This window comes from Streptomyces umbrinus, from assembly GCF_030817415.1.
Lineage (GTDB): Bacteria > Actinomycetota > Actinomycetes > Streptomycetales > Streptomycetaceae > Streptomyces > Streptomyces umbrinus_A.
In genome coordinates this window covers 7,211,687-7,326,261 of record NZ_JAUSZI010000002.1, presented here as the reverse complement: position 1 = coordinate 7,326,261, position 114,575 = coordinate 7,211,687, and the positions used below count along the sequence as shown (strand labels likewise).

General features: G+C 70.1%; 96 protein-coding genes, 2 tRNA genes, 1 other RNA gene and 2 pseudogenes (2 of these 101 running past the window's edge). 32 read left to right on the top strand and 69 right to left on the bottom strand.

What is annotated here, in order from left to right; translation table 11 throughout:
- From QF035_RS32425 to QF035_RS32415, 3 genes are all read left to right on the top strand, one after another.
- A protein-coding gene (locus QF035_RS32425; protein WP_307523959.1) for an HNH endonuclease signature motif containing protein crosses the window boundary here: on the top strand, positions 1–365 show its 3' portion. The gene continues 283 nt to the left of window position 1, outside the view; 365 of the gene's 648 nt are visible here — the last part of the coding sequence; its start codon lies off the left edge, out of view; its stop codon occupies positions 363–365.
- A complete protein-coding gene (locus QF035_RS32420; RefSeq protein WP_307523958.1) occupies positions 362–1,024 on the top strand; it encodes an HNH endonuclease signature motif containing protein in 663 nt (220 codons plus the stop codon). Before QF035_RS32425 ends, QF035_RS32420 begins: the two co-directional genes overlap by 4 nt.
- A gap of 52 nt (positions 1,025–1,076) precedes the next feature.
- A tRNA-Leu gene (locus tag QF035_RS32415) sits at positions 1,077–1,154 on the top strand.
- A gap of 65 nt (positions 1,155–1,219) precedes the next feature.
- Here QF035_RS32415 and QF035_RS32410 read toward each other — a convergent pair.
- The 5 genes from QF035_RS32410 to QF035_RS32390 form a co-directional block, all read right to left on the bottom strand.
- The gene (locus tag QF035_RS32410) at positions 1,220–1,411 is read right to left on the bottom strand and encodes a hypothetical protein (protein ID WP_307523957.1); all 192 of its coding nucleotides are present in this window, start codon (positions 1,409–1,411) and stop codon (positions 1,220–1,222) included.
- A gap of 263 nt (positions 1,412–1,674) precedes the next feature.
- A complete protein-coding gene (gene rdgB / locus QF035_RS32405; protein WP_307523956.1) occupies positions 1,675–2,277 on the bottom strand; it encodes an RdgB/HAM1 family non-canonical purine NTP pyrophosphatase in 603 nt (200 codons plus the stop codon).
- A 153-nt stretch (positions 2,278–2,430) separates the two neighbouring features.
- Positions 2,431–2,835, bottom strand: a complete 405-nt coding sequence (locus QF035_RS32400; protein ID WP_143632615.1) for a hypothetical protein — start codon at positions 2,833–2,835, stop codon at positions 2,431–2,433.
- 169 nt (positions 2,836–3,004) lie between these two features.
- The gene (gene rph, locus QF035_RS32395; protein WP_269650267.1) at positions 3,005–3,742 is read right to left on the bottom strand and encodes a ribonuclease PH; all 738 of its coding nucleotides are present in this window, start codon (positions 3,740–3,742) and stop codon (positions 3,005–3,007) included.
- Positions 3,743–3,850: 108 nt separating this feature from the next.
- Entirely contained in the window at positions 3,851–4,084 is a 234-nt protein-coding gene (locus tag QF035_RS32390; protein WP_055611837.1) for a glucose PTS transporter subunit EIIB, read from the bottom strand.
- A gap of 228 nt (positions 4,085–4,312) precedes the next feature.
- On the opposite strand from QF035_RS32390, the gene QF035_RS32385 reads away from it, so the two are divergent.
- Complete coding sequence (locus QF035_RS32385) at positions 4,313–5,599, top strand: PTS transporter subunit EIIC (protein ID WP_266763025.1); 1,287 nt, start codon at positions 4,313–4,315, stop codon at positions 5,597–5,599.
- Between the two features lie 285 nt (positions 5,600–5,884).
- A complete protein-coding gene (locus tag QF035_RS32380) occupies positions 5,885–7,135 on the top strand; it encodes a PTS transporter subunit EIIC (protein WP_269650270.1) in 1,251 nt (416 codons plus the stop codon).
- 127 nt (positions 7,136–7,262) lie between these two features.
- On the opposite strand, the gene QF035_RS32375 is transcribed toward QF035_RS32380, so the two are convergent.
- Complete coding sequence (locus QF035_RS32375; protein WP_307523955.1) at positions 7,263–8,015, bottom strand: MBL fold metallo-hydrolase; 753 nt, start codon at positions 8,013–8,015, stop codon at positions 7,263–7,265.
- A 187-nt stretch (positions 8,016–8,202) separates the two neighbouring features.
- On the opposite strand from QF035_RS32375, the pseudogene QF035_RS32370 reads away from it, so the two are divergent.
- A pseudogene (locus QF035_RS32370) lies at positions 8,203–8,710 on the top strand (type II toxin-antitoxin system PemK/MazF family toxin).
- A gap of 337 nt (positions 8,711–9,047) precedes the next feature.
- On the opposite strand, the gene QF035_RS32365 reads toward QF035_RS32370, so the two are convergent.
- The 7 genes from QF035_RS32365 to clpS form a co-directional block, all read right to left on the bottom strand.
- The gene (locus QF035_RS32365; RefSeq protein WP_307523954.1) at positions 9,048–9,998 is read right to left on the bottom strand and encodes a PLP-dependent cysteine synthase family protein; all 951 of its coding nucleotides are present in this window, start codon (positions 9,996–9,998) and stop codon (positions 9,048–9,050) included.
- Between the two features lie 23 nt (positions 9,999–10,021).
- On the bottom strand, positions 10,022–10,300 hold the full coding sequence (locus QF035_RS32360) for a MoaD/ThiS family protein (RefSeq protein ID WP_143632625.1): 279 nt from the start codon (positions 10,298–10,300) through the stop codon (positions 10,022–10,024).
- Positions 10,301–10,412: 112 nt separating this feature from the next.
- Positions 10,413–10,514 carry a putative leader peptide gene (locus QF035_RS55900; RefSeq protein ID WP_313904860.1) on the bottom strand — a complete coding sequence of 34 codons (102 nt, stop codon included), beginning with the start codon at positions 10,512–10,514 and terminating at the stop codon, positions 10,413–10,415.
- A 79-nt stretch (positions 10,515–10,593) separates the two neighbouring features.
- Positions 10,594–11,016 carry a M67 family metallopeptidase gene (locus QF035_RS32355; RefSeq protein WP_307523953.1) on the bottom strand — a complete coding sequence of 141 codons (423 nt, stop codon included), beginning with the start codon at positions 11,014–11,016 and terminating at the stop codon, positions 10,594–10,596.
- A 99-nt stretch (positions 11,017–11,115) separates the two neighbouring features.
- Entirely contained in the window at positions 11,116–12,594 is a 1,479-nt protein-coding gene (locus tag QF035_RS32350) for an amino acid permease (protein WP_307523952.1), read from the bottom strand.
- 496 nt (positions 12,595–13,090) lie between these two features.
- The gene (locus QF035_RS32345) at positions 13,091–13,696 is read right to left on the bottom strand and encodes a DUF2017 domain-containing protein (protein WP_307523951.1); all 606 of its coding nucleotides are present in this window, start codon (positions 13,694–13,696) and stop codon (positions 13,091–13,093) included.
- Positions 13,697–13,740: 44 nt separating this feature from the next.
- Positions 13,741–14,058, bottom strand: coding sequence for an ATP-dependent Clp protease adapter ClpS (gene clpS, locus QF035_RS32340; RefSeq protein ID WP_189843437.1), 318 nt, complete (start codon positions 14,056–14,058; stop codon positions 13,741–13,743).
- An 80-nt stretch (positions 14,059–14,138) separates the two neighbouring features.
- Here clpS and QF035_RS32335 point away from each other — a divergent pair, with 80 nt between their 5' ends.
- Both QF035_RS32335 and QF035_RS32330 read left to right on the top strand, forming a co-directional pair.
- Positions 14,139–15,467: a nicotinate phosphoribosyltransferase gene (locus QF035_RS32335; protein WP_307523950.1), complete on the top strand. Its 1,329-nt coding sequence runs from the start codon at positions 14,139–14,141 to the stop codon at positions 15,465–15,467.
- A 255-nt stretch (positions 15,468–15,722) separates the two neighbouring features.
- The gene (locus QF035_RS32330) at positions 15,723–16,307 is read left to right on the top strand and encodes a nicotinamidase (protein WP_055617031.1); all 585 of its coding nucleotides are present in this window, start codon (positions 15,723–15,725) and stop codon (positions 16,305–16,307) included.
- A gap of 115 nt (positions 16,308–16,422) precedes the next feature.
- On the opposite strand, the gene QF035_RS32325 is transcribed toward QF035_RS32330, so the two are convergent.
- Positions 16,423–16,758, bottom strand: coding sequence for a hypothetical protein (locus tag QF035_RS32325; protein WP_189843439.1), 336 nt, complete (start codon positions 16,756–16,758; stop codon positions 16,423–16,425).
- A 121-nt stretch (positions 16,759–16,879) separates the two neighbouring features.
- Positions 16,880–19,246: an immune inhibitor A domain-containing protein gene (locus QF035_RS32320; RefSeq protein WP_307523949.1), complete on the bottom strand. Its 2,367-nt coding sequence runs from the start codon at positions 19,244–19,246 to the stop codon at positions 16,880–16,882.
- 472 nt (positions 19,247–19,718) lie between these two features.
- Here QF035_RS32320 and QF035_RS32315 point away from each other — a divergent pair, with 472 nt between their 5' ends.
- Entirely contained in the window at positions 19,719–20,015 is a 297-nt protein-coding gene (locus QF035_RS32315; RefSeq protein WP_307523948.1) for a hypothetical protein, read from the top strand.
- A gap of 102 nt (positions 20,016–20,117) precedes the next feature.
- On the opposite strand, the gene QF035_RS32310 is transcribed toward QF035_RS32315, so the two are convergent.
- Both QF035_RS32310 and QF035_RS32305 read right to left on the bottom strand, forming a co-directional pair.
- Positions 20,118–20,825 (bottom strand): RDD family protein, encoded by a 708-nt coding sequence (locus QF035_RS32310; RefSeq protein ID WP_307523947.1) that lies wholly within the window; start codon positions 20,823–20,825, stop codon positions 20,118–20,120.
- A 61-nt stretch (positions 20,826–20,886) separates the two neighbouring features.
- Positions 20,887–22,512 carry an RDD family protein gene (locus QF035_RS32305; RefSeq protein ID WP_307523946.1) on the bottom strand — a complete coding sequence of 542 codons (1,626 nt, stop codon included), beginning with the start codon at positions 22,510–22,512 and terminating at the stop codon, positions 20,887–20,889.
- Between the two features lie 571 nt (positions 22,513–23,083).
- Here QF035_RS32305 and QF035_RS32300 point away from each other — a divergent pair.
- Positions 23,084–23,557, top strand: a complete 474-nt coding sequence (locus tag QF035_RS32300; protein ID WP_307523945.1) for an SsgA family sporulation/cell division regulator — start codon at positions 23,084–23,086, stop codon at positions 23,555–23,557.
- Positions 23,558–23,589: 32 nt separating this feature from the next.
- Here QF035_RS32300 and QF035_RS32295 read toward each other — a convergent pair whose 3' ends face one another.
- On the bottom strand, positions 23,590–25,005 hold the full coding sequence (locus QF035_RS32295; RefSeq protein WP_307531600.1) for an FAD-binding oxidoreductase: 1,416 nt from the start codon (positions 25,003–25,005) through the stop codon (positions 23,590–23,592).
- 103 nt (positions 25,006–25,108) lie between these two features.
- On the opposite strand from QF035_RS32295, the gene QF035_RS32290 reads away from it, so the two are divergent.
- Positions 25,109–26,566: a tetratricopeptide repeat protein gene (locus QF035_RS32290; protein ID WP_307523944.1), complete on the top strand. Its 1,458-nt coding sequence runs from the start codon at positions 25,109–25,111 to the stop codon at positions 26,564–26,566.
- A 39-nt stretch (positions 26,567–26,605) separates the two neighbouring features.
- On the opposite strand, the gene hppD is transcribed toward QF035_RS32290, so the two are convergent.
- Entirely contained in the window at positions 26,606–27,751 is a 1,146-nt protein-coding gene (gene hppD / locus QF035_RS32285; RefSeq protein WP_307523943.1) for a 4-hydroxyphenylpyruvate dioxygenase, read from the bottom strand.
- A gap of 122 nt (positions 27,752–27,873) precedes the next feature.
- On the opposite strand from hppD, the gene QF035_RS32280 reads away from it, so the two are divergent.
- Genes QF035_RS32280 through QF035_RS32260 form a run of 5 tightly spaced genes read left to right on the top strand, consistent with a single transcriptional unit; the run spans position 27,874 to position 32,141 of the window.
- Positions 27,874–28,347, top strand: a complete 474-nt coding sequence (locus QF035_RS32280; RefSeq protein ID WP_055617039.1) for an Lrp/AsnC family transcriptional regulator — start codon at positions 27,874–27,876, stop codon at positions 28,345–28,347.
- A gap of 39 nt (positions 28,348–28,386) precedes the next feature.
- On the top strand, positions 28,387–29,034 hold the full coding sequence (locus tag QF035_RS32275; protein WP_307523942.1) for an ABC transporter permease: 648 nt from the start codon (positions 28,387–28,389) through the stop codon (positions 29,032–29,034).
- Positions 29,027–30,310: a betaine/proline/choline family ABC transporter ATP-binding protein gene (locus QF035_RS32270; protein ID WP_307523941.1), complete on the top strand. Its 1,284-nt coding sequence runs from the start codon at positions 29,027–29,029 to the stop codon at positions 30,308–30,310. Before QF035_RS32275 ends, QF035_RS32270 begins: the two co-directional genes overlap by 8 nt.
- Complete coding sequence (locus tag QF035_RS32265) at positions 30,307–31,176, top strand: ABC transporter permease (protein WP_307523940.1); 870 nt, start codon at positions 30,307–30,309, stop codon at positions 31,174–31,176. The genes QF035_RS32270 and QF035_RS32265 overlap by 4 nt, the downstream gene beginning before the upstream one ends.
- Entirely contained in the window at positions 31,173–32,141 is a 969-nt protein-coding gene (locus QF035_RS32260; RefSeq protein ID WP_307523939.1) for a glycine betaine ABC transporter substrate-binding protein, read from the top strand. Before QF035_RS32265 ends, QF035_RS32260 begins: the two co-directional genes overlap by 4 nt.
- A 32-nt stretch (positions 32,142–32,173) precedes the next feature.
- On the opposite strand, the gene QF035_RS32255 is transcribed toward QF035_RS32260, so the two are convergent.
- From QF035_RS32255 to QF035_RS32245, 3 genes are all read right to left on the bottom strand, one after another.
- The gene (locus QF035_RS32255; RefSeq protein ID WP_307523938.1) at positions 32,174–32,965 is read right to left on the bottom strand and encodes a S16 family serine protease; all 792 of its coding nucleotides are present in this window, start codon (positions 32,963–32,965) and stop codon (positions 32,174–32,176) included.
- Positions 32,966–33,044: 79 nt separating this feature from the next.
- A complete protein-coding gene (gene menC / locus QF035_RS32250; protein ID WP_307523937.1) occupies positions 33,045–34,154 on the bottom strand; it encodes an o-succinylbenzoate synthase in 1,110 nt (369 codons plus the stop codon).
- Positions 34,151–35,005 carry a chorismate synthase gene (locus QF035_RS32245; protein WP_307523936.1) on the bottom strand — a complete coding sequence of 285 codons (855 nt, stop codon included), beginning with the start codon at positions 35,003–35,005 and terminating at the stop codon, positions 34,151–34,153. The genes menC and QF035_RS32245 overlap by 4 nt, the downstream gene beginning before the upstream one ends.
- 152 nt (positions 35,006–35,157) lie before the next feature.
- On the opposite strand from QF035_RS32245, the gene QF035_RS32240 reads away from it, so the two are divergent.
- Positions 35,158–36,708, top strand: coding sequence for a PucR family transcriptional regulator (locus QF035_RS32240; protein WP_307523935.1), 1,551 nt, complete (start codon positions 35,158–35,160; stop codon positions 36,706–36,708).
- A gap of 41 nt (positions 36,709–36,749) precedes the next feature.
- On the opposite strand, the gene dapE is transcribed toward QF035_RS32240, so the two are convergent.
- From dapE to QF035_RS32215, 5 genes are all read right to left on the bottom strand, one after another.
- Positions 36,750–37,838, bottom strand: a complete 1,089-nt coding sequence (dapE, locus tag QF035_RS32235; protein WP_307523934.1) for a succinyl-diaminopimelate desuccinylase — start codon at positions 37,836–37,838, stop codon at positions 36,750–36,752.
- On the bottom strand, positions 37,835–39,289 hold the full coding sequence (locus QF035_RS32230) for an amino acid permease (protein WP_307523933.1): 1,455 nt from the start codon (positions 39,287–39,289) through the stop codon (positions 37,835–37,837). Before QF035_RS32230 ends, dapE begins: the two co-directional genes overlap by 4 nt.
- A 431-nt stretch (positions 39,290–39,720) precedes the next feature.
- A complete protein-coding gene (locus QF035_RS32225) occupies positions 39,721–40,362 on the bottom strand; it encodes an IclR family transcriptional regulator (protein WP_143632657.1) in 642 nt (213 codons plus the stop codon).
- A 398-nt stretch (positions 40,363–40,760) separates the two neighbouring features.
- On the bottom strand, positions 40,761–42,569 hold the full coding sequence (locus QF035_RS32220; RefSeq protein WP_307523932.1) for a DEAD/DEAH box helicase: 1,809 nt from the start codon (positions 42,567–42,569) through the stop codon (positions 40,761–40,763).
- A 251-nt stretch (positions 42,570–42,820) separates the two neighbouring features.
- On the bottom strand, positions 42,821–44,326 hold the full coding sequence (locus QF035_RS32215) for an MFS transporter (RefSeq protein WP_307523931.1): 1,506 nt from the start codon (positions 44,324–44,326) through the stop codon (positions 42,821–42,823).
- Positions 44,327–44,593: 267 nt separating this feature from the next.
- On the opposite strand from QF035_RS32215, the gene QF035_RS32210 reads away from it, so the two are divergent.
- Positions 44,594–44,665 (top strand) — tRNA-Cys (locus tag QF035_RS32210).
- Between the two features lie 131 nt (positions 44,666–44,796).
- On the opposite strand, the gene QF035_RS32205 is transcribed toward QF035_RS32210, so the two are convergent.
- From QF035_RS32205 to QF035_RS32155, 11 genes and pseudogenes are all read right to left on the bottom strand, one after another.
- Entirely contained in the window at positions 44,797–45,969 is a 1,173-nt protein-coding gene (locus QF035_RS32205) for an SUKH-4 family immunity protein (RefSeq protein ID WP_307523930.1), read from the bottom strand.
- A gap of 303 nt (positions 45,970–46,272) precedes the next feature.
- Positions 46,273–46,395 carry a hypothetical protein gene (locus QF035_RS32200; protein WP_307523929.1) on the bottom strand — a complete coding sequence of 41 codons (123 nt, stop codon included), beginning with the start codon at positions 46,393–46,395 and terminating at the stop codon, positions 46,273–46,275.
- Complete coding sequence (locus QF035_RS32195; RefSeq protein ID WP_307523928.1) at positions 46,392–48,701, bottom strand: xanthine dehydrogenase family protein molybdopterin-binding subunit; 2,310 nt, start codon at positions 48,699–48,701, stop codon at positions 46,392–46,394. The genes QF035_RS32200 and QF035_RS32195 overlap by 4 nt, the downstream gene beginning before the upstream one ends.
- Positions 48,698–50,260, bottom strand: coding sequence for a 2Fe-2S iron-sulfur cluster-binding protein (locus QF035_RS32190; RefSeq protein ID WP_307523927.1), 1,563 nt, complete (start codon positions 50,258–50,260; stop codon positions 48,698–48,700). The genes QF035_RS32195 and QF035_RS32190 overlap by 4 nt, the downstream gene beginning before the upstream one ends.
- Positions 50,257–51,150 carry an FAD binding domain-containing protein gene (locus QF035_RS32185; protein WP_143632667.1) on the bottom strand — a complete coding sequence of 298 codons (894 nt, stop codon included), beginning with the start codon at positions 51,148–51,150 and terminating at the stop codon, positions 50,257–50,259. Before QF035_RS32185 ends, QF035_RS32190 begins: the two co-directional genes overlap by 4 nt.
- A gap of 277 nt (positions 51,151–51,427) precedes the next feature.
- A complete protein-coding gene (locus QF035_RS32180) occupies positions 51,428–53,083 on the bottom strand; it encodes a beta-N-acetylhexosaminidase (protein WP_307523926.1) in 1,656 nt (551 codons plus the stop codon).
- A 3-nt stretch (positions 53,084–53,086) separates the two neighbouring features.
- Positions 53,087–53,953, bottom strand: coding sequence for a carbohydrate ABC transporter permease (locus QF035_RS32175; RefSeq protein ID WP_269654904.1), 867 nt, complete (start codon positions 53,951–53,953; stop codon positions 53,087–53,089).
- A gap of 14 nt (positions 53,954–53,967) precedes the next feature.
- Positions 53,968–55,065: a carbohydrate ABC transporter permease gene (locus QF035_RS32170; protein WP_307523925.1), complete on the bottom strand. Its 1,098-nt coding sequence runs from the start codon at positions 55,063–55,065 to the stop codon at positions 53,968–53,970.
- Positions 55,066–55,070: 5 nt separating this feature from the next.
- Positions 55,071–56,358, bottom strand: a pseudogene (locus tag QF035_RS32165) (extracellular solute-binding protein).
- 341 nt (positions 56,359–56,699) lie between these two features.
- On the bottom strand, positions 56,700–57,002 hold the full coding sequence (locus QF035_RS32160) for a DUF3039 domain-containing protein (RefSeq protein WP_189843460.1): 303 nt from the start codon (positions 57,000–57,002) through the stop codon (positions 56,700–56,702).
- A gap of 29 nt (positions 57,003–57,031) precedes the next feature.
- A complete protein-coding gene (locus QF035_RS32155) occupies positions 57,032–57,604 on the bottom strand; it encodes a YqgE/AlgH family protein (protein WP_143632675.1) in 573 nt (190 codons plus the stop codon).
- A gap of 251 nt (positions 57,605–57,855) precedes the next feature.
- Between QF035_RS32155 and murA the strand changes: the two genes are divergently transcribed.
- A complete protein-coding gene (gene murA / locus QF035_RS32150; protein ID WP_055614624.1) occupies positions 57,856–59,202 on the top strand; it encodes a UDP-N-acetylglucosamine 1-carboxyvinyltransferase in 1,347 nt (448 codons plus the stop codon).
- Between the two features lie 313 nt (positions 59,203–59,515).
- On the opposite strand, the gene QF035_RS32145 is transcribed toward murA, so the two are convergent.
- From QF035_RS32145 to QF035_RS32120, 6 genes are all read right to left on the bottom strand, one after another.
- Entirely contained in the window at positions 59,516–59,797 is a 282-nt protein-coding gene (locus QF035_RS32145) for an HU family DNA-binding protein (protein ID WP_007382399.1), read from the bottom strand.
- A 668-nt stretch (positions 59,798–60,465) separates the two neighbouring features.
- On the bottom strand, positions 60,466–61,881 hold the full coding sequence (locus tag QF035_RS32140) for an NAD-dependent malic enzyme (protein ID WP_307523924.1): 1,416 nt from the start codon (positions 61,879–61,881) through the stop codon (positions 60,466–60,468).
- 393 nt (positions 61,882–62,274) lie between these two features.
- Positions 62,275–64,716 carry a HelD family protein gene (locus QF035_RS32135; protein WP_307523923.1) on the bottom strand — a complete coding sequence of 814 codons (2,442 nt, stop codon included), beginning with the start codon at positions 64,714–64,716 and terminating at the stop codon, positions 62,275–62,277.
- Between the two features lie 82 nt (positions 64,717–64,798).
- Complete coding sequence (locus QF035_RS32130) at positions 64,799–65,569, bottom strand: zf-HC2 domain-containing protein (RefSeq protein ID WP_307523922.1); 771 nt, start codon at positions 65,567–65,569, stop codon at positions 64,799–64,801.
- Positions 65,570–65,607: 38 nt separating this feature from the next.
- Positions 65,608–66,129: a sigma-70 family RNA polymerase sigma factor gene (locus QF035_RS32125; protein ID WP_010039908.1), complete on the bottom strand. Its 522-nt coding sequence runs from the start codon at positions 66,127–66,129 to the stop codon at positions 65,608–65,610.
- Between the two features lie 196 nt (positions 66,130–66,325).
- Positions 66,326–66,925, bottom strand: coding sequence for a CGNR zinc finger domain-containing protein (locus QF035_RS32120; protein WP_307523921.1), 600 nt, complete (start codon positions 66,923–66,925; stop codon positions 66,326–66,328).
- A 244-nt stretch (positions 66,926–67,169) separates the two neighbouring features.
- Here QF035_RS32120 and QF035_RS32115 point away from each other — a divergent pair, with 244 nt between their 5' ends.
- Complete coding sequence (locus QF035_RS32115; protein ID WP_307523920.1) at positions 67,170–67,751, top strand: anthrone oxygenase family protein; 582 nt, start codon at positions 67,170–67,172, stop codon at positions 67,749–67,751.
- Here QF035_RS32115 and QF035_RS32110 read toward each other — a convergent pair.
- From QF035_RS32110 to QF035_RS32095, 4 genes are all read right to left on the bottom strand, one after another.
- Positions 67,700–68,953 carry a uroporphyrinogen-III synthase gene (locus tag QF035_RS32110; protein WP_307523919.1) on the bottom strand — a complete coding sequence of 418 codons (1,254 nt, stop codon included), beginning with the start codon at positions 68,951–68,953 and terminating at the stop codon, positions 67,700–67,702. The two genes, QF035_RS32115 and QF035_RS32110, sit on opposite strands and share 52 nt — an antisense overlap.
- A gap of 216 nt (positions 68,954–69,169) precedes the next feature.
- On the bottom strand, positions 69,170–70,552 hold the full coding sequence (locus QF035_RS32105; protein WP_307523918.1) for a nitrate/nitrite transporter: 1,383 nt from the start codon (positions 70,550–70,552) through the stop codon (positions 69,170–69,172).
- Between the two features lie 167 nt (positions 70,553–70,719).
- Entirely contained in the window at positions 70,720–71,598 is an 879-nt protein-coding gene (locus QF035_RS32100) for a hypothetical protein (protein ID WP_307523917.1), read from the bottom strand.
- 199 nt (positions 71,599–71,797) lie between these two features.
- Positions 71,798–72,259, bottom strand: coding sequence for an ATP-binding protein (locus QF035_RS32095; protein ID WP_307523916.1), 462 nt, complete (start codon positions 72,257–72,259; stop codon positions 71,798–71,800).
- 232 nt (positions 72,260–72,491) lie between these two features.
- On the opposite strand from QF035_RS32095, the gene QF035_RS32090 reads away from it, so the two are divergent.
- Together QF035_RS32090 and QF035_RS32085 are read left to right on the top strand one after the other, a co-directional pair.
- On the top strand, positions 72,492–73,343 hold the full coding sequence (locus QF035_RS32090; RefSeq protein ID WP_307523915.1) for a helix-turn-helix domain-containing protein: 852 nt from the start codon (positions 72,492–72,494) through the stop codon (positions 73,341–73,343).
- Between the two features lie 9 nt (positions 73,344–73,352).
- Positions 73,353–73,547 (top strand): DUF397 domain-containing protein, encoded by a 195-nt coding sequence (locus QF035_RS32085; RefSeq protein WP_307523914.1) that lies wholly within the window; start codon positions 73,353–73,355, stop codon positions 73,545–73,547.
- A 188-nt stretch (positions 73,548–73,735) separates the two neighbouring features.
- Here the strand turns inward: QF035_RS32085 and QF035_RS32080 are convergent, their stop codons facing one another.
- From QF035_RS32080 to QF035_RS32030, 11 genes are all read right to left on the bottom strand, one after another.
- On the bottom strand, positions 73,736–74,956 hold the full coding sequence (locus QF035_RS32080) for an IS110 family transposase (protein ID WP_307523192.1): 1,221 nt from the start codon (positions 74,954–74,956) through the stop codon (positions 73,736–73,738).
- A gap of 661 nt (positions 74,957–75,617) precedes the next feature.
- Positions 75,618–76,304 carry a hypothetical protein gene (locus QF035_RS32075; protein ID WP_307523913.1) on the bottom strand — a complete coding sequence of 229 codons (687 nt, stop codon included), beginning with the start codon at positions 76,302–76,304 and terminating at the stop codon, positions 75,618–75,620.
- Positions 76,305–76,331: 27 nt separating this feature from the next.
- The gene (locus QF035_RS32070; protein ID WP_307523912.1) at positions 76,332–76,946 is read right to left on the bottom strand and encodes a hypothetical protein; all 615 of its coding nucleotides are present in this window, start codon (positions 76,944–76,946) and stop codon (positions 76,332–76,334) included.
- A 93-nt stretch (positions 76,947–77,039) separates the two neighbouring features.
- A complete protein-coding gene (locus QF035_RS32065; RefSeq protein WP_307523911.1) occupies positions 77,040–78,392 on the bottom strand; it encodes a hypothetical protein in 1,353 nt (450 codons plus the stop codon).
- Complete coding sequence (locus tag QF035_RS32060) at positions 78,389–78,706, bottom strand: hypothetical protein (protein WP_307523910.1); 318 nt, start codon at positions 78,704–78,706, stop codon at positions 78,389–78,391. The genes QF035_RS32065 and QF035_RS32060 overlap by 4 nt, the downstream gene beginning before the upstream one ends.
- Positions 78,707–78,833: 127 nt before the next feature.
- On the bottom strand, positions 78,834–79,871 hold the full coding sequence (locus tag QF035_RS32055) for a hypothetical protein (RefSeq protein WP_307523909.1): 1,038 nt from the start codon (positions 79,869–79,871) through the stop codon (positions 78,834–78,836).
- Positions 79,859–80,548 carry a hypothetical protein gene (locus QF035_RS32050; protein ID WP_307523908.1) on the bottom strand — a complete coding sequence of 230 codons (690 nt, stop codon included), beginning with the start codon at positions 80,546–80,548 and terminating at the stop codon, positions 79,859–79,861. Before QF035_RS32050 ends, QF035_RS32055 begins: the two co-directional genes overlap by 13 nt.
- Before the next feature lie 221 nt (positions 80,549–80,769).
- Positions 80,770–82,143 (bottom strand): acyltransferase family protein, encoded by a 1,374-nt coding sequence (locus QF035_RS32045; RefSeq protein WP_307523907.1) that lies wholly within the window; start codon positions 82,141–82,143, stop codon positions 80,770–80,772.
- 173 nt (positions 82,144–82,316) lie between these two features.
- The gene (locus tag QF035_RS32040; RefSeq protein ID WP_307523906.1) at positions 82,317–84,512 is read right to left on the bottom strand and encodes a glycosyltransferase; all 2,196 of its coding nucleotides are present in this window, start codon (positions 84,510–84,512) and stop codon (positions 82,317–82,319) included.
- A complete protein-coding gene (locus QF035_RS32035; RefSeq protein WP_307523905.1) occupies positions 84,512–85,627 on the bottom strand; it encodes a hypothetical protein in 1,116 nt (371 codons plus the stop codon). The genes QF035_RS32040 and QF035_RS32035 overlap by 1 nt, the downstream gene beginning before the upstream one ends.
- Positions 85,628–86,096: 469 nt before the next feature.
- Entirely contained in the window at positions 86,097–87,068 is a 972-nt protein-coding gene (locus tag QF035_RS32030) for a LysR family transcriptional regulator (RefSeq protein WP_307523904.1), read from the bottom strand.
- Positions 87,069–87,151: 83 nt separating this feature from the next.
- Between QF035_RS32030 and QF035_RS32025 the strand changes: the two genes are divergently transcribed.
- The 6 genes from QF035_RS32025 to QF035_RS32000 all read left to right on the top strand — a co-directional run bounded on the left by QF035_RS32025 (position 87,152) and on the right by QF035_RS32000 (position 95,338).
- Positions 87,152–88,672, top strand: a complete 1,521-nt coding sequence (locus tag QF035_RS32025; protein ID WP_307523903.1) for an MFS transporter — start codon at positions 87,152–87,154, stop codon at positions 88,670–88,672.
- A gap of 189 nt (positions 88,673–88,861) precedes the next feature.
- Positions 88,862–90,160, top strand: a complete 1,299-nt coding sequence (locus QF035_RS32020; protein WP_307523902.1) for an ABC transporter substrate-binding protein — start codon at positions 88,862–88,864, stop codon at positions 90,158–90,160.
- Entirely contained in the window at positions 90,157–91,176 is a 1,020-nt protein-coding gene (locus QF035_RS32015) for a carbohydrate ABC transporter permease (protein ID WP_307523901.1), read from the top strand. The genes QF035_RS32020 and QF035_RS32015 overlap by 4 nt, the downstream gene beginning before the upstream one ends.
- Before the next feature lie 25 nt (positions 91,177–91,201).
- Positions 91,202–92,023: a carbohydrate ABC transporter permease gene (locus tag QF035_RS32010; RefSeq protein ID WP_307523900.1), complete on the top strand. Its 822-nt coding sequence runs from the start codon at positions 91,202–91,204 to the stop codon at positions 92,021–92,023.
- A 34-nt stretch (positions 92,024–92,057) separates the two neighbouring features.
- Complete coding sequence (yicI, locus tag QF035_RS32005; protein ID WP_307523899.1) at positions 92,058–94,328, top strand: alpha-xylosidase; 2,271 nt, start codon at positions 92,058–92,060, stop codon at positions 94,326–94,328.
- A 2-nt stretch (positions 94,329–94,330) separates the two neighbouring features.
- Positions 94,331–95,338: a LacI family DNA-binding transcriptional regulator gene (locus QF035_RS32000; protein WP_307523898.1), complete on the top strand. Its 1,008-nt coding sequence runs from the start codon at positions 94,331–94,333 to the stop codon at positions 95,336–95,338.
- A 105-nt stretch (positions 95,339–95,443) separates the two neighbouring features.
- Here the strand turns inward: QF035_RS32000 and dacB are convergent, their stop codons facing one another.
- The 6 genes from dacB to ftsE form a co-directional block, all read right to left on the bottom strand.
- Positions 95,444–97,057 (bottom strand): D-alanyl-D-alanine carboxypeptidase/D-alanyl-D-alanine endopeptidase, encoded by a 1,614-nt coding sequence (dacB, locus tag QF035_RS31995; RefSeq protein ID WP_373466765.1) that lies wholly within the window; start codon positions 97,055–97,057, stop codon positions 95,444–95,446.
- A gap of 98 nt (positions 97,058–97,155) precedes the next feature.
- Positions 97,156–97,543: a transfer-messenger RNA gene (gene ssrA, locus QF035_RS31990) on the bottom strand.
- Between the two features lie 159 nt (positions 97,544–97,702).
- Positions 97,703–98,236, bottom strand: a complete 534-nt coding sequence (gene smpB, locus QF035_RS31985) for an SsrA-binding protein SmpB (protein ID WP_307531598.1) — start codon at positions 98,234–98,236, stop codon at positions 97,703–97,705.
- 104 nt (positions 98,237–98,340) lie between these two features.
- Positions 98,341–99,507 carry a S41 family peptidase gene (locus QF035_RS31980; protein ID WP_307523896.1) on the bottom strand — a complete coding sequence of 389 codons (1,167 nt, stop codon included), beginning with the start codon at positions 99,505–99,507 and terminating at the stop codon, positions 98,341–98,343.
- 67 nt (positions 99,508–99,574) lie between these two features.
- Positions 99,575–100,492 (bottom strand): permease-like cell division protein FtsX, encoded by a 918-nt coding sequence (gene ftsX, locus QF035_RS31975; RefSeq protein ID WP_055615826.1) that lies wholly within the window; start codon positions 100,490–100,492, stop codon positions 99,575–99,577.
- Positions 100,493–100,580: 88 nt separating this feature from the next.
- Positions 100,581–101,270 (bottom strand): cell division ATP-binding protein FtsE, encoded by a 690-nt coding sequence (ftsE, locus tag QF035_RS31970; protein WP_200397853.1) that lies wholly within the window; start codon positions 101,268–101,270, stop codon positions 100,581–100,583.
- 382 nt (positions 101,271–101,652) lie between these two features.
- Between ftsE and QF035_RS31965 the strand changes: the two genes are divergently transcribed.
- Positions 101,653–101,847, top strand: a complete 195-nt coding sequence (locus QF035_RS31965; protein ID WP_055615824.1) for a hypothetical protein — start codon at positions 101,653–101,655, stop codon at positions 101,845–101,847.
- A gap of 156 nt (positions 101,848–102,003) precedes the next feature.
- Here the strand turns inward: QF035_RS31965 and QF035_RS31960 are convergent, their stop codons facing one another.
- The 4 genes from QF035_RS31960 to QF035_RS31945 form a co-directional block, all read right to left on the bottom strand.
- Entirely contained in the window at positions 102,004–102,624 is a 621-nt protein-coding gene (locus QF035_RS31960; RefSeq protein WP_307523895.1) for an LPXTG cell wall anchor domain-containing protein, read from the bottom strand.
- 304 nt (positions 102,625–102,928) lie between these two features.
- Positions 102,929–104,035, bottom strand: coding sequence for a peptide chain release factor 2 (gene prfB, locus QF035_RS31955; RefSeq protein WP_307523894.1), 1,107 nt, complete (start codon positions 104,033–104,035; stop codon positions 102,929–102,931).
- Between the two features lie 291 nt (positions 104,036–104,326).
- On the bottom strand, positions 104,327–105,571 hold the full coding sequence (locus QF035_RS31950; RefSeq protein WP_307523893.1) for a serine/threonine-protein kinase: 1,245 nt from the start codon (positions 105,569–105,571) through the stop codon (positions 104,327–104,329).
- Between the two features lie 181 nt (positions 105,572–105,752).
- Entirely contained in the window at positions 105,753–107,432 is a 1,680-nt protein-coding gene (locus tag QF035_RS31945; RefSeq protein WP_307523892.1) for a serine/threonine-protein kinase, read from the bottom strand.
- A gap of 438 nt (positions 107,433–107,870) precedes the next feature.
- On the opposite strand from QF035_RS31945, the gene QF035_RS31940 reads away from it, so the two are divergent.
- The 3 genes from QF035_RS31940 to QF035_RS31930 all read left to right on the top strand — a co-directional run.
- On the top strand, positions 107,871–111,626 hold the full coding sequence (locus tag QF035_RS31940) for an FHA domain-containing protein (RefSeq protein ID WP_307531596.1): 3,756 nt from the start codon (positions 107,871–107,873) through the stop codon (positions 111,624–111,626).
- Positions 111,627–111,988: 362 nt separating this feature from the next.
- Positions 111,989–113,395 (top strand): ABC transporter substrate-binding protein, encoded by a 1,407-nt coding sequence (locus QF035_RS31935; RefSeq protein ID WP_373466764.1) that lies wholly within the window; start codon positions 111,989–111,991, stop codon positions 113,393–113,395.
- Between the two features lie 9 nt (positions 113,396–113,404).
- On the top strand, positions 113,405–114,575 hold the 5' portion of the coding sequence (locus tag QF035_RS31930; protein ID WP_373466763.1) for an ABC transporter permease subunit. Its footprint extends 182 nt past the window's final position; the window shows 1,171 of its 1,353 coding nt (coding positions 1–1,171); it begins with the start codon at positions 113,405–113,407; its stop codon lies off the right edge, out of view.

The window sequence follows — 114,575 nt, the reverse complement described above, 5'->3', positions numbered from 1 at the left end:
TCAGCCGTAGGGTCAAAGCGTTGGGCATCGACACCTCACACTTCACCCCGGAGGCCCGCGGGGGCAGGCGGCAACGTACACCTGAGGAACTGCTCGTCGAGCAAGACCCGACACACTCCCGCCGCGAGCAGAGCGCTCGGCTGAAACGAGCGATGCTGGGCAACGGCATCAAGGACTGCTGCACCATGTGCGGCATCGAGGCAGTCTGGCTCGGAGAACCGCTGCCTCTCGAAGTCGACCACATCGACGGCAATTGGCGTAACAATCGAATCGAGAACCTACAGCTGCTGTGCCCCAACTGCCACTCCACGACGGATACTTATCGAGGGCGAGCCAAAGGACGTTACCGGAGCTCCCCCTCATGAGCGGTGGCACGCGATACACGCGCGAGCAGCTGGCTCAGGCTGCCGAACAGTGCTCAAGCATCGACGACGTCATTGCCTACTTCGGCACCCGGCCCTACATCAATCTCCGACGTCATCTGTACAAACGCTTCGAGCACTTCAGCATCGACATCACGCACTTCTCCCGCAAGGGCCGACATGGGCCCAAGGGCCTGCCAACCGAGAGCGAGTTGCGGCGTGCCGTTGCCGAGTCGACTTCTATAGCCGGAACCCTTCAGTTGCTGCAACGCCCGGACAACACGCGCCTGCGCGCGCTGTTCCCGGAGCTGACCGAGAAATACGGAATCGACACCTCGCATTTCCTGGGCCAGGGGCATCGCCGCGGGAAGCCCGGACCGACTCCTTTGAAGCGAGCGGAAGATCTGCTGATCAAGCACAACGGTGAGCGGCGGACAAAGACAGGGCAACTGCGTCGGGCGCTTCACGAGATTGGCGTACCTGAGCAATGCGCCCGATGCGGCACCGCACCGGAGTGGCTCGGCAAGCCGATGACGCTGGAGGTGGACCACATCAACGGAGATTGGAGCGACAACCGCCCCGACAACCTCCAGTTGCTGTGCCCCAACTGTCACGCGATCACCAGCACCTGGTGCCGAGGGGGCCGGAGGCGATCCGTGTAGCACCTCGGCCGCCAGCGGTCCGCGGTGGCCAGTAAAGTAGGCAGCGCCGCGGGGGCCCGTATCCCAGCTGGCTAGAGGATGCCGGTTTAGGTCCGGTATGTCGTGGGTTCGAGTCCCACCGGGCCCACCAGCCTGAAGGCCCAGCTCGCACCCCGCGAGCAGGGCCTTCGCCGCGCGAGCGCGAAGCAGGAAGCCTCACTCGGCCGGCAGCGCGAACCACCGCAGCAGTACCGGCTTGGCGTCAGGCGGGGCGCCCTCCGGACCTCGGGCGAAGCGGGTCAGGAGGTCGAGGTAGGCGTCTTGGAAGGCGGTCACCTCTTCCTGGGTGAGGTGGCTGAGGCTGCGGGAGCCGCGCATCCAGCCGGGGGTCCCGCGTGGTTGTTCCATAGGCACCGACGCGGCCCCCGGTCCATCTGGTGCTCAAGGAGACGGATCCGTCGAGGGCCGTCTCGCCGGATCCGCTGGTCGTCACCTTCGGGGTGGCCGACAACCGCTTTACGGCGCCGGGCACTTCGGGCTGCAGCCGGCTGGGACCCGTGCTCGACAAGGTGCTGCGGTTGCCGTCACCGGCGGGCGTGAACGGCATCGACCTGGACGCGCGGGTGTCGCTGCGCCCGTACGCGGGGTGGGGTAGCCGAGGTCCCGAGCCGTCACCCCAGCAACTCCCGCACGACCGGTACGAGTCCGCGGAACGCCTTGCCCCGGTGGCTGATCGCGTTCTTCTCGTCGGGGGTGAGTTCCGCGCAGGTGCGGGTGTCGCCCTCGGGCTGGAGGATCGGGTCGTAGCCGAAGCCGTGGGAGCCGGTGGGCTCGTGGCGCAGGGTGCCGAGGAGGCGGCCCTCGACCACGCGTTCCGTTCCGTCGGGGAGGGCGAGTGCGGCGGCGCAGGCGAAGTGGGCGGCGCGGTGTTCGTCGGGGATGTCGCCGAGTTGGGCGAGGAGGAGCCTGAGGTTGGCCAGGTCGTCGCCGTGGGTGCCGGACCAGCGGGCGGAGAAGATTCCGGGGGCGCCGCCGAGGACGTCGACGCAGAGGCCCGAGTCGTCGGCGACGGCCGGCAGGCCGGTGGCCTGGGCGAGGGCGTGTGCCTTGAGGAGGGCGTTCTCGGCGAAGGTGACGCCGGTTTCCTTGACGTCGGGGATCTCCGGGTAGGCGTCCGCGCCGACGAGGTCGTGGTGGAGACCTGCGGCGGCGAGGATCGCCCTCAGCTCGGTGATCTTTCCGGGGTTGCGGGTGGCGAGGATCAGGCGGGTCATGGTGCTCACCCTAGCCAGGCGGGCGGTGCCGCTCGTGCGATGCCGGTGATCGCCGGCCGGTGCCCGTGATCTGATCGTCTGCCACCCGCGGTGGGGCCGGTCGCCCACCCGCGGCGGAACGGCCGTTCACCCGCGGCGGGACGGCCGTTGCCGCTACGGCGTGCAGACCTTGGTGAGTTCGCCGGCCGCGTCCGTGACGGGGCTGATGTCCGGGGTCTCGTCGCCGTTCTTGATGGAGTCGCGGACGTTGGTGACCGCCTTCTGGAGGTCGTCCACGGCCTTGTTGATGTCGGTGTCGTCGGTCTTGTCACCGATGGTGTCGAGGTTCTTGTCGATGGAGTCGAGTGCCTCGTCGGCCTGTGTCGGGTCGTTCGCGGCGTTCTCCACGGCCTGCTGGAGGTCGGTGACGCTGTCGGCGATGGTGTCGGCGGTCTGGACGCAGTCCAGGGCCTTGTTGACGGCGTCGCAGCCGGTGGTCAGCCCGGCCGTCAGCGCGACGGCTGCCACGGCGGCGGCGATGGCAGTGGTACGGCGTGCTCGGCGGCGACTCGCGGCCATGGAAACGGTCCTCCCGTTGGATCAGGCCCGAGGGCCCCGTTGCGTAGGCCACAAGGCCCCCGTGTGGTGCTGGCCGGGCGTACCGCGGTGTGCCGTACGCCCGTACTCGTAGGGACGCGACGGCCGGTGCCGTGGTTGCCCGTGGCAGGAGGCCGTCTTGGTGTGTCCTTTACCTTTCCAGGACCGTATCAAGCGCCGTGCGCTGGGCGACAGCGAGTTCCGTGCAGCCCAGAACGGCCAGGTCGAGAAGGGAGTTGAGCTCCTCGCGGGCGAACGGTTCGGCCTCGGCGGTGCCCTGGACCTCGACGAAGCGGCCGTCGCCGGTGCAGACGACGTTCATGTCGGTGTCGGCGCGGACGTCCTCCTCGTAGCAGAGGTCGAGGAGGGGCACGCCGCCGACGATGCCGACGGAGACGGCGCTGACGGTTCCGGTGAGGGGCTGGCGGCCGGCGCGGATGATCTTCTTGCCCTGGGCCCAGGTGATGGCGTCCGCGAGGGCGACGTACGCGCCGGTGATGGCGGCGGTGCGGGTGCCGCCGTCGGCCTGGAGGACGTCGCAGTCGAGGACGATGGTGTTCTCGCCGAGTGCCTTGTAGTCGATGACGGCGCGCAGGGACCGTCCGATGAGGCGGCTGATCTCGTGCGTGCGGCCGCCGATCTTGCCGCGGACGGATTCGCGGTCGCCGCGGGTGTTGGTGGCCCGCGGGAGCATGGAGTATTCGGCGGTGACCCAGCCCTCGCCGCTGCCCTTGCGCCAGCGCGGGACGCCCTCGGTCACGGAGGCGGTGCAGAAGACCTTCGTGTCGCCGAAGGAGACGAGGACGGAGCCCTCGGCGTGCTTGCTCCAGCCGCGTTCGATGGTGATCGGGCGGAGCTGTTCGGGCGTGCGGCCGTCGATTCGAGACATGGCGTCGAGCCTAGTCGTATACGGGTGAGGGGCCGCCCCGGGTAACGGAAGCGGCCCCTCAGGAGTGAGTCCTCAGGTCCCCGGGCCAGGGGCCCGGAGTCCGGGGGTTCACATCATGTCTTCGATGTCCGCGGCGATCGGGTCCGCGTCGGTGCCGATGACGACCTGGATGGCGTTGCCCATCTTGACGACGCCGTGGGCGCCCGCGGCCTTCAGGGCGGCCTCGTCGACCTTGCTCGGGTCGATGACCTCGGTGCGCAGCCGGGTGATGCAGCCCTCGACCTCTTCGATGTTCTCGATGCCGCCGAGCCCGGCGACGATCTTCTCAGCCTTGCTGGCCATGTCCTACTCCCTGATCCGAACCGCTTTGTCGCAGTAACCCACAGTTGGCCCATCTTCGCGAGCGGTCACGTCACCCGTCCCGAATGATGGCGAACACGACAGCGCAACCGTTCGCCGACTGGTCTACACCAGTTTTCAACGGCCGCCAAACCCGGCCCCGTTCCAGGAGGTCCGGGAGGGCGGCGGGAGGCCGGTGGAGGGGCGCGGGAGGATGCAGGAGGACCGCCGATGAGTGCCGACAGCGCCGCCGCGCCCGCGCGCGCCCGCTGGAGCAACCTGTTCCAGGGCCTGCAGAAGATGGGCCGCAGCCTCCAACTGCCCATCGCCGTACTGCCGGCCGCCGGCATTCTCAACCGCCTGGGCCAGCCGGATGTGTTCGGTGCCGACGGTCTCGGCTGGACGGATGTCTCCAAGGTGATGGCGGGCGCGGGCGGCGCCCTGCTGGACGGCTCGCTCGGTCTGCCGCTGCTGTTCTGCGTCGGTGTGGCGATCGGTATGGCGAAGAAGGCCGACGGTTCGACGGCGCTCGCGGCGGTGGCCGGGTTCCTCGTCTACTACAACGTGCTGCGGCAGTTCCCCGAGGACTGTGCGGAGCAGGCGAAGGTGGTGGCGGCCGGCTGTCAGGCGGACGACGGCTCGGTGGTGGTGTTCACGTACCAGAACCCGGGTGTCTTCGGAGGCATCATCATGGGGCTGATGGCGGCCTACTTCTGGCAGCGCTACCACCGCACCAAGCTGGTGGACTGGCTCGGCTTCTTCAACGGCCGCCGTCTCGTGCCGATCATCATGGCGTTCGTGGCGATCGCGTTCGCGGCGCTGTGTCTGTGGGTGTGGCCGCCGGTCGGCCGGGGTCTTGAGGACTTCAGCGACTGGCTGGTGAGCCTGGGTTCGTGGGGTGCTGGGCTCTTCGGTCTCGCCAACCGCGCGCTGCTGGTGATCGGGCTGCACCAGTTCCTGAACGTGCCCATGTGGTTCCAGTTCGGCAGTTACACCAAGCCGGACGGCACGGTCGTGCACGGCGACATCAACATGTTCCTGGCGGGCGACCCGGACGCCGGGCAGTTCACGTCGGGCTTCTTCCCCATCATGATGTTCGCGCTGCCGGCGGCGTGCCTGGCGATGACCCACTGCGCAAAACCCCAGCGCCGCAAGGAAATTGGCGGCCTGATGATGTCGATCGCCCTGACGTCGTTCGTCACGGGCATCACGGAACCGATCGAGTACTCCTTCGTGTTCATCGCGCCCGCGCTGTACGCGGTGCACGCGATCCTCACGGGCGTCTCGATGGCGGTGACGTGGGGTCTGGGTGTGCACGACGGGTTCAGTTTCTCAGCGGGCCTGATCGACTACGTCATCAACTGGAATCTGGCCACGAAACCCTGGGCGATCATTCCGATCGGCCTGTGTTTCGCCGCCGTCTACTACGTGGTCTTCCGGTTCGCGATCACGAAGTTCAACCTGCCGACGCCCGGCCGGGAGCCGGAGGACGAGGTCGAGGACGTGACGAAGGCGTAGGCGCTCCGCTTTCCTGGGCCCCGAGAGGCCGGTTCGTAGCCTGCGGACCGTCGTGGCCGTTCGCGCAGTTCCCCGCGCCCCTTAGGGGGCGCTTTTTCATGTTTCTGGACGCTTGATCCTGCATGTCCCGGCCGCAAAAACTGCGGGTTCCTTATCTCACCTTCACCGTGCTACAACAGGTCTACACCACTGAGTGGTGTAGACCACGTGGATGCTGTCCATCCCCCGTGCAATTCACTTCCGTTCATTTCCCGTCCCCGGCAGCACCCTGCACATGGAGGAACCATGACCACCGCCACAGCTCCGGCGGCCCCCGCGAAGAAGTGGGGATCCGGCCTGCTCCAGGGCCTGCAGAAGGTCGGCCGCAGCCTGCAACTCCCCATTGCCGTGCTGCCGGCCGCCGGCATCCTGCTCCGTCTCGGCCAGCCCGATGTGTTCGGCGCGGACGGGCTCGGCTGGAACAAGGTCGCGTCCGTGTTCGCCACCGCCGGCGACGCGGTCTTCGCCAACCTGCCGTTGCTGTTCTGCGTCGGCATCGCCATCGGCTTCGCCAAGAAGTCCGACGGCTCCACCGCGCTCGCGGCGCTCGTCGGGTTCCTCGTCTACAAGAACGTCCTCACCGCGTTCCCGATCAGCGAGGCCAAGGTCCAGAAGGGCGCGGACGTCGCCGCGACCTACAACGACCCCAAGGTCCTCGGCGGCATCGTGATGGGCCTGATAGCCGCGGTCACCTGGCAGCGCTTCCACCGCACCAAGCTCCCCGACTGGCTCGGCTTCTTCAACGGCCGCCGTCTCGTACCGATCCTGATGGCCTTCATCGGCACCGCCGTCGGCGTCTTCTTCGGCCTCGTCTGGGAGCCCATCGGCGACGTCATCACCAACTTCGGCGAGTGGATGACCGGCCTCGGCGCGGTCGGCGCGGGCATCTTCGGCGCCATCAACCGCGCGCTGCTGCCGGTCGGCATGCACCAGTTCGTGAACACCGTCGCCTGGCAGGAGATCGGCACCTACACGGACTCCGCCGGTGCCGTCTGGCACGGTGACCTGCCGCGCTTCTTCCACGGCGACCCGACTGCCGGTCAGTTCATGACAGGCTTTTTCCCCATCATGATGTTCGCGCTCCCGGCCGCCGCCCTGGCGATCACGCACTGCGCCCGCCCCGAGCGCCGCAAGGCCGTCGGCGGCATGATGGTCTCCCTCGCGCTGACCTCGTTCGTCACGGGTATCACCGAGCCGATCGAGTTCGCGTTCATGTTCATCGCGCCGGTCCTGTACGTGATCCACGCGATCCTCACCGCGATCTCGATGGCCGTCACCTGGGCGCTGGGCGTCCACCACGGCTTCAGCTTCTCCGCGGGCGCCATCGACTACTTCCTCAACTGGAACCTCGCCACCAAGCCATGGATGATCATCCCGATCGGCCTGGTCTTCGCGGCGATCTACTACGTGACCTTCCGCTTCGCGATCATCAGGTTCAACCTCGCGACGCCGGGCCGCGAGCCCGACGAGGAGGTCGAGGACCTCACCAAGGCGTGAGAACCAAGGTCTGAGGCATGACGAAGGCCCCCGGAGCCGATCGGCTCCGGGGGCCTTGTGCTGCGTAGCCTGTCCAGGCACTGCGCGGTGCCGCGTGCGGACGGCGTCAGTTCTCGTACGGACGACGTCAGATCTCGTACGTGACTCGCGGCGTGGCGAGTTCCACCGGTCCTCCGAACGCCGCTCGGGCGTCGGCGAGGTTCGCCTGCGGGTCCGTCCACGGCGGAATGTGGGTCAGGACCAGGCGGCGGGCCGCGGCGCGGGTCGCGGTCTCGCCGGCCTCGCGGCCGTTGAGGTGGAGGTCCGGGATGTCCTCCTTGCCGTGGGTGAACGCGGCCTCGCAGAGGAACAGGTCGGTGTCCCGGGCGAGTTCGTCCAGCGTGTCGCAGACGCCGGTGTCCCCGGAGTACGTGAGCGACCGGCCGCCGTGCTCGACACGGATGCCGTACGCCTCCACGGGGTGGCTCACCTTCTCGGTGTGCACCGAGAACGGGCCGATCTCGAACGAGCCCGGCTTGACCGTGTGGAAGTCGAAGACCTCGCTCATGGAGGAGGCGGAGGGGGTGTCCGCGTACGCGGTGGTCAGGCGCTGTTCCGTGCCCTCGGGTCCGTAGACGGGGATCGGATCGCAGCGGCCGCCGTCATGGCGGTAGTAGCGCGCGACGAAGTACGCGCACATGTCGATGCAGTGGTCGGCGTGCAGATGGCTGAGGAAGATCGCGTCAAGGTCGTAGAGACCGCAGTGGCGCTGCAGCTCGCCAAGGGCACCGTTGCCCATGTCGAGAAGCAGCCGGAAGCCGTCGGCCTCGACGAGGTAGCTCGAGCAGGCCGATTCCGCGGACGGGAACGACCCCGAGCAGCCGACGACGGTGAGCTTCATAAAGCAGAAACCTCCGCTGGCGGGGAGTGAAGACGGGGGTCGTGCGGTCCGTCGAGCGTAAGGCGCAAAAGGTCCTGTCGCTCCTCCGTCGAGGGCTGTTGTGGGGGAACTCACCTGCGGTGTCACCGGTTCGGGGGCCAGCGGGGTGGCCAAGCGTGGGCCCCGTCACGCCGGTACCGTCATATCCATGGATACGTCGTGGTGGCTCGCGTTGGCGGCCGTGGTGCTGTTGGCGGGTGTCGCGACGCTGGTGGACGGGTGGGGGCGGCGGGGGACGGCGGGGGTCTTCGGGCGGGCGGGGCCGTTCGCAGGGCCGTTCGACCGGTCGCCCACCGGGCCGGCCGCGGGTCCGGGGTGGGATCCGTCGGCCCTCTCGTGCTTCTCGTCCGCGGCCTGCCGAGATCTGGTGGGCGAATGTTCCGTTCGAGGACGGGCCCGGGGCGAAGGACCGGCCCTGCCTGGTTCTGACCGTGCGGGGTCGCACGGCTGTCGTCGCCAAGATCACCAGCAAGAACCACGACGAGCGGCGGGCCGGGGTGATTCCGCTCCCGCCCGGCTCCGTCGGGGACGCCCGGGGGCGGGCCAGCTTCCTCGAAACGGATGAGCTGCGCGGGCTGCCGGTACGGGACTTCCGCCGCCGGGTGGGCCCGGTGGACCCCGTGATCTGGGACCAGGTCCGCAACCTGTCCCGTTAGGGGCTTTTCCTCGCCCCCGCCGCCCCTGCCCATTCCCGTCCCTTTTCGGGGGCGCTGCCCCCGAACCCCCGCTCCTCAAACGCCGGAGGGGCTGAAAGACCTCGAGGGCCGGCGAAAGTGGGCAGGTTGACCGCGGGTGGTCGGGAAATCAGCCGGAACGGCCTCGCCCTCAAACGCCGGACAGGCTGAAAGCAGGGGCGCAGCCCCGCCTACCAGGGGCGCGGGGAACTGCGCGACAAGCCACAACGAACCCGCACCCGGCGACGCACCCAACGGGGTCTGGGGCGGAGCCCCAGAAGGATGGGACGGGTAGGGGCGGCGGGGGCGAGAAACCCGGCTACGCCCAGAGCTGCCCCTGCAGTGTCTGGATGGCCTCTTCCGTCGTGGCTGCCGTGTAGACGCCCGTCGAGAGGTACTTCCAACCGCCGTCGGCCACGACGAAGACGATGTCGGCGGGCTCGCCCGACTTCACGGCCTTGTTGCCGACGCCGATCGCCGCGTGCAGCGCCGCCCCCGTCGAGACACCCGCGAAGATCCCCTCCTGCTGCAACAGCTCCCGCGTACGGGTGACGGCATCGGCGGAGCCGACCGAGAACCGGGTCGTCAGGACGGACGCGTCGTACAGCTCGGGCACGAAACCCTCGTCGAGGTTCCGAAGCCCGTACACAAGGTCGTCGTACCGCGGCTCGGCCGCGACGATCTTGACGTCGGGCTTGTGCTCGCGGAGGAAGCGGCCCACGCCCATCAGGGTGCCGGTGGTGCCGAGCCCGGCGACGAAGTGGGTGACCGAGGGCAGGTCGGCCAGGATCTCCGGACCCGTCGTCGCGTAGTGCGCACCCGCGTTGTCGGGGTTGCCGTACTGGTAGAGCATCACCCAGTCGGGATGCTCGGCGGCCAGCTCCTTCGCCACCCGCACCGCCGTGTTCGAGCCCCCCGCCGCAGGGGACGGAATGATCTCGGCGCCCCACATGCCGAGCAGCTCCCGCCGCTCCTGGGAGGTGTTCTCGGGCATGACGCACACCATGCGGTAGCCCTTGAGCTTCGCCGCCATGGCGAGCGAGATGCCGGTGTTGCCCGAGGTGGGCTCCAGAATCGTGCAGCCGGGCGTCAACCGGCCGTCCTTCTCCGCCTGTTCGATCATGTGGAGCGCGGGCCGGTCCTTGACCGAGCCGGTCGGATTGCGGTCCTCCAGCTTCGCCCAGATGCGGACGTCGGCGGACGGCGAGAGCCGCGGCAGGCGCACCAGAGGGGTGTTGCCCACCGCGGCCAGCGGGGAGTCGTAACGCATCAGCGATCAGAGCCCTGTGCCGGTCAGACCATGCCGCCGGCCACGGCCGGCAGGATCGTGACGTTGTCGCCGTCGGTCAGCTTGGTGTTGATGCCGTCGAGGAAGCGCACGTCCTCGTCGTTCAGGTACACGTTCACGAAGCGGCGCAGCTCGCCGCCGTCCACGATGCGGGCCTGGATGCCCGCATGACGGGTCTCCAGGTCGGCGAAGAGGGCTGCGAGGGTCTCCCCGCCGCCCTCGACGGCCTTCTGGCCGTCGGTGTAGGTGCGGAGGATGGTGGGGATGCGGACCTCGATGGCCATGGCTGTGGGCTCCTGTCGGGAGTGAGTCAGTCAGTCGGTGGGCGCGCGGCGGCCCGGAAGAGCAGGTGAGCGGTGTGGGACGCCGCGGCTCACGGCCGTACGGCGGCAGGGTTCAGCGCGTACAGATGGCGCTCTGCAGCCTGCACAGGTCGACGTGCAACCGTGCCACGAGCAGCATGCCCGGGGTCTTGTCGCTCACGTCGTGGGAAACCATGGGGTCATCGTATCGATTCCCGGTCCGGGTCCTGGAATGTGATCTCAGATACTGGATGAATTCTGACCGAAATACGGGATCAGTACGCCTCCACGATCGTGACCTCCTCCTCCGTCACCTCGCCCTCCAGGATCCTGAACGAGCGGAACTGGAAGGGTCCGGCGTCGTCGGCGTCCGCCGTGGAGACCAGGACGTAGTGCGCGCCGGGCTCGTTCGCGTACGAGATGTCGGTGCGGGAGGGGTACGCCTCGGTGGCCGTGTGGGAGTGGTAGATGACGACCGGTTCCTCGTCGCGGTCGTCGAGCTCGCGGTAGAGCTTGAGGAGGTCGCCGGAGTCGAACTCGTAGAACGTGGGCGAGCGCGCGGCGTTGAGCATCGGGATGAACCGCTCGGGGCGGCCGGTGCCCTCCGGGCCGGCGACCACGCCGCACGCCTCGTCGGGGTGGTCCTGGCGCGCGTGCGCGACGATCTGGTCGACGAGGGCCTGGGTGATGGTCAGCATGGTCGTCAGGATAAGCAGAAGGGCCTCCCCGTACCGAGGGGTGGTACGGGGAGGCCCACATGCTGGGCCACGAGCCCTACATGTTCTGCGTGAGGTCCGTCAGCCGATCTTCTCGAACTCCGGGTCGCGGCGCTCCGTGACCTCCGGGTTCCGCGACTTCAGTACGGCCCAGCCGATGCCCAGTGCCGCCGCCCAGCCGGCCATCACGTAGAGGCAGACGCGGGAGTCGGCGTCGTACGCGATGAGGCAGGTGACGAAGAGCAGGAACACGACCGCGACCCAGCTGAGCTTCGAGCCGCCCGGGGCCGGGAAGGACGAGGCGGGCAGGCGCCCGGCGTCGACCGCGCGGCGGTACAGGATGTGGCTGACCAGGATCATCAGCCAGGTCCAGATGCCGGCCGCGGTGGCCACCGAGGTGACGTAGCCGAAGGCCTTCTCCGGGACGATGTAGTTCAGGATCACGCCGATGCCCATGAAGAGCATGGAGACGGTGATGCCGAGCGCGGGCGTCTTGGTGGACGACAGCTTGTTGAAGACCTTGGGGGCCTCTCCGTTGTCCGCCAGGGTGCGCAGCATGCGGCCGGTGGAGTACATGCCGGAGTTGCAGGAGGACAGGGCCGCCGTCAGGACGACGAAGTTCACGATGCCCGCGCCCGCCGGGATGCCGATCTTCGCGAAGGCTTCCACGAAGGGGCTGACCCCCGGTGCGAACTCGGTCCACTTCACGACGCAGAGGATGACGGTGAGGGCGCCGACGTAGAAGAGGGCGATGCGCCAGGGCAGGGTGTTGATGGCCTTGGGGAGGGTCTTCTCGGGGTTCTCGGACTCACCGGCGGTGACGCCGACGAGTTCGACTGCGAGGTACGCGAACATCACGCCCTGCAGGGTCATCAGGGACGAGCCGATGCCCTTGGGGAAGAAGCCGTCGAAGGCCCAGAGGTTGGAGACGGCGGCCGAGTCGCCCGCGGAGCTGAAGCCGAAGGTGAGGACGCCCAGGCCGATCACGATCATGCCGATGAGGGCGGTGACCTTGACCATCGAGAACCAGAACTCGATCTCGCCGAAGAGCTTCACCGAGATCAGGTTGGCCGCGAAGAGGACCAGCAGGAAGACCAGGGCGGTGACCCACTGCGGGATCGCCGGGAACCAGTAGTTGACGTAGATCGCGGCGGCGGTGAGTTCCGCCATGCCGGTGACGACCCACATCAGCCAGTACGTCCAGCCGGTGAAGTAGCCGAAGAACGGGCCGAGGAACTCGCGGGAGTACTCCGCGAAGGAGCCCGAGACCGGACGGTAGAGCAGGAGCTCTCCGAGGGCCCGCATGATGAAGAAGATGATGACGCCCGCGAGGGCGTACATGAGGATGAGACTGGGGCCCGCCTTGGCGATGTTCGCCCCGGCCCCCAGGAAGAGGCCGACGCCGATGGCGCCGCCGATCGCGATCATCTGGACCTGACGGCTGTTGAGGCCGCGTTCGTAGCCCTCTTCGGGGGCGTGCCCCTCTCCGGGGGCTTCGCTGCCCACGACACCCTTGCGGTCGTGCCCGTCGTCGTTCTTGCCGACCTGCACCGAGGTCATGTCTGATGCGCCTTTCTCCATGCCGATCCGAGCCGTCGTCGGCTCCGGATCGGGTCCCGATCCCCCCGGATTGAATGGAGCTGAGCGGGCTCCCCGAGCCCGCTGAGCGGGCTCGGGGGTGTGGGGTGCGTTTCCGCGTCGTCCGGTGCGGTGCATCGGCGTGCCGCCGGGAAGCCCTCGTACTGGACGTACTTGGGTTTTCCGGCGGTGCGGCGAGGTGCCGTGCCGGGCGGCGCGGGGGCGTGCCTCACACCCCCGAGACCGCTCAGTGCCTGGTCGGCGATCCGCCGACGGTGGCGCACCCGACGGGGACATGGGTGGCGTCCCGCCGGGCGGTCGTGAAGATTTATCACGGCCGCAACGCTGATCACCTGAGGCGCGTGTAGCGCACACCACAGGGAGAACCGGACAAAAGTCGGACCGCGCCCCATAGGGCGCGGTCACGGTGACGGGATCGTTATTCGGATTTGAGCGTCCGCTGAGCGAACGAAATATGTCAGGACATCAACGTTTCAACCAACGTCTCCTGGAGCCCGCCCAGCCACAGATACGCCATCACCATCGGCTTGCGCGGGTCCTCGTCCGGCAGCCGGTAGAGGAGGTCGGTGTCCTCCTCGTCGACGACGTCGAGGCGCGATCCGATGGCCAGGCGCAGGTCGTTGAGGGCGCGCAGCCACTGCTCGGACTCCTCGGCGGAGAGCTTGAGGACCGCGCCGCCCTCCCCCACGGTCGAGAGCGTGTCCAGGGAGCGGATCACCGTGAGCGCGTTCTCCCGCTTGGCCGCGCGCAGGTCGTTCTCGGTGAAGCGGCGGAACTCCGCGGAGTACGAGCGCTGCTCCTCGGCCTGTTCGGGTGAGTCGGCCTCGACGTCGGGCCCGCTGTACGCGTCGGGGAAGAGCCGTTTCAGCACGGGATCGGAGGGCGGTTCGCTCGGGCCCTCCGCGAACAGCTCGGCGAGCGGGTCGTCGGAGGCGTCCTCACCCGGTCCCGGTCCGATGAGTTCCAGGAGCTGTACGGCGAGGGAGCGGATGATGGAGATCTCGACCTCGTCGAGCGCGACGGCCGCGCCGCCGCCGGGGAGCGGTTCGAAGTGTCCTGGCATCAGGTGCGTCGCTACTTCCAGTACTGCGCGGGCGTCGGGGAACTCTATTTCCGGTCGTGCTGGAGGGTGGCCCACAGACCGTAGCCGTGCATGGCCTGTACGTCGCGTTCCATCTCCTCGCGCGTGCCGCTGGAGACCACGGCCCGGCCCTTGTGGTGGACGTCGAGCATCAGCTTGGTGGCCTTGTCCTTCGGGTAGCCGAAGTACGTCTGGAAGACGTAGGTCACGTAGCTCATCAGGTTGACCGGGTCGTTGTGGACGATGGTCACCCAGGGGACGTCGGGCTCGGGTACGGCGAAGACCTCCTCCGCCGACTCGGTTTTTTCGGTCTCTAGGGGTGCGGGAGCCGTCACACGGCCCATGCTGCCACCACAGGTGGGTGCCCGGCCAAACGAGCCCACAAATCGTCAGAGTGACGAGATAGGGAGTACCATCCTTTGCCATGAACACTGCGGACCTAGGGCTGCCGGTTGATGTTCCCTCCACCGCGCTCTTCACGGACCACTACGAGCTGACCATGCTGCAGGCCGCCCTCAAGGGCGGGGCCGCCGACCGGCGCTCGGTCTTCGAGGTCTTCACACGCCGGCTGCCCGAGGGCCGCCGCTACGGCGTCGTGGCGGGGACCGGACGGGTGCTCGACGCGATCGAGAACTTCCGCTTCGACGCGGACGTCCTCGGCTTCCTGCGCGAGCGCCGCGTGGTCGACGAGCCGACCCTCGAATGGCTGGCCTCCTACCGCTTCGGCGGCGCCGTCTGGGGCTACCCCGAGGGCGAGGTGTACTTCCCGGGGTCGCCGATCCTGCGGGTCGAGGGCTCCTTCGCGGAGTGCGTGCTCCTGGAGACCGTGATCCTCTCCATCCTCAACCACGACTCGGCGATCGCGGCCGCCGCCTCCCGGATGGCCTCGGCCGCCGGGGAGCGCCCGCTGATCGAGATGGGCGCGCGCCGCACGCACGAGCTGGCCGCGGTGGCGGCGTCCCGGGCGGCGTACGTCGGTGGCTTCACGACCACCTCCGACCTGGCCGCGGGCTTCCGTTACGGCCTCCCGACCGTCGGCACCAGCGCCCACGCCTTCACGCTCCTCCACGACAACGAGCGGGACGCCTTCCAGGCCCAGGTCGACTCGCTCGGCCGGGGCACGACACTGCTCGTCGACACGTACGACGTCGCCGAGGCCGTCCGGCTGGCCGTCGAGGTGGCCGGGCCCGAGCTCGGAGCCGTCCGCATCGACTCCGGTGACCTGCTGCTCGTGGCGCACCGGGTACGCCAGCAGCTGGACGAGCTGGGCGCCACGAACACCCGGATCATCGTGACCTCGGACCTGGACGAGTACGCGATCGCCTCGCTGGCCGCGGCGCCCGTGGACGCGTACGGCGTGGGCACCCAGCTGGTGACGGGATCCGGCCATCCGACATGTTCGATGGTCTACAAGCTCGTCGCCCGTGCCGAGTCCGCGGACCCGAAGGCTCCGCTCGTTCCGGTGGCGAAGAAGTCGACGGGCGGCAAGACGTCCATCGGCGGTCGCAAATGGGCCGCGCGGCGGCTCGACGCGTACGGGGTCGCCGAGGCCGAGGTGATCGGCCTCGGGGCCGTCCCGGCCGAGCTCAGCGACCGTCAGCTCCTGGTGGAGCTCGTCAAGGGCGGCCAGGTCCTCGCCCGCGAGCCCCTGGACGTCGTACGCGACCGGCACGCCGCGGCCCGCGCGAACCTGCCCCTCTCGGCGACCCAGCTCTCCCGCGGGGAAGCCGTCATTCCGACCGAGTACGTATGAGCCACGTGGGACCGGATCCGGGCAGCACCCTGGGGCCCACCTCAGGCCACCCCGAGCCCGAACGGGCATGAACGGACGAGGAGCGGGAATGCAACGGCAACAATTGCAACCCTCCCGCCATGCCCGCGAACTCTCTAGGCTCGGTTCCGCAGAGGCGCCCCTGTCAAGGGGCGCGAGGAACTGCGCGACCAGCCCCCACACACCCGCAGACTACGAACCGCTCCCCCGCGGAGCGCCTCGCAGAAGGACACCGACATGCGCCGCGCCTTGATCGTCGTAGACGTGCAGAACGACTTCTGCGAAGGCGGCAGCCTCGCCGTGTCCGGCGGAGCCGACGTCGCCGCCGCGATCACGGAGCTGATCGGGCAGGCCCCCGCCGGCTACCGCCACGTCGTGGCGACCCGCGACCACCACATCGCCCCCGGCGGCCACTTCGCCGACAACCCCGACTACGTCCACTCCTGGCCCGCGCACTGCGTCGCGGGCACCGAGGGCGTCGGCTTCCACCCGAACTTCGCCCCGGTGGTCGCCTCCGGCGCGATCGACGCCGTCTTCGACAAGGGGGCGTACGCGGCGGCGTACAGCGGCTTCGAGGGCGCCGACGAGAACGGCGTGACGCTGGGCGACTGGCTGCGCGCCCGCGAGATCACCGAGGTCGACGTGGTGGGCATCGCCACCGACCACTGCGTCCGCGCCACCGCCCTGGACGCGGCCCGCGAGGGCTTCCGCACGCAGGTCCTGCTCGACCTCACGGCCGGCGTGGCCGAGGAGACCACCGAGCGCGCCCTGGAGGAGCTGAGCGCCGCAGGCGTGGAACTGAGCGGCAAGCCGGTGGTCTAGACCAGAGACCCGGCGCCCCTTCAGGGGCGCGGGGCTGTGACATTTGCGGCTCCGCCGCGTGGGCGCGACCAGCCACGACGAACCCCCAGGCAAGCACCGAACGCCGGCCGACTACTCAGAACCCCTGCGGCGTAGCCGTACGCCGCATCAGCGCCCGGATCGGGTGCCAGAGCTCGGCCGCGCAGGCGTCCGCACCGGGTGCCGTGCGCCATATGAGGCCGTCGGGATGGTGCAGGACCGCGGTGATCTCGTCCGGGGTCGGGGGCTCCGCGTTGCCGCGCAGGTACACCGCCCGCATGCCCAGGTTCCGCAGCCGCGTCAGGGCGCGGGCGCGGTTCTGGGCGTGCACGAGCACGCGTACCGAGCCGCTGCCCGCGGCGGGCGGTCGGGGCAGGTTCAACGCCACCACCACCGTGCCGTTCGGCAGCTTGCAGAAACCTCCTGCGGCCATGCAGTCACACCCCCGTGAGAACCAGTGTCAATAAGAGAGTCACAGCACGCACCTAAACACGATCGGCCGCAACCCGCCAGAGGGTTGCGGCCGATCATGGTTTGACCTGCGGAAATGCCTTTTACTTCGTCGCGGCCGAGACCTTCACCGTGATCGTCGAGCCGTCGCGCGGCTCCTTGACGATCGCGATCTTGGTGTTGGTGTCAGTGACGCGGACACCGGAGGTCGGGCTGGTCTCGTCGTAGTACGTGTTCGTGTGGTCGTTGAAGATCCGGTTGCCCGGAAGCGACGGGATCTTCGTGGCGACGTCCGCCTTGTGCAGCTTGAGGGCGTCCGTCCGGTAGGTACTGAAGGGCGAGTCGTACGACTGGATGCGGGTGCGCATCAGCGTGCCGTCGGACCACTTCAGCGGCTTCGGGTGGGCGTCCACCGGCAGCAGCAGACCGGAGCCCGCGTGCTGGCTGACGTTGTTGTCGTTCTGGGAGGTGTCCCACTTCCAGATCAGCAGACCGTTCTGGTACGGGAAGTGCTCCACCCAGGACGGGCGCGTGGTCGAGAAGCCGAAGTTGTACGGGCCGGACTTGAGGGTCTTGTCGTACGACACGTACTGGCGGTTCTCGGCGATGTAGTACTGCGCGTAGTCGTCCGTGACGGCCGCGCCGATGCGGGAGAAGCCGGTGGCCTTCCAGGCGGCGTCGGCGGTCTCGGCGTTGTCCGAGAAGACCGGCGAACCGTCGGCCGTCACCGTGATCACGTCGGCCGCGAAGCCCTTCTGGGCCACCCCGCCGTCGGTCTGGTAGCGGAAGCGGAGGTCGAACTTCTTGCCCGCGTAAGCGTCGAGCGGGAACGAGAGCTTCTTGTACGCGTCCACGGTGCCGGTCAGTGCGGGCTTGCCGCTGCCGTCGCGCGGGAGGGCCGCGCCGTCGACCGTGCCGTCCAGCGGCGTCCAGTTGGCGCCGTCGGTCGAGACCTCGGTGTAGAGGTAGTCGAAGTCGGTCTCGATGTCGTACCAGCCGTCGAGGGTCAGCGTGGCCGAGGACTTGCCGGTGAGGTCGACGGAACGGGTCAGCGTGTTCTTGAGGTCGTCACCGCTGCCGCTCCACCACTGGGTGGCACCCTGAGCCGGGGTGACCACCGGGTTGGTGACCTCCTTCTCCGGCAGTTCGACCACCAGCGCCTGGGCGTTCTTGGTGTTGTACTCCGCCACGCCCAGCTTGTGGGTGGAGCGCGTCGCGGCCTTGGCCGTGTCGTACTTCAGCCAGCCGAGCTGGAGTTTGTCCCAGGCGGTCATGTCACCGGGCAGGTCACCGATGGTGTTCTTGCCCTCGCCGAGCCAGGAGCCGGACGACATCAGCGTCCAGAACCCCGTCGAGTTCTCGGCGGTGTTGGTGGTGTCGTAATGGTCCGGCAGACCGAGGTCGTGGCCGTACTCGTGGGCGAAGACGCCGAGTCCGCCGTTCTCCGGCTGGATCGTGTAGTCGCCGACCCAGATGCCGGAGGTGCCGATCTGCGCCCCGCCCATCTTGTTGCCCGTGGGGCCGGTGGCGCCGGCGTCCGTGCCGAACGCGTACCAGCGGTGGGCCCAGATGGCGTCCTCGCCCTGGGCGCCGCCGCCCGCGGACTCGTCCTCGCCGGCGTGCACGATCTGGAAGTGGTCGATGTAGCCGTCGGGCTCGTTGAAGTTGCCGTCGCCGTCGAAGTCGTTGCGGTCCCACTTGTCGTAGGCGGCCAGCTCGGACTTGATGTCGGCGTCGGACTTGCCGGCCGCCTTCTGGGCGTCGGCCCAGGCGGTGACACCGTCGGCGACGGCGTTCCAGGCGCAGGTGTCGGGGTCGCACTTGTTGGAGCCGTAACGGGCCTCGTTGTAGGGCACCTTGACCCAGTCGGAGACCGCGCCGCCGATGGAGTAGCGGCCCGAGGACTGCTTCTCGTAGTACTTCTTCATCGACTCGACACCCTTGCCGGTGCCGAAGTAGAGCTCTTCGAAGTGCTTCTTGTTGTAGTCCGCCTGCCAGGCCGTGCTGTTGTCCTCGGCACGGTCCGGCTCGGCTATCTGGTTGTGCAGGGGACCCGGGGTGCCGCCGTAGCGGGGGTCCGTCTTGTCGCCGAACTCCACGAGGATCGTGAAGATCTGGTCGGTCTTCTCCCGGCCGAGCTCCACGTACTTGCCGTCCTGGAGCTTCACGACCTGCGAGCCACCGCGGTTCTTGACGGTGGCGTCGCCGGATATGACCTGCTTGAGCGCCTCTTCGCGCTGGGCCTCCTGACGTTCGGTCAGCGGGCCCTTCAGGTCGTGCTCGCGATCGGTGTTGTTCTCGGCGCGCGCCGGGTCCTGCCGGTTCGCGGCCGGATCCTGACGGCCCGCCGCCGCGGCCGGCTGATCGCCGGCAGCGGCCTGCGCCACCGCGAAGGTCGAGAACGTGGCAGCGGCCGCTGCGAGCGACACACCCACCGCGGCTGCTCTGAACGTCCATGGTCTGCTGGTCACTTGATGCAGTCCTCCCCCGCGCCCGGGCGCGCGGAATGGAGGGGTGTCCAGGTCATGGAGTCCGCGCGCGCTCTATGCGCGTCACAAGTGACGACATTCGATCGGAGTTACAGGAGAAAAGACAGACCTTGACTTGAACAGGTCAAGTGGGCTATGCACCGGCGGTCGTGCGCCGCGCGCGGACATCCGTCCGCTCACGGAGGAACGGTGTACGACTCAACAGGCGCGTTCGAACGTCCACTTGATGGACGCCATGACTCCGTGCGCCCCCTGTGCACCGGCGCCGTGGGTTAGGTCACGCTTACTGCTCGTTCCGCTCGGGCAGACAGCCGATTAGAGTCGGTTGGCGGCTCGCCGGATTTCCGGTGGTTTGCCAACCGGACACCGTTGTCGAACCCCAGATTCTTATCCGCACCCTCCCCCATCGCGAGAGGCACGGGGGGAGACCCCCACCCCGAGGATCGGAATAGCCATGCCTCGTCCGACCGCCGCACAGCTCGCCTACGGTTCCTGCACCGTGATCTTCTCCACGCTCGCCATGCTGCTGCTGTCACAGACGAGTTCGGGCCTGGGAGTCGTGGTGATAGCGCTCTCCGCCCTCGTGCTCGGCCTCCTCGTGGCCATGACGGTTCCCGTACCGAAGCCGGCCGCGCCGGCGGCGACCGTTGCCCGGCCCGCGTCCGTCACCCTCTCGGAACGCCGTTTCCCGGTGCGGCGCGAGACCGTCGCGGCCGCCAGCGCGCCCGAGCCGGTCCGCGAGCGCGCCTGAGCCCACTCCGACCGACCACGCGAACCGGCGGGCCCGTTGACCACGGACCCGCCGGTCGTCTGCGCCGCCTGTGGACTCAGCCCGCGCTGACTCCTGTGGAACTCAGCCCGTGCTGACCACCACCGTCTTGGCCGCCTTGTCGTGCAGGCCCTGCTTGTAGGGCTTGTCGAAGAAGCTCCAGCCGCCCGCGATCGCGGTCCAGATGCACGCGCAGCAGAACGCGAACGGCAGCCACAGGACCAGCGCGCGGACCAGCGAGGTCTGCACGGAGGGCGTGGCGCCGTTGTCGAGGTTCGCCACCCGCAGGTGCAGCCACTTCTTGCCGAGGGTCTGCCCCGCCCTGACGGTCATGACGGTGTCGTAGCCGACGTAGAGCACCGCGGCGATCAGCGACTGTCCGAACGACCTGCCGTAGTCGATCTTGTCCGTGTCCACGTCGTACTCATTGACGTTGAAGGCCCACGTCACCAGCCACACCACGATGACGACGAGGATCATGTCGATGATCCGCGCGAGCGTGCGCTTGCCGCTGTCGGCGAGCGGAGGCATCCCTGCCAGCGGGTCGTTGCCGTACGGGCCGCCGCCGTACGGGTCACCACCACCGCTGCCGTACGGGTCGCCGCCGCCGTAGGGCGGGGGCGGCGGGGTGGCGCCGTACGGGGAACCGGTGCCCGGCGGGGGCTCGTTGCCGTGGGAGGGGTCGAACGGCGGGCCCTCGCCGGGTGGCGGCCGCTGTCCGGACGAGCCCTCGTCCGGCGGCTTCTTCTTGAACGGATCATCATCCGACGGGGGCGGCGGCTCGGTGGTCATATCCCGAGTCGACCGCGAACCCCCCGACTGCGCAATGGGGGGCGGCCGTCCGGGGGACCGGTCAGCCCGCGACGAATGTGTGAGCCGCCTTGTCGTGCCAGCACTGGCGCCACGGGCGGTCGAACGCGCCCCACAGGACACCCAGGACACCGATGGCGAGAAGGCCGGGAACGCTGTAGACGAGCCAGCGGCGCAGCGCCAGACCGAACGACGGCGGGTCGCCGCCCTCGATGTCCCGCACCTGGAGACCGCACAGCTTCTTGCCGAGGGTGCGGCCCCACTTGGCGGTGGGCAGCGCCTCGTAGAGGACACCGAAGAGGAGCAGTACGGCGACGATGATGCCGAGGTAGACCGCGGTGGTGCCGTCAATGAGCCAGACCGTGACGGTCTCACCCGACAGCTTGGCCGCGTCGATCTTCTCGTTGACGTGATCGAGGGCCCTGGTGCCCAGCGGAACAGCGGCCGCGCCGGTGACGGCTGCCAGCACGATCGTGTCCACGAGCCTGGCCGCGAAGCGCTTGCCGAGTCCCGCCGGGCGCGCGTTCGCCTGCGAGCGGGCCGCCGCCTGAAACGGGTCCTCCCGCACCGGCTTCCACGGCACGACGGGCTTGTCCTCGTCCGGCCCGGCCAGGCGGTGCACCTGCTGGGCCCAGGAGGGCTGCCCGCCGCCGGCACCGGCGGCCATGGGGGCACCGGAGCCGGACTGCGGAGGGGCACCGGGAGTGGACTGCTGAGGGGCGGACTGCTGCACGGACTGCTGCGGGGTCGCGGGGGCGGCCGGGAATGCGGCTGCGGGGCCCTGGGAGGCCGCCTGTGCGGGGCCGGCCTGGGCCTGGGCCTCGGCCGCCCGGGCCGCCTCGGACTGGGCCGCGGAGGGCTGCGTCCCGCGCTGCTGTCCCCCGCGCGGTACGGCCCTGAACGTCATCGTGCCCTCGGAGGCGAGGGGTTCGCGGGAGCCGGGGACACCGCCCGGACGGTCGCCGCCCGAGACATGCGCGCGCCCGGCGCCCATGGCTCCTGTCGTGCCCGCTCCCCCGGCCGGCCCGGCGGCCCCGGATTGGGCGGAGCCCGCCGCTCCGGTCGGCTGTACCGGTCCGGTGGGCCTGCGGAAGACCACCGAGCCTCCGGAGCCCGGCGGCTTGAGGGCCTCCGAGCCCCCGTCGGACCCGGCGCCGGAATCGGTATCGGTATCGGCCCGGGACTCGGACTCGGACTCGTACGAGTGGAACGTGGCCACGCCGTCCGTGTGGTCCGACCTGCCGTCGGGCTGGGACGGCAGGGAGGGCGCGGCGGACTCGGCCGGCTGGTCGGTGGGTACGCGCGGATCGGGCTTGCCCCAGCGGATCCGGCGGTCCGGGTCGCCGCCGAAGCCGGTCTGCCGTGAGCGGTCGGCGCCCCAAGCGGTCGCGGGCTCGGGCCGGCTGCCGTGCTGGGCGTCGGCGGGCGACGGGCTCGCGGCCGGCGGGTCCTCGTCGAAGAAGTGCGGTCCCGTCTCCTCCGTGGAGGCGGGCACGGACCGTCCGTCCGCGGGCGACGAGAGCGGCTCGCCGCCGGACGGCGCCGGCCGGCTGGTGCCCGGCACCCACGAGGCACCGTTCCAGTACCGGACATATCCGGGAATGGAAGGGTCCGGGTAATACCCTTCGCGGGGCCTGTCGTCGCCGGGGGCCGGGGTTGGGGCGCTCATGTCCGTCGTCCCGTATCTGCTCGGGGGTCGTGTTGAGCGTCCACATCTATCAGACCGGCGCACACCTCTGGGCGGCTCCGGCCTCACCGCCCCCCTTACGAGCGCGGTCCAGCCGTCTTTTCCGGCTGGGGGCCCGGGGGCCCGCGGCGTAGCCGCTGATGTCAGCAGCCCCCGGAAAGACACAGCCAGACCGGCGCACACCTCTGGGCGGCTCCCGCCTCACCGCCCCCCTTACGAGCGCGGTCCAGCCGTCTTTTCCGGCTGGGGGCCCGGGGGCCCGCGGCGTAGCCGCTGATGTCAGCAGCCCCCGGAAAGACACAGCCAGACCGGCGCAAGCACCACTGCCGCTCCTCGCGTGCCTACCCCCTTCGAGCAAGGTTCCGCCACGTTTTCCGGCCGCTTCCGGTCGGGTGACGACCGTCTGCCGGCCTTGTGCTGATCGGGTCTGGCGGTCGTGTGCCGGTGCCTTCGGAAAAAGTTTCCGCGAACCCGCGTAATGCTTCGCGGCCCGCGCCCTCTCCACTCGTACGGGCCCGCCCACAGGGCCCCTGGACGAGAGGAAACGCACGACATGCACACCGTGGTGGAGCGCGAGCTCGAACTGAAACTGGTCCTGTCCCCCGAGCGCAGCATCCCGGTCCCGGCCCGGCTGAGGTACCGCACCGATGATCCGTACGCCGTCCACATCGCCTTCCACATCGGCTCCGACCACCCCGTGAACTGGACGTTCGCGCGCGAGCTGCTCGTGGAGGGGGTGTTCCGGCCGTGCGGGCACGGGGATGTGCGGGTGTGGCCGACGAAGGTCGCCGGGCGGAGCGTGGTCCTGATGGCGCTCAGTTCACCCGACGGGGACGTCCTGCTCGAAGCACCCGCCGCGCAGGTGTCGGCCTGGCTGGAGCGCACCCTGCGGGCGGTCCCGCCGGGCACCGAGGCCGACCAGCTCGGTATCGACGACGGCCTCGCCGAACTGCTCGCGCCCACCCCGGCCGACGACCTCTGGCTGCGCGACCCCTGGCCCTCGGACGAGTCCAAGGACGGGGAGTGAGACGGCGGGCCGCGAGAAGCCGAGGAGGTGGCTCAGAAGAGCTTGCCGGGGTTGAGGATGCCGAGCGGGTCGAACGCCGTCTTGATCGCCCGCTGCATCTCCACGCCCACCGGGCCGATCTCGCGCGCCAGCCACTCCTTCTTGAGGACGCCCACGCCGTGCTCTCCGGTGATCGTGCCGCCGAGTTCCAGGCCGAGGGCCATGATCTCGTCGAAGGACTCGCGGGCGCGCCGGGACTCGTCGGGGTCGCCCGCGTCGAAGCAGACGGTCGGGTGGGTGTTGCCGTCGCCGGCGTGTGCGACGACCCCGATGGTCAGCTGGTACTTCTCGGCGATCCGGTCGACCCCTTCGAGCATCTCGGCGAGCTTGGAGCGCGGTACGCACACGTCGTCGATCATCGTGGTGCCCTTGACCGCTTCGAGGCCGGTGAGGGACAACCGGCGGGCCTGGAGCAGCAGTTCGGACTCGGCCGCGTCGTCCGCCGGTACGACCTGCGTGGCCCCGGCCGCCTCGCAGAGTGCGCCCACGGCCGTCAGGTCGGCGGCCGGGTCGAGGGTGTCGAAGGCGGCGAGGAGCAGGGCCTCGGTCGACTCCGGCAGGCCCATGTTCGCCATGTCGTTGACGGCCTTCACCGTCGTACGGTCCATGAGTTCGAGGAGGGAGGGCACATGGCCGCCCTCCATGATCCGGCAGACCGCGTCGCAGGCGGCCGCCGCGGAGGCGAACTCGGCGGCCAGCACCAACTGTTGGGGCGGCTGCGGCTTCAGGGCGAGGGTGGCCCGTACGACGATGCCGAGCGAGCCCTCGGAGCCGACGAAGAGGCGGGTCAGGTCGTATCCGGCGACGCCCTTCGCCGTGCGGCGGCCGGTGGACATCAGGCGCCCGTCGGCGAGGACCACGTCCAGGCCGAGGACGTACTCGGCCGTCACCCCGTACTTCACACAGCACAGGCCGCCCGACGCCGTGCCGATGTTGCCGCCGATCGTGCACATCTCCCAGCTGGAGGGGTCCGGCGGGTAGTAGAGGCCGTGTTCGTTGACGGCGCGGGAGAGCGTGGCGTTGATGACGCCCGGCTCGACCACCGCGATCCGGTCGACGGGGCTGATCTCCAGGATGCGGTCCATCTTGACGAGGGACAGCACGATGCAGCCCTCGGAGGCGTTGGCGGCGCCCGACAGGCCCGTACGGGCGCCCTGCGGGACGACCGGGACGCGCAGTTCCGTGGCGACGCGCATGACGTGCTGGACCTGCTCGACGGTGCGCGGCAGCACCACGACGGCGGGGGTGCCTGCCTCGCAGAAGCTGGCCATGTCGTTGGCGTACGAGCTGGTGACGTCCGGGTCGGTGAGGACCGCCTCGTCCGGCAGGCCCGCGAGGAGACGTTCGGCGAGGCTGCCCGGCGCCACGGTGTCTTCATCGGGACGGGCTTCGATACGGCTCATGATCACAGCGTCGCACTCGGGGCCATCGGTGTGAACCCCGCCCGCGAGGGGCTTTCCGCGCCGGGGTGGTGGCCGGGTGTGCTCTTCGTATTGGCGCACAGTGAGCTGCATGGAGAGCGGCATGGGAAAAGAGCTGGCCGAGGGTTCGGCGGGCGATCCGGCGGGTGGCCCGGTGAGCCGTCCGGCGGGTGGTTCGGCCAAGAGGTGGACGCCCGTCGGTGCCGTCGTGGGATGTGCCGTCGTGGGGTGTGCCGTGCTGGGCGGTGTGCTGATGGTGGCGCCCCCGGAGCCGGACGGGCCGCCGCCCGCGCCCGGACCCGTGGCGCGGGCCGAGACCGCCGTCGGGGCCGGGGCGCCCGCCTCGCTGCCCGATCTGGTCGCGCTGATCGGGGACCGCGAGGCGCATCTGCGGGACCGTCCGGGTGATGTGCGGTCGTGGGCGGTGCTCGGCGCGGCGTACGCGGAGCGGGGTGAGCGGACCGGCGAGGCGCGGTTCTACCCGAAGGCCGAGAAGGCGCTGCGTACGTCGTTGCGGGCGAAGCCGAAGAAGAACGTGGAGGCGTTCGACGGTCTGGCCGCGCTCGCCAATGCCCGCCACGACTTCCGGGCGGCGCGGAAGTGGGGCGAGGCCTCGGTGGCTGCCTCGCCGAAGCGATGGACGGCCTATCCGGCGTTGATCGACGCGTACCGGGGGCTCGGGGAGTTCAAGGCCGCGGACAAGGCGCTGGCCAGGCTCGTCCGACTGCTGAAGGGAGCGGCGGCGCCGAGGGCACGGATGCTGACGCTGGCCGCCCTCGTGTACCGCGACCAGGGCCTCCGCGAGGACGCCGCCGCCGCGCTCTCCGACGCGGTGGCGCTCGCCTCCGCTCCGGCCGAGCGGGCGGACTGTCTCATCGGGGCCGGGGAGCTGGCCTGGGAGCGCGGGGAGCCCACCGAGTCGCTGCGCGCCTTCGAGGCCGCGGTGCGGGCCGATCCCGACGGGCACGCCGCGCTCGCCGGACAGGGCCGGGCGCTGGCCGCACTGGGCCGGACCTCGGAGGCTGTGAGCGCGTACCGGGCCGCCTCGGAGAAGCGCGCGCTGCCCCGGTACGCGTGGGAGCTGGGCGAGTTGTACGAGTCGCTGGGCCTTGGCGGCGAGGCGCGGGCCCAGTACGACGTGGTGCGGGAGCGGGTGCATGAGGGCACCGCCGGCGGGGTGAACGCCGATCTCGTGGCGGGTCTCTTCGAGGCCGACCACGGCGCCCCGGAGGCCGCTGTGCGGTTGCTGCGGGACGAGTGGGAGCGGCATCCCTCCGCGGCGGTCGCGGATGCGCTGGGGTGGGCGCTGCATCGCGCCGGGCAGCACGAGGACGCGCTCGCCTTCGCCACGAAGGCCACCGACAAGGGGCACGTGGGTGCGGTGCGCAGCGCGGCCTACGCGTACCACCGGGGCATGATCGAACGGCAGTTGAAGCGGGAGGGACCCGCGCGCCGCCATCTGGAGGAGGCGCTGCGGATCAGTCCGTACTTCTCGCCGCTGGGAGTGCCGGCGGCGAAGGAGGCGTTGGGGGCACTGGGCCCCGTGTGACAGCGCCCTGTGCCCCAACGGCCTTGCGGGCTGCGGCGCTTACAGGTTGCCGCGCTTCTCCTGCTCCCGTTCGATCGCCTGGAAGAGTGCCTTGAAGTTGCCCTTGCCGAAGCCCATCGAGCCATGGCGTTCGATGATCTCGAAGAAGACGGTCGGGCGGTCCTGGACCGGCTTGGTGAAGATCTGGAGCAGGTAGCCGTCCTCGTCGCGGTCGGCCAGGATCTTCAGCTCGCGCAGGGTGTCGACGGGGACGCGGGTGTCTCCGACCCACTCGCCGAGGGTGTCGTAGTAGGAGTCCGGGGTGTCGAGGAACCGGACGCCGGCCGCGCGCATGGTCCGTACGCTCTCCACGATGTCGTTCGTGTTGAGCGCGATGTGCTGGACGCCGGCGCCGCCGTAGAACTCCAGGTACTCGTCGATCTGGGACTTCTTCTTCGCGATGGCGGGCTCGTTGATCGGGAACTTGACCTTGAGCGTGCCGTCGGCGACGACCTTCGACATCAGGGCGCTGTACTCGGTCGCGATGTCGTCGCCCACGAACTCCTTCATGTTCGTGAAGCCCATGACCTTGTTGTAGAAGGCCACCCACTCGTTCATACGGCCGAGTTCCACGTTGCCGACGCAGTGGTCGATGGCCTGGAAGGTGCGGTGGGCGGGCGGCTCGACGATCGGGTCCGCGGCCGTGAACCCGGGGAGGTAGGGGCCGTCGTAGCCCGTGCGCTCCACCAGGGTGTGGCGGGTCTTGCCGTACGTGGCGATGGCGGCGAGTACGACGGTGCCGTGCTCGTCCTTCAGCTCGTAGGGCTCGGTGACCGGGCGGGCGCCGTGCTCGACGGCGTAGGCGAACGCGGCGCGGGCGTCCGGGACCTCGATGGCGAGGTCGACCACGCCGTCACCGTGCTCCGCCACGTGTTCGGCGAGGAAGTGGCCCCAGGGGGTGGCGGCCTTGATGACGGAGGTGAGGACGAAGCGGGCGGAGCCGTTCTCCAGGACGTAGCTCGCGGTCTCGCGGCTGCCGTTCTCCGGTCCGGAGTAGGCGACCAGCTTCATGCCGAAGGCGGTGGAGTAGTAGTGCGCCGCCTGCTTGGCGTTGCCCACGGCGAAGACGACCGCGTCCATTCCCTTGACCGGGAAGGGGTCTGCCTGCCGCGCGGTCTCGGGGGTGTGGTGAGTGGTCTGAGTCATGGCCGCAGGCTCTCTCCCTTCCGCAAGGTGCGCAATAGTTTGCGGATCTGCTGGGCAATATGTTCAGTGAAAGGCCTACCGGTTCGGGCTTTGTGTACAGGATGACCACCGCGGAGGCCTGCATGGCGATCGATCATCTGGACGGGCGGCTGCTGGTGCTGCTCGCGCGAGAGCCGCGCATCGGCGTGCTGGAGATGTCCCGGCGGCTCGGGGTCGCGCGCGGGACCGTGCAGGCGCGGCTCGACCGGCTTCAGTCGAATGGAGTCATCCGGGGGTTCGGGCCGCAGGTGGATCCCGCGGCCCTCGGGTATCCCGTCACCGCCTTCGCGACGCTGCAGATCCGGCAGGGCCAAGGCACGGACGTACGGGCTCACTTGGCGACCGTGCCCGAGGTGCTGGAGCTGCACACGACGACGGGCGGCGGGGACATGCTGTGCCGGCTCGTGGCCCGGTCCAACGCCGATCTTCAGCGGGTGATCGACCGGGTTGTCGGTTTTGATGGCATCGTCCGGGCCTCCACGGCGATCGTCATGGAGAACCCCGTGCCGCTGCGGATCATCCCGCTGGTGGAGCAGGCCGCGGAGGACGACGACTGAGGCGACCGTGATGGCTGAGGCGACAGGGGTGAAAAGCGGGTGAGCTTCTGGGAGTACCTGGGCAGTCGCCATCAGCAGCTCCTCGCCGACGCCTACCAGCACGCCAGCGCCGTCTTCCAGTGCATGGTCGTCGCCACCTTGATCGGTGTGGTGGTCGGTGTCGTCACCTACCGGAGCGAGTGGGCCGGGAGTCTGGCCACGACCTCGACGGCGACCCTGCTGACCATCCCCTCGCTCGCCATGATCGGTCTGCTCATCCCGATCGTGGGGCTGGGGGTGCCGCCCACGGTGATCGCGCTGACCCTGTACGGACTGCTGCCGATCGTGCGCAACTCGATCGTGGGGCTGCGCGGGGTCGATCCCTCGCTCGTCGACGCGGCCACCGGCATCGGGATGTCGCGGCTCGCCCGGCTCCTGCGGGTCGAACTGCCGCTCGCCTGGCCGCCGATCCTGACCGGAATCCGGGTCTCCACCCAGATGCTGATGGGGATCGCCGCGATCGCCGCCTACGCCTCGGGACCGGGTCTCGGCAACGAGATCTTCCGCGGCATCGCCTCCCTGGGCAGCAAGAACGCGCTCAACCAGGTGCTCGCGGGCACGCTCGGGATCATCGTCCTGGCCCTGCTGTTCGACGCCGCGTACGTCCTCATCGGGCGGCTGACCATTCCGAGGGGGATCCGTGCCTGAGCCGACCACCACGGCGACCGCCACCGCCGCGACGACCGGCGCCAACGCCACCACCGGCGCCACCATCGAGCTGGAGAACCTCACCAAGCGGTACCCGGGGAGCTCCGACCCCGCCGTGGACAGCGTCAACATGGAGATCGGCGCCGGTGAACTCGTCGTCTTCGTCGGCCCCTCGGGGTGCGGGAAGTCGACCACCCTGAAGATGATCAACCGGCTGATCGAGCCCACGGGCGGACGGATCAGGATCGGTGGCGAGGACGTCACCCACATGGATCCGGTGAAGCTGCGCCGCAAGATCGGGTACGCGATCCAGGCCTCGGGGCTCTTCCCGCACATGACGGTCGCCCAGAACATCGCCCTCGTACCGAGGATGGTGGGGTGGCCGAAGGCGCGGATCAACGCCCGGGTCGAGGAGATGCTGGATCTGGTCGGTCTCGACCCGGGCGAGTTCCACGACCGCTATCCGCGCCAGCTCTCCGGCGGCCAGCAGCAACGCGTGGGCGTGGCAAGGGCGTTGGCCGCCGACCCGCCCGTCCTGCTGATGGACGAGCCCTTCGGTGCCGTGGACCCGATCACCCGCGACCACCTCCAGGACGAACTGATCCGGCTCCAGCACGAGCTGCACAAGACCATCGTCTTCGTCACCCACGACTTCGACGAGGCGATCAAACTGGGCGACAGGATCGCCGTGCTGCGGGAGCGGTCGCACATCGCCCAGTTCGACACCCCGGAGGCGATCCTCACCAACCCCGCCGACGACTTCGTGTCCGGCTTCGTGGGCGCGGGGGCCGCGTTGAAGCGGCTCAACCTGTCACGCGTACGGGATGTGGAGATCACCGACTATCCGACGGTGACCGTCGACGACCCGCTCCAGGAGATCTTCAACAAGCTCAGGTCGAGCGGTACGAACGAGATCCTGCTGCTCGACCGGCGCGGACGGCCCTACAAGTGGCTGCGCCGCGGGGACCTGATGCGGGCCAAGGGCTCGCTGGCCCGGGCGGGCACGCTGGTGCACGACACGGTGACCCGGGACGCGACGCTGCGGGACGCCCTGGAGGCCGTGCTCATCGACAACGCGGGGCGGGTCGTGGTGACGGGGCGGCGCGGGGAGTACACCGGCGTCGTGGACATGGAGACGCTGATGAACTCCGTGCACGAACTGCTGGAGGCCGACCGGCTCGACGCGATCGAGCACCAGCACGAACTGGAGGAGACGCGCGCCGAGCAGACCCATCACGAGCAGGAGGGCACCGCCGGCGGGGAGGCGAAGGCGTGAGGGCCCCGGAGACCGACCACGACACCGGGACGGACCCCGACGGCGAGGTCTCCGGGACGGACTCCGGGTTCGAGGAGACGTCCGGGTCCGAGGAGACGAAGGCTTCCCCGCCCGGCAAGTCCCGCGCCTCCAGGGTGACTTGGCAGAAGCTGACCCTGCTGCCCGCCGTGCTCACCGTCGTGCTGCTCGCCACCTGGCTCTGGTTCCGGCAGGCGGAGCTGGACCCGCTCTCGGAGAACGCACTGTCGGGCGGCCAGGCGTGGAAGGCGCTGCGGCAGCAGATCGAACTGACCGTGATCTCCACGTTCTTCGTGCTGATCATCGCGATCCCGCTGGGCATCCTGCTGACCCGCAAGGCGTTCCGCAAGGCGACCCCGGTCGCCATGTCCTTCGCCAACATGGGACAGGCGACCCCTGCCATCGGCCTGCTGGCACTGCTCGTGATCTGGCTGGGCATCGGCCAGAAGGCGGCGCTGATCGGCATCATCGCGTACGCCATCCTGCCGGTCCTCTCGAACACGATCGCCGGGCTCAAGGCGAACGATCCGACGCTGCTGGAGGCCGCCGAAGGCATCGGCATGTCGCCCGTGGGAGTACTGACCCGTGTCGAACTGCCCCTCGCCGTACCGCTGATCCTCGCCGGCGTCCGCACCGCGCTCGTCCTGAACGTGGGCACGGCGACCCTCGCCACGTTCGGCGGAGGCGGCGGTCTCGGCGTACTGATCACGACCGGCATCACCAACCAGCGGATGCCGGTCCTGGTGCTCGGCTCGATCCTGACCGTGTCCCTCGCCCTGCTGGTCGACTGGCTGGCCTCGCTGGCCGAAATCCTGCTCAGCCCGCGCGGGTTGGAGGCGGGGACATGAGACGGCGTACGGGTCTGGTGGCCGCCGGGGCGATGCTGGCGGCCTCGGCCGGGTGCGGGCTGACCAGCGGCTCGCCCATGGTCGACGACGTGGAGCCCGGCTCGATCGGGCAGGGGAAGCCGCTCAAGGGCGCCGATCTCACCGTGACGTCCAAGGAGTTCACCGAGCAGCTGATCCTCGGCGCGATCATGGGCATCGCCTTCGAGGCGGCGGGCGCGGACGTGCTGGACCGCACGGGCATCCAGGGCTCCATCGGCGCCCGCGAGGCCGTCAAGAGCGGGGACGCGGACGGCATGTACGAGTACACGGGCACCGCCTGGATCACGTACCAGGGCAACAGTGATCCCATCACCGACCCGAGCAAGCAGTGGGAGGCCGTGCGCAAGGCCGACCTGAAGAACGGGCTGACCTGGCTGCCCCCGTCGGCGCTGAACAACACCTACGCCCTCGCCATGAACCAGGCCAACTTCACGAAGTACGGCACGAAGACCCTCTCCGACGTGGCCGCGCTGTCGAAGTCCGACCCGAAGGCGGTCACGCTCTGCGTGGAGAGCGAGTTCGCCAACCGGGCCGACGGGCTGCCGGGCATGGAGAAGGCGTACGGCATGAAGCTGCCCGCCGGGAACATCACGCAGATGGACACCGGGATCATCTACACCCAGGCGGCGAAGGGGAGTTGCACGTACGGGGAGGTCTTCACCACCGACGGGCGCATCAAGTCGATGAACCTGGTGGTGATGGCGGACGACAAGAAGTTCTTCCCCAACTACAACGTGGCTCCGGAGATCAACTCCAAGGCACTGAAGAAGTATCCGGCGATCGCGACCGTCCTCGACCCGATCACCAAACGCCTGAACAACGACGTGGCGCAGGAGTTGAACGCGCGGGTGGACGTGGACGGGGAGGACCCGCACGCGGTCGCGCTGGACTGGATGAAGGACGAGGGGTTCGTGAAGGAGGGCTGAGCGGGGGCTCTCCGGAGGGCGGTCCGGTTCGGCTAACAGCTCGGGACCGAGCCCTGGCCCTTCTCCAGGGCCACCAGGGCGCCGATCGCGCCCTTCAGGGTGGTGACCGGGATGAGGCGGAGCCCCTTCGGGAGGTTCGACTCGGCGTCCGAGCACTCCGCCTTCGGGACCAGGAAGACCGTGGCGCCGTCGCGGCGGGCGGCCTGCGTCTTGAGGGCGACGCCGCCGACCGCGCCGACCTTTCCGTCGGCGTCGATCGTCCCGGTGCCCGCGATGACCCGGCCGCCCGTGAGGTCGCCGCCGCTGCCGTCGCCGTCCAGCTTGTCGACGATGCCGAGGGAGAAGAGGAGCCCGGCGCTGGGCCCGCCGACATCGGCGAGCCTGAGGGTGACCTTGATGTCGTCCGACTGCTCGCCGAGGTGGTTCAGGGCCGCCTCGGTGGCGGTGTCCTGGGACTTCTTCATCTCCTCGGCGTTGTGCTCCTCGATCTCCTTCACGCTGTCGCCGCTCGGGTACACGGAGTCGCGCGGCATGATCGCCTGATCCGTACGGAACCAGCCGTCGAGCACGTCCCCCAGGCTCACGTCCTGGTCGGGGCCGGTCGCCTCGATGGTCGTCATCCGCAGTTCGCCGCGCGTCTTGTGGGTGTCCGCACCGGTGATCGTGATGACCGGGTCACCCTTGTTCTCGCCGAGGACGTTCGCCGTCATCCCGGGCTGGGCCACCGAGAACGGCAACGGCGCGAACACCGCCGTGGCGAGCAGGGCCACGACGGGAAGAGCGCAGACGGCGACGGCCTGGGGGCGCGTGAGGCGAGAGAGCACGGGATCAATCTAACGCGACGGCGAATTCCGGCCGGAGCCCGGCCGGTGACAGCGCCGACCGGTCGGCGCCGCGGCCCGGTCAGGCTCCGTGCAGCACCCTGCGAGCCGTGGTGAAGCGCCGCAGGGCGTCCGGCAGCGGCTCGGTCCCGATGCCCGGTGTGCGCGGCACCCGGAGATGACCGTCCTCCAGCACGAACGGCTCGGTGATGTCCTCGGCGAAGTAGCGGCCGGACGCCGAGGTGTCTCCAGGGAGGGTGAAGCCGGGGAGGGCGGCCAGCGCCAGGTTCGGGGCCCGGCCGATTCCCGTCTCCAGCATGCCGCCGCACCAGACCGGGACGCCGTGCGCGTGCGCGACGTCGTGCACGCGGCGGGCCTCGAGGTAGCCGCCGACCCGGGCGGGCTTCACGTTGACGACCCGGCACGCGTCCATCGCGATCGCGGACGCGGTGTCGCGGGCACTGTGCAGGGACTCGTCGAGGCAGACGGGGGTCGCGATGCGCCGCTGGAGCCGGGCGTGGGCGTGGAGGTTGTTCTCCTCCAGGGGTTCCTCGATGAGCAGGAGCCCGAACTCGTCGAGCAGGCCCAGGTGTTCGGCGTCCGCGAGCGTGTAGGCCGTGTTGGCGTCGGCCTGGAGGGGGAGCCGGTCCCCGAACCGCTCCCGCACGGCTCGTACGGGGGCCAGGTCCCAGCCGGGTTCGATCTTCAGCTTGATGCGTACGTAGCCCTCGTCGAGGTAGCGCCCGACATCGTCCAGCAGCTCCCCGAGGGATTCCTTGATGCCGACCGAGACACCGGCCGGCACCCGGTCGCGCACGGCACCCAGGTAGGTCGCGAGCGGCATCCCGTACGCGCGCAGCTCGGCGTCCAGGACCGCCGTCTCCAGCGCCGCCTTCGCCAGCTCGTGGCCCTTGATCTTCGCCAGCGCGGGGGCGAGCGCCGCGACGGTGAGTTCCGGGAGGGCGGCGGCGCGCGGCAGCAGGAAGTCGCGGAGCACGATCTCGGCGCCGGCCACGAACTCCGAGCAGTAGAGCGGCTCGGGGTCGGCGGCGAACTCCGACCAGCCCTCGGCCGCGTCCGTGACGACGTGGAGGAGGAAGGTGTCCTTCGTCGTCATGGTCCCGAAGGACGTGCGGAACGGGGTGACGAGGGGCAGTGCGATGTGGACGATCTCCACGCGTTCCAGCTTCATGCGGGGGTGCCTTCCTCGGCGGGGACTTCCTCGACTGCGGCTTCTTCGGGCGCGAGCTCATCGGCGGCTTCATCGGCGGTGCGGGTCAGCGTGTACCAGCCGTCGCGGGACATCGCCGTGGCCGTGTAGCCCTCGGCGAAGGCCTCCGTGAAGACCTCGCGGACGGCGTGGCGCCAGCGCAGGGCGAGGGCGGGGTCGGCGGCGCGGAGCTTGACGACGTCCTCGGGCACGCGGCACCAGACGCGGCGGTCGGCCAGGTCGCGCCGGGCGAGGGGGTCCCCGTCGGGGGCGCGATGGGTGGCCGGGGCCGTGGCGCGGTCCTCCCCCGCCGGTACGAGGCGGTCCTCCTCCCGTGCGGTGGGGCGGGGCTCCGCCAGGTCCCACGTCACGGTCAGCCGGTCGCTCTCGTCGCCGTCGTTCACGCCGTCGGCCATCGGTCCGTAGAAGTCGACCAGGTACTCCGTGCCGACCGCGCCCAGCTTGACCAGGTTGAAGCGGGCGTTGCGGCCGACGAGCGGGTCGAAGGTCCAGCGCATGGTGCGTGCGCCGCGCTCCAGGGCCCAAGCCCGCTGGGCCTGCTTCACCGCGTGCCCGGTCCCGGGGTCGGCGGCGGCGACCAGGGAGTACGTGTCCCGCTGCCCGGGCGGCCCGAACACGGCGACGGAGGCCCCGGCCAGCCGGCTCCCGTCGTACGCGGCGTGCACCGCGCCGCCCGCGTGGACGAGGCTGTGCAGCACCTCGGCCGGGTACGGCGGGGTGCTGCGCGGGGTCTGCCAGACGTCGCTGAAGAAGTCGGTCACGGCGGCGAGACCGGTGACGTCGTGGACCGTGCGGATGCTGACCTCTGTCATGGGAACGAGTCTCGGAGCCCACCGCGACGGCCACGTTGTGCAAGCGGACAACACCCGCGTACGTTCCTGAGGAGATCGGCCAAGCCCACCGCGGGCCGACCACAGGCACGGTGGGCCCGCGGCTCGGCCGGACCACGACGGAAGGACTCCCGATGGACGCCTGCACCCTCGGCGACCTGCTGGACGTCATCGGCGGCCCCTCCGTACGCCTGCACACCGCACCCGCCGGACTCACCGCACCGGTCACCGAGGCACTGCTGTACGACGCCCACGCGCCGCTGCCGAGCGCGCCGGGGGCGCTGCTGCTCGCGGTCGGCGTGCGGGCCGCGGCGGCCGGACCGCTGGCCCGGGCGGCTGCGGAGGCGGGGATGACCGGGCTCGTCGTACGCGGCCCGGGCGGCCCCGTCGCCGAGGCGGAGGCCGCGGGTGTGGCCCTGCTCTCCGTCGACGAGGACGCGGCCTGGCACCACGCCCATCTGCTGCTGGCGTCGGCGATCGGCGCCGGCCCCTCCCCCGCCGGGAACGGCCTCGGGGACCTCTTCGCGCTCGCGGACGCCGTCGCCACGGCCGTCGGCGGCGCCACCGCCGTCGAGGACCCGCGCCAGCGGATCCTCGCGTACTCGACCATCCCGGGCCAGGCCGTCGACGAGGACCGCCGCCAGGGCATCCTGGGCCTCCAGGTGCCGGGCAGCCCCGCGAACTCGGAGCAGTACCGGGTGCTGTTCGCGGCGCGGGGCGTGGTGCGGCTGCCCGCGCTGGGCGAGGGGAACCTGCCCCGCCTCGCGGTCGCCGTGCGCGCCGGGGGCGAGACGCTCGGGTCGCTGTGGGTGGTGGACGACGGTTCGCCGGCGGAGGACGCCGAGCAGGCGCTCGTGCAGGGGGCGTCCACGGCCGCGCTGCTGCTGTTGCGGGCGCGGGCCGCCCAGGAACTGGCCCGCCATCAGGACGGGGAGTTGCTGCGGCGGCTCCTCGACGGTACGGCGGAGACCGGGACCGCCGCCCACCGCCTGGGACTCGGCGAGGGCCCGGTGCGCGTGGCGGCGTTCGTGCTCGGCTCCGGAACGCCGGCGCACGACAGCGAGCAGACCTCGCTGCGGCTCCTGGATCTCGTACGGCTGCAGTGCGAGGTGCGGTACGGGCGGCATGTGTGCGTGCTGATGGACGGGGTCGTGTACGCCCTGCTGCCCGCCGTGGGCGAGCGGGGCGGGGCCCGTCATCGGCGGCTGGCCGAGGACATCGTGGCGCGGGCGGGGCAGGCGCTGCGGGTTCCGGTGCGGGCCGGGCTCGGCGAGGTCGTGCCGGGGCTCGCGGACGTCATGGCGTCCCGGGACGACGCGGACCTGGTGCTGCGCGTGCTCGGCCCCGAGCTCCCGGTCGCGGCGGTCGACGAGGTGCGCCCGCGGGTCACCCTGCTGCGGCTCACCGAACTCCTCGGCGAGCGGCGGGAGTTGTCGGCGGGCTCGTGGCGGCGCGTCCTCGCGCACGACACCGAGCACGGCACCGACTACGCCCGTACGCTCGTCTGCTGGTTCGACGCCGGCTGCGACATGGCGGGCGCGGCGAAACTGCTCGCCGTCCACCCCAACACCTGCCGCTACCGCCTGCGGCAGGCCCAGCAGCACGTCGGCATCGACCTGGACGACCCCGACGAACGGCTGGTGCTGTGGCTGCAGTTGAGGACCCTGGCCGGGCTCAGGGCATGACACCCGGCCGGGGCCTCAGGACGTGATCCCGCGGCTCGGCCTCAGGGCGTCAGCCAGTTCCTGAGCCGTTCCTCGCACTCCCGCAGTTGCGCGAGCGGTACGTACTCCCCCGCCGCGTGCGCCAACACCGGGTCCCCGGGGCCGTAGTTGAGCGCGGGCGTGCCGAGCGAGGCGAACCGGGCGACGTCCGTCCAGCCCAGTTTCGGGCGCGGTTCGGCCCCCAGCACGCGGACCAGCGAGGCGACCGCCTGCTGCCCGAGCCCTGGCAGCGCACCCGGCACGACCTCGGTGACGTCGACCTCGTACTCCCGCTCCGGGAAGAGCCCACGCACGTACGCCTCCGCCTCCTCGGCCGAACGGTTCGGCGCGAAACGGGAGTTGACGGTGATGACGCACGTGTCGGGGACGACGTTCCCGGCGACCCCGGCGCGTACGGCGACGGCGTTGAGCCCCTCCCGGTACTCCAGGCCGTCGATCACGACCCGCTCGGGCGTGTGGTCGGCGAGCCGCTGGAGGACGGGTGCGGCGCGGTGGGCGGCGTTCACCCCCCTCCACGCGCGAGCCGTGTGCGCCCGCTCCCCGCGGACGGTGATGTCGGCCGTCAGCACGCCCTGACAGCCCGCCTCGACGCCCGCGTCGGACGGCTCCATGAGGATGGCGAGGTCGGCCTCGAGGAGCTCCGGCCGGCAACCGGCGATCGTGTGGAGCCCGTTGCGGTCGCCCTCGATCTCCTCGCACTCGTAGAGGACGTACGTGATGTCGCGCACGGGTGCCGTGACGGTGGCGGCCAGGCGCAGGGCGACGGCGACCCCGCCCTTCATGTCGCAGGCGCCGAGCCCGTACAGACGGTCGTCCGCCTGGCGCGCGGGCAGGTTGTCCGCGGCGGGCACGGTGTCGAGGTGCCCGGCGATGATCACCCGCTCGTCGCGGCCGAGGTCCGTACGGGCCACGACCGAGTTCCCGACCCGCTCCACGACGAGGTGGCCGAGTGGGCGCAGGGCGGCCTCGACGATGTCGGCGAGGGCCTCCTCCGCACCGCTCTCGGAGGGGACGTCGACGAGAGCGCGGGTGAGGCCGACGACGTCGGTGGCGAGCGGATCGAGAAGGGCCGGGAGGCCGAGGCGATTCAACTGGCGCTCCCCTGCGACTGGTTGAGCTTCGAGTGCCGTATCCCGTATGTCCAGTACACCAGCAGCCCGACCGCCATCCAGCCGCCGAACGCGATCCAGGTGTCCGGCCCGAGGCTGAACAGCATGTAGACGCAGAAGCCCACGCCCAGCAGCGGGGTGACCGGCGAGAACGGGACGCGGAAGGAGCGCTGCGCCTCCGGGCTGCGGCGGCGCAGCAGGACCACGGCCAGGTTGACCAGCATGAACGCGAAGAGCGTGCCGATGCTCGTGGCATCGGCCAGGGCGCCCAGCGGGACGAGGGCCGCCAGCACCGCGATGAAGGAGGAGACGATGACCGTGTTGGCGCGCGGGACGCCGGTCCTCGGGTGGATCTTGGCGAACAGCGGCGGTGCGAGCCCGTCGCGGGACATCGCGAAGAGGATGCGGATCTGCCCGTACTGGACGGTGAGCACGACACTCGTCGTCGCGACGACCGCGCCGATCGAGAGCAGGATCGGCCACAGGCTGCCCCCGCCCACGGACTGCACGAGCACCTGGCTGAGCGTCGCCTCCGTGCCCTCGAACTTCTGCCACGGCATCGCGCCGAGTGCGGCGACGGCGACGAGGACGTACAGGGCAGTGACGACGAGCAGGGAGAGGATGATGGCCCGCGGCAGGTCCCTCTGCGGGTTCTTCGCCTCCTCACCGGCGGTCGACGCGGCGTCGAACCCGATGTACGAGAAGAACAGCGAGGCGGCGCCCGCGCTCATACCGGCCGCACCCAGCGGGAACAGCGGGGTGAAGTTCCCGGCGCGGAAGGCGGTGAAGGCGACCGCGCTGAACATCACGAGCGCGACGACCTTCACGGCGACCATGACCGTGTTGACCACCGCGCTCTCACGGGCGCCGCGCAGCAGCACGACCATGGAGAGTACGACGATGAAGGCGGCCGGGATGTTCAGCAGGCCACCGTCGCCCGGCGGGGCGCTGAGCGAGTCGGGGAGCGTGACGCCGACGGTGAGGTCGAGCAGCTCGTTGACGTACTGGCCCCAGCCGACGGCGACCGCGGCCACCGACACCCCGTACTCCAGGATCAGACACCAGCCGCAGACCCAGGCGACGAGTTCGCCGAGCGTCGCGTAGGTGTAGCTGTACGAGGATCCGGAGCCCGGGATCATGCCGGCCAGCTCGGCGTAGGACAGCGCGGAGAACAGCGCGGTCGTCCCTGCGACGAGGAACGAGACGACGATGGCCGGACCGGCCTCCGGCACCGCCTCCCCGAGGACGACGAAGATGCCGGTGCCGAGCGTGGCACCGATGCTGAGCAGCGTCAGCTGCCCGAGCCCCATGGTCCGCCTGAGCGGACTGTCCGCCGCATCGGCGACGAGCGCCCCCACCTCCTGCCGCCGCGTCAACCGCCCGGCGACCCCTGACCCCTGCCCCACCCCTGGCGGCCCACCAACCGTCTTCACCCTGACTCCCTCCACCGTTCCCCTGCCTGGCCCCTGATGATGGAGAGCGCGCGACGGAGTCCGATGAGCGAATCAGCCAGAGGCACACCCAGACCTTTGGCCACAAGGCCAAAGCCGAGACGGACCTGGAAACACGGGGCTCAGGAGCGCGGGGATCCGCGCGCTCTTCAGGGCACGGGGAAACGGCGGGCCCGTTAGGCGCAAGGGGAGCAGCGCAATCTCTAGGCGCTCGGGGAACCACGCGCCCTTCAGCCGCACGGGGAGCAGCGCACTCTTCAGGCGCACGGGCACCAGCGCGTCCTTTGGGGGCGCGGGGAACTGCGCAGTCTTTCAGGGGCGCGGGGAACTGCGCGACCAGCCCCCACCCACCCGCAGCCGACGCACAACCTCCCTCACGGCACCCCCAACCCCCCGCACCCTCCGATCCAAGGTCAACGCAACGCCTCAGCCACTTCCTTGGCCGCGTCAACGACACGCGGCCCCACCCGCTCAGGCACAGCATCCGCAAGCATGACCACCCCCACACTCCCCTCCACCCCGGTCACCCCGAGCAGCGGCGCAGCCGCCCCACTGGCGCCCGCCTCCAGCTCCCCGTGAGTAAGGGTGTACCCCGGCTCCTCCGCGGAAGCGGCCCGCGCGGAGAGGATCGCCTTGCCGGCGGCCCCCCGGTCGAGCGGATGACGGAACCCGGCGCGATAGGCCACGTGATAGTCGGTCCACGTCGGCTCGACCACGGCGACGGCGAGCGCCTCCGCACCGTCGACCAGCGTGAGATGGGCGGTCGCCCCTATGTCCTCGGCCAGCGAGCGCAACGCGGGCAGCGCGGCCTCGCGGACCAGCGGATGCACCTGCCGTCCGAGCCGCAGCACGCCGAGCCCGACGCGGGCACGGCCGCCCAGGTCACGGCGTACGAGGGCGTGCTGTTCCAGCGTGGCGAGCAAGCGGTACACAACGGTCCGGTTGACTCCGAGTTTGTTGGACAGCTCGGTGACGGTCAGACCGTGGTCGGTGTCGGCGAGCAGTTTGAGGACACGCAGTCCCCGGTCGAGCGTCTGGGAGGTTTCCGCGGTCACGACGCCCACTCCTTAGTGGTGAGAGTCGACGGCCCCCTACGCGGCGGATGCGTCACCGGTCCCATCGGCGACGCGCGTCAGAGGCCGCCGGTCGGCAGCGTCCCGGGCTCTCCCGGGCGGGCACCGGCTGCGCTCCGCGGCGGCGCTGCCACGGGGCGTGTGCGTAGCGGGACAGTAGCGAGCTGGTTCGCTCAGCGGAAGTCTCCGTCCAGAATCCGGGCGTTCGCAGGTACGGACCGGGTTCGGTTACCCGGAGTTAGGTTCGCTTTTGCCCTGCTATGTCCAGCGCACACCACTCGGCGTGCACGACCCCTGCACAGAGCGCGCACACGCGTGAGCGCCGGTGCCATGACGGCACTGGCGCTCACGTGGACTTACCGGGGCGGGCGGGAGCGCGGTCACCGCATACGGGTGGCCCACTCCTGCACCTTGGCGATCCGCTGACGCAGTTGCCCGGCCGTCGCCTCCGCGCTCGGCGGCCCGCCGCACACCCGGCGCAGCTCGGTGTGGATCACACCATGGGGCTTGCCGCTCTGGTGGACGTACGCGCCGACCATCGTGTTGAGCTGCTTCCTGAGCTCCAGCATCTCCTTGTGGGAGACCACGGGCCGTCGCTCGGCGGGCAGTTCGAGAAGGTCGGCCTCGTCGTCCGGCTTCTTGCGGCTGTGCGCGATCTGCCGGGCCTGCCGCTTCTGGAGCAGGAGCTGGACCTGGTCGGGTTCGAGGAGCCCCGGAATACCGAGGTAGTCCTGCTCCTCCGCACTGCCCGGGTGGGCCTGCATACCGAACTCGGCGCCGTCGTAGAGCACCCGGTCGAAGGTGGCCTCGGACTCAAGGGCCTCGAAGGAGAACTGCTCCTGCTCCCCGGTGTCTGCGTCCTCTTCGTCCCGCTCCTTGTTCGCCTCCTCCATCTCCTTCTCGGATTCGGCGTACGGGTCCTCCTCGCCCTCCTTCTTGGGCTTGTCGAGGGCGTGGTCGCGCTCGACCTCCATCTCGTTGGCGAAGGTGAGGAGGTCGGGGACGGTCGGCAGGAAGACGGAGGCGGTCTCGCCGCGCCGCCTGGACCGTACGAAACGGCCGACGGCCTGGGCGAAGAAGAGCGGCGTGGAGATGGTGGTCGCGTACACGCCCACCGCCAGCCGGGGCACGTCGACGCCTTCGGAGACCATGCGGACGGCGACCATCCAGCGGTCGTCGCTGTGGCTGAACTCGTCGATGCGGTTGGACGCGCCCGTGTCGTCGGAGAGGACGAGGGTGGCCTTGCTGCCGGTGATGTCACGGATGAGCTTGGCGTACGCGCGGGCGGATTCCTGGTCGGAGGCGATGACGAGGGCACCGGCGTCCGGGATGCTCTTCCTGACCTCCGTGAGCCGCTGGTCGGCCGCGCGCAGCACGCTCGGCATCCACTCGCCGCGCGGGTCGAGGGCGGTGCGCCAGGCCTGCGAGACCGCGTCCTTGGTCATCGGCTCGCCGAGCCGGGCGGCGATCTCGTCCCCCGCCTTCGTACGCCAGCGCATGTTGCCGCTGTAGGAGAGGAAGATGACGGGCCGCACGACACCGTCGCCCAGCGCGCTGCCGTATCCGTAGGTGTAGTCGGCGGCGGACCGCCGGATCCCGTCGTTCCCCTCCTCGTACGTGACGAAGGGGATGGGGTTGGTGTCGGACCGGAAGGGCGTACCGGTGAGCGCGAGCCGGCGGGTGGCGGGCTCGAACGCCTCGAGGCAGGCCTCGCCCCAGGACTTGCTGTCACCGGCGTGGTGGATCTCGTCGAGGATCACCAGGGTCTTGCGCTGCTCGACGCGGTTGCGGTGCAGCATGTGCCGCACGCCGACACCTGCGTACGTGACCGCGACGCCCTGGTACTCCTTGCTGAGCGGCCCCGCGCTGTACTCGGGATCCAGCTTGATCCCTATCCGCGCGGCCGCCTCCGCCCACTGCTTCTTCAGATGCTCGGTCGGCGCGACCACGGTCACCTGCTGCACGACATGGTGGTGCAACAGCCAGGAGGCGAGCGTCAGCGCGAAGGTCGTCTTGCCGGCTCCGGGTGTGGCGACGGCGAGAAAGTCACGCGGCTGCTCCTGGATGTACTTCTCCATGGCACCTTGCTGCCAGGCACGCAGCTTGCTGGCGGTACCCCAAGGGGCCCGCCCGGGAAACGCGGGTGACAGGTGGTGCGAGGAGGTGGCACTGGCGGCGGTGGTAGTCACGGTCTCCGTGGGGTGGTTGGGCGGCTCGGCTACGTATGACATCTGCTGCTGACATCTGCTGCGTATGACAACCGGGCCACCCTACCGGCGCCCCGACCACGTCAACGCGCGGACGACGCGGGGTCACCCTTGGATGGGACTCAGGTCACAGAGAACACGGTCGGGTGGATGCGGCTTGTTCTCGTCGGCGGGGCGAGACTTCGCCGGGTCCGTCAGCCAAGCGACGCCCCCGCGATCAGCGGGTCAGCAGGTCAGCAGGAATCCGCCCGCAGCCGTGTGGTCACCCAGGCCCCCACCAGCGCCACCCCGGCCATCGGCAGGAACACCGCGGCGAAGGCGGCCGGATGGCCGCCGGAGGCGTTCGTGGCGGCATGGGTGACCGTGCCGCCGCCCAGGGCCGCGAAGGCCGCGCCGCCCGCTGCGAGGAGGAGGACGTTCGAGAGGCCGTCGGATATCTGGAGGGCGGCGGAGTTGGTGCCGGCCTCCTCGGGGGCGGAGAGGTGGAGCAGGAGGACGCTGGTGGAGGAGATCACCAGGCCCATGCCGAAACAGCCGAAGGCCCAGGCCACCGCGACGGTCCACACCGGCACCCCGTCGATCAGCACGCTCGGCGCGGCGGCGATGGCGGCCGCGGTCAGGACCATGCCCAGCATCATCAGCCGGTCCCGGTACGGTTCCACGCGCGCCCTGGACTGCACGAAGGAACCCAGCGCCCAGGTGCCCCCGCCCGCCGCCAGTGAGAATCCGGCCAGCGTCGGCGACAGCCCCCGCTCGGTGACCAGCATCAGCGGCACGAAGGACTCGGCCGCGATGAAGGACCCGGCGGCGATCCCGCGCAGCAGCACGACGGACGGCAGTCCGCGCGCCGCCAGGTAGGTCCCTCTGGGCAGCAGCCCGAGCACCGCCGGGATCAGGAGGGCGACCCCCGCCACGGCCGGTACCACCGAGAGCCACCTCAGGTCCTGCGCCCCGTACTGCAGCAGCCCGGCGCCCAGCGAGATGCCCAGCGCCAGCCGGATGCGCCGCCGGTCGAAGGGCGAGGCCACGGCTCCCCCGGCCGGGCCGGACGCCCGCCGCCGTATCTGCGGCAGCGCGAACGCCAGCGGCAGGAGGACGAGGACCGGTATCCCGACGAACACCCAGCGCCAGCCGAGGTGTTCGGTCACCGCGCCGGAGGCGAGCGGCCCGACCACGGACGGGATCACCCAGCTCGCTGCGAACGCCGCCATGATCGACGGCCGCAACCGCTCCGGATAGGCCCGCCCCACGACCACGTACAGCGCGACGATCACCAGCCCGCCGCCGAGCCCCTGCACGGCCCGCCCGAGGATGAACAGCCACATCACCCCGGCCGTCCCCGACAGCAGCAACCCCGCCGCGAACGCCCCGATCCCCGCCGTCAGCGACCCCAGCGGGCCCGCACGGTCCGACCACTGCCCGGCAAGCACCATCCCGAACAGGCTCGTCGTGAAGTACCCGGAGAACGCGAACGCGTACAACGAGACCCCGCCCAGCTCCCGCGCCGCCACCGGCATCGCCGTTCCTACGGCCGTCGCCTCGAAGGCGATCAGCAGCACGACGGACACGATCCCGATACTGAGCGCCCGATGGGCACGCCCGAGGACACCCTCACCGGCGCCGGCATCGGTCGCCGGAATCTGTGCGGCCGATGTCGCGGGGGCGGCCGGGTCGGCAGGCCCGGCCAGGCCGGCCGGGGTCTCAGCGACGCCGATGTCGCGCGGTTCCAGGGTGGTCATGCCCGTCAGCGTAAGGGGCACCACTGACATTGACCCCTGTCGGAAGACGGGTCCCACCCCGGGACCTTGGTCGTACGACCGCCCTCGCCCGCCCCTCCCTCAGCCCCCCTCCCCCACCCCTCCCCGCCTCCTTTCATGAACGCCGTGTGGCAGTCCCATTGCAGCCCCGCCCCATCCCTTGAGCCCCCTGCCGACAGCGCCGTACGTTCGACACAACGAGTCCGGAACACCCGGTGGCCGAGTCACCGCGACACCGGACTCAAGCTTGGCCGTGTGCCCGAGTGGCTTAGGGACTCGCCTGCAAAGCGAGGCACGTGGGTTCAATTCCCGCCACGGCCTCTGTTCGGTGTCGGGGTCGACCGCTGTCAGGCGGCCGGCCCCGACGCGTGTGTGGCGGCCGTGCGCAGGACGCGCCTGCGGCGGCCGTACACGACTGGTTCAGGCGGAGGCACGCCCCCGTGCACGGAGGCTCACAGCACCCCGCCCGCCTCGTCCTGGAACAGTTCCGTCCAGTAGTGCCAGTCCGCCTGGGAGGCGGTGCCCGTGGGGTCGACCGTCGACAGGGTCTGCGTCATCGTCGTGGCCAACTGGTCGTAGGCCTCCGTCGTGAGTTCGTGGGACAGGGTGCCGTCGATGGCCTTCTCGCGGTGGAGCAGCCAGAGGGTGAAGGCCAGGGTCGAGACGTCCGTGTTGAGGGCGTGCAGGGTGGCCTCGGGCTCGCTCCAGTTGAGGACCGCGCCCGTCGAGCCGTCGACGACCAGGCTGTTGTCCTCGATGAGGTGGCCGAGGCGTATCAAGTGGTCGGAGCCGTCGGGGAGTTCGGCGGCCGTGTACTCGCCCGGGCGCTCGTCCTCGTAGTACTCGGCGAGGGTCGGCAGCGGGACGTCCGTGTCCAGTTGGAAGAGGAAGCCGTCCTCCGGCAGGCCCGTGTCGCGCAGGAAGCGGCGGGTCGGCTCGTGCGCCAGCGCCGCCGGGAAGTCGACGTCCTCGAAGCGCACGACCCGGCCCTGGCCGAACTCCTGGTCCAGCAGCCGGTCGGGCAGGTCCAAGGTCAGGGTCTCGTCGGCGGGCGGGCCCGCGACGAGGGCCAGCGGACGGATCAGCGCGGCCATCCGCCAGAACGGCGGGATCTCGCCGCCGGTGCCCTCCTCGAAGACCGCGAGCAACTGCCGTGACATCGCGGCCACGGTCTTCGGCCCGAACCGGCCCTCGTAGGAGGCGAACCGGCCGCGTCTGGCCGCCATCTCCTCCGTCGCCGCCACGAACTCCGTGAGCGCCTGGAGCGAGGGCGCGAGCGGGCGACGGTCCATCAGGTCGGGGCGGTCGTGGAAGAAGTACGTGGTGGAGACCTCGCCCGTCGCCCCATCGAGCAGGACCGACTCAGTCTCGGCGTCGGCGGGGCCACGCAGTGCGCCTATCACCAGCTGGTCCCGCAGGTCCTCGGCGAGCAGGTCCGGGTCCCCGGTCGAGTCCGCCACCGTCCGGGGGCCGTCCGCGCGCAGTGCCTCGAAGGTCAACAGGCCGCCGTCGTCCGGCAGTCCGGGGCCCGCCAGCCAGCGCCGCGTCGCCGCGTGCGTGACGTACGGGTCGAGTTCGTCCTCGGTCAGGGTGATCGTCTTGATGCCGGCGTCCGTCGTGCTCATCGTTCCCCCGCGCATGGTTGTTCACAGTCCCCCGGCAGGACCGGACCGGGCGGCACGCTCAGGGAACTCCACGGGAACACGCGTATGGGACCCGTGGACAGACCCACGGAAAACGCATGAAGAACCCGTGGAGGATGTCCCGCCGCCCAGCGGTCCTCCCCACTGCCCAGAACATTACGCGGCACCACTGACAACGCCCCGGCACCGCCGTGACCAGCGGATTCTCAGCAGTCCTCGGCAGAATCCGGCCCCGAAGCGCTCGGCCGGATCCGGACCTCACCTCAGCCGTGGGCGGACCCCACCTCAGCCGAAGTACACGCCGCCCGCGACGACCACCACGGCGGCCAGCACGAACACCAGCACCCACAGCATCAGTTTCCCGACGCCCGGCCCCGGTTCGTAGCGCGGCGGCTCGGGAGGGGTCACTGCGTCGCCGTCACCACGGCCGCCTGCGGCCTTATCGGCAGCCGGTTCACCGGGCGCCCCGTGGCCGCCCGTACCGCGGAAGCGACCGCGGCCGGGGAGGTGACCACCGGCACCGCGCTGACGGCCTTCGCGCCGAACGGCGCGACCACGTCACGCTCCTCGACGAGCTTGACGATGCGGATGTCGGGGGTGTCGAGGGCGGTCGGCAGCGAGTACCCCGTGAGGTCGGGGTGGCGCACCAGCCCGCGCGCGGTGCGCAGGTTCTCCGTGAGGGCGACACCGATGCCCTGGGTGACACCGGCCTCGATCCGGGAGGCGAGCTGCGCGGGGTTCAGCACCCGCCCGACGTCCTGGGCGAGCGCCATCTCCACGACCCGTACCGAACCCAGCTCGATGTCGACGTCGACGACCGCGCGGACCGCGCAGAAGGCGAGCCCCACGAAGGCGTCGCCCTGGCCGGTGCCGTCGAGCGGTTCGGTGGGGTGCGGGCGGCACTGCGCGGTGGCCCACAGCTCCTTGCCGTCCATCGCCTCCGTGACGGTCGTCGACAGCACACCGTCGTACGAGGTGATCTTGCCGTCGGTGATCTGGAGGAGCTCGGTGGACATACCGAACTTGTGGGCCAGGGGCTGCAGAAGCTGCGTACGGACCATCTTGGCGGCCCGTTCGACCGCGCCGCCGGACACCCAGGTGTGGCGGCCGCGGCAGCTGGGCCCCGCGGGGGGCTGATCGGTGTCCACGGAGGCGACGTGCACCTCTTCGATGCCGAGCGTCTCCTGGACGATCTGCCGGGCCAGCGTGGTGAAGCCCTGGCCGGTCTCCACGGCCGCGCAGAGCACGGTGGCGATGCCGTCGTGGACCTTCACGGTGGCGGTCGAGACCTCGTCCGCGCCCTCGGCGCCGAGCATGTGGACCATGCCCAGGGCGTAGCCGACGCCACGCCGTACGGCACCGGGTTCGCCGGCGCCCTCGGGTCCGCCGGGCAGCAGCCACTCGTCCTCGGGCGTGTCCTTCGGGAGGGCGGGCAGCGGGAAGTCCTGCACGGCCTGCAGCAGTTCGGCCACCGGGGCGGGACACGTCACGGTCTGGCCGGTGGGGAGCACGTCCCCCGTGGCCATGGCGTTGCTCAGGCGCAGTTCGGCCGGGTCGACGCCCAGCTTCTTCGCCAGCTTGTCCATCTGGGCCTCGTAGGCGGCGCACACCTGCATGGCGCCCTCGCCGCGTACGTGCCCGGAGGGCGGGTTGTTGGTGCGGACGGCCCAGCCCTCGATGAAGGCGTTCGGCACGACGTACGGGCCGCAGGCGAAGGAGACGGCGGCGGCGAGGGCCTCGGACGACGTGTCGGCGTACGCGCCCGCGTCGAGCAGGATCTGCGCCTCGACCTTGACCAGCTTGCCCTCGGCGTCGGCGTGGTGCCGGTAGCGCAGGAGCGTCGGGTGCCGGTGGGCGTGGCCCAGGAAGGACTCTTCGCGCGTCGCGGTGAGTTTGACCGGACATCCGGTCTTCATGGCGAGCAGTCCGAGGGCGAGCTGGAAGCTCTGGTCCTCGCGGTCGGCGGTGGCACCGGGCACTCCGGTGACGACGACCTTCACGCGCTCCGGTTCCAGGCCGTAGCAGGCGGCGGCCGTGTCGCGGTCGGCGTGCGGGTCGGTGGACGCCACGTAGAGCTCGACCCCGCCGTCGGGGCGGGGCACGGCGAGGCCGGCCTCCGCGCCGATCGGGGCCGGGTCCTGGCGGCCGATGCGGTAGAGGCCCTCGACGACGATCTCGCCGGCCGCGTCCGGGTCGCCGTGGCGCAGCGGGATGTGGCGGATCAGGTTGCCGTCGGGGTGCAGGGGTTCGGCCTCGAAGGCCTGCTCCGGGTCTGTCACCGGGTCGAGTGCCTCGTACTCGACGATGACGGCGGCCGCGGCCATGCGGGCGGTGTCGGGGTGGTCGGCGGCGACGGCCGCGATGGGCTCCCCGTGGTGGCGTACGACCTCGGAGGCGAACACCGGACGGTCGGCTCTGCCGCGGCCGTGCAGCGCGGTGCCGGGCACGTCCTCGTGGGTGATGACGGCCCGTACGCCGGGCATCTCGCGCGCGTGGGTGGTGTCGATGGACAGGATGCGCGCGTGCGGGTGCGGCGATCTGAGGACGGCGGCCCACAGGAGGCCCTCGGCCCACAGGTCGGCCGCGTACGGGAAGGTGCCCTCCGTCTTGGCGCGTGCTTCCGCGGTCGGCAGGGACACGCCGAGGCCGTGGGGCAGCGGCTCCGGGGCGGTGCCGGGCTCCGCGGCGGTCGCGGTGGCGGTGTCGTTGCTCACGCCTGGCCTCCGTCCTGGCCGTAGGGCCGCTCATGCGGCTGTGGGGACTCGAACGCGGACGGGTTGACGCCGCCGGCGCCGGGGCCCGCCTGGTGCGGGATACGGGCATCCGCAGAGGACACAGAGTCCGCGGCGTCCGCGCTGTCCGCGGACGCGTGGGCCTCGCGCTCGGCGACGACCTCGCGCACGGCGTTCAGGACGCCCCGGTAGCCGGAGCAGCGGCACAGGTTGCCGCACAGGGCCTGGCGCGTCTCCAGCTCGGTCGGCGCCGGGTTGCCCTCCAGGAGGTCGTGCACGGTCATCGCCATGCCCGGGACGCAGAATCCGCACTGCACGGCACCGCACTTGGCGAGCGCCCGCTGGACGTCGGAGGGCTGCCCGTCGGCGGCGAGCCCCTCGACGGTGCGGACCTCGCTGCCTGCGGCGGTCACGGCGGGCACCAGGCAGGACGCCACGAGCCGGCCGTCCACCTGCACGTTGCAGGCCCCGCACTCGCCCTGCGAGCAGCCGTCCTTGGCGCCCGCGAGACCGAGCCGCTCGCGCAGTACGTAGAGCAGCGATTCGCCGATCCAGGCGTCCGTCACGGGCCGTTCGACGCCGTTCACCCGCAGGACGTACGAGGCCAGGGGGTGGTCGTTGTGCGCGGGCGTACCCGGTGAGTCGTCGGCCGCGGGCTCCTCGGCGGCGTCGGCCGGTGACTCGGTGCGCTCCTCCGGAGAGTGCGCTTCACGCTCGTCGGCCCGTTCCGGGGGGCCGTGACCGGCCGGTGCCTCACCCGGCTCCTCGCGCATCGTGCCTTCGCGCATCGATTCTTCGCGGTCCACGGAGACCGCGATCTCGTCGGCGTGCTCTCCGGAGACGTCGATGATCTCGGCCGCTTCGATCTCCGCGGCGCTGGGCCCGACGGGGCCGTGTTCGGCGTGGGCCGCCGCGGCCTCCTCGGCGGGCGACTGCTGTTCGGGACCCGGCTGCTGGGCCCAGGGCTCGTTGGCCCAGGGCGCCGCCGCTCCGCCAGGCAGGGTGGCCGGAGGGGTCCCGCCCCACTGCTCGACCAGGGCCGAGGTCGTGAACTCGCCGGACTCGTCGGGCAGATCACCGTCGGCGACGGGAATGGACCACTGTCCGGTCACGTCCTGGCCGGGCGCGCCCTGGTCCCCGTGACCGCTCTGGCCGCCCTGTGAGGGCTCGTCGAAGGTCCACTGGCCGGTTGCCCCCGGGTTGTACGCGAAAGCGTCCTGGGCGGGCTGCCGGTGCTCCTCGGGCAGGGCGTTGGGGTCGGGCCACTGCACGGCCTGCGGCTGCCCGCCCTCGGGCTGCGGGGCCCAGGAGCCGGGCGCGGCCGGGTCGCTCCCGTCTTCCGTGCCGGGCGAGGGCGTTATCGGCGGCGGTACGTAGCCGTGGCCGGGCGCGGCGAGCGGCGAGTCCGCCAGGAGGGCGTCGATGCCCCCTTCGGGGAGCTTGACGAAGGCGGTGGCGCCGTCGTCGTAGTCGCCCTGGGGCAGCGGATCCCAGCGGCTGCCCGACTGGGGGCCGCTCTCTCCGTGCTGGTCGTCGGTCACGAAAGTGCCCTCCCCAGTGCTCGTCGGGCCAGCGCGGCGACGGTGCGCCGCAGGTGCAGTACGGCGGGTGGCAGTTGCTGGGCGGAGCCGTCCTCGGCGGGTGCGGGGTCCGGGATGCAGGCCGCGGCGACGTACTCCCCGAAGGCGTTCAGCGCCTCGGGCACGATCGCGCGGTTGTTGTCCCAGTCGATCAGCGAGGCGACCCACTGCTCGGCGTCCAGGGGCCGCAGCGGCATCGGCGCTATGGCACCCACGGCACACCGCACTCCGCGCCTGGCGGGGTCGAGGACGAGCGCGACGGACGCGATGGCGCGCCCGGGCCCGGTCCGTCCGGTCGCCTTCAGGAAGACCTGCGGGGCGTGCAGCAGCGGCACGCGCACGTACCCGATGAGTTCGCCGCCGCGGAGCATCTCCATGCCCGCGAGCAGGTGGGAGACGGGGATCTCACGGCGGGCGCCGCCGGGGCCCGCGATGATGAGCGTCGCCTCCAGTGCGGCGAGCACGGGAAGCGCGTCCCCCGTGGGGGACGCCGAGGCGATGTTGCCGCCGAGGGTGCCCGCGTTGCGGATCTGCGGCGGTCCAGCGGCTCTCGCGGCGGCCGCGAGGGCGGGGATGAGGGCGGCGAAGTCGGGGCGTCCCATGCGGGCGTGGGTGAGGCCCGCGCCGAGGAGCGCGTGGCCGTCCTGGTACTGCCAGCCGCGGATCTCGCTGATCCGGCCGAGGCCGACGAGCGCGGCGGGCCGCAGTTGCCCGGAGTTGACGGAGGCCATGAGGTCGGTGCCGCCGGCCACGGGAACGGCCGCGGGCATGGCTGCGAGAGCCGCCACGGCCTCGTCCAGCGAGGCGGGCAGCGTCACGGCCTGCGCCGCCTGCGGTGCGTGCGTGGTCAAACCGGCTGCCCCTTCCCGCTGCCCCACCTGGTCCCACCTGTGTTGCCGTACGGTACGTGCTGACAGGGCGGACGTGGCAACTCTGGCACATCTTCCCCGCCCCTCGACGCGGGGGTCCGCTAGGAGGCATTCCTACCGCCACCAGCGGATCGTCCGTTTTCGCACCACATCGCCCGTCAGCGCGAATTGGCAGCCTTCGGCGCCTCTTGGGGGCCTTTCTCCTTGGGGGCCACCGTCCCAGGGCAACCGCTTCGGACGACACCCCCTGGGAGGCACCTCACACGTTCGGGGGCGCTCCCTCGATCGGGCGTCCGAGCACTCCGGGACGCTGCTGCCACGGCAACGGCCCGGCGGGGGGCCGGTAGGAGACTCCGAGGGCGTCAAGTCGCCCGTAGTGGGCGGTCATCCGCCGCTCGAAGTCGGCGAAGTCGCGCTCCGCGGGGTCGGGCAGTGCGCTCCAGGCGACCTCGGCGAAGGCCGCGAGCCGGGGGAACGCCTGGTAGTCGACGCGTGTGCGGTCCTCCATGACCTCGGTCCACAGGTTGGCCTGGGTGCCCAGGACGTGCCGCGCCTGATCGGAGGTCAACTCCGGTGGAACGGGCTCGAAGCGGTAGACGTCCTCAAGGGTGCGTACGAAGCCGATCGGCACGGGCTCGTCGGGGCCGCCGTGCTGACGGTGGTCCAAGTAGACCTGCTGCTCCGGGCACATGACGACGTCGTGGCCCGCCCGCGCGGCCGTGATGCCGCCCCGGTAGCCGCGCCACGAGGACACTGCGGCGCCGGGGGCGAGGCCGCCCTCCAGGATCTCGTCCCAGCCGATCAGCCGACGCCCTCGCGCGGCCAGCCAGTTGTCGAAGTGCCGGATGAACCACGACTGGAGTTCGTCCACGTCCGCGAGACCGAGGTCCACGATCCGCGCCTTCGCGGTCGGCGACGCCTCCCACTGGTCCTTGGCGCACTCGTCACCGCCGATGTGGACGAACTCCGAGAAGCCGACGGCGTCCGCGGGGAACAGGTCGAGGACCTCCTCGAAGACGCCCTCGTAGAAGCGAAGGACGTTGTCAGCGGGGGCGAGTACGTTTTTCGAGACGCCCCAGGTGTCCCAGACGGAGAGGGAGGTCGTGTCGATGACGTCGGTGTTGCCGAGTTCCGGATATGCGGCGATGGCGGCCTGCGAGTGCCCCGGGATGTCGATCTCGGGGACGACGGCGATATGCCGCTCGGTGGCGTACGCGACGATCTCGCGGATGTCATCCTGGGTGTAGAAGCCGCCGTGCGGCTTGTCCTCCCAGAGGGGCGAGGCGCGATGGCCGAATTTGGTGCGCGCCCGCCACGATCCGGTCTCCGTGAGCTTCGGGTACCGCTTGATCTCGATACGCCAGCCCTGGTCGTCCGTGAGGTGGAAGTGGAAGACGTTGAGCTTGTGAGCCGCCATCAGGTCGAGATAGCGCAGGACACCGTCCTTGGGCATGAAGTGCCGTGAGACGTCGAGCATGAGGCCGCGCCAGGCGAATCGCGGGGCGTCCTGGATCTCGGTCTCCGGCAATGCCCAGCCGGTGCGCCTCAGAGGGGCGCGCCGGAAGGCGTCGGGGCCCAGCAGCTGCCGCAGCGTCTGGGCGCCCCAGAACACCCCGGCCGGGCCGCCGCCGGTGACGAGGGCCCGCCGGTCGCGGACCGTGATCCGGTAGCCCTCGGGCGGCAGTTGCGGGTCGAGGAGCAGTTCGACGGAGTTCTCCGCCGCTTGCCCGGGCGGCCCGGGTTCGCCTTCGCGCAGGGGAAGCCCGGTGGCGGCGACGAGCACCGCGCGCAGCCAGCGTGCCGTGGCGTCGGTCTCCGGCCCCGCCGTGAGGGTCGTCTCCTCGTCGAGCGGGAAAACGCCGTCGCCCGATGCCGACATGGAGAGCGGCCCGGGAATCAGTTCCGAGGTGGTCATGTCTCAGTCCTTCACCGCGCCGCCCAGTCCGGAGACCAGCCGCCGCTGTACGAGTACGAAGAAGATCAGTACCGGAATGGTCATCACCGTGGACGCGGCCATCACACCGCCCCAGTCGGGGTCGTCGGGCTTGTAGAAGACAAGGAGGGCCATCGGCAGTGTGGACTGCGAAGTGTCGCTGATGATGAAGGACTTGGCGAAGAGGAAGTCGTTCCACGCGGAGATGAACGAGAACACGCTGGTGGCGACGAGCCCGGGAAAGACCAGCGGGAAAAGGATCTGCCACAGGAACCGCGTCCGGCTCGCCCCGTCGATGTAGGCGGCCTCCTCCAGCGCCTCCGGGACGGCCTTCACGAAGCCGCGCAGCATCCAGATCGCGAAGGGCAGCGAGAAGGCGATGTGCGGCAGGATCAGCGCGCCCAGCGTGTTGAGCTGCCCGAAGTCCCGCATCTGGAAGAAGAGGGGGATCGTCAGGGCCTCGACGGGCACCATCTGCGCGATCAGGAACATGATGAGCAGGGTGGTGCGGAATCGGAAGCGGAATCGGGTCACGGCCGTCGCCGCGAGAAACGCGATGAGCGCCGAGACGGCGACCACGGTGACCGCCACGATGAGGCTGTTGAGGAAGTACCGGCCGAATTCCTGCTGCCCGAAGACGCGTCGGAAGGAATCGAGTGTCGGGTCCAGCGTCCAGGGCCGCGGCTCGGTCGACTCGATCTCCCCGGCGGGCTTGAAGGCGCTGAGTGCCATCCAGTAGAGGGGGAATGCCACGACCGCCGCGATCAGCAGTGCGGATGCCTCGGCGGCCAGCCGCCACGGCCGCTGTACGGAACGGCGTGCGAAATCACGTACAAAGCCTTGGGTTTTCACGGGACTTGCGGAACTCACAGCTCCTCCCCCTGCCTTCTGATCAGCCTCAGATATACGAGCGTGACGGCGAGCAGAATCAGCAGCATCACCACTCCGATCGCTGAGCCGAGGCTGTACTGGGAGGACGCGAAGGCCTTCTGGTAGGCGTACACGTTCAGTACGAGGTTCTGGCCGGCGATGCCGCCGCCGCCCGTCATGACGTAGATCTGCGTGAAGACCTTGAAGTCCCAGATGACCGACTGGATGGTGACGACCACGAGGATCGGCCGGAGCATCGGGGCGAGCACCGAGCGCCAGATCCGCCACTGGGAGGCGCCGTCCAGGGACGCGGCCTCCAGGACCTCGGCCGGTACGGCGCGGATGCCGGCGTACACCGTGACCATCACGAACGGGAAGGAGCACCAGACCACTTCGAGCAGGACGAGGGCGAAGGCGCTGTAACGGCCGTACGTCCAGGAGTGGTCGCCGAGCCCGAGGATCCGGTTGACGGGACCGAAGTCGGGGTCGAAGAGGAGCAGCCACACCGTCGACCCGGTCACCGCGGGGGTCGCCCAGGCGCCGAGCGCGGCCAGCATCAGCGCGAGCCGCGGCACGGCACGGACACGTGTCAGGAGGACGGCGAGCGCACAGCCCACCCCCAGCGTCGACACCACACACGCGCCGGCGAACAGCACGGTGGCCAACAGGACCTGCCAGAACTGCGCGTCCCCGAAGAGGGTCGCGTAGTTGCCGAAGCCCTGGAAGGTGGCCGGCTCCCCGCCGCTGACCTGTGCCTGCGTGTACTCCAGGAACGAGATCAGCCCGAGCTGGTAGACGGGGTAGACGAGCAGCCCGCCGATGACGACGAGCGCGGGGGCGAGGTAGAGCCAGGGCGTCCATCCGCCCCGCGCGAGCGGGGACTTGCGGCCCCCGCCGCCACGGCGGCCCGGGCGGGCCGCCGTGCGGACGGGTGCGGGCGACGCACCCTTGGCCGGACCGGACCCCGCGCCCCGACGGGCCGCGGGCAGGGCCGTGGCCCCGGGCCGCGCCCTGTCCGGCCCGCCCTCGCGCGAGGGCGGTTCCGCGGACGGGCCCGGCGGCGGGGCGGAGCCCGGCAGCGGACGGTTCGTCATCCGGCTCACCCCGCGGAGCTGAACGCGTCGTTCATCTTCTTCGCCGCGTCCTTCGAGGCCGCGTCCACGCTCTTACGCCCGCTGACGACCTCCTGGAACATCGTCGGCAGTACGAGGGACGCGTCGATCTGGGACCAGGCCGGCGAGGCCGGGACGAACTTGGCGCCCGCGCCGAGGGTCTTCACGAAGGGCCCGACGAACGGCTCGCGCTTCGCGACGTCCTGGCGTACGTCCGTGAACGTCGGCAGGAAGCCCATCCCGTCGAAGAGTTCGCCCTGCGTCTTCTTCGAGGCGAGCTGCTCCATCAGGTCGACGGCGAGCGTGCGGTGCGAAGTGCTGTTCAGTACACCGAGGTTGTTGCCGCCCGCGAACGCGGGAGCGATCTCACCGGACTTCACGCCGGGCAGCGGCACGACCGCGTACTTGCCCTTGACCTTCCCGGCCTCGATCGCCGCGTGACTGAAGTCGCCGCCGATCGCCATGCCCGCCTTCCCGGAGGCGAAGGCCGTCACAGTGTCGTTGCCGCCCATGCCCGCGCACTTGGCGGCCGGACAGTTGTCGTCACCGAACAGAGAGGTGTACGCCTTGATGCCCTTCTGGGACGCCGCGCTGTCGATCGTCGAGGCATACGAGCCGCCCTTGCCCTCGGCTATCTCGCCGCCGTTGGACCAGATGAACGGCATCGCGCCGTACGTGTAGGCGCCGCCGACCGCGAGCCCCGTACAGCTCCGGCTTCGCCTGCCGGATCGCCTTGGCGGTGCTGATCAACTCGGCCTGCGTCTTGGGTACTTCGAGGTCCAGCTCCTCGAACACGTCCGTGCGGTAGTAGAGGGCGCGGACGCCGACGAAGTACGGGACTCCGTAGACCTTGCCGTCGACCGTGACGGACTGCTTGGCGGTCGGGTCGGTGTCCTTGGACTCGCTCCAGTCCGTGAACTCCTTGGTGACGTCGGCGAGTCCGCCGTCCTTGACGTAACCGGCCGTGTCGGTGTTCCCGTACTCGATGAGGTCGGGCGCGCTCTTGGGGTCGTTGAAGGCGGCCTTGATCTTCTCGGCGCGGGTCTCGACGGGGATGTACTGGACGTCGACCTTCGTGCCCTTGTGGGCCTTCTCGAAGGCGGCGACGACACCGTCGACCACCTTCTCCTTCGGCGCGGTGTCGACCTCCTGGAAGAGCCACACCCGCAGGGTGCCGCTCTTCTCGTCCTTGCCCCCGGAGTTGTCGGAGGACTCGGGGGCGCAGGCGGTGGCCGTGAGCCCGGCGACGACGAGCGCGGCGATCGGGGCGGCCATTCGGGCAGAGAGTTTCGAGAGCTTCACGAGGCGTCCTCCGGGGGAGCGCGTTGCAGCACGTGCAATGGTGGTTTTGCGCTGCACAACACGTCGGAGGCTATGGACTACATGAACATGGCCACAAGAGGTCTCAACCACTCTGTGACCACTCGAAGCACTCCGTGCAACGTGTGGACCGTACACGGACAGTACAAAGGCCCCGGAAGCGCCCAAAGAGCACATCCGGGGCCCACGCTCACGGCAAACCCGTCCACTCGGCGAAGGGTTGGACCACCGACAAGGCATCACTGCGCCCGGCGCCCCGCACCGGGCGGGAAGTCACCGGGGGCGCGCAGGGGGCGCTACTTGTCGCCGCCGCCCTTGCCCTTGCCCTCGTCGCCGCCGGCGCCCATGGACTCGTAGATCTCCTTGCACATGGGGCACACGGGGTACTTCTTCGGGTCACGGCCCGGCACCCACACCTTGCCGCAGAGCGCCACGACGGGCGTGCCGTCCAGCGCGCTCGCCATGATCTTGTCCTTCTGGACGTAGTGGGCGAAGCGCTCGTGGTCCCCGTCGCCGTGCGACGTCTGCGGCGTCGGCTCTACGAGGGTCCCCGTCCCAGTGCCTCGCTGGGGCTGGGTCTCAGGCTCAAGAGTGCTCATAGACGCAAGAGTACTGAAGCCAAGGAGCATCAGTTGAGCGAAGGGTCGTCCGGGTACGTGGCCACCATCGCCAGCTCGTTGCGCTGGCGGCGCAGCACCTCTCGCCACAACCGTTCCGGAGAGGGCGAGGAGACGTCTCCGGGCTCCGACTCCACCACGTACCAGGCGCCCTCGACGAGCTCGTCCTCCAGCTGTCCGGGGCCCCAGCCCGCGTATCCCGCGAAGATCCGGAGCGAACCGAGGGCCGAGGCGAGCAGTTCCGGCGGGGCCTCCAGGTCCACGAGCCCGATCGCCCCGTGCACCCGCCGCCAGCCCAGCGGAGCACGCTCCCCCGACGCGCCCCCCGGTATCACCGCCACACCGAGCGCGGAGTCGAGCGAGACCGGGCCGCCCTGGAAGACCACGCCGGGCTCGCCCGCGAGATCCGCCCAGCCCGAGAGGATGTCGCTCACATCCACTGGTGTGGGGCGGTTGAGGACGACACCCAGGGAGCCCTCCTCGTCGTGGTCGAGGAGCAGCACCACCGCGCGGTCGAAGTTGGGGTCCGCCAGGGCGGGCGTGGCCACGAGCAGCCGCCCTGTGAGCGAGGACACCTCGGTCATGCGAGACATGATCCCGCATCTTCCCCGTGCGGGGGGAGGCAATACCCGTACCCGGGTGAATGCAGCTCAGGGCGTACAGATGCAGGTGGAGCGCACGCCCCTGCCGGTGACCCCGTGTGTCCGTTTAGGAGCGGTTCGTGTTGTGGCAAAGCTATGACGTCCCTGGGGCGCCCTTGGGCTTACTGAAGGGGGGTAGGCGGCCATTACGCTTGCTTCTTCGCCCCTGCCCAACCAACCGGAACGCGAGATACATGACCGTCAACGGCTCAGACGACGTACTCCTTGTCCACGGCGGAACCCCGCTGGAGGGCGAGATCCGTGTCCGCGGTGCGAAGAACCTCGTACCGAAGGCCATGGTCGCCGCGCTGCTCGGTAGTGCTCCGAGCCGACTGCGCAACGTCCCCGACATCCGTGACGTGCGGGTCGTACGCGGGCTGCTGCAGCTGCACGGTGTGACGGTCCGTCCGGGCGAGGAGCCGGGCGAGCTCGTCATGGACCCGTCGCACGTGGAGAGCGCGAACGTCGCGGACATCGACGCGCACGCGGGCTCGTCGCGTATCCCGATCCTCCTCTGCGGTCCCCTCCTGCACCGCCTCGGGCACGCGTTCATCCCTGGCCTGGGGGGCTGCGACATCGGCGGCCGGCCGATCGACTTCCACTTCGAGGTGCTGCGCCAGTTCGGCGCGACGATCGAGAAGCGCGCGGACGGCCAGTACCTGGAGGCTCCGCAGCGACTGCGCGGCACGAAGATCACGCTGCCGTACCCGTCCGTGGGCGCGACCGAGCAGGTGCTGCTGACGGCCGTCCTCGCGGAGGGCGTGACGGAGCTGTCGAACGCGGCCGTGGAGCCGGAGATCGAGGACCTGATCTGCGTTCTGCAGAAAATGGGCGCGATCATCGCGATGGACACCGACCGCACCATCCGTGTCACGGGTGTCGACAAGCTCGGCGGCTACACCCACGCGGCCCTTCCAGACCGCCTGGAGGCCGCCTCGTGGGCTTCCGCGGCCCTGGCGACCGAAGGCAACATCTACGTCCGCGGCGCCCAGCAGCGCTCGATGATGACATTCCTGAACACCTACCGGAAGGTGGGCGGCGCCTTCGAGATCGACGACGAGGGCATCCGCTTCTGGCACCCCGGCGGCCAGCTGAAGTCCATCGCGCTGGAGACGGACGTCCACCCGGGCTTCCAGACGGACTGGCAGCAGCCGCTCGTCGTCGCCCTCACGCAGGCGACCGGCCTCTCCATCGTCCACGAGACGGTGTACGAGTCCCGTCTCGGCTTCACCTCCGCGCTCAACCAGATGGGCGCACACATCCAGCTCTACCGCGAGTGCCTCGGCGGCTCCCACTGCCGCTTCGGCCAGCGCAACTTCCTCCACTCGGCGGTCGTGTCGGGCCCCACGAAGCTCCAGGGCGCCGATCTGGTCATCCCCGACCTCCGCGGCGGCTTCTCGTACCTCATCGCCGCGCTGGCCGCCCAGGGCACGTCCCGCGTCCACGGCATCGACCTGATCAACCGCGGCTACGAGAACTTCATGGAGAAGCTCGTGGAACTGGGCGCGAAGGTGGAACTGCCGGGCAAGGCGCTCGGCTGACAGCCTGTCCTGACACCGGCTCACGGCAGTCCCGCCACCGGCTGGGGGTCCGGGGGTCATCCCCCGGACAGACACAGCATGGAGAAGCTCGTGGAACTGGGCGCGAAGGTGGAACTGCCGGGCAAGGCGCTCGGCTAGCGAGAACCATCCCGGCCGGGCACTGTTCAGCCCGGCCGGCGTTTGAGGCCAGTGGTAAGCGCAACAGCGATGGGGCGGCACCCGGGATCCGGGTGCCGCCCCATCGCACTAGCTACTACTACCTACTGCCTGCTACCTACCGAGAACACCGTCCCGCGAGGTGTAGACGGCAAGGTCACTTGCCCTTGGCGGCTTCCTTGAGCTTGCTGCCGGCGGAGACCTTGACGCTGTAGCCGGCGGGGATCTGGATCGGGTCGCCGGTCTGCGGGTTCCGCGCGGTGCGAGCGGCACGGTGGGTGCGCTCGAAGGTCAGGAAGCCGGGGATGGTGACCTTCTCGTCGCCCTTGGCGACGATCTCACCGACGGTCTCGGCAAAGGCGGCCAGAACGGCGTCGGCGTCCTTGCGGGTCACCTCGGCACGGTCGGCCAGCGCGGCCACCAGCTCACTGCGGTTCATGTTGTTACTCCCGTGTTCTTCTTGCCGTTGAGGCGTGCCACGCGGCGGAGCCGCATATTGGGCACGTCGAAGCCGATGCTGCCAGGTTCCTCGGCGGTCCCCGGACCCGGGTCCGGGGCCGGACCCTCGCGCCCGAAGACGCATCCTGCCCCCACCTGCGGCGGGAAAGCCAATCCGGCACCCCTGGGAGTCACACGAAAAGCGCCACGGCCTCGAATTGGTGACGCTCCGTCGGTTCCCGGCAGCGGACCGCAGGGCCTGAAAGGCCTGGTGGGCCCTCAGGGACTGAGCCATGGCCGCCACCCTAGAGGCGGCCTGACGCCCCACGTCCGGCGACGCGCCGGTACGGGGGCCGGGTGGCAACCGTCACAGTCGCCACCTGGCGGGGAATTTCCCCGCCCCCGCCTCCCCTACCCAGTCCCGCCCATTTCAGGGGCTCCGCCCCCGAACGCCCGCTCCTCGATCGCCGGAGGGGCTGAAATGACGGCGGTACGCCCGCGCCCATCAGGGGCGCGGGGCTGTGTCCATTTGCGGCTCCGCCGCGCGGGCGCGAGCAGCCACAACGCACCCGCACCCGCATCTCACCCCAGCCCGTCCGGCGTTTGAGGACAAGGCCGCAGGCCGAGCGGGGGCCGGAGCGGCAGGCCCCAGGAGGGTCGGGCCGGCGCTCAGGCCGTCGCGCCCGCCGCCTTCGCCGCGGTGCGGACCGCGCCCGCGACGGCGCCCGCGACCTTGTCGTTGAAGACGCTGGGGATGATGTAGTTCGGGTTGAGCTCGTCCTCGGTCACCACGTCCGCCAGAGCGGTTGCGGCAGCAAGCATCATCTCCGTGTTGACCGTGCGGGACTGCGCGTCCAGCAGACCGCGGAAGACACCCGGGAAGACCAGCACGTTGTTGATCTGGTTCGGGAAGTCGGAGCGGCCGGTGGCCACGACGGCCGCGGTCTGACGGGCGATCGCCGGGTCGACCTCGGGGTCAGGGTTCGCGAGCGCGAACACGATGGCACCCTCGGCCATGGCGGCCACGTCGTCGCCGTCCAGCACGTTCGGGGCCGAGACGCCGATGAACACGTCCGAGCCGCGCACGGCCTCCTTGAGCGTCCCCGTGACCCCTTCGGGGTTGGTGTTGTCGGCGATCCACCGCAGCGGCGAGTCGGCGGCGGCCTTCACCAGGTCCTCACGGCCCGCGTGCACCACGCCGTGGATGTCGGCGACGACGGCGTGCTTGACGCCGGCGGCCAGCAGCAGCTTCAGAATGGCCGTACCGGCCGCGCCCGCGCCGGACATGACGACCCGGATGTCACCGATCGCCTTGCCGGCCACGCGCAGCGCGTTCGTCAGGGCCGCGAGCACGACGATCGCCGTGCCGTGCTGGTCGTCGTGGAAGACGGGGATGTCGAGGGCCTCACGCAGACGGGCCTCGATCTCGAAGCAGCGCGGGGCCGAGATGTCCTCGAGGTTGATGCCGGCGAAGCCCGGGGCGATCGCCTTGACGATCGCGACGATCTCGTCCGTGTCCTGGGTGTCCAGGCACAGCGGCCAGGCGTCGATGTCGGCGAAGCGCTTGAAGAGGGCCGCCTTGCCCTCCATGACCGGCATGGCGGCCATCGGGCCGATGTTGCCCAGGCCCAGCACCGCCGAGCCGTCCGTCACGACCGCGACGGTGTTGCGCTTGATGGTCAGACGGCGGGCGTCCTCGGGGTTCTCGGCGATCGCCATGCACACGCGGGCCACGCCCGGGGTGTAGATCATCGAGAGGTCGTCACGGTTGCGGATCGGATGCTTGGACTGCATCTCGATCTTGCCGCCGAGGTGCATCAGGAACGTACGGTCGGACACCTTGCCGAGCGTCACGTCCTCGATGCCGCGCAACTGCTCGACGATCTCGTCGGCGTGGGCGGTGGACGTCGCCGCGATGGTGACGTCGATCCGGAGCTTCTCGTGGCCGGAGGCCGTCACGTCGAGGCCCGTCACCGAGCCTCCGTGGGACTCCACGGCGGTGGTGATCTGGGAGACCGCGGTTCCGCTCGCGGGCACCTCCAACCGGACCGTAATCGAGTAGGAGACGCTGGGCGCCGTTGCCATGGCCGACTTCCTCTGCTTTCACCGGGTACTGCGAGCGCTACTGGTTCGCGGGTTTGCCGTCCGATCGTCGCACCTACCGCGGAGTACGTGGTAGCCGCCCTGGATTGCGAACGTTTTGTTCTCAACCAAGGAGAGGCCCCTGTCACTGGGTGACAGGGGCCTCTCTCCCGCTCACAACACGTCGAACGGAACTCGTTCAATGACACCGACCCGCCATGCTCGCCTCGCGGCAAGTGGTCGCTCGTAGCGACGAAGGTTGGGCCCGGGGGCTTGGATCGGGCCGGTGCCACACCAACCGTAACAAACGATCCCCGTAAGGCAATTCCCGTACCGGAGGTTCACGGAGAAGGTTCTTCGCGCTCGGTCCGGTCCGGCCCGCGGACCGGGCCCCGGTCAGTCCCGCAGCAGGTCCGGCACCCCGTCCGCGTCCGGTTCGTCGCGGTCGGCCGAGACGACGGTGAGCTGCTGGGTGGCCCGGGTCAGCGCCACGTACAGCACGCGCAGTCCGGCCGGCGACTCGTCGGCGATCTCCGCCGGGGAGACGACCACCGTGGCGTCGTACTCCAGTCCCTTCGCCTCCAGGCTGCCGAGCGCCACCACGCGGTCGCCGAGCCCGGCGAGCCAGCGCGCGGCCTCGGCGCGGCGGTTCATGGCGACGACGACACCGACCGTGCCGTCGACCTGGTCGAGCAGCCGCGCGGCCTCCTCCCGCACGGTCTTGGCCAGGGAGTCCCGTACGGCGGTGAAGCGCGGCCGTACGCCTGTGGAGCGCACCGCGGACGGGGAGGTGGAGCCGGGCATGGCCAGGGCCAGGACCTTGGCGGCGAGCTCGGCGATCTCGGCCGGGTTGCGGTAGTTCACGGTGAGCTCGAAACGGCGGCGCGGGCGCGTGCCGAGGGCCTCGTCACGGGCCTCGGCGGCCTCGTCCGGGTCCGACCACGAGGACTGGGCGGGGTCGCCGACCACCGTCCACGTGGCGTGCCTGCCGCGGCGGCCGATCATGCGCCACTGCATGGGCGTGAGGTCCTGCGCCTCGTCGACGATGACGTGCGCGTACTCCGTGCGCTCCTGGGCCAGCCGCTCGGCCCGCTCGCGCTGCGTCTCCTCGCGTACGGGCATGAGCTCCTCCAGGCCCGTCAGCTGGTCGAGCGGGTCGAGGTCGCGCTTCCTGCGGGGGCGGGCCGGGGTGCCGAGGATGGCCTGGAGTTCGTCGAGCATGGCCACGTCGTGCACGGAGAGGCCGTCCCGCTTGAGGGAGCGGGCGACCCGCCGGACCTCACCGGGGTTGAGGATCCGCCGCGCCCAGCGTCCGAGCCGTTTCTCGTCGGCCATCGCCTCCAGAACGGCACTCGGTGCCAGTTCGGGCCACCAGACGTCGACGAACTCGATGAAGCTGTCCTCGGAGCTGACGTCCTCGTCGAACGACGAGCGCAGCTCGGCCGCCAGCTCGGCGTCCGTGTGCCGGGTCCCGGCGCCGGACCGCGCCCAGAGGGCGTCGAGCAGCAGCTTGCGGGCGCGCGGGCGCAGCAGGTTCACGGGGGCGGTCCCGGAGAGCGCGTTCTGGCGGATCCGGTCCAGCTCGGGCGCCTCCAGCTCCAGCCGGCGCCCGAAGGCGACGACTCGGAGGCGGTCGGGTGTGGCGGAGGACGCCTGCGGTTCGTCGTCGGAGTCGGCGAAGTCGTCGTCGGGGTCGCCGAACGAGAGCTGGCCGTTCTGACCGTTGTGGCCGTTGTGGCCGGCCTGTCCGTTCCGCCTGCCCCGCGCGGGCGCCCGGCCGGGCTCGCCCGGTGCCTCCAGCGCCCCCCGCGCCGCCTTCCGCAGCACCTTGAGCATCCTGTACGAGCCCTTGGCCCGGGCCACCGCCGGCGAGTCGTACAGCGTGGCCTCGGCGCCGTCGACCAGGGAGCCGACCGCGCGGATGGCGACCTGGCCCTCCTCTCCGAGGGACGGCAGGACACCCTCGGTGTACGCCACCAGCAGGGGCGTCGGCGAGACGATCAGGATGCCGCCCGCGTACCGCCTGCGGTCCTGGTAGAGCAGGTAGGCGGCCCGGTGCAGGGCGACCGCCGTCTTGCCGGTGCCAGGACCGCCCTCCACGTACGTGACGGACGCGGCGGGTGCCCGGATGACCAGGTCCTGCTCGGCCTGGATGGAGGCCACGATGTCCCGCATGGTGTGGCTGCGGGCCTGGCCGAGCGCGGCCATCAGCGCGCCGTCGCCGATCACCGGCAGTTCGCGGCCGGAGAGGGAAGCTTTCAGCTCCGGGCGCATCAGGTCGTCCTCGACCCCGAGGACCCTGCGGCCCTTGGAGCGGATGACCCGGCGGCGTACCACCCGGCCGGGATCGACCGGTGTGGAGCGGTAGAACGGCGCGGCCGCCGGGGCCCGCCAGTCGATGACCAGCGGCGAGTAGTCCGAGTCCAGGACGCCGATACGGCCGATGTGGAGGGTCTCCGCGATCTCGGCGGTGTTGTCGGGCCGTACCGCGCCCTCGGCGGGTTCCACGGCCGTGTACGCGCCGTCCGGGCCCTTCTTGCCGTCCTTGCCGGCGAGGAGGTCGATCCTTCCGAAGAGGAAGTCCTCGAACTCGTTGTTCAGGCGGTTGAGGTGGATCCCCGCCCGGAACACCTGCGCGTCACGCTCCGCGAGTGCTCCGGGTGTACCGACCTGGCCGCGCTGGGCGGCGTCGTTCATCAGGAACTCCGCCTCGTGGATCTTTTCCTCGAGGCGCTGGTACACCCGATCCAGGTGTTCCTGTTCGACGCCGATCTCGCGGTCGCGCACGGAGTCGCCCACCGGATCGAACGCCGTTTCCTGCTGAACCTGAGCGGCCACCGGGCCCCCTTCTGACGTGCATGGCAGCCGTCAACCGTACGCGAAGGGGAGCCCGTCGGGCTACGTTTCCGCTCTTGATCGCCTACACGTCGACCTCGACCAGCTTTTCGCCGCCGAAGGTCATGACCTCGAAGTGGTCGATGTCCTCGGGATTCATGGCGACGCCACCGTGCACGTAGAGCGGGCTCTTGGCCTGCTCGGTCTTGGCGTTCTCGATGCCGTAGCCCCACTTCGGGACCGCCCAGGTGGTCGCCGTCTCCCGCTCGCCGTTCTTGCCGACGGCGATGAGGGAGCACTTCTCCGGCCCCTTGACGTTCTTCAGCTCCAGGACCGAATGGGTGCCCCAGGCCTTGCCCTCCATGCCCACGACGGCGCTGACCTTGGTGGTCGGGTCCGTCGCCTTGACCTTGTCGGTCATGTGCGTGAAGGCTTCCTTGGCCGGGCTGGCGGACTGCAGGGGCTTGGCCTCCTGAGTCGTGTCGCCGCCGGTGGCCGCGATCGCGACGATGGGGCCGCCGATGATCAGCGAGGCCGCGAGCCCGAAGAAGGCACGCCGGCTTCTCTTGGCACGGACGCGACGCTCCACGACCTCGCCGACCAGCCGGTCCGCGAGCTGTGGGCTCGGCCGGGCGGCAAGCGACTCACCTATGGCCGGAGTGCCCTGAGCGGCGGGCAGATCGGCCAGGGCGGCGAGCATCGGCTCCATGCCGGCAAGTTCGTCGAGCTGCTGGCCGCACCACTCGCAGGTCGCGAGGTGCGCCTCGAAGGCGGTGGCTTCGGCGTCGTCGAGGATCCCGAGCGCGTACGCACCGACCGTCTCGTGTACATCGCCCTGCCCTTGCGAACTTTGCATGGGTCCAGGACTACCCGTTCCGTATCCCCCGTATGTGCTCATGCCGTCACCCCCCGCTCCTCCAGTGCGAGCTTCATCGAACGCAGGGCATAGAACACCCGTGAGCGCACCGTGCCGCTGGGTATCCCCAGGGTTTCGGCGGCCTCGTTTACGGTACGCCCCTTGAAGTACGTCTCGACCAGTACCTCCCGGTGGGCGGGGGTCAGGTCGTCGAGCGCGTCAGAGAGTGTCATCAGCCACAACGCCTTGTCGATCTCGTCCTCCGCGGGAATGACCTCCAGCGGCGACGGGTCCACCTCCTGCGGCCGGGCCTGCCGGCTGCGGTGCCCGTCGATGACGATGCGCCGAGCGACCGTCACCAGCCAGGGGCGTACCGAACCGGTAGCTCGGTTGAGCTGCCCGGCGTTCTTCCAGGCACGGATGAGCGTCTCCTGTACGACGTCCTCCGCGCGCTGCCGGTCCCCGGCGACCAGCCGCAGCACATAGGCGAGCAGAGGCCCGGCGTGTTCACGGTAGAGCGCACGCATCAGCTCCTCGTCCGGCTCCGAGGGCTGGGACATACGATGTCGGGCCCTCGGCAATCGTTCATCGGCCACGGCGGAATCCTTGCGCACGCCTACCTCCGGTGTCCGGGGGATCCCCCAGTCGGTCGCTCATCCCGGGATACGGGCGCAGGCGCGGCTGTGTTCAAAGTGACGGGCATTCTTTGTGAGGAGAGTGTGGGGAAGTTGGGGGGTTCTCCTTCACGGAGGAACTCTAAGCCCGTGCGAGGGCTGCTCTGCGCCGGTGCCTGGCAACGCGTTCGCGGTTCCCGCACACCTCACTGGAGCACCACCTGCGACGACGCCCTCTGGACGTATCCAGGTACACGATGGGGCAGTTGTCTCCCTCACACTGCCGGATGCTCGCGCGGGCGGCCGGATCCGTCAGCAGCTCCACTGTGTCACGGGCGATGGCCGCGAGCAGCGCGGCAGGGGCCGGAGGGCCGTCCAGGGCGCGTACGAGCGAGCCGCCGGCGTCCCACACGGCGTGCGCCACGGGCGGTGCGGTGCGGGCGAGTTCGTTCACTCGGGCCAACGCGAGAACGAAGGGACGGGAGTCCCGGGAGGGCTCCGCGCGTACCAACTGGCCTATATGGCTGCGTAGTTCGCGAAATCCGACGAGCCAGGAGGAGTCTACGGGGGCGAGCGAGGTGCCCGCCGGGACGAGTCCGGATCCGCTGATCCAGGCCCGCAACGGCTCCGCCGAGTCGAGCCGTTCCTCGGGGTGGGTGGTCGCCAGGAGATCGAGACAGATCCGTCCGGAGTCGAACCGCAGCTCGTACGGGGCCGTGGCTGTGGCCGTGCCCAGTGCCATGTGCCTGTCACCGCCTTGGGGTTGCCGCCATGCGGGGTCGGTGAGTGGTCGTGAGTGGGGGTACGGGAGAGGGCCGTGCGTGGTCCGTACTCCCTACAGTGCCTTCCCCCGCGCGCGGCGGGAAGCCCCGCGCCGGGCCGTACCCTCCCTCGCGCCGCCCGGCCCTCCCCGGCTGGACGTCCGCTTATGCGGGCGCGCGTCCGAAGCATGTCGTCCGCCGGGACCTGCCGGTTGACTCATAGGCATGGCAACCACCACAGAGAGCAACAAGGGGCGGCGTTCTACCGCCGGGGGTGTACTGGTCGCGGCCACGGTCGTCACGGGTCTGGTCGCCGGACTGTTCTACGCGTACGCGAACAACGTGATGCCGGCGCTGGCCCGTAGCGACGACCGCGTCTACATCGAGGTCATCCAGAACATCAACGACGTCATCCAGAACCCGGTGTTCCTCCTGAGCTTCAACGGCGCGCTGCTGCTGACGGCCTTCTCGGCCTGGCAGTTGCGCGGCTCGCCACGGATCCGGGTGTGGGTGTTCGCGGCACTCGTCGCCTACGCGCTCGCGTTCCTGGTCACCGTCGTCTTCAACATCCCGCTGAACAACGAGATCATGGACGCCGGAAATCCGGCCACGATGACCGATCCGGCCGCGGTGCGCGAGAAGTTCGAGGACCCGTGGGTGGCCTGGAACGTCGTACGCGCCGTACTGCACATCCTCGCGTTCGGCCTGCTGGCACAGGCTCTGGTGCTGTACGGGCGCCACGGCCGGAGCGGCCGTCAGTCGTCGCCGTACTTGGAGTCGGCCACCGGGTCGAGCGCCAGCCGGTAGCCGCGCTTGACGACGGTCTGGATGAGCTTGGGCGCCCCCAGCGCCGTACGCAGCCGGGCCATCGCGGTCTCCACGGCGTGCTCGTCCTTGCCGGCGCCGGGCAGGGCCCGCAGCAGCTCGGCGCGGGCCACCACCCAGCCGGGGCGCCGGGTCAGCGCGCGCAGCAGCGACATTCCGGCGGGCGGCACGGGCCGCAGTGTGTCGTCCACCAGCACGGCGTGCCCCCGGATCTCCACCCGGTGACCGGCGATCGGCAACGTTCGCGCCCGGGACGGCAGTTCCTGACACAGCACCTGCACGAGGGGGCCGAGCCGGAAACGCTCCGGCTGGACCGTGTCGATGCCCCTGGCCTGCAGCGGCAGCGCGGTGACCGGGCCGACGCAGGCGGGCAGCACGTCATGGTTGAGGGCGGCGAGCAGCTCGGGCAGCAGCCCGCGGTCCTCGGCGCGGCCAAGGAGCGAGGCGGCGGCCGGGGCGCTGGTGAAGGTCAGCGCGTCCACACCGCGGGTGACCGTGGCGTCGAGCAGCCGGTCGACGGGCGCGATGTCCTCCGGCGGCATCCACCGGTACACGGGGACGCCGACGACGTCCGCGCCCGCGGCCCGCAGCGACTCGACGAACCCGGGCAGCGGCTCACCGTGCAACTGGACGGCGATCCGGCGCCCTTCGACTCCCTCCTCCAGCAGCCGGTCGAGCACCTCGGCCATGGATTCGGAGGACGGGGACCACTCCTCGGTCAGCCCCTGGGCCCGTATCGAGCCCTTCACCTTCGGTCCGCGGGCGAGCAGCTCGACTCCGCGGAGCGTTTCGAGCAGGTCCTCGCCCAGCCCCCACCCGTCGGCGGCCTCGACCCACCCGCGGAACCCGATCGCGGTGGTCGCGACCACGATGTCCGGGGCCTCGTGGAGCAGTTGCTTGGTCGCCGCGAGCAGCTCGCTGTCGTCGGAGAGGGGCACGATACGCAGGGCGGGCGCGTGCATGACGGCGGCGCCGCGCCGCTGGAGCAGGGCTCCGAGTTCGTCGGCACGGCGGGCGGCGGTCACACCGACGGTGAACCCGGCGAGGGGGCCGTGGTCCGGCCGGCCGGTTCGTGGCCCGCTCGCTTGCCCGGGTCGCTGCTCCGGGCTCTGCTCGGTTCGTCGCTCGGGGCTCTGCTCGGTTCGTCGCTCGGGGCGTTGCTCCGGTCGCTGCTCTTCGTACATGGCTCTCGTCCCGCTCGAGTGGTGTTCGTCCTGCGTCACCCGCTGGGTTGGGGCGTCCCGCGTGGAGCCTCCGTGGTGGGGCGCCCGGTCCCAGGGCCGGCACCTCCTGCTCCGGGGCGTCCGCTGCACGCCCTATTTGCCCGCATCATGGCGGATGACCGAGCCTGTCAATCATGCGTGACAGGCTCGGTTCCGCTTGATGTCATCCGTGTTACGTCACACTTCCGCGTAGCTGAGCTGCGGCTTCGCCTCGGAAGCGGTCACCGCCGGGGACGCGCCGCCCGCCGGGCGGCGAAGGTATACGGCCCAGGTGACCCCGAAGCAGACCGCGTAGAAGGCGAGGAAGCCGACGAAGGCTCCGGTGCCCGACCCCACGCTCAGGAACGACTGCCGGAAGGCGAGATTGATGCCGAGACCGCCGACCGCGCCCACAGCCCCGATGAGCCCCATCGAGGCACCGGACAGCCGCCGCCCGTAGGACGCGGCTTCCTCACCGGTGAGCCCCAGGGCGGTGGCCTTGGCCTGGAAGATGCCGGGGATCATCTTGTACGTGGAGCCGTTGCCGAGCCCGGTGAGCACGAACAGCACGATGAACGCCGTGGTGAACAGGGCCAGCGACTCCTCCATGGAGGCGGCCACGATGACGGCGGTCGCGGCGCCCATGCCGACGAAGTTCCACAGGGTGATCTTCGCGCCGCCGTACTTGTCGGCGAGCCAGCCGCCCACGGGCCGGATCAGCGAGCCGAGCAGCGGGCCGATGAAGGTGACGTAGGCCGACTCCAGCGGCGTACGCCCGAACTGCGTCTGAAGCACGAGCCCGAAGGCGAAGCTGTACCCGATGAACGACCCGAACGTCCCGATGTAGAGGAAGGACATGATCCAGGTGTGCGGGTCCTTCACGGCCTCCTTGGCGGCGCCGGTGTCGTTCTTCACGGACGTGATGTTGTCCATGTACATCGCGCCGAGCACAGCCGCGACGACGATCAGCGGAATGTAGATACCGAGCAGCACGCGCGGCCCGGCACTGGCCCCGATGACGGCGAGCCCGACGAGCTGCACGACGGGCACGCCGATGTTGCCGCCCCCGGCGTTGAGCCCGAGGGCCCACCCCTTCTTCCGCAGCGGGAAGAACGAATTGATGTTGGTCATGGAGGAGGCGAAGTTCCCGCCTCCCACGCCGGCGAGCATGGCGCACACGAGGAAGGTCCCGAAGGACGTCCCCGGCTCCATCACGATGAACGCCGCGATCGTCGGGATGAGCAGCATGCTCGCCGAGACGATGGTCCAGTTCCGGCCACCGAAGCGTGCGACCGCGAAGGTGTACGGCACCCGCACGATGGCGCCGACCAGCGTGGCCATGGAGATGATGAAGAACTTGTCGGCCGGGGTGAGCCCGTACTCGGGCCCCATGAAGAGCACCATCACGGACCACAGGGTCCAGATCGAGAACCCGATGTGCTCGGAAAGAACGGAGAAGAACAGGTTGCGATGGGCGACCTTCTCCCCCGTCTCCTTCCAGAACGTCTCGTCCTCCGGGTCCCACTGCTCGATCCAGCGGCCCCCCTTGCGCGGTGCGATGCTGCTGCTCGGGGCTGTCATCTCACGCCTCCACAATTTCTCCGGCTGGTCCACCCGAAGGTAGGGATGGCGCGTTTCCGGCCTGTGGCGACGAGTGACCTCCGGGGAACGTTGCTCTCACCCCGGGGCGAGGGGCGCGGTGAGGGTTTTTTCGGGGGGTGGGGGGTTTCTACTGGTGAGGGGGGTGCCTACGGGTTCGCGGGAGGGCCTGCCTGGGGGTACGGCTGCGGCTGCGGTACGGGGCCAGGGCCGGGGTGGGTGTAGGGAGTGGCCGGGGTGCCTCCGTACGGGCCGGGGGCCTGGGGTGCGGCGTACGGGCCCGGGGGGTAGGGGGCCGCGGTCGGCAGGGGTGCGTATGGAACTCCGGCACCGGGCTGAGGAACATACGGACCTCCGACACCGGGCTGAGGTGCGTACGGACCTCCCACGCCGGGCGTTCCGGGGCCGGCGAAGGGGTTGGCGTGCCCGGGCGGCTGCGCGCCCTGCGGCAGGTAGCGAACCCGGCCGGTCTCGTCCGTCACCGGCGTGAACCCGGCGGCCAGCAACCGCGCCGCGAACTTCGCGTTGCGCTTGCGTGTGACGGCGAACCCGATGCCGAGTACTCCGACGAGCAGCACCCACACAACCGCGGACCCGGCGAAGGCGACGCCGTCACCCCCGGTCCGGAGCGCCAGGACGACACATCCGACGGTGCCACCGAGGGCCCCGAAGAGCATCCGCTTCTCTGCGCTCTTGCCGGTCAGGTCGAAGTTGATCCGCGCCTTGAGCAGCTCCAAGGCGTCGGGCACGAAGGGCGGCAGGGGCCCACCACTGGCGGCCTGCGGAAACTGGGCCCAGTTCTGAGCGGCCCGCTGCCGGGCGTAGGGACTCGGATCGGGCACGATGAGCATCCGCAGCGCACTGTTGTGCCCGCCCCCTTGCCGCACATCCGCGTACTCGTACCCGAACTGCTGCGCAACAAAGGCAAGCCGCGCCAACTTCTTCACAGACGCCATGGGACTACTGACCTCAACCGCTTCACCACTCGCCATGAGCCGGAACATCTTCTGCACTTGGCGGTTGCTCATGGGTGTGTACTCCGTTGCGGGCAGGTGATCATCATCCGGGACAGCCTATCCGCGGCGGCTGGAGGGCCTGGGCGGAGCTCCGGCCCCTCCACGGCCACACCACGGGCCTCCACGGAAGCCACACAGGACGGGGCCGTTGGCCGGGCTCCCGCTGTCTTCCAAGTTCATTACGTCGAGCAGGTGAGCCGCCATAGCGCGGCTACCAACTGCGACATCCCAGCCCTCCGACCTCGAACCACAGCAGCTTTCCGGCGCCGCGCCCGAGCAGATCGCCACCGAGCGGCCAGCCGCCCCACGAACTCGCGCACTGCTGCACGAGGAACAGCCCGCGTCCCCCTTCGGCGCCCGCCGGGGCGGGCGGGACCCGATCACAGGGAGGCTTGTCGAAGGGCGCCGGAATGTGCGGACTGCTGTCCCACACCCCCACCCGCAACCGCCCGTCCCCCAACGCGGTCAGCCGCAGGGAAGCCGGCCCTCTCGTGTGCCGGTACGCATTGGTGACCAACTCGGACGTCAACAGCTCGACCGCGTCGAGGACTTCGGCCATTCCATGCCCGTTCAGCGCGGCCCGCACGGTCATACGTGCGACGCGTGCGGCACGGGGGTCATAGGGCAGGCGAAGGGCGTACGTCCAGGTATCGGGCGGGGCTACGGTGACCATGAACGCCTCCGGGAGGAAGGAAAGGGGAAGGGAACTTGGGCTCGCTCAACGGCGGCGCCTTGCGGTGGCAATGCCTGGTCGGGTGCGCTTCCGGCTTGGGGGCGCGGGCAGTTGGCGGTACGGTCTTAAGCTAGCGCAGCCCAGGAGATACATCTCCCAAACCTGCGATATTCATCACCAGTTACCTCGTGTGGGGTACCCAAGCGCCGCGCCGCGGCCGGAAGGAGGGGTCTTGCCGCCCACCACCACCCCGACTCTGCGCCAGCGGCGAATGGGCGCCGAACTCCGCAAACTTCGTGAGCGGGCCGGGCTGACCGTCACCGGCGCCGCCACGCTGCTCGGCGTCAACCAGGGACGCGTCAGCATGATCGAGACCGGCCGCAGCTCCCTCAGCGCCGACCGCGTCCGCGCCCTGGCACGCTCGTACGATTGCGCGGACGAACAACTCGTCGACGCCATCGCCACCATGACTGGCCGACGGGCCCGCGGCTGGTGGGAGGAATACCGCGACGTGCTCCCCTCCAACTTGCTGGACCTGGCCGAACTGGAGCACCACGCCACCGCGCTCCGGGTGGCTGTCACGATCCACATGCCCGGTCTGCTGCAGACCACAGAGCATGCCCGCGCGGTCATGCGTGAGGCGGTTCCATCGCTACGGTCATACGAGATCGAGCACCGCGTCTCGCACCGCGTGAAGCGCCAAGCCGTCCTCTTCGAGGGAATCGCGACCCCGTACACGGCCATCGTGCACGAGGCAGCGCTGCGGATGGGATTCGGCGGACCTGAGATCAGTCGGGCGCAACTCGACTACCTGCTGGAGATGAGCGAACAACCCACGATCACCATCCTGGTGATCCCCTTTGGGGAAGCGGGATTCCCTGCATCCGGCCAGCCCATCACCTGCGCTGTCGGTCCTGTGCCAGGGCTCGACACCGTCGTCCTGGACACCGACCACGGCTGCGAATTCCTCGACGCCGAAGCACAGTTGGAGCGCTACCGCTCCGTCCTGGACCGTATGGAATCGCGGGCCCTGCCTGCGCCGAAGTCCCTAGATCTCATCCAGCGCATCGCGCAAGACCTCTGAGGAGCCTCCATGCCCGAACTCACCTGGCAGAAGTCGTCGTACAGCGCCGAAGCGGCTAACTGCGTCTACGTGGCGGCTACTTCTGTGGGAGCGATCCACCTCCGCGAGAGCGACGAACCTGAGGTCATCCTCTCGACCACACGCGATCGCATGAGCGCACTCATACGCACCCTGAAAACGAACCCTTCCATACGCAGCGCCTGATCAATTGGCGACTTTGGGACACCGGGCCCAGGCGCCGCGCCCGGTGTCCCAAAGTTGCCACATGGTGACGCGTCAGGCAGGCAGCGTCAGGAGGTTGGGCCGGAGCGGTTCGCCGGCGCACGAGGCGGGAAGAGCCTGTGGTACACCCGGACGAACGCCATCGTCAAAGGAACTTCCCAATCGTGATGTCAAGCCGCCAGTGTGACGGGGGGTGAAGCATGGAACTGCTTTCCGTCACGGATCATCGCCCACAGGACATTGAGGCGTCGGCGTGCGAGAGCCAGCAGGGCCTGCTTGTGGCCCTTGCCCTCGCTCCGTTTCCGGTCGTAGAACGCCTTCGACACAGGGCAGCACTGAAGGCTCACCATGGCCGACAGGTACATGGTTCTCAGCAGACCGCGGTGGTAGCGCCGGGGACGGCGCAGATTGCCACTGACGCGCCCGGAGTCGCGCGGCCTGGGGGCCAGGCCGGCGAAGCCGGCCAGGCGGTCCGAGCTGCCGAAGGCGTCCATGTCGCCACCGGTGGCGGCAATGAACTCGGCCGCGAGTTTCGTGCCCATGCCGGGCAGGCTGCGGATCACTTCGGCGTGCGGATGCTCGCGAAACCGGGCCTCGATCAGGGCGTCGAGCTCGGCGATCTCCTCATCGAGGGCCATCACCCCCTTCGCGAGGCGGACCACCATGGCGGCGGCCAGCTTCTCGCCGGGCAGCGCGGTCTGTTGGGCCTGGGCGGCTTCCACGGCCGTCTTGGCCAGTGTGGCGGCGCCGCGGACTTTGCGGTTCTTCAGCCAGGTCCCGATCCGGCTCGCTCCAGCCCGGCGGATCCCGGCCGGGGTCTGGTATCCGGTCAGCAGCATCACCGGCCCCCGGTTCGTCAGTTCCAGGGCCCGCTCCAACGCGGGGAAGATCTCCAGCAGTTGGGCCCGGAGCCGGTTGATCTGCCGGGTCCGGTCGAAGACCGCGTCCAGGCGGCGGGTGGTCAGGGTGCGCAGGTCCACGGCGATCTCATCGCCGGGCCGCAGCAGGCCGAGGTCGCGGCGGACGCGGGCCTGGTCTGCGATGACGAAGGCGTCCTTCGCGTCGGTCTTTCCCTCGCCGCCCTTGTAGGTGGCCGAGGCCCGGTGGACCGCCAGGCCGGTGAGGTAAGCGACCGGCTGGCCGTGGCTGACCAGCAGGCCGATCAGCAGCGCGGCACCGCCGTGGTTGAGGTCGACGGCCCACAGCACCTCCCGGGATATCTCCAGGACATCGCTGATCAGGGCGAGGAGCTCGCTCTCGTCGTTCGCGACCCGGCGGGACAGCAGGCGCTTGCCCTCCGTATCGATGACCACGCAGTGGTGGTGCGTCTTGCCGATGTCCACTCCGGCCCAGATCTCGGGCACGTATCCCTCCGCCAGCTCGTCGTTCATCGATCCCGCAGACGACCTCGCCGACGTTGTCCTACAGCAGCGATCGGAGTCGCATCTCCCAATTGGCGGTCGAGTCGTCGCGGGGCTCCGGGTGGCCAAGTTCCTTAAGCCATCCCAGCGGCGCCGACATGACAGCCATGCCCAGAGCCCCTGGGCCCTCCGATCTTACGAATGACCAGAGCAACCACTCTTGAAAGGTAGGACTCCGACAAGAGTGGCGGCGAGGCCGGTCACCCAGAGGGCCGGGTATCGCCTGGAGGTATCTGTGCCGCCGGGACTGCCGCGTCGGCCTCCGCCGAAGGGCCACGTCTCCAGGATGGCACCGAAGAGAACTTCAAGGGTGACGACGCAGACGACGGCGCCCACACCCCAGGCGCAGCGCCGGAGCCTGGATTCCCACGGCTCCACCGCCTTGGACACGCAGAGGAAGAGGAAGAGCACGGCCAGAAGGGGAACGGCGAGACCGGCTGCGACCGCGAACCCGTAGGCGCCACCAGGCCAGGAGGTCCCAGCCCAGCGCCAGACCTCCGGGCCCCACTGGCCCTTGCCCCACCCGGGGACGACGAAGAGCCCGAGGGGATGAGGCCCACCATGATGAGACAAGACAGACCACGCTGTCGCTTCGGGCCGTCCTTTCCGTCGGCCGAAGCCTTTCCCACAGTCAACGTGCCTCACTCGTCCCGGCTTCCAGCGGATTTTCAAAGCTGACTGTTTCGGCAATCTGCTGGAGGATCGCGCGGTACTGGTCGCGGCGAGCCACGGCCGTGGTGCTGAGCGTGAGGACGACCAGGCGCTTGCAGTCCGGGTGCGGCAAGTGGGCGTGGACTTGGAGGAGAGGCAACTGCGGGAGACCGCTGTCGGCTGATGGTGTGCGCACTGACTCGCTGAACGTGGCGGGGCCGCAGGGTAGTTCGAGGTACTCGATGTGCGTGTGGCCTTCGGCAGCGCTCACCGCGCGGGCGGCTGTGACACCGCGAGGCGCCATCGCCGTGTCGCGCCAGGAGAGCGTGAAAAAGGAGAGCAGCGGCTGCCCGTTGCTCACGCTCGACTCGCCCACATCGTCGCGATGTACGCCGATCGAGCAGTGAACAGTGCCCACCACGCGCAGCGCCCCTAGCAGCTGCTGGCCCGACGCGAAGTGCGCGATGAACTGCTGGCGGACCAACTCGTTCGGCGCCGCATCGAGGAACGGAGCGGCGACGGTACGGAGTTCGTCGGCGGCCGGGGAGCCTGGCTCGGGCAGCAGGGCGTCGAGGGGGAGGGCGGTGAAGCCTGCGGGTTCGAAGAACCAGAGCTCCGCATCGGGATCTTTGACTGAGTCGTGAAGGATGAAGGTGGGGGAGTTCATGGACCAGTCCTACGACGGCAGCGGGCGTTACTGGGATCTCTGGACGGTGCTGAGAAGCAGGGCCCCCGCGAGGCGGGCGCGCTCGAGGTCGGCTGGGCTGGCGTCCTCCCACTGCCGACGAGTAGCGGTCTTGGAAAAGGCTGAGGGCTGGTAGAGGAAGTGCAGTCTCCGGGGAGCATTGCCGCCTTTGGCCGGCGCAGCAACGACACCGAGGAAGCGCGGGTCTCCGGCGAACCAGAGGGGCTCCAGTTCCGCCTTGAGCTCGGGCTTGGTACGAGGGCCTCCGATACGCCTCATCCACCAGTAGGCACGGTGATGCTTGACAAATACGAGCGGAATTCCCTTCGCCTGGCCCGCTGGATTGGGAATTTCAATCCAAATTCCGCCGTCCTCCGCCTCCGGGTGTTCGTCCAAGCCGCGACGTACTCCGGGGAGCACCTGCCAGGGATAGGTTCGCAGGACTTGCACCATGCGGAAGGCCAGTGGAAAGTAGCGCAGTTGGATGAGTGCTCGGTAGACGCAATAGCAGAGCGGCAACACAAAAAGGAAGATGAACCCTTGGGACAGGAAAACGATGAGCACGTACAGCAGGCCAACCCACACGGCGATCCAGCCAATGAGGCCGATGACGTTCATGGCCATGTGCCCTTTCCAGGCCCGGCGAGTAGGTGGATGGTCCCAAGCAGCGAGACAGTCAGTGGGGTTCACGGGCTTTCTCTCTTCGTACGAGGAATGTCAGAAGACATGGCGGACAAGATTGAGGATCCCGCCGTTGTCGAGGATGAGTCGTGCGCCGTCGATACCTGCGACGGTGCCGTCCTTGACGCCATCGTCATCCGCGTCCACCACTGTGTTGTACAGACCGTAACCACCAGTGCCCACGCCGACCAGACCCGAAGTCGCTCCCACTACCTTGGCCGCCGTCTCAGGGTTGCTGAGGCCTCGCACCGCCCGCGCGATCAGCGGGTTGTCAAGACTGGCGACGGCCCGCGCCTCGTCCATGGTCTTCGTACCGAGAGTGGTTGCCATCTGCCAGGGCCTGAGGGACTCAGTACTCCGAGTAATGGCCCGGACGCCGCTGAACGCTCCCTTGCCGACTGCCCCGATCCCGGGGAGCATACCCATCGCATCGGCTCCCACCGAGACCGCGTTGCTCCAGAAGTCGGCATCGAACTCGCCCTTGGTAAAGCCGTCCTTCAGAGACTCCCACGTCTCGTCGTCGCTGAGCCGCAGGCCCAACGCCGTCGCACTCAGCGCTGACGCCGTAAGCATCAACGCCGCCACCAGTGCTATCCCCAGCGGACCCGCGAAAATGATCGCGACGACCGCGATGACACCAGCCACAAAACTCAGGATGTCCGGAAGATTCTCGCCGAGCCAGTCCATCGCCGAGTCGAACCACCCCGGCTCATGCGGCGCCAACTTCTTCGTCGCGTCCCGGATCTTGCCCGCCCGGTACTGAGCCTGATTCTCATGCTCCTCGGCGAGCTTCCGAGCCCTGCCCAGGATCTTCTCAAGGTCGGCTTCTGCCTCATCGACCGCTGTGTTCGCGCTAGTCAGGGTCTTCTGGGCGTCGTCGTGTCCGGCGCCCTTCTTCTTGTCCAGGGCCGGGTCGTCGCCCGCTGTCGTCGCCTTGCCCTGGGCAGTGTCGACCACGGCGCGCGCGTCCTTCGCCTCCTCGTCGAGGCGCTTGGCTCGGCGCTGGAAGTCGTCGAGTTCGCCCTCCCAGAGGCTCAGTTGCTTGGCCGCCTTGCGAAGAGAACGAGCGGCGTTCTTCAGATTCAGCGGCAGCGGGCCACCGTCGAGCTGCTCCCGGAAGGCGACGGCCGCGTCGCCCTTCCAGTAGCTGCCGTCCATCAGCTTGGTTACCAGGTCGCGCGTGTCTTCAAGGACTTTCGCGCAGCCGGCGAGCTTCTTGTGCAGGCCGCTTACGGTCTCGGTGCTGCCCGGCACGGGGTTGAAGCCCAGGTTGGGGTAATCGGGGTTCGCAATCCGCGGGGAGGACTTCAGTCCCTGTGGAAGGGGACCGTTCTTCGCAGCCTCGGATTGGGAGAAGGGCGACGGCTCGATGCCCGGCGTTTGGGTCACTTCTTGCCGCCTCCGTTACCGGCCCCGGCCTTCTTCAGCGCTTCCTCCAGCGCCTTGTCGACCTCGCGGTAGCTGTCCCGGCTTTTCCCGATGATCTCGGCAAGGTCCTCGGTCTGCTTGCCGATCTCCTCCGAGCCGTACTTCCAGTCCTCCTGGAAGTCCTCGCACGCGGAGTCCAGGTCGTCGGTGCCGAGGCCCGTGATGGTCGCTTCGGACAACGCCTTGCGGACGCCCTTGAGCGAGTCCGTCGACTTGTTCAGCATCCTCATGAAGCGCCCGAGCTCATCCCCGTCGACCGCCAACCGCTCCGCCACGCCCCGATACCTCTCCCCGTTCGCCCATCGTTCCTGAGAGCGGAATCACGCTATCCGTTCTTCGTGGCGATCGGCCAACCGCTCCTCGGGAGAGCGGTTGGCCAACAGGCTGAATCAGCCACCTCGGTCAGCGGTTGACGGCCTGGATCTCCTGGACGATCACGTCCTGGTCGGCCCCGAACTCACCGTCGGGCAGAGGCTGGTCACCGTTTACGCCGGTGCCGGTCCAGTGGATTTTCCACGTGACTGTGGCCTGGAGCTTGTAGGAGTCGTCGCCCGAGGAACGCAGGTACTTCACGCCGCACGGCGGGGTCTCGTCCGCCTTGCCCTTCGCGAAGGCCTCGCCGATCTGATCGCCGTTGAGTTCGCAGACGCCGGAAGCGGGGTACGTCGTCGCATCGGCCGTGCCCGGTTCGATCTTCAGGGAGATCGGTTCGGCTGTGGTCGTCGCCTGGACGCCCAGCAGCGGGACGGATGCCGTCACCGAGACCGGCTTGAAGTCCGCCGCGTCCAGCCACGCCCACGTCGGCAGGTTCACCTTTGTGGTGCCCTCCGGTGCGAGTTCGACTTTGGTCGAGGGCACGCGGATTTCGGCGTAGGCGAGTTGGGCCAGCATTTCCGGGGTGATCGCCTCCGGGATCTCGGGAGGCGGTGGGTCTCCCGTGTCCACCCAGAAGTAGTCCCTGGTGCAGTCGAGCGCACCGGGATCGCCTTCCCTGCCCTCTGTGACATAGGAGGCCCAGAAATAGCCCTCGCCGGCCTTGTCCTTGTTGAAGTCCTTGTACGGGTCACCACCCTCGAACTTCTTACGCTGCTTCGCGTCCCACTCGTATCCCGTCGAGCCTGCTTCCCAGATCGGCTCCAGGTACTTCTTGAGCTGGGCCGGCGTGTACTTGGGGGCGTAATAGCAAGCTGGCGGAGTCCAGTTGGACGCCGTGGAGGTGACCGGACCGGCAGACTGGCCGGAGCCGTTCTTGGAACGGTCGAAGACAACGGCTCCAGCAGTGGACGTGAGCTTGTCGCCATTGACGTCCGCCGAAACGTCCGTGTCAGTCTCCCGGCTGCCGTCGGGCGTGATTTTGGCCCAGGCGCTCGGGGTCCCCAGAGTCGTCAACAGCAGCGTAAGGACGAAGCCGCCGAGTACCTTTCGCTTCACTTCAGGCATTGCTTCGCTCCCGCCGTCGACACGATGCGCGTGGTCTGCCACACACCGTCGCTGTTCTTCTCGAGCCGCGTGTTGTAGAGGATGAAGTCCTCGTTGGACGGAGTGGTGACCTTCGCCTTGCCCGTCTTGAGGTCCTTGGCATACCCCTTGCTTTCATCAGCGCAGAAAAGGGCCGCCGCGGCCTTGCTGCCGTCGAGCGTCACGGTCCGGCTGTAATACCGAACCTTGCCCATGATGCCGAGCTTGGCGTCCTTGAATTTTCCAACCCAGGTCACCGCAGCTTCCAGCGCCCGGCCGGTGTTGTAGAAGCTCAGCGCCTCGCTCTTGGGGTCGGTACCCGCGATGGCGGCGTTGACCGAGCGCATACGGTCAGCGCTGTCTGCAAGCACTGCGTCCTTGACCGCGTCACCCGTCTTGCCACCTTCGAAGGTCATCGTCAGATCCGAAGGCAGCTCGATCTTCGGTCGGCCGGCGGCGGCAGGATCAGAAGCGCTCGGCGAAGCCGACTTCTCCGTGCCTGTGTCGGCGCCCGCGATCTTGTCGTTGTCCTTGTCCTTGGAACTGTCGTCGCTGCCGCAGGCGGACAGCGACAGGGCCGCGGCGGCGGTCAGCGCGATCGCTGCGAGCAGTGTGGGGCGGCGGTTCACGGACGGCTCCCGGTGGGGCGAGGGGGACATGAGCCCAGCCACGCTACCGAGGGGGTAACAGACGACACCAGAGCGAATTGCATCAACCGCGTCACGAACTGGGCGTCAAAGTTCGCATTTCGACGCAAAGAGCGACCGAATGAGCAGCGAGACGACTACGCCAAGTGGCGGGCCAAGTCCCCGACTTGGCCCGCGCAAACAACCGGAAGCGACACCTCGACGTCGAAGTCCTGTGTCTTCTGCCGCGTCTTCTACCGCGCCCCCGCCCGATGTCCCCGCGAGCCGGCGACCGGCTTCTTCTTCGAGCCCGTCGGCCACAGCTGTGGCCGACGTTTCGCCGCCAGGTCCTCCGCCCAGCCGAAGGAGAAGACGCAGGCTCCGATGAGGACCCAGGTGAGGGCCAAGGCGGGCCAGGGGCTTTCCAGGAGCCAGGAGGCGTTCTGCCACATCACGTCGTAGTTCCACAGGCGGTCCACCTGGGTCGCCGCGACGAGGATGCAGATGTTGTGCCAGAGATAGATCGTCACGGCACGGGAGTTGAGGAGGGTGATCGGCTTGTCCCAGCGGCGCAGCCTGCGTGGCCATTCCGACCAGGACGGGCTGAAGTGCAGCAGGAGCATCACGGTGCCGCAGGACCAGAGGGCCTGGGCCAGCGGGATGCTGTCCAGGTCGTGGCCCTCGGTGAAGTTGTGGTTCGTGGCGTACCAGAGGCCCAGCAGGGCGATGGCCGGGGCGACCGACGGGACCACATAGCGCGGGAGCCGCTGGAGGATTCCCTCCTGGTGCGCCATGCCGAGGATCCAGCACGCTCCGAACGTGCTGAAGTCCGTCAACGCCGAAGGGATCCGCTCACCGGGGAGCGACAGGTACTCGAGCTGGAACGCCGCCGACAGCGCGATCGGCGCCGCGATCGTCGCCACCGGCAGCGCACGCAGGGCGCGGAGCAGGAACGGCGACAGCAGTACGTACCAGAGGTACGCACGCACGTACCAGAGCGGGCCCGCCAGGTCCGAGGCCCAGTTGTCGCCGATGAAGCCGTGGATTCCGGGCAGCCCCTCGGCGTACGGCGGATCGCTGATCGGGAGGATCCAGAAGGTGAGGTGGAGCAGCCACCAGCCCGGGTGGCCGTCCTCGTCCGGGCCCCAGCCCTGGAGGACCATGCCGGTGACGCCGATCGCGCCCAGCAGCCAGATCGGGGGGATGAGGCGGCGGATACGGCTGCGGATGACCTGCGGGGCCGGGCGCTTCAGCGAGCGGGCCATCAGGTTGCCGGCCAACGCGAACATCACGCCCATGGACGGGAACACCAGCGGCAGCCAGGCCCAGCCCGTCAGGTGGTAGAGCACCACCCGGAAGAGGGCGAGCGCCCGGAGCAGGTCGAAGTATCGGTCCCGGACGGGGCCCGACCGCTTCGCCGGCGCCGAAGCGGAGTCCGGAGCAGCGCCCGAAGCGGAGTTCGACGCCGAATCCAAGGCCGAGCCCGGTTCCGAACCCCAGCCCGGTTGCGAACTCGAACCCGGCCCCAGCCCCGAACCCCGTCCCGGCTTCGTCGCCGTCGGACCGCCGTCCGGGTAACCCGGTGCCGCCGCGGGGCCGGGGAACGTCCCGTCGTACGAGTCCTGCATCGAGGTGTCCTGTCCGGCCCATGTGCCTGTGCCGGTACCGATTCCGGTACCAGTGCCTGTACCCGTACCGACTCCGGTACCTGTCCCTGCTCCTGCTCCTGCGTCCGCGCCCGGCCACGGAGTGCCGGAAGTGCCGGACGGCTCCGGCCACGGACTCCCGGGGGGCTGCGTGCTCATCCGACCGGCCTCCGGTCCATCTCCGGCTGTTGCGCGGCGCCGCCGCTCGGGCCCGCGGCGCCGGGAAGCCCGACCGCGCCCGTGCGCCGGAGCTTCTGCCAGCGCAGTCGGCCGCCGGTCAGGGCGGTGATCCAGGACTGGAGCAGCACGACGTACATGAGCTGGCGGTACAGGATCTGTTGGAGCGGGAGGGAGAGGAGGTGGGTCATGCGTTCCTTGTCGAGGCGGAACGCGTACGCCGCGCAGATCGCCTGGACCGCCAGGACGCCGAACCAGGCGAGGATCGTCTGCTCGGTGGGGCCGAACACCAGCCCGTAGAGAAGGAATACGTCGATCAGCGGGGCCAGCAGCGGGGCCAGGATCATGAAGAGGGAGACGAGGGGCATGCCCACGCGGCCGAAGCGGCCCGACGGGCCGCGTTCGATGACCGCCCTGCGGTGCTTCCAGATCGCCTGCATGGTGCCGTACGACCAGCGGTAGCGCTGGGACCACAGTTGCTGGACGGACTCCGGGGCCTCGGTCCAGGCGCGGGCGTTCTCCGCGTACACGACCCGCCAGCCGTCGCGGTGCATCGCGATGGTGATGTCGGTGTCCTCGGCGAGCGTGTCGTCGCTCATGCCGCCGACGCGCTTGAGCGCGGAGCGACGGAACGCGCCGACCGCGCCCGGGATGGTCGGCATGCAGTTGAGCATGTCGTACATACGGCGGTCGAGGTTGAAGCCCATCACGTACTCGATGTGCTGCCAGGCACCGATCAGCGAGTCGCGGTTGCCGACCTTCGCGTTGCCCGCGACGGCGCCGACGCTCGGGTCGCCGAAGGGCTGGACCAGCTCGCGGACGGTGGCCGATTCGAAGACGGTGTCGCCGTCCATCATCACGATGAGGTCGTAACGGGCGTTCGCCACACCCCTGTTGAGGGCGGCGGGCTTGCCCGCGTTGAGCTGGCGCACGACGCGTACGTTCGGCAGGCGCAGGTTCTCGACGATGCGCGCGGTGCCGTCGCTCGACCCGTCGTCGATGACGATCACCTCGATGGGGTGATCGCTCGCCACGAGCGAGTGGACCGTCTGCTCGATGCACTTCGCCTCGTTGTAGGCGGGCACCAGGACGGAGACCGGCTCGGTGATCGGCCGGCCCCAACTGAAGCCGCGGCGGCGGACCTTGCGCGCGTGCAGGACGGAGAGCAGCAGCATCAGCCCGAAGCGGGCGATGACGAGGGCACCGATGATGGCGAGACCGACGACCAGCACGGAGGTCGTGTTCTCGGAGGCCTGGACCGCCACGACCCACGCCTTGCCCTTCCACAGGTCGAGGCCGGCGACCTCGGTGTGCGCGCTGGGCACCTTCAGGGCGGCGGTGAGCGTGTCGAAGCGGTAGCCGTCGTCCTGGAGTCCGGAGATGAACCGGTCGAGCGCGGCCACGGTCTGCGAGCGGTCGCCGCCGGAGTCGTGCATCAGCACGACGGCGCCCTTGCCGCCCTTGGGTGTGGCGTTGCTGATGATCTTCTCGACGCCCGGCCTGCGCCAGTCCTCGCTGTCGGTGTTGTTGACGATCGTGATGTAGCCGCGGCTGCCGATGTACTCGGTCACCGGCCACGACTTGTTGTCCATCTCGCCCGCGAACGACGAGTACGGCGGCCGGAAGAGAGAGGTCCGGATGCCGGCCGCGCCCGCCAGCGCGAGCTGGTTCTGGGACAGCTCCCAGTCGACCCGGCTCTTGGACTGGAGCGAGAGGTCGGGGTGGTTGAAGGTGTGCAGACCGATCTCGTGGCCCTCGTCGACCATGCGCTGGACGAGGTCGGGGTAGCGCGAGGCCATGGTGCCGGTGATGAAGAAGACGGCGTGCGCGTCGTGCCTCTTGAGCACGTCGAGCACCTTGGGCGTCCACTCGGGGTCCGGGCCGTCGTCGAAGGTCAGGACCAGCTTGCGGTCCGGGATGTTCACACTGTCCTCGCGGCCGTCCCGGGTGTCGATCACCGGGCCGCCCTCCAGGATCTCCTTGGGAACCCGGTCGGAGGCGGCCGGCGACTGGACGCGGTGGTCGGCGAGGATCTCGCTGTGGACGAAGCCGCGCAGCATCAGCATCGCCATCAGGGCGACGAGGATGAGCGAGGGCAGTAGATAGCGCATGGGCAGGCGTCGGCGCCGGACGGCGCCCCGCTCTGCGCCGCGGCGGCTGGTGCGGGGTGCCATCAGAGGGTGTTCTCCGGGGACTGTGCGGTTGGGGCGGCGCTCGGGTCCGGCGACGCCACGGGACCGGGCGTGAGCGGGTCACCGGCGACCGTGTCGGTGTCGGCCGGCGGATCCGAGGGGTCGCTGCTGACGCTCTCGGTCGGCTCGGGGTCGGGCGTGACCGGAGGCGTGTTCGACGGCGCGGTGTTCGTCGGCTTCGGTGTGGTGGGCTTCGTGTTGGTCGCCGACGGCTTCGGGTCGGTGCTCTTCCCCGTGCCCGTGGGGCTGGCCGACGGGCCCGTCGAGGTACCGGCGCCCGGCGCGTTGCTCACCGTGCCACCGGCCGACGGCGTCACGCCGGGCGAGGGGACCACCGCGCCGGACGGGTCCGCGGAGTCGGCGGGCAGCGGCGGGATCTCAACCTTTCCGGCGGGCTTGTCATCCTGCTCCTGGCCCAGTTCCGGGAGCCAGGGCGCGCTGGAGTTGCCCGACAGGAGCGTGGCGAGGATGACCACCGCGTAGACCGCGCAGGCCATGCCGACAGCCATGCCGATCCTGCGGTACCTGCGGCTGCGGCGGCCCGTCTCGTCGACGAAGACCGGGCCGTCCGAGGCCTCCTTGGTGCTGGGGGCACCCTTGGCCTGCTGGACGAGCCAGTCCTCCAACTGCCGTCCCACACCGTCGAGCTGGACCGTGACCTCGTGCGGGTCGTGGGTGTGCTCGGGGTGCTCGGACTCCTGCCAGGAGTCCTGGGCGGCGTCGGAGTCCGCGTCGTCCCAGACGGAACGGGTGGCTCCGGCGGACTCGGTGGATATGACGGGGGCCCCGGTGGATACGACAGGACCGACGGCACCGACAGGACCGACGGCCCCTCCGGACCGGCCGTGCTCCGGCCGGCTCACGCCCGGATCACCGTCTCTCTGTTCCCCGCCCTGCCCGAACTCGCCGCGCTCGCCACGATCCCCGTACTTCCGGTGTTCGCCGTCACTCCACGGGCCGTCACCGCGCAGGCCGTCACCGCGCAGGTCATCACCGCGCGAGCCGTCACCCCGCAGGCCGTCACCGCGCCGGTCGTCGCTCAGCACGTCGTTGTTCCGCCCGTCGTCGTTCGGCTCGTCGTCTCTCTGTCGCGGCACCGATGGGGCCGCGGCACGGCGGAACCACACGTCGGTGTCACGCCGGCCGGAATCCCGCCGGCCGGAATCACCACGGTCGAAGTCCCCGCGGTCGAAGTCCCCACCGCCGGAGGGTCTGCCACCGAATTCATCGCTGCCGAAGTCGCCGCGAAACGGACTGATCCGTCTCCCGAGGGGCCGCCTGACCGGCCTCACCACGGAACGACCGACCGTCCTTACGACGGGCCGATGGATCGGCTCCACCCTCACCGGGATCATCGGAATCACTCCGACCCGGTTGGGCGCCTTCCGGCCAACTTTCCACGCGCACGCACATCCCCCCACGGGACTGGTTCCAGGGGTGCATGTACGACCCGGGCCCTCGTACTCGTCGTCCGGACCGGACCCCCATCCGGCCCGAGCGCCCCCTTTATCACACTGCACCCGGCCCATGAATGTAGCGCACGTAAGCAACAGTGAGGGTTCTGTGTCAGGCCCGGCTCATCATGATGAGTGCATCTGTGGCCGGAATCCAACCCTCCGGAGGACGCTCCAGCCACCCTTCCGCCCCCGCAAGTCGCGCCGCCGCAGTGCGCAACGCCTTCACTCCACGATGCATCAGTCCCTTCCGCCACACCAGCGATACTGGTGACAGCGGTACGGGGTCAACGAGGGGCCGGAGGACGGATTTGGGCATGGCCGGAAAATCCATCACGGCCAGGACGGGGTTTCGTTTCTTGGCCATGATCCTCTGGAACTCCTCGGTGCCGACGGCGAGCGGTGCCGGCGCCGCGACCTCGATGCCTCGTCCCTCGAAAAGCTGACGGGCGAGGTCGGTCCACTCCAGCGTCCGGGGATTCCCGGCTCCGGCGTACACCTGCTCGCCCGCCAGCGCGTCGAGCGGTATGGCATCCAATCCGGCCAGCCGGTGGTCCTCCGGCAGCACCACGGCCATGGGCTCGTACCGCACGGGCTGCTGTTCCAGGCGGGCGCGGACCGCCGGGTCCAGGCCCGCGAACCGCCCGAAGGACGCGTCGAGCCGCCCGGCGAGCAGTTCGGCGGCTGCGCCGGTGAGGCCGCTCTCGAAGCGGGTCATCAGCTCGCAGTCCGGAGCGAGTTCACGGGCCAGGGCCAGGACACGCCCGGAGACCAGCCCGGGGCTGTTCACGTCCACGAGCAGCGGCCGCTCGGCGTCCGGCCGCCCGAAGGCGGAGAGCAGCTCGTCCTGCGCCGCCAGCGCCCGCCGCGCGTAGGGCAGCAGCCGCTCGCCGTCGAGGGTGAGCGTCACCTGCCGGGTGGTGCGTACGAAGAGGGTGGCGCCCAACTCCCGCTCCAGCCGCCGGATGTCACGGCTGAGGGCCTGCTGGGCGACGTACAGCCGGGCGGCCGCACGTGTGAAGTGCAGGTCCTCGGCTACCGCGAGGAAGGCGCGCAGCAGGCGGGGATCGAGGTGGGCGGGCATCGGACGAACTTACAACGCGGGTGCGTCAATCGGTACGGAGTAAGTGTTGGACCCCCGCCGAAGGCCCGGGCGAACGTTGATCCATGCCGCGACCACCCCGACCATCCCTTCAGCAGCCCCCTCGGCCGTACCCCCGGCCCCGCCCCGACGTACGTACGGCCATCCCCGCCGTCACCGCCGACAGCCTGGTGGTGGCCGACTTCGGACCGCGGCGACGGGCCCCCGGCCCCGACCCCGGCCCGAAACGGCCTCGGCGCGACCCCGACCCGCACGGAAGCAGCCCGTACCGAAGCAGCCCGCCCGAAAGCAGCCTCCACCCCCGCAACCCGTACCGCCGCCTCTTCACCATCCCCGGCACCCGGGCCTTCACCCTCGGGAATCTGATCGCGCGGCTCCCCATGGGCATGTTCAGCGTGAGCGCGGTGATCATGATCGCGGGGGCGCGGGGCTCGTACGCGCTCGCCGGTGCCGTCACCGCGACCGGGCTGGCGGCGACAGCGGTCGTGGCGCCCTGGACCGCCCGGCTGGTCGACCGGTACGGGCAGGCGCGGATCGCCGTACCCGCGACGGGGATCGCGGCGCTCGGCTCGCTCGCGCTGGTGCTCTGCGTCCGGTACGGGGCGCCCGACTGGACGCTGTTCGCCGCGTACGCCGCCACGGCCACCACGCCCAACACCGGCGGTATGTCCCGGGCGCGCTGGGCGCATCTGCTGAAGGGCGATCCGGTACGCCTCCACACCGCGAACTCCTTCGAACAGGCCGCCGACGAGCTGTGTTTCATGCTCGGGCCGGTACTGGCCGCGTTCCTGTGCGGGGCCCTGTTCCCGGAGGCCGGCACCCTCGTCGGGGTCGCCCTGCTGCTGACCGGCGTACTGACCTTCGCCGCCCAGCGCTCGACGGAACCGCCCGCGCAGGGCCGTACGACCACAGCCACCCGGTCGCCGGCCCTGGCGCCCGGCATGCCGCCGCTGCTGGTCGGGTTCCTCGCCACCGGTGCGGTGTTCGGCTCGATGGAGGTGGTGACGATCGCGTTCGCCGACGCGCAGGGGCACCGGGCGGCGGCGGGCATGGTCCTCGGGCTCCAGGCGGCCGGATCATGCGCCGCCGGGCTCCTCTACGGGGCTCTGAAACCGGCGAGCCCGGCCGAACGACGCCACCCGTGGAGCCTCGCCGCGATGGCCCTGCTGATGTGGCTGCCGCTGCTGGCCGCCTCGCTCACGGGTTCCCTCGTGGTGCTCGCCGGGGCTCTGCTGGTGGCCGGGATGGCGACCGCCCCCGCCATGGTCACGGGCATGACCCTGGTCCAGCACCGCACGCCCGAGGGCCGGTTGAACGAGGGGATGACCCTGGCGGTGACGGGGCTGCTGGGCGGGATCGCCTGCGGGGCCGCGGCCGGCGGATGGGTCGTGGAGCACGTGTCGGCGACCGCCGGATACGGAGTACCGGTCGCGGCGGCGGCAGCCGCCCTCCTGATCTCCGTCACGACGAGGGCGGGCCGCCGGGCCCCGGCCCCGGCCTCAGCCCCAACCCAAGCCCACACCCACACCCAGGCCCCGGACCCGGACCCGGACCCGGACCAAGCCCAGCCCCGGGCCCGCCGCTGAGGACACCCCGCCCGGCTCCCTCGTCCGGCCCACCGAACACCCGCCCCAATTCACGCGCACCCCATTGACGCGCCCACAGCCCCCACATACCTTCCCCCGTCGAAGCGCTTCGGACATCCCGCATCGAATCGATTCGATGAACGCTGCGTGATGTCCCGATATCCCATCCGACTCCCCCGGAGGCACTGGATGTTGACGGCACGAAGGCATGTGATGGCCGCGGCCGCGGCGGTGGTGAGCACCACCCTGCTGCTGGCCTCCTGCGGCGGCGACTCGGACAGCGGGTCCTCCGACGGGAAGACACTCAAGCTGTGGCACTACGAAGCGCCCAACAGCGCGATGGGCGTGGCCTGGAAAGAGGCCATCAAGGAGTTCGAGAGGACCCATCCGGGCGTGCAGGTGAAGTTCGAGGAGAAGGGCTTCGAACAGATCCAGAAGACGGCCCCGATGGTCCTCAACTCCAATGACGCGCCCGACCTCATGGAGTACAACAAGGGCAACGCGACGGCCGGGCACCTCTCCCAGCAGGGACTTCTCACCGACCTGTCCCCGGAGGTCACCAAGCGCGGCTGGGACAAGAAGCTCAGCGCCGGTGTGCGGACCACCAGCCAGTACGACGCCAAGGGCGTGATGGGTTCCGGCAAGTGGTACGGGATCCCCAACTACGCCGAGTACACGATGGTGTTCTACAACAAGGACCTCTTCAAGAAGTACGGGATCGCCGAGCCGAAGACGTTCGACGAACTGACCGCCGCCATGGACAGGTTCGTCGACGAGGGCATCACCCCGCTCGCCAACGCGGGCGCCGAGTACGTCGCCCAGCAGTACCTATACCAGCTCGCGCTGTCGAAGGCCGACCGCGCCTGGGTGGACTCGTACGAGCTCTACAAGGGCAAGCCCGACTTCCACGACGCCGCCTGGACGTACGGCGCCGAGACCTTCGCGGACTGGGTGAAGAAGGGCTACATCAGCGAGAAGTCCACCGGTACGAAGGCGGAGGACGCCGGGGTCGCCTTCATCCAGGGCAAGAGCCCGATCCTGTTCTCCGGCAGCTGGTGGTACGGCCGGTTCGTCGCGGAGAGCAAGGTCGACTGGGGCACCTTCCTGTGGCCCGGCTCGAACATGACCCTCGGCTCGGGCGGCAACCTCTGGGTGGTCCCCAAGGGCGCCAAGAACAAGGACCTGGCGTACGACTTCATCGACATCACCATGTCGAAGAAGATCCAGAACCTGCTCGGCAACAACGGCGGAGTCCCGGTGGCCGCCGACCCCGCCGCCATCACGGACCCGCGCTCCAAGGGGCTCATCGCCAACTTCAATACCCTCGCCGAGCGCGACGGGCTGGCCTTCTACCCCGACTGGCCGGTCGCCGGCTTCTACGACGTGCTCGTCTCCGAGACCCAGAAACTGATCACGGGGAGCACGAAGCCGGACGCCTACCTGGACGCGGTGGAATCGGCGTACGACAAGGGCGTACAGGCCCCATGACGGTCACCGTCGAACGGGGCGGACCGGGCGACCGGGGCGGCCGGGGCAGTCGGCGCGGCCCGGGCAGCCGGGGCGGTGATGTCGTCGAAGCGCATCACCGCGCGAAGAAGCCGCGCCGCCCCCGCGACTCGTACGCGCTGTTCCTGCTCCCCGGGGTGCTCGCCTTCTTCGCGATCATCGTCGTGCCGTTCCTGATGAACACGGGGGTGAGCTTCACCGAGTGGCAGGGCGTGGGTACGCCGAAGTGGACCGGGCTCGCCAACTACCGGGAGCTGATGGACGATTCGGAGTTCTGGGCGTCCTTCCGGCACAGCCTGTTCATGGTCGTGGCGATGGCGGCCGTACCGACCGTCGTCGGACTCGTCCTCGCCGCCGCCCTGTTCGACTTCGTCGGCAAGCACTTCGGCAGCAGGACGGTCGCCGTGCTGCGTGCCTGCTTCTATCTGCCGCAGGTGCTGCCGATCGCGGTCGCGGGCATCGTGTGGAGCTGGATCCTCGCGCCGGAGAACGGCTCGCTGAACGAGGTCCTGAAGGCCATCGGCCTCGGGGGCCTCCAGCAGGACTGGCTCGGCGACCCCGACCTCGCGCTCTACACCGTCATGGGCGTGATGGTGTGGGTCCAGATCGGCTTCCCGCTCGTCGTCTTCATGGCGGGCCTGCAACGCGTCGACCCGCAGCTGTACGAGGCCGCCGAGCTGGACGGGGCGGGCTGGTGGCGGCGGTTCTGGCACATCACGCTGCCGCAGATCAGGCCCGAGATCTACGTCGTGCTCCTCTGGTGCACGATCGCCGCGCTCAAGGTGTTCGGCGCGGTGTACGTCCTCACGAAGGGCGGGCCCGGCGGGGCGACGAACGTGCCCTCCTACTTCTCCTTCACCACCTTCTTCGAGAAGACGCAGGTGGGCTACGGAGCGGCGATCTCCACCGTCCTGACCGTGATCATCCTGGTGCTCGCCCTGGCCGGTCTCAAGCTCCAGACGCGTGCCGAGGACGCGGAACAGGGGGGCGTGCGATGACCGCCGCCGAGCAAGGAGCCGCCCGATGACTGCCCTCCGCCGCTATCCCGTGCTCGTCGCCCTGTTCATCGGGGCCCTCTTCATGGTCCTGCCCTTCCTGATCGTCGCCGTCAACGCGGTCAAGTCGCCCGCCGAGTACTCGTCGAACGGCCCGCTCAGCCTTCCCGAGGGCGTCTACCTCGACGGTCTGAAGGACTTCTGGGAGCGTGTCGACTTCGGGCAGAAGCTGGTCAACTCGGTGCTCATCAGCGGGTCGGTGGCCCTGGGCGCCGTCGTCCTGTCGGTCCTCAACGCGTACGCGATCGGCATCGGCCGGATCAAAGGCCGCACCTGGGTGCTCGCCTTCTTCGTGCTGGCGAACATGCTGCCGCAGGAGGCGCTGGTCTACCCGGTCTACTACCTGAGCAAGGAAGCGGGCCTGTACGACACCAGGCTGAGCGTGGTCATCGTCTTCATCGTGATCCAGGCCGCCTTCGGCACGTATCTCCTCGCCTCCGTCCTCGGCCAGTTCCCGCGCGAGATCATCGAGGCCGCCCGCATCGACGGGGCGAACAAGTGGCAGGTGCTGTGGCGGATCGTGGTCCCCGTCAGCCGGCCCACCATCGGCGTACTCCTCGTCTTCTTCGTCATCTGGACCTGGAACGAGTTCCTGCTCCCCCTGGTCATGCTGATCTCCAACGACAACCAGACCGTGTCGGTGGCACTCGGCGTCCTCCAGGGCCAGCGCCTGATGGACGCCACGATGACGAACGCGGCCGCGCTCCTGGGCGTCCTGCCCGCCCTCGTCTTCTTCCTCGTCTTCCAGCGGACGCTCACCCGCGGCATCGCCGTGGGCGCGGTCAAATGACCGCCGTGGGCGCGGTCAAGTAAGGGGTGTGCGTGTGAAGTTCACCGACGGCTACTGGATGCTGCGCGAGGGTGTGAGCGCCGCGCATCCGGTCGAGGTCCTCGATGTGACCGCCGGGCAGGGCGTGTTGGCGATCCACGCGCCTACCCAGCCCATCCGCCACCGCGGCGACCTGCTGAAGGGACCGGTCGTGACGATCAGCGCACACGCGCCGATGCCGGACGTCATCGGCGTCACGTTCACGCACTTCGAGGGCGAGGAGCCGCGCGTCCCCCGATTCGAGCTGGGGAAGGAGGACTTCACGGCCCACGCCGAGTACGACGAGGAGTCCGCGACCCTCACCGCGGGCGCCCTGTCCGTGCGGGTGAGCCGCACCGGCCCCTGGCACGTCGACTTCCTCGCGGACGGCCGCACGCTGACCACCAGCGGCGCCAAGGGCATGGGCATCATGCGGGACGCGGGCACGGGCGGCCACTATCTGCGCGAGCAGCTCAACCTCGGTGTGGGCACACAGGTCTACGGACTCGGCGAGCGCTTCGGGCCGCTGGTCAAGAACGGCCAGGTCGTCGACATGTGGAACGCCGATGGGGGCACGGCCACGGAACAGGCCTACAAGAACGTGCCGTTCTATCTGACGGACGCGGGCTACGGCGTGTTCGTCGACCATCCGGGCCGGGTGTCGTTCGAGGTCGGTTCGGAGGCGGTGTCCCGGGTGCAGTTCAGCGCCGAGACACAGCAGTTGACGTACTACGTCATCTACGGCCCCACCCCGAAGGACATCCTCCGCAAGTACACGGCCCTCACCGGCCGTCCGGCGCTGCCGCCCGCCTGGTCGTTCGGGCTGTGGCTGTCGACGTCCTTCACCACGTCGTACGACGAGACGACCGTGACCTCCTTCATCGACGGCATGAAGGAGCGCGAACTCCCGCTCTCCGTCTTCCACTTCGACTGTTTCTGGATGCGGGAGTTCAACTGGTGCGACTTCGAGTGGGATCCCCGGGTCTTCCCGGACCCGGAGGGGATGCTGGCCCGTCTGAAGGAGCGCGGGCTGCACATCAGCGTCTGGATCAACCCGTACATCGCGCAGCGCTCACCGCTGTTCGCGGAGGGCAAGGCACTCGGGCACCTGCTGAAGCGGCCGGACGGCAGCGTCTGGCAGTGGGACCTGTGGCAACCGGGCATGGCACTGGTCGACTTCACCAGTGAGGCCGCCCGCGACTGGTACGCGGCGAAGCTGGAGGCGCTGCTCGCACAGGGCGTCGACTGCTTCAAGACCGACTTCGGTGAGCGGGTCCCGCTCGACGTGGCGTACGCGGACGGCGGCGACCCCGAGCGGATGCACAACTACTACACCTACCTCTACAACCGGACCGTCTTCGACGTGCTGCGCAAGCACCGCGGCGAGGCGGAGGCCGTCGTCTTCGCGCGCTCGGCGACCGCCGGCAGCCAGAAGTTCCCCGTGCACTGGGGCGGCGACTGCGAGGCGACCTACGAGTCGATGGCCGAGTCGCTGCGCGGCGGCCTGTCGCTCGGCCTCTCCGGGTTCGGCTACTGGAGCCACGACATCGGCGGCTTCGAGGGCACACCGACGCCGGCCCTGTTCAAACGGTGGCTCGCCTTCGGCATGCTCTCCTCGCACAGCCGGCTGCACGGCAGCTCCTCCTACCGGGTGCCCTGGCTCTTCGACGAGGAGGCCGTGGACGTCCTGCGCCTGTTCACCCGGCTGAAGCTGCGCCTCATGCCGTATCTGTACGAGGCCGCCCGCACCGCGCACACCGAGGGCGTGCCGATGATGCGCGCGATGCTCCTGGAGTTCCCGGACGACCCCGGGTGCGCGCACCTGGAGCGGCAGTACATGCTCGGCCCGGACCTGCTGGTCGCGCCGGTGTTCTCCGACGACGGCGAGGTGTCGTACTACGTGCCCGAGGGCACCTGGACCCACTTCCTCACCGGACGCCCGGTGACCGGACCGCGCTGGGTCCGCGAGAAGCACGGCTTCTCCAGCGTGCCGCTCCTCGTCAGGCCGGGCGCGGTGATCCCGGTGGGAGCCGTCGACGACCGGCCCGACTATCCGCACGCGGACGGCGTGACCCTGCACGTGTACGGGCTCGACCGCGGCGCGCAGGTCACGGTGCCCGTGGACGGCGTCACCTTCACCGTCGTACGCGAAGGTGACACACTGCGGGCCTCGTCGAGCGATCCGTCGACGCCCTGGGCCCTGGCGGCCGGGGAACGGGTGGCGCGGGCGAAGGCCGGGACCGGGTTCCTCTCCCTCGAACTGGGCCCCGAGTCGGAGCGGGGCTGAGAATGGTGAAGATCACCGACGTGGCACGGCACGCGGGGGTGTCCCCCAGCACCGTCTCGTACGCGCTGAGCGGCAAGCGTCCGATCTCCGAGGAGACCCGGCAGCGCATCGAGGACAGCATCCGCGAGCTGGGCTACCGGCCGCACGCGGGCGCCCGGGCCCTCGCCAGCAGCCGGTCGAACGTGCTGGCGCTGGTGGTGCCGTTACGGACCGGCATCCATGTCCCGGTGGTGATGCAGTTCGCGGTGTCCGTGGTGACGGCCGCGCGCCGGCACGACCACGACGTGCTGCTGCTCACGCAGGAGGAGGGCGAGGACGGGCTGCGCCGGGTCGCGGACACCGCCCTCGTGGACGCGCTGATCGTGATGGACGTCCAACTCCACGACCGGCGGCTGCCGTTGCTGCGCGCCCTGGACCGCCCGTCGGTGCTCATCGGCTTCCCGGCCGAGCCCGCCGGGCTCACCTGCATCGACCTGGACTTCAGGGCGGCGGGCGAGCTGTGCGTCGAGCATCTCGCGGGCCTCGGACACCGGGTGATCGGCCTGGTGGGCTCACCGCCCGAGGTGTACGTACGGGAGACCGGGTTCGCCCAGCGCGTGGTCCAGGGCTTCACGGCCGCGGCCGACCGCAACGGCCTGTCCTCCTCGGTGCACCCGTGCGAGGCGACGCCCGCCGCAGCCCGGCAGGTCGCCGAGCAACTCCTGCGGGAGCGGCCCGCGTTGACGGGTGTCGTGGTGCACAACGAGCCGGTCCTGGAGCCGCTGATCGACGCGTTCGAGGCACTCGGGTTAAGGGTGCCCGGCGATCTGTCGGTCACGGCGATCTGCCCGGACGAGGTGGCCGAGCAGACCCGCGTCCCCGTCACCTCGATCGCCCTGCCGACCGCGGAGGTGGGCACGGGAGCGGTGGAACTGCTGATGAGGAAGCTCGGCGGCGCCACGGCCGTACCGGAGGCCACGCTGCTCTCGCCACGGCTGACGGTACGGGCGAGCACGATGCCGCGGCCGTGATCGTGGGCCGTGGCGGTGGTCCGTGACCGTGGTCCGTACAGAGCCTTGTGCGGTCCAGGGCGTCGAAGAGACCCCTGGACCGCACCTCACTCCCTCAGGACTCCCTCAGCACTCCCCCGGCTTGCGCCAAGAGCACTCCAGGTCCGCGTTCCGCTCGGCTGCCCGCGTGGTACCCGGCTTCACGAGTACGGCCTCGTCCGCCGTGGATCGGGCCAGCGTCACCACGATCGCGTCCTCCAGCGACTTCACGGAGGAGGCGAGGTAGTTGTTGAGCACGATGCTGTAGACGAGTTCGCGTCCGTCCGCGTCCGTCACGTACCCGGAGAGCGCGGACGCCCCGGTCAACGAGCCGGTCTTGCCACGGGCGTTGAGCGCCGCGGGCGTCCCGCACGTCCTGGTCCGCAGTGTGCCGCCCACGAAGCGGTCGGGGCCGCAGGCGACCGGCAGGGACTTGTACCAGTCGGCGTACCAGGGCTCGGCCCGCACCGCGAGCAGCAGCTTGCTGAACTGGCCGGCAGTGAAGTTGTTCATCCGGGAGAGCCCCGACCCGTCGACCTGCCGCAGCTTGCCCGTGTCGACGCCTACACCCTTCGCGTAACTGCTGATGGCGGCGAGCCCGGCGCTCCAGCTTCCCTCCCCCGAGACCTTCAGGCCCATGGCCTTGGTGAGGATCTCGGCGTGCATGTTGTTCGACAGCTTCATGAAGGGGATCAGCAGTTCCTTCAGCGGCATCGAGGCGTGCGAGGCGAGCTGCCGTGCCGCCGCGGGCGTGGCGCGGCCCAGCTTCGTCGGCCCGGTCACTTTCACCCCGTGCGCGGCGAGCGCGTCCCGGAAGACGGCGGCCGCGTACCCGGTGGGCTCCCACACGCTCACCCACTCCGTGGCGCCGGAGCCGCCCACGGGCGTCGTACCGCTGACCACGATGGTGTTGGTGCCGTGCTCCCGCTCGACGGTGAGGTCGTTCGAGCCGCCCGCGGCGACGGTCGTGGCCCGGACGTCCACGTCTACATAGTCCGTCTTCGGCGTGACGGTGACGGTCGGCTCGTCCCCGGCCTCGGCGCCCGGCGCGACCTCCACGATCACGGTCCCGGTGTCGTAGTCGGTGTCGGGCGCGACGCTCAACGCGCTGATCTGCGCCGAGTAGTACGCGGACTCGTCGTCGGCGGCCCAGGACCGGCCGAGCCTGGCGCTGTCGAAGCGGGTGTCGTCGGCGAGGAGCCGCCCGTCGACACGGGTGACGCCCGACCCGGCGAGGTCGGCGGCCAGCGCGTCGTAGTCCTTGGCGAGTGCGGTCGGGTCACCGCTGCCGCGCAGATACAGATCACCGCGCAGGACGGAGCCCTGACGCCTGCCGTTCGTCAGGACGTCGGTCGTGAACCTGTGGTCGGGACCGAGGATCTCCATCGCCGCGGCCGAGGTGGGCAGTTTGGTGTTGGAGGCGGGCATCAGCCGCTCGGTCGGCCGGTGCTGGTACAGCACGTCGCCGCTCGCGGCATCGGCGACCACGACGCTCGCCGCCCCGCCCTCCATCCGGCTGTCCCCGAGGATGGTGTCGATGGCCTCCGGCAGTCCGCTCCGGTCGGCGTCCGCCCCGGCCGGCGAACCCGAACCGAGCGCGGCCGCCGCGAGCCCGATGACGACGGGCCAGATCCACCGTTTCACACGGGAGTTGACGCGCTCCCCAGAACTCTTCGCGGTTCTACTCACGGGTCTACTCATGCCACAGGAGCATCCCGGACGACGCGCCTCGTGGACAGTAGGCAAACACGACAAAGGCCCCGCTGCCTGGGCAGCGAGGCCTTTGTTTAACATGGGATGAGTGGAGATGGCGGGAATCGAACCCGCGTCCACCGGTGCAGAATCAGGGCTTCTCCGTGTGCAGTTCGCTTCGATTTTCTCGGCCCCGGTGATCACGCGAACAAGTCGCCGACGGGCCCAGTCACTGTTTGATTTCCCATCGAACCCCGTGACCGGGTTCGATGGTTTAGTTCCCTAGATTATGCCAGGGTCCGGGTCGGGAACACCCCCGGGCTGACACCCTTTAGGGTCCCTCACTCACTGCTTATTAGGCAGCGAGGGCGAAGGACTGGGAATCGCTCTTGGAATTGGCGATTATTGGTTGCGACATATGGTTAACGAGATCATTGCCGCTTCCTCGACACGCTTCCCCTGCTTCAACATCCGCTGTCGAAACCGATCATCCCCATGTTGATTTTTCAATCCTCTTCGGAACTTCTCCAAGCGAAGAGGGGTGCACCCGCTACGAGGTGCAGTGCCATCGTACGTGACCAACGCGCACCCATGCCACCGTATTCCCTGCGGCCCGGCGGCGAGGCGCCCACCGGCCCGCCACTCGCCCCGCTGCTACTGGCCCCGCTGCTTCCTCTTGGCCGCCGCGATCGCCCGGTCCGACTCCCGCCGGTCCTGCTTCTCGCGCAGGGTCTGCCGCTTGTCGTACTCCTTCTTGCCCCGGGCGAGCGCGATCTCGGCCTTCGCGCGGCCGTCCTTGAAGTAGAGGGCGAGGGGCACGATCGTGTGACCCGTCTCCTCGGACTTCGACGCCAGCTTGTCGATCTCCTCGCGGTGCAGGAGCAGCTTCCGCTTGCGGCGCACGGTGTGGTTGGTCCAGGTGCCCTGGCTGTACTCCGGGATGTGGGCGTTGTGCAGCCACGCCTCGTCCCCGTCGATCTGGACGAAGCCGTCGGTCAGCGAGGCCCGGCCCTGGCGCAGGGACTTCACCTCCGTGCCGGTGAGGACGAGCCCGGCCTCGTAGGTGTCGATGATGGCGTAGTCGTGCCGCGCCTTCTTGTTCTGCGCGACGATCTTCCGCTTGCCGTCCTTGACCTTGCCGGAGGTGCCCCCTCCCTGCTTCGGCTGGGATTCTTTCGGTACGTACATGCCCTTGCTCATAGTGCTGGCCATTTTCGCACTAGAGGGGCCCACGAGGGAAAGCCGATTACGGGAGATGCGAACCGTCGGCCCGGAAAGCCGTGTCCGGTCGGTTACGAGGGGTCGCCGAGCCCGCTCAGTACCGTCTCGGCCCGCTCCAGCGAGCTCTCCTCGGCCTCCAGGTCGGGGGTGATGCCGCGGCCGTCGACCCCTCGCCCGGAGGGGGTGCGGTAGTGCCCGACGGTCAGCTCGGCGACGGAGCCGTCGGGCAGCCGGCTCGGCATCTGGACCGAGCCCTTGCCGAAGGTCCTGGAGCCCACGACGACCGCGCGGCCGCGGTCCTGCAGGCCTCCCGTGAGGAGCTCGGCCGCGCTCATCGTGCCGCCGTCGACGAGCGCGACCAGGGGTCTGGTGGTGTCACCACCGGGATCGGCGTGCAGGGCTCGCTGGTCGCCGTTCACGTCGTACGTGGCGACGAGGCCGCCGTCGAGGAAGGCGGAGGCGGCGGTGACGGCCTCGGTGACCAGGCCGCCGGAGTTGCCGCGCAGGTCCAGGACGACCCCGGTGCCCGTGGGGGCGTCGGCCACGGCGGTCCGTACGAGGTCGCCGGAGCCCTTGGTGAAGGCGGCGACCTTGATCACGGTGACGCCGCCGGGCAGTTCGCGGACCGTCACGGAGTCGGTGGACAGGCGGGCCCGGCGCAGGGTCTCGCTCCACGCGCGCGTGCCGCGCTCAAGGCCGAGAGCGACGGTCGTTCCGGCGCTCGCGTCGGTGGCGTCGCCCCTCAGTAATGAGACGACCTCCGTCACGGGCCTGCCGTCGACCCGGTGGCCGTCGATGCTGCGCAGCCGGTCGCCCTGGCGGATCCCGGCGGCCTGCGCGGGCGAGCCGGGCTGCACCCGGGTCACCTCGATACGTCCGTCGCGCTCGCGCCGGGCCCACAGGCCGACGCCGGTGTACTGGCCGTCGAGAGCTTCCTCGAACTCCTCGTACTCGCCCGGGGAGTAGACCGCGCCCCACCGGTCGCCGCTGCGGCTGACGGCCCGCTCGGCGGCCTCGACCGGGGACTTGCCGTCGGCCATCGCCTCGGCGGCGGCGTCGGCCACGTCCTCCTGGTGGCCCGCCGGGGCGGACCTGGTGGACGGGGAGGCGCTCTTGCGGCCGGGGGTGTCGAACGAGCCGGTCGCGGCACCCGCCGCGAGAACGCTCGCGAAGACCAACGTCAGGGCCGCCCCGCGGCCGAAGCGGCGGGGCTGACAGAACAGGTCGCGGCCTGACATGCCGGTGAGTCTAGGACAACGAGAAGGGCCGTACCGGCGCTTGCCGGTACGGCCCTCTTGGCATGCGTCACACCTTCAGGTACTTGCGCAACGCGAAGAACGCGGCAAGCGCGGGCATCAGCAGACTCGTCGCGAGGATGAGCGGCAGCTTCGTGAGAACGGCGTCCCAGCCGATGAAGTTGATCAGGTTCAGCTTCTCCGACAGGGCCAGACCGTGGTCGATGATGAAGTACCGGGCGATCAGCAGGAAGGCACACGCCACCCCGCCGCCGATCAGTCCGGCGACCGCGGCCTCCATGATGAACGGCGCCTGGATGTAGAAGCCCGAGGCGCCCACCAGGCGCATGATCCCGGTCTCACGCCGACGGCTGAAGGCCGAGACGCGCACCGTGTTGACGATCAGCATCAGCGCGACGACGAGCATCATCGCCATCACCGCTCGGGCGGCCCAGTTCATGCCGTTGAGGAGCCCGAAGAGGTTGTCGAGGATGCCCTTCTGGTCCTGCACGGACTGCACGCCGTCACGGCCGTCGAAGGCGGTCGCGATGACCTGGTACTTCTCCGGGTCCTTGAGCTTGATGCGGAAGGATTCCTGCATCTGGTCCGGGGTGAGCGAGGCGGCCAGCGGGGAGTCGCCGAACTGCTCCTTGTAGTGCTTGTACGCCTGGTCGCTCGACTCGTGCGAGACGGTCTCGACGACGGACATCTTGTCGAGGTCGGTCTCGATCTGCTTCTTCTGCTCGGTGGTGACCGCTCCCTTGGCGCAGTTGGGATCGGACTCCGCGTCGCTCTTGTTGCAGAGGAAGATCGAGACGTTGACCTTGTCGTACCAGTAGCCCTTCATCGTGTTCACCTGGTCGCTCATCAGGAGCGAACCGCCGAACAGGGCGAGGGACAGGGCGACCGAGACGACGACCGCGAAGGTCATCGTCAGATTGCGGCGGAGACCGACACCGATCTCCGACAGAACGAACTGGGCGCGCATGGCGTCTTCTCAGGCCTTTCCGTGGCGGATGCGTGGGGAGTCCTCCCCCTGCTCCGCGGTGAATCCGCGAGCGTGAGGGAGGTCGCGGTCAGTGCTGGTAGCCGTACACGCCGCGCGCCTGGTCGCGGACTAGTCGGCCCTTCTCCAGCTCGATGACGCGCTTGCGCATCTGGTCCACGATGTTCTGGTCGTGCGTCGCCATCAGGACGGTCGTGCCCGTCCGGTTGATCCGGTCGAGCAGCTTCATGATGCCGACGGAGGTCTGCGGGTCGAGGTTTCCGGTGGGCTCGTCCGCGATCAGCAGCTTGGGCCGGTTGACGAACGCTCTCGCGATCGCCACCCGCTGCTGCTCACCACCGGACAGCTCACCGGGCATCCGGTCCTCCTTGCCACCGAGCCCGACGAGGTCGAGCACCTGCGGCACGGACTTGCGGATCTCGCCGCGCGACTTGCCGATGACCTCCTGCGCGAAGGCCACGTTCTCGGCGACCGTCTTGTTCGGCAGGAGGCGGAAGTCCTGGAACACCGTCCCGAGCTGGCGGCGCATCTGCGGCACCTTCCAGTTGGAGATGCGCGCGAGGTCCTTGCCCAGGACGTGCACCTGACCGTGGCTGGTCCGCTCCTCGCGGAGGATCAGCCGCAGGAAGGTGGACTTTCCGGAGCCGGAGGACCCCACCAGGAACACGAACTCGCCTCGCTCGACCTCCAGGGACACATCCCTCAGAGCGGGGCGGGTCTGCTTGGGGTAGACCTTGGACACGTTGTCGAATCGGATCACGGATGCACCACAGGCCGTCGGGGATATCGGGGTTAGATGAGCGTGACCATACGCGACCCGGGTACACGCGCGCAGTCGCCGGGAGAGGTTGCGCAAGGGTTGTGCGCTTTTGTGCGGGGCAACCTGAGAGAGGGGACGGGGCTGGGGCGCGCCGCGTCAGGGGCGCGGGGCTGTATCGCTGTGCGGCTCCGCCGCGTGAGCGCGACAAGCCACACACAGCCTGTAGCCGCGAGACAACGCAAGCCACCCCTCAGGAGGCGCCCTGCCCAGCCCCCGCACGAGAACCCGCGCGCCCTCCGGAGGAACCTGGCACAGTGGAGGGGGAACGTATCCGTTCCCGAGAGCGTTGTGTACGTGGAACCGGTGCAAGGAGGGCGAGCGCATGACGTACGACCGGCTGGTGTGCGCGAACTGTGCCGCGCCCGTGAACGAGGGCCGCTGCCCCGTCTGCCGCGCGAACCGTGCTCGGCTGCAGCAGGAGGGCCCCTTCGGAGGCGGCCTCAACCCCATGGCGCTGATCGCGCTGCTCGCCATCCTGATCGCGGCAGTGGCCCTGCTGGCCCACCAGACCGCGTAGGACGCGCGCGAGGCACGAGCGGGCACGCACGAGGCACGGCCGCAGTGGGCGGCAAGGCGCGGACAAGACATGGAGAAGGGCCCGGAGCTTCAAGCTCCGGGCCCTTCTCACGCACTCACGTCACGCACTTTCGCGCGCGTACGCCCATGAAGTCCGTCAGGCAGCCGCGCCGCGGCCGTTCATCAGGCGGGGCAGCATACGGAAGCCGATGCCGCCGGCGATCATCGTCGCGGCGCCGATCAGCAGGTACGTGATGTTCTCGGCGGCGCCGGTCTCGGCCAGCTCGCCGCCGGTGCCCTGGGCGGAGGTGTCCGAACCGGTGTCGGTCAGGCTCTCCTTGCCCGCGCCCTGCTCGACCGGCTGGGAGCCGCCGTCGGGGTCGGTGTCGTTGCCGCCGGTGCTGCCACCGTTGTCGTTGCCCGGGTCGCTCGGCCCGTCGGTGGGCTCGTCGGTCGGGTCCTCCGTGGGCTCGGTGGGCTCATCGGTGGGATCGGTCGGGTCGTCGGTGGTGGGCGGGTCCGTCGGCTCCGGATCCGTCGGGATCACCGTCGGGTCCCCGGTCGGCTCGGTGGGAGTCGGGGCCGGGGTCGTCGGGTCCTCGACACCGATGCCGACCTCGACACCGCTCTCGTCGGCGGTGGCGCCGACGTTCAGACCGCCCACCTCGACACCGACGTCGAGAGCCGAAGCGGCACCGGCGGCGGTCAGCGAAGCACCGGCGGCGATCACCGCGCCGGCGGCTATCCGCGCGATCCGGATACGCGTCTTCTTGGTCATCTGGTTGCTACCCCCAGTAGCTCATCGTCAATGGTGCAGCGCCCGGGGCCGCGACGTCGGGGGAAGCTCGGTGGAGCCCCCGGTTCACATGCGCCCCAGAGATACGCATGCCGCGCGTCAGCCTTCCCACTTTTCAATGCAACGTCAAGGTCGTTGCGACCGCGATGTCCAGATCAAGCTCATTTGACCGGCACAGCGACATGTGAGTGTGATGTAAAACCCAGACATCGGCCTACACAAAGGGCAACTGCCGTCCAGTGGATGGCAGTTGCCCTGTCGACAAAGCGACGTCTACAAATGTCGCCTACTTCTCCTGCTGCTTGCGCCAGCGAATTCCGGCCTCAAGGAACCCGTCGATCTCGCCATTGAAAACGGCCTCGGGGTTTCCGACTTCGAACTCCGTGCGCAGATCCTTGACCATTTGGTACGGGTGCAGGACGTACGAACGCATCTGGTTTCCCCAGGAGTTGCCGCCGTCGCCCTTGAGGGCGTCCATCTTGGCCTGCTCCTCCTGCCGGCGCCGGTCGAGGAGCTTCGCCTGCAGCACGTTCATCGCGGACGCCTTGTTCTGGATCTGCGACCGCTCGTTCTGGCAGGAGACGACGATTCCGGTGGGGAGGTGGGTGAGCCGCACCGCGGAGTCGGTCGTGTTGACGCCCTGGCCGCCGGGCCCGGACGAGCGGTACACGTCCACCCGGAGCTCGGACTCGTCGATCTCGATGTGATCGGTCTGCTCGACGACGGGAAGGATCTCCACACCCGCGAACGACGTCTGGCGCCGCCCCTGGTTGTCGAACGGCGAGATCCGCACCAGGCGGTGCGTGCCCTGCTCCACCGACAGCGTCCCGTACGCGTACGGGATCTGGACGGCGAAGGTGGTCGACTTGATGCCGGCCTCTTCCGCGTACGAGGTCTCGTAGACCTCCGTCTTGTATCCGTGCTGCTCGGCCCAGCGCAGGTACATGCGCTGCAGCTTCTCGGCGAAGTCGGCGGCGTCCACGCCACCGGCCTCCGCGCGGATGTTGACGAGCGCCTCGCGGGAGTCGTACTCCCCGGAGAGCAGGGTGCGGACTTCCATCTCGTCCAGCGCCTTCTTGACGGCGGTGAGCTCGGTCTCGGCCTCGGCGCGGGTGTCGGAGTCGTCCTCCTCCTCGGCCATCTCGAAGAGGACGCTGAGATCATCGATACGCCCGCGGAGCGCTTCGGTCTTGCGCACCTCCGCCTGGAGGTGGCTCAGCTTGCTGGTGATCTTCTGCGCCTCGTCCGGGTCGTCCCACAGGGACGGCGCCGCCGCCTGCTCCTCGAGCACGGCGATGTCTGCCCTCAGCTTGTCGAGGTCCAGGACGGCCTCGATCGACTCCATGGTCGAGGAGAGGGACTTGAGCTCTTCGGATACATCGACGACTGCCACGCCTCCAGCGTAACGGCTCCACGAAGTGGCTCCGCCGGTGGAACGGGGGGCTTGTGTTTTGCGGGGCTCGGTTTGTCGGGTGCGGGTCGCCCGTGGCTGGTCGCGCAGTTCCCCGCGCCCCTAAAAGCGGGGCTGCGCCCCTGCTTTTGTTTTTCAGGGGCTCGGGGAACTGCGAGCTCAGCCCAGAACGACCCGCACCCAACACACCACGCCGACCCCCGCCCACCCAGGGGCGCGGGGAACTGCGCGGCCAGCCCCCACGCACCCGCAGGCGAATGACGACCCCGCCCGTCAGGGCGAAGCCGGTGCCGATGTCTCCGTCTCCTGGGGCGTCGCGCCCGCGTCGTCACCCGAGGTGGCGAGCCACGCGCCCACCCCCACCGCGGCGACGAGCGCCACCCCGGCCGCCCCCAACGTGATCCGGCGGCGCCGAGCCGCGGCGGCCCGATGGCGGGCGGACCCCGGCCGGGGCGCCCCGGCGGCACGCGGAGCGCGGGCCGTGCCACGGGCGCCGCCCGCGAGCTCGTCGGGCCCGGGCACCCTCATCGACGTATGCGTGTCACGGTTCGAGTCCGGCTTGGCCCCGGGTACCAGGGGAACGGCCCCGCGCCGGACCCGCTCCCGCGGAGCCTCCGGCTCGGCCGGCCCGTCGTCGTACCCGCCGACCCCGTCCTCGTCGCCCTCCGGCTCGTCCACGTCCAGCGGCGGCATCCCCGCCAGCAACGGCAACTGCTCCCGCAGCCGCTCACCCAGCTCGGACGCCCGCAGGCGGGAGGCGGGTGCCTTCGCCAGGCACTGCACGAGCAGCTGCCACAGCTCCTCGGGAATGCCGGGCAGCGGGACGACGGTCTCGGTGACGTGCCGCCGCAGGACCGCACCCGGGTGCCCCCCGCCGAACGGCGTGAACCCGGCGAGGAGTTCGTACAGCACGGTCGCCAGCGCGTAGATGTCGACGGCCGCCCGCGGGGGCAGGCCCTCGATGATCTCGGGCGCCAGGTAGTCCGGCGTACCGATGATCTTCGTCGCCCGTGTCCGCCGCGGTGAGTCGATGAGCTTGGCGACGCCGAAGTCGGTGAGGAGCGCGGGGTGCGAGCCGCCGGGTCCGAGCGGTCCCTGCATGTCGAGCAGCACGTTCTCCGGTTTGACGTCCCGGTGTACGACCCCCGCCGCGTGCGCCGCCGCGAGTCCGTCCGCGACATCGGCCACGATGGCGACGGCGGCCTCGGGCGCGAGCCGCCGCTCCCGGTCGAGCCGGGTCCGCAGATCCGTGCCGCGGACGAGGTCCATGACCAGGGCGAGGTCGTTGCCGTCGACCACGAGGTCGCGTACGGAGACGACGTGCGGGTCGTCGAGGCCCAGCAGGGCCGTCCGCTCCTGCACGAAACGGCCCACGAGCTCCTGGTCGGACGCGAGGTCCTCGCGCAGCAGCTTGATGGCGACGGGGCCCTCGGGCCCCTCGCCGAGCCACACCGTGCCGGCGCTGCCCCGCCCCAGAATCTGGTTGGCGGTGTACCGGCTGCCGATCTTCCGTACCAAGACTGCTCCTACGGGCGCGTGTTGCCGATAAAGCTACGCGCCCAGAGCGCCAACCTCCGCTTCGGCGACAGAAATCACCCCCCAGGTGTCGACAAATCCCCAGAACCGCACCGCGGTTCCGGGGATTTGAAGGGGCAATGCTCTGAAATTCCTGAAAAGGCTTACTGGTACCTAAAAAGACTTACTTCCCGGAACCGTTGTCCAGTTCCTTGACCCAGCCGGAGACCGTACCGACCCAGTCCGTCAGCTGGTCCCAGTAGCTCTTGGACGTGCCGATCCAGCCCTGGAGCGGGCTGAACTCCCAGATCGCCCACCCGGCCAGGAACAGGATGACGACGGTGAACAGGCATCCCTTGAGGCAGCCGAGTCCGGGGATCTTCATCCGGTTGGCGCTGCGCTGCCGGGGCTCGCGCGGCGGCCGCGGCGCGGGCTGCTGAGGCTGCTGGGGCGGAGCGTGCCGCTGCTGCGGCTGCTGAGGCTGATGCTGGGGCGCGTACCCCTGGGGCTGCTGTCCCTGTTGCGGATAGCCGTAGCCGGGCTGGTTCTGGGGCGGTCGCTGCCGGCGCTGCTGGGGCTGCTGGGGCCTCGGCGGCGGCGGTGGCTGCTGCTGGGGCCTCGCGACCTGGCGCTGCGGGCGCCGCCGCAGCGGGTCCTCGTTCGGGTCGAGGTACGGCTGCATCTGCGTCGGCTCGTTGCGGTCGCGGGCCGCCCGCAACTGGTTCTGCCAGGGGTGCGGGTCCTCGGGGCCCGCCCCGGGCTGGCCCGGCGGCACCGGCGGCATCACGGCCGTCGGGTCTGCCGCGCCACGGTTGGGCAGTACGGCGGTGGGGTCGGCGGCGCCGGTGTGCGGCAGGACGCTCGTCGCGCCGTTCGGGTCGTACGAGGCGGCGCCCTGCGGGAGCACCTGGGTGGGGTCGGCGGCCCCGAAGTCGCCCGGCACGGTGGCGGGCGCCAGGTCCGGGGCGAGCATGACGCCCACGGCCTCGGCGGCGGCGATCTGCGCGGAGTTGGAGTGCACGCCGATGCCCTCGGCGACCGTACGCAGGCCGCGGGCGAGGTTCTCGGCGCTGGGCCGCTCGTCGGGGTTCTTGCGCAGGCAGCGCTCTATCACGGTCCACAGCGGATCGGGGACCGTGGAGGGCCGGCGCGGCTCGGCGCTCAGGTGCTGGTGCAGGACCTCCAGGGCCGACCCGCCGCCGAACGGGGGACGGCCGGTGACCAGCTCGTACAGCATGATCCCGGCGCCGTAGATGTCGACGGCGGAGGTCTGCGGGCGGCCCTCGGCCGACTCGGGCGCGACATAGGCGGGCGTGCCGACGAACTCGTGGGTGCGGGTCAGACCCGGGGAGTCGGCGAGGCGCGCGATGCCGAAGTCCGTCAGCATCGGGTGCATCTGGCCGCCGTCCTGGTTGAGCAGGACGTTCGCGGGCTTGAGGTCGCGGTGCACGACGCCGTCGGCGTGGCTGGCGGCGAGCGCGTCGGCGACCTGGGCGGTCAGGAGCGCGGCGGCGACCGGCGAGAACGGGCCGTTCTGGCGCAGGTAGTGATGGAGGTCGGGGCCCTCGATCAGGTCCATGACCAGGGCCAGCAGATCGCCCTCGACCACGAGGTCCCGTACACGCACGATGTTCGGGTGGGTCAGGCGGAGCAGCACGGAGCGCTCCCGCAGGAACCGCATCACGATGTCCGCGTCGTTGGCGAGCTCCTCCTTGAGGACCTTGATCGCCACCGTTTCACCCGGCTGACCGGGTACTGCCGCCTCGGCGCCCGCTGTCTCCCTCTGGCGGGCGCGCCAGACGGTGCCTGTGGCGCCGCGCCCAAGCGGCTCCTCAAGGAGGTACTTGCTCCCTACCGGCCGCACGTCATGCGCTCCCTGCTGCTTGCCTGACTGATCCGTCCACCCTGCTACGGATGGTTCCGACCCACTGTAGTGCCGTCGAACGTGGCACCGGGCTGTCGTCCCGCTGCGGTTTCCCTCACCCCGTCTGCCCATGCATTACGTAAGGCGTTCCTGTATGTGTTCGATGAAAAGACGCTCGCTTTGGGTGGTTTGGTTGCCGCATCTTGACGTGACCGATCTCAAGCGGACATCGGTCGGGCATTGGTCAGGCACTTTTGCGGGCAGAGCCGTCCAATCAAGATCACTTGCCGGTGGAGGGCGGGCGTGTTGTCAGTGGCAGGTGCGAGGATGCTTCCCGTACTGGCCGACGTGCCCGTGTGCGGTGGGGGGAATCTGCGGTGGGGGATCGCGGAGCAGCCTCGTCGCGGGCGCCCGCGACAGAAGGGACCGCTGACGGCGATGCAGATCCGGCTGACCGTCGTAGACCCGCTGGGGACGCGCCCCGAGGGACGCCCCGCGTCCTGCGACGTGCTGGTGACAGCACCCGCCGGGACCGCGCTCGCGGCGGTGGCCTCCGGCCTCGCCTCGGCGGTCGGGGGCGAGGGAGCCGGGGTGCTGTACGCGGGGGCGGAGCGGCTCGACGCGCAGCGCTGCACGCTGGGTGAGCCGCCTCTCATGGACGGGGCCGTGCTGTCCCTGGGCTCTCCCGCGGAGCCCGGTCCCGACCTCGACCCCGCCGCGGCACAGCTGCGCGTGGTGGCCGGGCCCGACGCCGGAGGTGTCCATTTCCTGCACGGCGGCCGGATCGACATCGGCCGCTCGGCCGACGCGGACGTGCCGCTGGACGACCCGGACGTCTCCCGCCTCCACTGCGCCGTGACGGTCGCGGCGGACGGCCGCGTCTCGGTGGCGGACCTGGGCTCCACGAACGGCACGACGCTGGACGGCCGGCGCGTGAGCGAGCGCCAGGTGCGGTTCGCGCCGGGGGCACTCCTCCGGGTGGGCGAGTCGGCGCTGCGCCTGGCCGCGGCGGGCGAACCGGCCGTCGTGCGGGAGACCGCGCCGGACGGCGAGGGACATATCCGGGTCGTGACGGCACCGGAGACTCCCGAGCGGGAACAGCCGACGGCGACCACGTCCGGTCGTACGGGACAGGAGGCACCGGCGCCCGGAGCGGCGAGGGTGCCCCACGCGCGCGACGGGGGCGCCCGAGATGACGACGGAGGCGCTCCGGAGGCGGCGTCCCGTTTCCAGGTCGCGCCGCCGACCGCCGAGACACATCACGGGTACGGCACCGCCGGGTGGGGCTCCGCCGAGGGCGGGCGCTCCCACGGGACCGCGCCCACGCCCCAGGGACACACGCCCGCGGACCCGACCGTCGTGCCCGGACAGGGCCGGGCGCCGCGGATCGAGAGCACGGACACCGGAGCGCCTTCCGGAGCGGCCCCCGAGGAGGACCGGGACGCACCCGCCCCCGGTGAGGGCGGCCGAAAAGGCACTCCCCTCCGAGGGACACCCGTCCCACGCGGTGTGCGCAAGCGCGGCGGGCTCTCCGCATGGGCCCGGCGACTGGCGGGCGGCCGGAGCGACGAGCCGGACACGGAGCACGACGAGGCGTACGACGACGCGTACGAGACACCGGCAGCCGAGGAGCCCGTCGTGGCGGGCGCGTCCGCTCCCGAGCGGTGGCCGGATCCCGCCGCACTGCTGCTGGCCGCGCTCGGACCGGGACCGCGGCTGTGGGAGCGCGGCCCGGGACACCCGGAGACGCTCACGGTGCGGCTCGGCACGGCGGACCGGAGCGCGCCCGACGGCTCCGGCCTGCTGCCCTCGGTGCCGGTGACCGCGGGGCTGCGGGAGGTCGGCGCGCTGGGCCTGGCCGGGCCGCGCGGCCGCCTCTCGGGGCTCGCCCGCGCGGTGGTCGCCCAGCTCGCCGCGCTGCACTCGCCCGACGCCCTGGAGATCACCCTGATCAGCACGGACCGCTCGCGTTCCGTGGAGGAGCGCACCGCCGAGTGGTCCTGGCTCGGCTGGCTCCCCCATCTCCGTCCCACCCACGGCCAGGACTGCCGCCTCCTCCTCGCCTACGACCGCGAACAGGCGACGGCGCGTACGGAGGAGCTGGTCCGCCGGCTCGATGACCACCTGGCGGAAGTGGGCCGGGCCTCCGTGGCCACCGGATCCGCCGGCGGAGGGCTTCGCCTCGGCGAGGGCTCACCGGACGACAGCGGGGCCTTCTCGGCCGTACACCGGTCCGGCGGCGAGCGGGGCCACGACGGCGGCGCGAGCGGCCGCCCCGGCTCCTCACCCTCTGCCTCTTCTTCCTCTTCCGACGGCACGGCCCGGCCGAGGCACCCGTCCGACGGCGACCCGGCGCGGGACGGTGAGCGCACCGGTTCCGGTTCCCCTGCGTTGCCCCGCGCCCACCCCACCGCACGCGACAGCAACATCACCCACCTGGGACTCCCCCGCAGCGGTACGCAGACCAGTGACGCGGCCGCCCGTGGGCGGGCCAGGCGGCCCTCCTGGGCGCGGTCCGACGATCCGGCGGAGACCGAGTGGCCGGGCCCCCACACCGTCGTCGTGGTGGACGGGGACCCCGGGTCGGCCGGTGTGCGGGAGGCCGTGTCACGGCTCGCGGCCGAGGGACCCCAGGCCGGGATCCACGTCATCTGTCTCGTCGAGACGCCGGCCGCGTCGCCCGCCTCGCCGGTGACGGACACGTACGAGGCGGCCTGCGCGGCCTCGCCCGCCTTCCGGGAGTGCGGTGCCGTCGCGCTGCTCAGCGGTGACGTGGCGACGGCGCTGCGGCTGCTGCGCGTGGCGCACGGCAAGCAGGCGGGCGGTTCCGCATCCGCCGCGCAGGGCGGGCCCGTGGGTCACGGCACGGTCGCCGCCGTGGACGCCGTGTCCATGGCCTGGGCCGAGCGGTTCGCCCGGGCGCTGGCGCCGCTGCGTGCGGACGGTGTGGCAGGTGAGCGGCACACCCGTGTGTCCGCGCCGCTGCCCCAATCCGCCCGGCTCCTTGACGAGTTGGGCCTGGCGAGGGCCACCCCGGCGTCGCTGATGGCGCGCTGGGCGGACGCGGCCGACGACAGGGAAGCGCTCGGCGGCCGGGCCACGGCCGTGCTCGGCGCCGGTCCCCGCGGGCCCGTCTCCGTGGACCTCGCGGTCGAGGGACCGCATCTGCTGGTCGAGGGCCCCTCGGGCAGCGGGCGTACGGAACTGCTGCGTTCGGTGGCCGCCTCGCTCGCCGCCGCGGAGCGGCCCGACCGGCTCGGCATCGTGCTCATCGACGGCCGGGACGGCACGGGCAGCGGTGGCGCGGCCGCGCGCGGGGACGGACTCCAGGTGTGTACGGACCTGCCTCACGTCACGACGCAACTGGGCGCCCACGATCCCGTACGGATGCGGGAGTTCGCCCAGTCGCTGGCCGCCGAGCTGAAGCGGCGGGCCGAACTGCTCGGCCGGCTCGACTTCGCCGAGTGGCACTCCCTTCAGGACCGGCAGGACAGACAGGCGCGACAGGACCGGCAGGGGGCGTCGGGCCGTGTCGTCGCCCAGCGCTCGGCCGGTTCGGCGGCCAGGCAGGCAGGCGGTACGGCCGGCGGGTCCGCCGGTGCCGGGGACCTCGACACGCCCTCCAGTTCCACTCTCCGGCTGCGTCCCGTCGCGAGCCGGCCCCGGCCGGACGCGGGGCCTCCGCTTCCCCGGCTCGTCGTGGTCGTCGACGACCTCGACGCCCTGCTCTCGCCCGCGCTGGGCTCCCCCGGGCGCCCGGCCGCCGGTTCGGTCGTGCGGGCGCTGGAAGCCGTGGCGCGGGACGGGGAGCGGCTCGGGGTGCATCTGGTGGCGGCGACCGGGGGCGGGGAGCGAACGGACGAGACGGAGCTGGCTCGGCGGGCGACGCTTCGGGTTGTCCTCGAAGCGGTGGTGGCCGGGCCGGAGGAGCCTGCGCCCGGGCGGGGGCGGCTCGGCGGACCGGCCGGTCGGCCGACGCCGTTCCAGGGCGGCCGGGTCACTGGTCGTATTCCTCGTACGGCGACTCTGCGGCCCACTGTCGTCCCGCTGGAGTGGGCCCGCATGGGTGATCCGCCCGCGCGGCGGCCCGTCCGCGAGCTGGGCAACGGGCCCACGGACCTGGCCCTCCTGGCCAGCGCCCTGGAGCGGGCGGCCCGCTCCGTCTCGGCGACGGAGGTGCCGTCGCTTCTTTAGCGCCGGGTTCGTCCGGGCTTTTTTCGCCCCCGCCGCCCCTACCCTCCCCCACTCTCGGCTTCGCTCGAGCGGGGGGACCCCCATCGTCACTAACTCAGGGGCTCCGCCCCCGAACCCCCGTTGCGCAGTTCCCCGCGCCCCTGAATAGGGGCGCGGGGAACTGCGCGATCAGCCACCGCCGGGCCCGCACCCGACAACGCACCCCCACGGAGTCCGGGGCGTGGCCCCAAGTCCCCACGTCACGACGCGGTTACGATCACGGTCTTGACAGCGCAGGCGCTCTTGCCGCCCCCAAGCGCACGGGCGTAGACCAAGAGCGCACGGGACAGCGCTCGGACGTTCGACGAAGAACGGGGCAAGTCATGCGCAGCAACACTCTTCGTACACACAGGCCGCACAACAAGTCGCACAAGATGAGCAGGACCGCTCGAACCGCGGCCGCCGTCGTCGCGGGGGCGATGGCGCTCACGCTCACGGCATGCGGCGGTGACGACGACAAGAGCGACGAAGGAGGCGGGGGAAGCGAGACCAGCGGCAGCGCCGCCAGTGTCGAGCTCCCCAAGCTCGACGGCCAGAAGCTGGAGGTCGCGGCCGTCTGGACCGGCCCTGAGCAGGACAACTTCACCAAGGTCCTGGACGAGTTCGAGAAGCGGACGGGCGCGGAGGTCAGCTTCGTACCGACCGGCAACAACACGTCCACCTTCCTGGGCACGAAGATCCAGGGCGGCAAGCCGCCGAACGTGGCGTTCCTGCCGCAGGTCGGTGTGCTGCACCAGTTCGTCGACAAGGGCTGGGTCAAGCCCCTCGGCGCCGAGGCACAGGCGCAGATCGACAAGAACTTCTCGGCGGGCTGGAAGGACCTGGGCGCCTACAAGGGCAAGCAGTACGGCGTCTACGCGAAGGCCGCCAACAAGTCCCTGGTCTGGTACAACACGGCCGCGTTCGAGGCGGCCGGGATCACCGCGGAACCCAAGACCTGGGACGAGTTCGTCCAGACCGCTCAAACGCTGTCGGACGCCGGTTCGCCCGCGGTGTCCATCGGCGGACAGGACGGCTGGACCCTCACCGACTGGTTCGAGAACATCTATCTCTCGCAGGCGGGCCCGGAGAAGTACGACCAGCTGGCGAAGCACGAGATCAAGTGGACGGACCCCTCCGTCAAGGAGGCCCTGACCACGCTGGCCCAGCTGTGGGGCAAGGACGACCTGATCGCGGGCGGCAGGGCCGGCGCGCTGCGCACCGAGTTCCCCAAGTCGGTGACGAACACCTTCTCGGGCGACACCCCGGCCGCGATGGTCTACGAGGGCGACTTCGTGGCGGCGAACATCAACGCCGACACGAAGGCCAAGATCGGCACGGACGCCAAGGTCTTCCCGTTCCCGGCGGTCGGCGACGAGTCGCCGGTGGTCAGCGGTGGTGACGTGGCCGTGATCCTCAAGGACGACAAGGCCTCGCAGGCCCTGATCACCTTCCTCGCCTCGACCGACGCGGCCGAGCTGTGGGCGGCGCAGGGCGGCATCATCTCCCCCAACAAGGAGATGGACCTGAAGAGTTACAAGGACGCCGTGGCCGGAGACATCGCCAAGGCGCTGCTGGACGCGGGCGACGACTTCCGCTTCGACATGTCCGACCAGGCGCCCGCCGCCTTCGGTGGCACCCAGGGACAGGGCGAGTGGAAGGGGCTGCAGGACTTCCTGAAGACCCCCTCGGACGTCGAGGGCGCGCAGCAGGCGCTCGAAGCGGCCGCCGCCAAGGCGTACAAGGGCTGACGGCAGCCCATGTCGTCGCAGGTGGCGACGGCGGGGGGCCCGGCAGGTCCGGTGCCCCCCGCCGGAAAACGCAAGAGTGTGATGGGCACCCGAGCGTGGGTGGTGGGTCTGTTCCTGCTGCCCGCGATCGTGCTGCTCGGCGCGCTCGTGGTCTACCCGATCGGGTACTCGGTCTGGCGCAGTCTCTACAACGCCGACGGTTCGGGCTTCGTGGGGCTGGGCAACTACGGCGACATCTTCACGGACGACGCCACGTTCACCGCGGTCAAGAACACCGCGATCTGGGTGGCGGTCGCCCCGGCGCTGGTCACCGGGCTCGGCCTGATCTTCGCCGTGCTGACCGAACGAGTGCGCTGGGCAACGGCGTTCAAGCTCATCATCTTCATGCCGATGGCCATCTCGATGCTGGCCGCGGGCATCATCTTCCGGCTCGTGTACGAGGCGGACCCCGACCAGGGTGTGGCGAACGCCGTGGTGGTGGGCGTGCACGACACCTTCGCCGAGTCGTCGGTCTATCCGAAGGCGCGCCCGTCGACCGAGAGCGACCTCAAGGCGTCCGGCGGGGGCTCCTTCACCTCCACGGGCACAGTGAGCGCGGGCTCCCCGGCCCTGATCCCGCTGGTCGGCATCGCCCCGAACAAGGTGCCCGGCAGCCCCGGGGACGCCAAGCCCGCCCAGGCCTCGGGCGACGGGGTGTCCGGCACGGTCTGGCTGGACTTCAAACTGGGCGGCGGCGGCGAGAAGGGCGCCATCGACGCGGGTGAGAAGGCCCTGCCCGGCATCAAGGTCGAGGCGGTCAAGGACGGCAGGGTCGTGGCCTCCACGAAGGCGGGCGACGACGGTACGTTCACGCTGCCGGCCTCCGCCGACGGCGCCCAACTGCGCCTGCCGTCCTCGAACTTCGCGGCGCCCTACAACGGCGTCGACTGGCTCGGCCCGAGCCTGATCACACCGGCCATCATCGGTTCGTACGCGTGGATGTGGGCGGGCTTCGCGATGGTGCTCATCGCGGCGGGTCTCGCCGGAGTGGACCGCAACCTCCTGGAGGCGGCCCGGGTCGACGGGGCCAACGAGTGGCAGGTGTTCCGCAGGGTCACGGTCCCTCTGCTCGCTCCGGTCCTCGTGGTCGTGCTGATCACGCTGATGATCAACGTGATGAAGATCTTCGACCTGATCTACA

What these genes read in the sequence shown, in the direction of transcription:
- QF035_RS32420 (WP_307523958.1), top strand. Translation starts at nt 362, where the DNA reads ATGAGCGGTGGCACGCGATACACGCGCGAGCAGCTGGCTCAGGCTGCC.
- QF035_RS32410 (WP_307523957.1), bottom strand. Translation starts at nt 1,411, where the DNA reads ATGGAACAACCACGCGGGACCCCCGGCTGGATGCGCGGCTCCCGCAGC.
- rdgB (WP_307523956.1), bottom strand. Translation starts at nt 2,277, where the DNA reads ATGACCCGCCTGATCCTCGCCACCCGCAACCCCGGAAAGATCACCGAG.
- QF035_RS32400 (WP_143632615.1), bottom strand. Translation starts at nt 2,835, where the DNA reads ATGGCCGCGAGTCGCCGCCGAGCACGCCGTACCACTGCCATCGCCGCC.
- rph (WP_269650267.1), bottom strand. Translation starts at nt 3,742, where the DNA reads ATGTCTCGAATCGACGGCCGCACGCCCGAACAGCTCCGCCCGATCACC.
- QF035_RS32390 (WP_055611837.1), bottom strand. Translation starts at nt 4,084, where the DNA reads ATGGCCAGCAAGGCTGAGAAGATCGTCGCCGGGCTCGGCGGCATCGAG.
- QF035_RS32385 (WP_266763025.1), top strand. Translation starts at nt 4,313, where the DNA reads ATGAGTGCCGACAGCGCCGCCGCGCCCGCGCGCGCCCGCTGGAGCAAC.
- QF035_RS32380 (WP_269650270.1), top strand. Translation starts at nt 5,885, where the DNA reads ATGACCACCGCCACAGCTCCGGCGGCCCCCGCGAAGAAGTGGGGATCC.
- QF035_RS32375 (WP_307523955.1), bottom strand. Translation starts at nt 8,015, where the DNA reads ATGAAGCTCACCGTCGTCGGCTGCTCGGGGTCGTTCCCGTCCGCGGAA.
- QF035_RS32365 (WP_307523954.1), bottom strand. Translation starts at nt 9,998, where the DNA reads ATGCGTTACGACTCCCCGCTGGCCGCGGTGGGCAACACCCCTCTGGTG.
- QF035_RS32360 (WP_143632625.1), bottom strand. Translation starts at nt 10,300, where the DNA reads ATGGCCATCGAGGTCCGCATCCCCACCATCCTCCGCACCTACACCGAC.
- QF035_RS55900 (WP_313904860.1), bottom strand. Translation starts at nt 10,514, where the DNA reads ATGGTTTCCCACGACGTGAGCGACAAGACCCCGGGCATGCTGCTCGTG.
- QF035_RS32355 (WP_307523953.1), bottom strand. Translation starts at nt 11,016, where the DNA reads ATGCTGACCATCACCCAGGCCCTCGTCGACCAGATCGTCGCGCACGCG.
- QF035_RS32350 (WP_307523952.1), bottom strand. Translation starts at nt 12,594, where the DNA reads ATGACCTCGGTGCAGGTCGGCAAGAACGACGACGGGCACGACCGCAAG.
- QF035_RS32345 (WP_307523951.1), bottom strand. Translation starts at nt 13,696, where the DNA reads ATGCCAGGACACTTCGAACCGCTCCCCGGCGGCGGCGCGGCCGTCGCG.
- clpS (WP_189843437.1), bottom strand. Translation starts at nt 14,058, where the DNA reads ATGGGCCGTGTGACGGCTCCCGCACCCCTAGAGACCGAAAAAACCGAG.
- QF035_RS32335 (WP_307523950.1), top strand. Translation starts at nt 14,139, where the DNA reads ATGAACACTGCGGACCTAGGGCTGCCGGTTGATGTTCCCTCCACCGCG.
- QF035_RS32330 (WP_055617031.1), top strand. Translation starts at nt 15,723, where the DNA reads ATGCGCCGCGCCTTGATCGTCGTAGACGTGCAGAACGACTTCTGCGAA.
- QF035_RS32325 (WP_189843439.1), bottom strand. Translation starts at nt 16,758, where the DNA reads ATGGCCGCAGGAGGTTTCTGCAAGCTGCCGAACGGCACGGTGGTGGTG.
- QF035_RS32315 (WP_307523948.1), top strand. Translation starts at nt 19,719, where the DNA reads ATGCCTCGTCCGACCGCCGCACAGCTCGCCTACGGTTCCTGCACCGTG.
- QF035_RS32310 (WP_307523947.1), bottom strand. Translation starts at nt 20,825, where the DNA reads ATGACCACCGAGCCGCCGCCCCCGTCGGATGATGATCCGTTCAAGAAG.
- QF035_RS32305 (WP_307523946.1), bottom strand. Translation starts at nt 22,512, where the DNA reads ATGAGCGCCCCAACCCCGGCCCCCGGCGACGACAGGCCCCGCGAAGGG.
- QF035_RS32300 (WP_307523945.1), top strand. Translation starts at nt 23,084, where the DNA reads ATGCACACCGTGGTGGAGCGCGAGCTCGAACTGAAACTGGTCCTGTCC.
- QF035_RS32290 (WP_307523944.1), top strand. Translation starts at nt 25,109, where the DNA reads ATGGAGAGCGGCATGGGAAAAGAGCTGGCCGAGGGTTCGGCGGGCGAT.
- hppD (WP_307523943.1), bottom strand. Translation starts at nt 27,751, where the DNA reads ATGACTCAGACCACTCACCACACCCCCGAGACCGCGCGGCAGGCAGAC.
- QF035_RS32280 (WP_055617039.1), top strand. Translation starts at nt 27,874, where the DNA reads ATGGCGATCGATCATCTGGACGGGCGGCTGCTGGTGCTGCTCGCGCGA.
- QF035_RS32260 (WP_307523939.1), top strand. Translation starts at nt 31,173, where the DNA reads ATGAGACGGCGTACGGGTCTGGTGGCCGCCGGGGCGATGCTGGCGGCC.
- menC (WP_307523937.1), bottom strand. Translation starts at nt 34,154, where the DNA reads ATGAAGCTGGAACGCGTGGAGATCGTCCACATCGCACTGCCCCTCGTC.
- QF035_RS32245 (WP_307523936.1), bottom strand. Translation starts at nt 35,005, where the DNA reads ATGACAGAGGTCAGCATCCGCACGGTCCACGACGTCACCGGTCTCGCC.
- QF035_RS32240 (WP_307523935.1), top strand. Translation starts at nt 35,158, where the DNA reads ATGGACGCCTGCACCCTCGGCGACCTGCTGGACGTCATCGGCGGCCCC.
- QF035_RS32215 (WP_307523931.1), bottom strand. Translation starts at nt 44,326, where the DNA reads ATGACCACCCTGGAACCGCGCGACATCGGCGTCGCTGAGACCCCGGCC.
- QF035_RS32205 (WP_307523930.1), bottom strand. Translation starts at nt 45,969, where the DNA reads ATGAGCACGACGGACGCCGGCATCAAGACGATCACCCTGACCGAGGAC.
- QF035_RS32180 (WP_307523926.1), bottom strand. Translation starts at nt 53,083, where the DNA reads ATGACCACCTCGGAACTGATTCCCGGGCCGCTCTCCATGTCGGCATCG.
- QF035_RS32170 (WP_307523925.1), bottom strand. Translation starts at nt 55,065, where the DNA reads ATGACGAACCGTCCGCTGCCGGGCTCCGCCCCGCCGCCGGGCCCGTCC.
- QF035_RS32160 (WP_189843460.1), bottom strand. Translation starts at nt 57,002, where the DNA reads ATGAGCACTCTTGAGCCTGAGACCCAGCCCCAGCGAGGCACTGGGACG.
- QF035_RS32155 (WP_143632675.1), bottom strand. Translation starts at nt 57,604, where the DNA reads ATGACCGAGGTGTCCTCGCTCACAGGGCGGCTGCTCGTGGCCACGCCC.
- murA (WP_055614624.1), top strand. Translation starts at nt 57,856, where the DNA reads ATGACCGTCAACGGCTCAGACGACGTACTCCTTGTCCACGGCGGAACC.
- QF035_RS32145 (WP_007382399.1), bottom strand. Translation starts at nt 59,797, where the DNA reads ATGAACCGCAGTGAGCTGGTGGCCGCGCTGGCCGACCGTGCCGAGGTG.
- QF035_RS32140 (WP_307523924.1), bottom strand. Translation starts at nt 61,881, where the DNA reads ATGGCAACGGCGCCCAGCGTCTCCTACTCGATTACGGTCCGGTTGGAG.
- QF035_RS32130 (WP_307523922.1), bottom strand. Translation starts at nt 65,569, where the DNA reads ATGCAAAGTTCGCAAGGGCAGGGCGATGTACACGAGACGGTCGGTGCG.
- QF035_RS32125 (WP_010039908.1), bottom strand. Translation starts at nt 66,129, where the DNA reads ATGTCCCAGCCCTCGGAGCCGGACGAGGAGCTGATGCGTGCGCTCTAC.
- QF035_RS32120 (WP_307523921.1), bottom strand. Translation starts at nt 66,925, where the DNA reads ATGGCACTGGGCACGGCCACAGCCACGGCCCCGTACGAGCTGCGGTTC.
- QF035_RS32115 (WP_307523920.1), top strand. Translation starts at nt 67,170, where the DNA reads ATGGCAACCACCACAGAGAGCAACAAGGGGCGGCGTTCTACCGCCGGG.
- QF035_RS32110 (WP_307523919.1), bottom strand. Translation starts at nt 68,953, where the DNA reads ATGTACGAAGAGCAGCGACCGGAGCAACGCCCCGAGCGACGAACCGAG.
- QF035_RS32105 (WP_307523918.1), bottom strand. Translation starts at nt 70,552, where the DNA reads ATGACAGCCCCGAGCAGCAGCATCGCACCGCGCAAGGGGGGCCGCTGG.
- QF035_RS32100 (WP_307523917.1), bottom strand. Translation starts at nt 71,598, where the DNA reads ATGAGCAACCGCCAAGTGCAGAAGATGTTCCGGCTCATGGCGAGTGGT.
- QF035_RS32095 (WP_307523916.1), bottom strand. Translation starts at nt 72,259, where the DNA reads ATGGTCACCGTAGCCCCGCCCGATACCTGGACGTACGCCCTTCGCCTG.
- QF035_RS32085 (WP_307523914.1), top strand. Translation starts at nt 73,353, where the DNA reads ATGCCCGAACTCACCTGGCAGAAGTCGTCGTACAGCGCCGAAGCGGCT.
- QF035_RS32080 (WP_307523192.1), bottom strand. Translation starts at nt 74,956, where the DNA reads ATGAACGACGAGCTGGCGGAGGGATACGTGCCCGAGATCTGGGCCGGA.
- QF035_RS32075 (WP_307523913.1), bottom strand. Translation starts at nt 76,304, where the DNA reads ATGAACTCCCCCACCTTCATCCTTCACGACTCAGTCAAAGATCCCGAT.
- QF035_RS32070 (WP_307523912.1), bottom strand. Translation starts at nt 76,946, where the DNA reads ATGGCCATGAACGTCATCGGCCTCATTGGCTGGATCGCCGTGTGGGTT.
- QF035_RS32055 (WP_307523909.1), bottom strand. Translation starts at nt 79,871, where the DNA reads ATGCCTGAAGTGAAGCGAAAGGTACTCGGCGGCTTCGTCCTTACGCTG.
- QF035_RS32050 (WP_307523908.1), bottom strand. Translation starts at nt 80,548, where the DNA reads ATGTCCCCCTCGCCCCACCGGGAGCCGTCCGTGAACCGCCGCCCCACA.
- QF035_RS32045 (WP_307523907.1), bottom strand. Translation starts at nt 82,143, where the DNA reads ATGCAGGACTCGTACGACGGGACGTTCCCCGGCCCCGCGGCGGCACCG.
- QF035_RS32040 (WP_307523906.1), bottom strand. Translation starts at nt 84,512, where the DNA reads ATGGCACCCCGCACCAGCCGCCGCGGCGCAGAGCGGGGCGCCGTCCGG.
- QF035_RS32030 (WP_307523904.1), bottom strand. Translation starts at nt 87,068, where the DNA reads ATGCCCGCCCACCTCGATCCCCGCCTGCTGCGCGCCTTCCTCGCGGTA.
- QF035_RS32025 (WP_307523903.1), top strand. Translation starts at nt 87,152, where the DNA reads ATGCCGCGACCACCCCGACCATCCCTTCAGCAGCCCCCTCGGCCGTAC.
- QF035_RS32020 (WP_307523902.1), top strand. Translation starts at nt 88,862, where the DNA reads ATGTTGACGGCACGAAGGCATGTGATGGCCGCGGCCGCGGCGGTGGTG.
- QF035_RS32015 (WP_307523901.1), top strand. Translation starts at nt 90,157, where the DNA reads ATGACGGTCACCGTCGAACGGGGCGGACCGGGCGACCGGGGCGGCCGG.
- QF035_RS32010 (WP_307523900.1), top strand. Translation starts at nt 91,202, where the DNA reads ATGACTGCCCTCCGCCGCTATCCCGTGCTCGTCGCCCTGTTCATCGGG.
- QF035_RS32000 (WP_307523898.1), top strand. Translation starts at nt 94,331, where the DNA reads ATGGTGAAGATCACCGACGTGGCACGGCACGCGGGGGTGTCCCCCAGC.
- dacB (WP_373466765.1), bottom strand. Translation starts at nt 97,057, where the DNA reads ATGAGTAGACCCGTGAGTAGAACCGCGAAGAGTTCTGGGGAGCGCGTC.
- smpB (WP_307531598.1), bottom strand. Translation starts at nt 98,236, where the DNA reads ATGTACGTACCGAAAGAATCCCAGCCGAAGCAGGGAGGGGGCACCTCC.
- QF035_RS31980 (WP_307523896.1), bottom strand. Translation starts at nt 99,507, where the DNA reads ATGTCAGGCCGCGACCTGTTCTGTCAGCCCCGCCGCTTCGGCCGCGGG.
- ftsX (WP_055615826.1), bottom strand. Translation starts at nt 100,492, where the DNA reads ATGCGCGCCCAGTTCGTTCTGTCGGAGATCGGTGTCGGTCTCCGCCGC.
- QF035_RS31965 (WP_055615824.1), top strand. Translation starts at nt 101,653, where the DNA reads ATGACGTACGACCGGCTGGTGTGCGCGAACTGTGCCGCGCCCGTGAAC.
- QF035_RS31960 (WP_307523895.1), bottom strand. Translation starts at nt 102,624, where the DNA reads ATGACCAAGAAGACGCGTATCCGGATCGCGCGGATAGCCGCCGGCGCG.
- QF035_RS31940 (WP_307531596.1), top strand. Translation starts at nt 107,871, where the DNA reads ATGCAGATCCGGCTGACCGTCGTAGACCCGCTGGGGACGCGCCCCGAG.
- QF035_RS31935 (WP_373466764.1), top strand. Translation starts at nt 111,989, where the DNA reads ATGCGCAGCAACACTCTTCGTACACACAGGCCGCACAACAAGTCGCAC.